This window comes from Alcanivorax sp., from assembly GCF_002726155.1.
Lineage (GTDB): Bacteria > Pseudomonadota > Gammaproteobacteria > Pseudomonadales > Alcanivoracaceae > Alcanivorax.
Genome location: NZ_PBSH01000037.1, coordinates 1 through 88,874, shown reverse-complemented (window position 1 = coordinate 88,874; position 88,874 = coordinate 1). Strand labels below are relative to the sequence as shown.

General features: G+C 57.8%; 91 protein-coding genes and 2 tRNA genes. 63 read left to right on the top strand and 30 right to left on the bottom strand.

Annotated features, from left to right (window positions below):
* Positions 1-23: 23 nt before the first annotated feature.
* Positions 24-99: transfer RNA gene (locus CL546_RS11685), tRNA-Lys, on the top strand.
* 90 nt (positions 100-189) lie between these two features.
* Here CL546_RS11685 and CL546_RS11680 read toward each other — a convergent pair.
* Positions 190-582: a DUF2493 domain-containing protein gene (locus CL546_RS11680; RefSeq protein WP_290495149.1), complete on the bottom strand. Its 393-nt coding sequence runs from the start codon at positions 580-582 to the stop codon at positions 190-192.
* 223 nt (positions 583-805) lie between these two features.
* On the opposite strand from CL546_RS11680, the gene CL546_RS11675 reads away from it, so the two are divergent.
* From CL546_RS11675 to nadA, 7 genes are all read left to right on the top strand, one after another.
* Complete coding sequence (locus tag CL546_RS11675; protein WP_290495147.1) at positions 806-1,816, top strand: YbgA family protein; 1,011 nt, start codon at positions 806-808, stop codon at positions 1,814-1,816.
* On the top strand, positions 1,813-2,715 hold the full coding sequence (locus CL546_RS11670; RefSeq protein WP_290495145.1) for a MerR family transcriptional regulator: 903 nt from the start codon (positions 1,813-1,815) through the stop codon (positions 2,713-2,715). The genes CL546_RS11675 and CL546_RS11670 overlap by 4 nt, the downstream gene beginning before the upstream one ends.
* Positions 2,712-4,208 carry a cryptochrome/photolyase family protein gene (locus CL546_RS11665; protein ID WP_290495143.1) on the top strand — a complete coding sequence of 499 codons (1,497 nt, stop codon included), beginning with the start codon at positions 2,712-2,714 and terminating at the stop codon, positions 4,206-4,208. Before CL546_RS11670 ends, CL546_RS11665 begins: the two co-directional genes overlap by 4 nt.
* Positions 4,205-5,473 carry an NAD(P)/FAD-dependent oxidoreductase gene (locus CL546_RS11660; protein ID WP_290495141.1) on the top strand — a complete coding sequence of 423 codons (1,269 nt, stop codon included), beginning with the start codon at positions 4,205-4,207 and terminating at the stop codon, positions 5,471-5,473. The genes CL546_RS11665 and CL546_RS11660 overlap by 4 nt, the downstream gene beginning before the upstream one ends.
* Positions 5,473-6,249: a DUF1365 domain-containing protein gene (locus CL546_RS11655; RefSeq protein WP_290495139.1), complete on the top strand. Its 777-nt coding sequence runs from the start codon at positions 5,473-5,475 to the stop codon at positions 6,247-6,249. Before CL546_RS11660 ends, CL546_RS11655 begins: the two co-directional genes overlap by 1 nt.
* A gap of 44 nt (positions 6,250-6,293) precedes the next feature.
* Complete coding sequence (locus CL546_RS11650; RefSeq protein ID WP_290495157.1) at positions 6,294-7,562, top strand: SAM-dependent methyltransferase; 1,269 nt, start codon at positions 6,294-6,296, stop codon at positions 7,560-7,562.
* Positions 7,563-7,716: 154 nt separating this feature from the next.
* Entirely contained in the window at positions 7,717-8,766 is a 1,050-nt protein-coding gene (gene nadA / locus CL546_RS11645) for a quinolinate synthase NadA (RefSeq protein ID WP_290495137.1), read from the top strand.
* A 108-nt stretch (positions 8,767-8,874) separates the two neighbouring features.
* On the opposite strand, the gene CL546_RS11640 is transcribed toward nadA, so the two are convergent.
* Entirely contained in the window at positions 8,875-10,311 is a 1,437-nt protein-coding gene (locus CL546_RS11640) for a M48 family metalloprotease (RefSeq protein WP_290495135.1), read from the bottom strand.
* Positions 10,312-10,436: 125 nt separating this feature from the next.
* Here CL546_RS11640 and CL546_RS11635 point away from each other — a divergent pair, with 125 nt between their 5' ends.
* Positions 10,437-10,700: a sulfurtransferase TusA family protein gene (locus tag CL546_RS11635; protein ID WP_463671041.1), complete on the top strand. Its 264-nt coding sequence runs from the start codon at positions 10,437-10,439 to the stop codon at positions 10,698-10,700.
* A complete protein-coding gene (locus CL546_RS11630) occupies positions 10,700-11,791 on the top strand; it encodes an AI-2E family transporter (RefSeq protein ID WP_290495133.1) in 1,092 nt (363 codons plus the stop codon). The genes CL546_RS11635 and CL546_RS11630 overlap by 1 nt, the downstream gene beginning before the upstream one ends.
* Before the next feature lie 47 nt (positions 11,792-11,838).
* Here the strand turns inward: CL546_RS11630 and bcp are convergent, their stop codons facing one another.
* Both bcp and CL546_RS11620 read right to left on the bottom strand, forming a co-directional pair.
* Positions 11,839-12,315: a thioredoxin-dependent thiol peroxidase gene (gene bcp / locus CL546_RS11625; RefSeq protein ID WP_290495131.1), complete on the bottom strand. Its 477-nt coding sequence runs from the start codon at positions 12,313-12,315 to the stop codon at positions 11,839-11,841.
* Between the two features lie 72 nt (positions 12,316-12,387).
* Positions 12,388-12,915 (bottom strand): glycine cleavage system transcriptional repressor, encoded by a 528-nt coding sequence (locus tag CL546_RS11620; RefSeq protein ID WP_155133983.1) that lies wholly within the window; start codon positions 12,913-12,915, stop codon positions 12,388-12,390.
* Between the two features lie 350 nt (positions 12,916-13,265).
* Between CL546_RS11620 and dapA the strand changes: the two genes are divergently transcribed.
* The 6 genes from dapA to CL546_RS11590 all read left to right on the top strand — a co-directional run bounded on the left by dapA (position 13,266) and on the right by CL546_RS11590 (position 17,234).
* Positions 13,266-14,150: a 4-hydroxy-tetrahydrodipicolinate synthase gene (dapA, locus tag CL546_RS11615; RefSeq protein WP_039926965.1), complete on the top strand. Its 885-nt coding sequence runs from the start codon at positions 13,266-13,268 to the stop codon at positions 14,148-14,150.
* Positions 14,147-14,764, top strand: a complete 618-nt coding sequence (gene bamC, locus CL546_RS11610) for an outer membrane protein assembly factor BamC (RefSeq protein WP_290495128.1) — start codon at positions 14,147-14,149, stop codon at positions 14,762-14,764. The genes dapA and bamC overlap by 4 nt, the downstream gene beginning before the upstream one ends.
* On the top strand, positions 14,764-15,537 hold the full coding sequence (locus tag CL546_RS11605; RefSeq protein WP_290495126.1) for an MBL fold metallo-hydrolase: 774 nt from the start codon (positions 14,764-14,766) through the stop codon (positions 15,535-15,537). The genes bamC and CL546_RS11605 overlap by 1 nt, the downstream gene beginning before the upstream one ends.
* Positions 15,538-15,563: 26 nt before the next feature.
* Entirely contained in the window at positions 15,564-16,280 is a 717-nt protein-coding gene (gene purC / locus CL546_RS11600) for a phosphoribosylaminoimidazolesuccinocarboxamide synthase (RefSeq protein ID WP_007149062.1), read from the top strand.
* Between the two features lie 72 nt (positions 16,281-16,352).
* Positions 16,353-16,586 carry a DUF6726 family protein gene (locus CL546_RS11595; RefSeq protein ID WP_007149847.1) on the top strand — a complete coding sequence of 78 codons (234 nt, stop codon included), beginning with the start codon at positions 16,353-16,355 and terminating at the stop codon, positions 16,584-16,586.
* 141 nt (positions 16,587-16,727) lie between these two features.
* Positions 16,728-17,234: a hypothetical protein gene (locus tag CL546_RS11590; RefSeq protein ID WP_290495124.1), complete on the top strand. Its 507-nt coding sequence runs from the start codon at positions 16,728-16,730 to the stop codon at positions 17,232-17,234.
* A 409-nt stretch (positions 17,235-17,643) separates the two neighbouring features.
* Here CL546_RS11590 and CL546_RS11585 read toward each other — a convergent pair whose 3' ends face one another.
* On the bottom strand, positions 17,644-18,189 hold the full coding sequence (locus CL546_RS11585; protein WP_290495123.1) for a hypothetical protein: 546 nt from the start codon (positions 18,187-18,189) through the stop codon (positions 17,644-17,646).
* Between the two features lie 194 nt (positions 18,190-18,383).
* Here CL546_RS11585 and CL546_RS11580 point away from each other — a divergent pair, with 194 nt between their 5' ends.
* The 4 genes from CL546_RS11580 to CL546_RS11565 all read left to right on the top strand — a co-directional run bounded on the left by CL546_RS11580 (position 18,384) and on the right by CL546_RS11565 (position 20,671).
* On the top strand, positions 18,384-19,079 hold the full coding sequence (locus CL546_RS11580; RefSeq protein WP_063521337.1) for a GntR family transcriptional regulator: 696 nt from the start codon (positions 18,384-18,386) through the stop codon (positions 19,077-19,079).
* Between the two features lie 97 nt (positions 19,080-19,176).
* Positions 19,177-19,253: transfer RNA gene (locus CL546_RS11575), tRNA-Val, on the top strand.
* Positions 19,254-19,367: 114 nt separating this feature from the next.
* The gene (locus CL546_RS11570) at positions 19,368-19,829 is read left to right on the top strand and encodes a DUF6942 family protein (RefSeq protein ID WP_290495120.1); all 462 of its coding nucleotides are present in this window, start codon (positions 19,368-19,370) and stop codon (positions 19,827-19,829) included.
* Complete coding sequence (locus tag CL546_RS11565) at positions 19,826-20,671, top strand: DUF72 domain-containing protein (RefSeq protein WP_290495119.1); 846 nt, start codon at positions 19,826-19,828, stop codon at positions 20,669-20,671. Before CL546_RS11570 ends, CL546_RS11565 begins: the two co-directional genes overlap by 4 nt.
* Positions 20,672-20,782: 111 nt before the next feature.
* On the opposite strand, the gene mltF is transcribed toward CL546_RS11565, so the two are convergent.
* Entirely contained in the window at positions 20,783-22,186 is a 1,404-nt protein-coding gene (gene mltF / locus CL546_RS11560) for a membrane-bound lytic murein transglycosylase MltF (protein WP_290495117.1), read from the bottom strand.
* Positions 22,187-22,608: 422 nt separating this feature from the next.
* On the opposite strand from mltF, the gene purL reads away from it, so the two are divergent.
* The 4 genes from purL (at position 22,609) to CL546_RS11540 (ending at position 28,423) form a co-directional block, all read left to right on the top strand.
* The gene (gene purL, locus CL546_RS11555; protein WP_290495115.1) at positions 22,609-26,499 is read left to right on the top strand and encodes a phosphoribosylformylglycinamidine synthase; all 3,891 of its coding nucleotides are present in this window, start codon (positions 22,609-22,611) and stop codon (positions 26,497-26,499) included.
* A 172-nt stretch (positions 26,500-26,671) separates the two neighbouring features.
* Positions 26,672-27,337, top strand: coding sequence for a PaaI family thioesterase (locus CL546_RS11550; protein WP_290495113.1), 666 nt, complete (start codon positions 26,672-26,674; stop codon positions 27,335-27,337).
* Positions 27,338-27,340: 3 nt separating this feature from the next.
* On the top strand, positions 27,341-28,054 hold the full coding sequence (locus CL546_RS11545) for a PaaI family thioesterase (RefSeq protein ID WP_290495111.1): 714 nt from the start codon (positions 27,341-27,343) through the stop codon (positions 28,052-28,054).
* 24 nt (positions 28,055-28,078) lie between these two features.
* Positions 28,079-28,423 (top strand): YqfO family protein, encoded by a 345-nt coding sequence (locus CL546_RS11540; RefSeq protein WP_290495109.1) that lies wholly within the window; start codon positions 28,079-28,081, stop codon positions 28,421-28,423.
* 18 nt (positions 28,424-28,441) lie between these two features.
* Here CL546_RS11540 and CL546_RS11535 read toward each other — a convergent pair whose 3' ends face one another.
* Positions 28,442-28,999: an NUDIX hydrolase gene (locus CL546_RS11535; protein ID WP_290495107.1), complete on the bottom strand. Its 558-nt coding sequence runs from the start codon at positions 28,997-28,999 to the stop codon at positions 28,442-28,444.
* Between the two features lie 334 nt (positions 29,000-29,333).
* Between CL546_RS11535 and CL546_RS11530 the strand changes: the two genes are divergently transcribed.
* From CL546_RS11530 to rssA, 4 genes are read left to right on the top strand one after another with little or no spacing between them, the layout of a single operon-like run.
* Positions 29,334-29,906: a CoA pyrophosphatase gene (locus CL546_RS11530; RefSeq protein ID WP_290495105.1), complete on the top strand. Its 573-nt coding sequence runs from the start codon at positions 29,334-29,336 to the stop codon at positions 29,904-29,906.
* A 51-nt stretch (positions 29,907-29,957) separates the two neighbouring features.
* Entirely contained in the window at positions 29,958-30,494 is a 537-nt protein-coding gene (locus tag CL546_RS11525) for a gamma carbonic anhydrase family protein (protein WP_007149553.1), read from the top strand.
* Positions 30,487-30,696: a DUF1289 domain-containing protein gene (locus CL546_RS11520; RefSeq protein WP_290495102.1), complete on the top strand. Its 210-nt coding sequence runs from the start codon at positions 30,487-30,489 to the stop codon at positions 30,694-30,696. The genes CL546_RS11525 and CL546_RS11520 overlap by 8 nt, the downstream gene beginning before the upstream one ends.
* Positions 30,693-31,622 carry a patatin-like phospholipase RssA gene (rssA, locus tag CL546_RS11515; RefSeq protein WP_290495100.1) on the top strand — a complete coding sequence of 310 codons (930 nt, stop codon included), beginning with the start codon at positions 30,693-30,695 and terminating at the stop codon, positions 31,620-31,622. Before CL546_RS11520 ends, rssA begins: the two co-directional genes overlap by 4 nt.
* A gap of 147 nt (positions 31,623-31,769) precedes the next feature.
* On the opposite strand, the gene CL546_RS11510 is transcribed toward rssA, so the two are convergent.
* Both CL546_RS11510 and CL546_RS11505 read right to left on the bottom strand, forming a co-directional pair.
* A complete protein-coding gene (locus CL546_RS11510; protein ID WP_290495098.1) occupies positions 31,770-33,038 on the bottom strand; it encodes an HlyC/CorC family transporter in 1,269 nt (422 codons plus the stop codon).
* 122 nt (positions 33,039-33,160) lie between these two features.
* Positions 33,161-33,961: a cytochrome C assembly family protein gene (locus tag CL546_RS11505; RefSeq protein WP_290495096.1), complete on the bottom strand. Its 801-nt coding sequence runs from the start codon at positions 33,959-33,961 to the stop codon at positions 33,161-33,163.
* Between the two features lie 228 nt (positions 33,962-34,189).
* On the opposite strand from CL546_RS11505, the gene ffh reads away from it, so the two are divergent.
* The 5 genes from ffh to rplS all read left to right on the top strand — a co-directional run bounded on the left by ffh (position 34,190) and on the right by rplS (position 37,969).
* Positions 34,190-35,605 (top strand): signal recognition particle protein, encoded by a 1,416-nt coding sequence (gene ffh, locus CL546_RS11500; RefSeq protein WP_290495094.1) that lies wholly within the window; start codon positions 34,190-34,192, stop codon positions 35,603-35,605.
* 375 nt (positions 35,606-35,980) lie between these two features.
* On the top strand, positions 35,981-36,229 hold the full coding sequence (gene rpsP, locus CL546_RS11495; protein ID WP_290495092.1) for a 30S ribosomal protein S16: 249 nt from the start codon (positions 35,981-35,983) through the stop codon (positions 36,227-36,229).
* Positions 36,229-36,804 carry a ribosome maturation factor RimM gene (rimM, locus tag CL546_RS11490; protein WP_290495090.1) on the top strand — a complete coding sequence of 192 codons (576 nt, stop codon included), beginning with the start codon at positions 36,229-36,231 and terminating at the stop codon, positions 36,802-36,804. Before rpsP ends, rimM begins: the two co-directional genes overlap by 1 nt.
* Complete coding sequence (trmD, locus tag CL546_RS11485) at positions 36,805-37,602, top strand: tRNA (guanosine(37)-N1)-methyltransferase TrmD (RefSeq protein ID WP_290495088.1); 798 nt, start codon at positions 36,805-36,807, stop codon at positions 37,600-37,602.
* 10 nt (positions 37,603-37,612) lie between these two features.
* Complete coding sequence (gene rplS / locus CL546_RS11480; RefSeq protein ID WP_290495086.1) at positions 37,613-37,969, top strand: 50S ribosomal protein L19; 357 nt, start codon at positions 37,613-37,615, stop codon at positions 37,967-37,969.
* Between the two features lie 185 nt (positions 37,970-38,154).
* Here rplS and CL546_RS11475 read toward each other — a convergent pair whose 3' ends face one another.
* Positions 38,155-38,409, bottom strand: coding sequence for a GlsB/YeaQ/YmgE family stress response membrane protein (locus CL546_RS11475; protein ID WP_290495084.1), 255 nt, complete (start codon positions 38,407-38,409; stop codon positions 38,155-38,157).
* Between the two features lie 186 nt (positions 38,410-38,595).
* Here CL546_RS11475 and xerD point away from each other — a divergent pair, with 186 nt between their 5' ends.
* The 7 genes from xerD to CL546_RS11440 all read left to right on the top strand — a co-directional run bounded on the left by xerD (position 38,596) and on the right by CL546_RS11440 (position 46,657).
* Complete coding sequence (gene xerD, locus CL546_RS11470; protein WP_290495082.1) at positions 38,596-39,534, top strand: site-specific tyrosine recombinase XerD; 939 nt, start codon at positions 38,596-38,598, stop codon at positions 39,532-39,534.
* A 45-nt stretch (positions 39,535-39,579) separates the two neighbouring features.
* Complete coding sequence (locus CL546_RS11465) at positions 39,580-40,323, top strand: DsbC family protein (protein ID WP_290495080.1); 744 nt, start codon at positions 39,580-39,582, stop codon at positions 40,321-40,323.
* Between the two features lie 121 nt (positions 40,324-40,444).
* On the top strand, positions 40,445-41,635 hold the full coding sequence (gene alaC, locus CL546_RS11460) for an alanine transaminase (protein WP_290495078.1): 1,191 nt from the start codon (positions 40,445-40,447) through the stop codon (positions 41,633-41,635).
* Positions 41,636-41,677: 42 nt separating this feature from the next.
* Positions 41,678-42,979 (top strand): homoserine dehydrogenase, encoded by a 1,302-nt coding sequence (locus CL546_RS11455; RefSeq protein WP_290495076.1) that lies wholly within the window; start codon positions 41,678-41,680, stop codon positions 42,977-42,979.
* A 100-nt stretch (positions 42,980-43,079) separates the two neighbouring features.
* Entirely contained in the window at positions 43,080-44,162 is a 1,083-nt protein-coding gene (thrC, locus tag CL546_RS11450) for a threonine synthase (protein WP_290495074.1), read from the top strand.
* A gap of 620 nt (positions 44,163-44,782) precedes the next feature.
* Positions 44,783-46,351, top strand: a complete 1,569-nt coding sequence (locus tag CL546_RS11445; RefSeq protein WP_290495072.1) for a BCCT family transporter — start codon at positions 44,783-44,785, stop codon at positions 46,349-46,351.
* Between the two features lie 96 nt (positions 46,352-46,447).
* Positions 46,448-46,657, top strand: a complete 210-nt coding sequence (locus CL546_RS11440) for a DUF3565 domain-containing protein (RefSeq protein ID WP_290495070.1) — start codon at positions 46,448-46,450, stop codon at positions 46,655-46,657.
* A gap of 243 nt (positions 46,658-46,900) precedes the next feature.
* Here the strand turns inward: CL546_RS11440 and CL546_RS11435 are convergent, their stop codons facing one another.
* Positions 46,901-48,127, bottom strand: a complete 1,227-nt coding sequence (locus tag CL546_RS11435) for a serine hydrolase domain-containing protein (protein ID WP_290495068.1) — start codon at positions 48,125-48,127, stop codon at positions 46,901-46,903.
* A 278-nt stretch (positions 48,128-48,405) separates the two neighbouring features.
* Between CL546_RS11435 and CL546_RS11430 the strand changes: the two genes are divergently transcribed.
* Both CL546_RS11430 and CL546_RS11425 read left to right on the top strand, forming a co-directional pair.
* The gene (locus CL546_RS11430; RefSeq protein WP_290495067.1) at positions 48,406-48,723 is read left to right on the top strand and encodes an Mpo1-like protein; all 318 of its coding nucleotides are present in this window, start codon (positions 48,406-48,408) and stop codon (positions 48,721-48,723) included.
* Between the two features lie 49 nt (positions 48,724-48,772).
* Positions 48,773-49,225 carry a group III truncated hemoglobin gene (locus CL546_RS11425; protein ID WP_290495065.1) on the top strand — a complete coding sequence of 151 codons (453 nt, stop codon included), beginning with the start codon at positions 48,773-48,775 and terminating at the stop codon, positions 49,223-49,225.
* On the opposite strand, the gene CL546_RS11420 is transcribed toward CL546_RS11425, so the two are convergent.
* Both CL546_RS11420 and CL546_RS11415 read right to left on the bottom strand, forming a co-directional pair.
* Positions 49,209-49,382 (bottom strand): hypothetical protein, encoded by a 174-nt coding sequence (locus CL546_RS11420; protein ID WP_290495063.1) that lies wholly within the window; start codon positions 49,380-49,382, stop codon positions 49,209-49,211. The two genes, CL546_RS11425 and CL546_RS11420, sit on opposite strands and share 17 nt — an antisense overlap.
* 85 nt (positions 49,383-49,467) lie before the next feature.
* The gene (locus CL546_RS11415; RefSeq protein ID WP_290495061.1) at positions 49,468-50,676 is read right to left on the bottom strand and encodes a CaiB/BaiF CoA transferase family protein; all 1,209 of its coding nucleotides are present in this window, start codon (positions 50,674-50,676) and stop codon (positions 49,468-49,470) included.
* Between the two features lie 158 nt (positions 50,677-50,834).
* On the opposite strand from CL546_RS11415, the gene trmH reads away from it, so the two are divergent.
* Complete coding sequence (gene trmH / locus CL546_RS11410) at positions 50,835-51,527, top strand: tRNA (guanosine(18)-2'-O)-methyltransferase TrmH (RefSeq protein WP_290495059.1); 693 nt, start codon at positions 50,835-50,837, stop codon at positions 51,525-51,527.
* Here trmH and CL546_RS11405 read toward each other — a convergent pair.
* The gene (locus CL546_RS11405; protein WP_290495057.1) at positions 51,490-53,454 is read right to left on the bottom strand and encodes a hypothetical protein; all 1,965 of its coding nucleotides are present in this window, start codon (positions 53,452-53,454) and stop codon (positions 51,490-51,492) included. The two genes, trmH and CL546_RS11405, sit on opposite strands and share 38 nt — an antisense overlap.
* Before the next feature lie 52 nt (positions 53,455-53,506).
* On the opposite strand from CL546_RS11405, the gene CL546_RS11400 reads away from it, so the two are divergent.
* Together CL546_RS11400 and CL546_RS11395 are read left to right on the top strand one after the other, a co-directional pair.
* Complete coding sequence (locus CL546_RS11400) at positions 53,507-54,178, top strand: class I SAM-dependent methyltransferase (RefSeq protein ID WP_290495055.1); 672 nt, start codon at positions 53,507-53,509, stop codon at positions 54,176-54,178.
* A 123-nt stretch (positions 54,179-54,301) separates the two neighbouring features.
* Positions 54,302-55,735, top strand: a complete 1,434-nt coding sequence (locus tag CL546_RS11395) for a DegQ family serine endoprotease (protein ID WP_290495153.1) — start codon at positions 54,302-54,304, stop codon at positions 55,733-55,735.
* A gap of 196 nt (positions 55,736-55,931) precedes the next feature.
* Here CL546_RS11395 and CL546_RS11390 read toward each other — a convergent pair whose 3' ends face one another.
* Complete coding sequence (locus CL546_RS11390; protein ID WP_290495054.1) at positions 55,932-56,720, bottom strand: crotonase/enoyl-CoA hydratase family protein; 789 nt, start codon at positions 56,718-56,720, stop codon at positions 55,932-55,934.
* 123 nt (positions 56,721-56,843) lie between these two features.
* On the opposite strand from CL546_RS11390, the gene CL546_RS11385 reads away from it, so the two are divergent.
* Positions 56,844-57,164, top strand: a complete 321-nt coding sequence (locus CL546_RS11385; protein WP_290495053.1) for a thioredoxin family protein — start codon at positions 56,844-56,846, stop codon at positions 57,162-57,164.
* A 39-nt stretch (positions 57,165-57,203) separates the two neighbouring features.
* Here the strand turns inward: CL546_RS11385 and CL546_RS11380 are convergent, their stop codons facing one another.
* Complete coding sequence (locus CL546_RS11380) at positions 57,204-58,967, bottom strand: Ig-like domain-containing protein (RefSeq protein WP_290495051.1); 1,764 nt, start codon at positions 58,965-58,967, stop codon at positions 57,204-57,206.
* A 175-nt stretch (positions 58,968-59,142) separates the two neighbouring features.
* The gene (locus CL546_RS11375) at positions 59,143-60,171 is read right to left on the bottom strand and encodes a synaptic vesicle VAT-1 family membrane protein (protein WP_290495049.1); all 1,029 of its coding nucleotides are present in this window, start codon (positions 60,169-60,171) and stop codon (positions 59,143-59,145) included.
* 208 nt (positions 60,172-60,379) lie between these two features.
* Between CL546_RS11375 and CL546_RS11370 the strand changes: the two genes are divergently transcribed.
* Positions 60,380-61,162, top strand: coding sequence for a hypothetical protein (locus tag CL546_RS11370; RefSeq protein WP_290495047.1), 783 nt, complete (start codon positions 60,380-60,382; stop codon positions 61,160-61,162).
* Positions 61,162-62,079: a LysR family transcriptional regulator gene (locus CL546_RS11365; protein ID WP_290495045.1), complete on the top strand. Its 918-nt coding sequence runs from the start codon at positions 61,162-61,164 to the stop codon at positions 62,077-62,079. Before CL546_RS11370 ends, CL546_RS11365 begins: the two co-directional genes overlap by 1 nt.
* On the opposite strand, the gene CL546_RS11360 is transcribed toward CL546_RS11365, so the two are convergent.
* Positions 62,080-62,970, bottom strand: coding sequence for a hypothetical protein (locus tag CL546_RS11360; protein WP_290495043.1), 891 nt, complete (start codon positions 62,968-62,970; stop codon positions 62,080-62,082).
* Positions 62,970-64,100 carry a phosphorylase family protein gene (locus tag CL546_RS11355; RefSeq protein WP_290495041.1) on the bottom strand — a complete coding sequence of 377 codons (1,131 nt, stop codon included), beginning with the start codon at positions 64,098-64,100 and terminating at the stop codon, positions 62,970-62,972. Before CL546_RS11355 ends, CL546_RS11360 begins: the two co-directional genes overlap by 1 nt.
* Positions 64,101-64,380: 280 nt before the next feature.
* Between CL546_RS11355 and CL546_RS11350 the strand changes: the two genes are divergently transcribed.
* The 3 genes from CL546_RS11350 to CL546_RS11340 all read left to right on the top strand — a co-directional run bounded on the left by CL546_RS11350 (position 64,381) and on the right by CL546_RS11340 (position 66,530).
* A complete protein-coding gene (locus tag CL546_RS11350) occupies positions 64,381-65,640 on the top strand; it encodes a hypothetical protein (protein ID WP_290495039.1) in 1,260 nt (419 codons plus the stop codon).
* 9 nt (positions 65,641-65,649) lie between these two features.
* Positions 65,650-66,024, top strand: a complete 375-nt coding sequence (locus CL546_RS11345) for a hypothetical protein (RefSeq protein ID WP_290495037.1) — start codon at positions 65,650-65,652, stop codon at positions 66,022-66,024.
* Positions 66,025-66,143: 119 nt separating this feature from the next.
* A complete protein-coding gene (locus CL546_RS11340; RefSeq protein WP_290495035.1) occupies positions 66,144-66,530 on the top strand; it encodes a DoxX family protein in 387 nt (128 codons plus the stop codon).
* A 192-nt stretch (positions 66,531-66,722) separates the two neighbouring features.
* On the opposite strand, the gene CL546_RS11335 is transcribed toward CL546_RS11340, so the two are convergent.
* Both CL546_RS11335 and purT read right to left on the bottom strand, forming a co-directional pair.
* Complete coding sequence (locus tag CL546_RS11335) at positions 66,723-67,118, bottom strand: NINE protein (RefSeq protein WP_290495034.1); 396 nt, start codon at positions 67,116-67,118, stop codon at positions 66,723-66,725.
* Between the two features lie 26 nt (positions 67,119-67,144).
* Positions 67,145-68,338 (bottom strand): formate-dependent phosphoribosylglycinamide formyltransferase, encoded by a 1,194-nt coding sequence (gene purT, locus CL546_RS11330; RefSeq protein ID WP_290495032.1) that lies wholly within the window; start codon positions 68,336-68,338, stop codon positions 67,145-67,147.
* 174 nt (positions 68,339-68,512) lie between these two features.
* On the opposite strand from purT, the gene tadA reads away from it, so the two are divergent.
* A complete protein-coding gene (gene tadA, locus CL546_RS11325) occupies positions 68,513-68,965 on the top strand; it encodes a tRNA adenosine(34) deaminase TadA (RefSeq protein ID WP_290495030.1) in 453 nt (150 codons plus the stop codon).
* Between the two features lie 162 nt (positions 68,966-69,127).
* Here tadA and CL546_RS11320 read toward each other — a convergent pair whose 3' ends face one another.
* From CL546_RS11320 to CL546_RS11305, 4 genes are all read right to left on the bottom strand, one after another.
* On the bottom strand, positions 69,128-70,282 hold the full coding sequence (locus CL546_RS11320) for an OmpA family protein (RefSeq protein WP_290495028.1): 1,155 nt from the start codon (positions 70,280-70,282) through the stop codon (positions 69,128-69,130).
* Positions 70,283-70,525: 243 nt separating this feature from the next.
* The gene (locus CL546_RS11315) at positions 70,526-71,320 is read right to left on the bottom strand and encodes a GGDEF domain-containing protein (RefSeq protein ID WP_290495027.1); all 795 of its coding nucleotides are present in this window, start codon (positions 71,318-71,320) and stop codon (positions 70,526-70,528) included.
* Positions 71,321-71,407: 87 nt separating this feature from the next.
* The gene (locus CL546_RS11310) at positions 71,408-71,932 is read right to left on the bottom strand and encodes a chalcone isomerase family protein (RefSeq protein WP_290495025.1); all 525 of its coding nucleotides are present in this window, start codon (positions 71,930-71,932) and stop codon (positions 71,408-71,410) included.
* Positions 71,911-72,465 (bottom strand): nuclear transport factor 2 family protein, encoded by a 555-nt coding sequence (locus CL546_RS11305; protein ID WP_290495023.1) that lies wholly within the window; start codon positions 72,463-72,465, stop codon positions 71,911-71,913. Before CL546_RS11305 ends, CL546_RS11310 begins: the two co-directional genes overlap by 22 nt.
* Before the next feature lie 140 nt (positions 72,466-72,605).
* On the opposite strand from CL546_RS11305, the gene CL546_RS11300 reads away from it, so the two are divergent.
* Genes CL546_RS11300 through CL546_RS11285 form a run of 4 tightly spaced genes read left to right on the top strand, consistent with a single transcriptional unit; the run spans position 72,606 to position 76,231 of the window.
* The gene (locus tag CL546_RS11300; protein WP_290495021.1) at positions 72,606-73,142 is read left to right on the top strand and encodes a DUF2878 domain-containing protein; all 537 of its coding nucleotides are present in this window, start codon (positions 72,606-72,608) and stop codon (positions 73,140-73,142) included.
* Complete coding sequence (locus CL546_RS11295) at positions 73,135-73,908, top strand: DUF1295 domain-containing protein (protein WP_290495019.1); 774 nt, start codon at positions 73,135-73,137, stop codon at positions 73,906-73,908. The genes CL546_RS11300 and CL546_RS11295 overlap by 8 nt, the downstream gene beginning before the upstream one ends.
* Positions 73,905-74,921: an SAM-dependent methyltransferase gene (locus CL546_RS11290; RefSeq protein ID WP_290495017.1), complete on the top strand. Its 1,017-nt coding sequence runs from the start codon at positions 73,905-73,907 to the stop codon at positions 74,919-74,921. Before CL546_RS11295 ends, CL546_RS11290 begins: the two co-directional genes overlap by 4 nt.
* 47 nt (positions 74,922-74,968) lie before the next feature.
* A complete protein-coding gene (locus CL546_RS11285) occupies positions 74,969-76,231 on the top strand; it encodes a sensor histidine kinase (protein WP_290495015.1) in 1,263 nt (420 codons plus the stop codon).
* A gap of 14 nt (positions 76,232-76,245) precedes the next feature.
* On the opposite strand, the gene CL546_RS11280 is transcribed toward CL546_RS11285, so the two are convergent.
* The 3 genes from CL546_RS11280 to CL546_RS11270 form a co-directional block, all read right to left on the bottom strand.
* Positions 76,246-77,091: a GAF domain-containing protein gene (locus CL546_RS11280; protein ID WP_290495013.1), complete on the bottom strand. Its 846-nt coding sequence runs from the start codon at positions 77,089-77,091 to the stop codon at positions 76,246-76,248.
* Positions 77,092-77,158: 67 nt separating this feature from the next.
* Positions 77,159-77,857: a response regulator transcription factor gene (locus CL546_RS11275; protein ID WP_290495011.1), complete on the bottom strand. Its 699-nt coding sequence runs from the start codon at positions 77,855-77,857 to the stop codon at positions 77,159-77,161.
* 159 nt (positions 77,858-78,016) lie between these two features.
* On the bottom strand, positions 78,017-79,009 hold the full coding sequence (locus CL546_RS11270) for a GlxA family transcriptional regulator (protein WP_290495010.1): 993 nt from the start codon (positions 79,007-79,009) through the stop codon (positions 78,017-78,019).
* 93 nt (positions 79,010-79,102) lie between these two features.
* On the opposite strand from CL546_RS11270, the gene CL546_RS11265 reads away from it, so the two are divergent.
* Both CL546_RS11265 and CL546_RS11260 read left to right on the top strand, forming a co-directional pair.
* On the top strand, positions 79,103-80,890 hold the full coding sequence (locus tag CL546_RS11265; protein WP_290495008.1) for an acyl-CoA dehydrogenase: 1,788 nt from the start codon (positions 79,103-79,105) through the stop codon (positions 80,888-80,890).
* A gap of 328 nt (positions 80,891-81,218) precedes the next feature.
* The gene (locus CL546_RS11260; protein ID WP_290495006.1) at positions 81,219-82,268 is read left to right on the top strand and encodes a porin; all 1,050 of its coding nucleotides are present in this window, start codon (positions 81,219-81,221) and stop codon (positions 82,266-82,268) included.
* A 126-nt stretch (positions 82,269-82,394) separates the two neighbouring features.
* Here the strand turns inward: CL546_RS11260 and fabB are convergent, their stop codons facing one another.
* Positions 82,395-83,609: a beta-ketoacyl-ACP synthase I gene (gene fabB / locus CL546_RS11255; RefSeq protein ID WP_290495004.1), complete on the bottom strand. Its 1,215-nt coding sequence runs from the start codon at positions 83,607-83,609 to the stop codon at positions 82,395-82,397.
* Between the two features lie 9 nt (positions 83,610-83,618).
* A complete protein-coding gene (gene fabA, locus CL546_RS11250) occupies positions 83,619-84,146 on the bottom strand; it encodes a 3-hydroxyacyl-[acyl-carrier-protein] dehydratase FabA (protein ID WP_039926983.1) in 528 nt (175 codons plus the stop codon).
* Between the two features lie 382 nt (positions 84,147-84,528).
* Here fabA and CL546_RS11245 point away from each other — a divergent pair, with 382 nt between their 5' ends.
* From CL546_RS11245 to CL546_RS11225, 5 genes are all read left to right on the top strand, one after another.
* The gene (locus tag CL546_RS11245; RefSeq protein ID WP_290495002.1) at positions 84,529-86,499 is read left to right on the top strand and encodes a heme lyase CcmF/NrfE family subunit; all 1,971 of its coding nucleotides are present in this window, start codon (positions 84,529-84,531) and stop codon (positions 86,497-86,499) included.
* Positions 86,489-87,046, top strand: coding sequence for a DsbE family thiol:disulfide interchange protein (locus tag CL546_RS11240; protein WP_290495001.1), 558 nt, complete (start codon positions 86,489-86,491; stop codon positions 87,044-87,046). The genes CL546_RS11245 and CL546_RS11240 overlap by 11 nt, the downstream gene beginning before the upstream one ends.
* Positions 87,046-87,483, top strand: a complete 438-nt coding sequence (locus CL546_RS11235; protein ID WP_290494999.1) for a cytochrome c-type biogenesis protein — start codon at positions 87,046-87,048, stop codon at positions 87,481-87,483. Before CL546_RS11240 ends, CL546_RS11235 begins: the two co-directional genes overlap by 1 nt.
* Positions 87,480-88,505 (top strand): tetratricopeptide repeat protein, encoded by a 1,026-nt coding sequence (locus CL546_RS11230; RefSeq protein ID WP_290494997.1) that lies wholly within the window; start codon positions 87,480-87,482, stop codon positions 88,503-88,505. The genes CL546_RS11235 and CL546_RS11230 overlap by 4 nt, the downstream gene beginning before the upstream one ends.
* A 285-nt stretch (positions 88,506-88,790) precedes the next feature.
* Positions 88,791-88,874: nucleoside monophosphate kinase (locus tag CL546_RS11225; protein WP_272997887.1), on the top strand; the 84-nt coding region annotated here is incomplete at its 3' end.

The following is an 88,874-nucleotide window of genomic DNA, read 5'->3' as shown; positions in this document are numbered from 1 at the left end:
TTATTTGCGCCTCCTTCGGGAGCGGGTCGTTAGCTCAGTTGGTAGAGCAGTTGGCTTTTAACCAATTGGTCGCTGGTTCGAATCCAGCACGACCCACCATATATTCAAAAGGGCTCGCCTACGGCGGGCCCTTTTTCGTTTCAGCCTCCCGGCTTCTCTCCCTCCGATGTTCCGTTCGACAGCGATCGATCAGCGCTGCAGTTCGCCAGTGCGTTGAAACAGGCGGTTGTCGTGTTCCTCCGCGGGCTTCCACACGGGTAGTCCTGCCTGCTCGGCCAGCTCCACCATGTGTGCAGTGCCACGCCCGCCAGGAAAGGCGATGACGCCCTGAGGGCGACCATGATGCAGCATGCGGCGGTTGCGCATGGGGCCGGCGGCCCGGCCGTGGGCTTTCCAGTTGGCGGGGTAGCTCACCTGGTCGATGCCGTGGTTGTGGGCCCACTGGCCTGCCAGACGGTCGGCGCCGCTGGCGTTGCCGTGAATCAACAGGCTCAGGGTGTCATCCCGGTGCAGGCGGCAGAGGGTCTGTTCCAGCAGGGCATGGTTGTCAAAATCGCGGCCACCGCAGACAAGAATACGCATTATACTGTCCATAATGTCAGTGTTGCGGGAAGTATAAGCATAGGGCTCGGCGATTGCACCTTTGTGATTGTTGTCTTGCAGGCACGTGATGGATAGATGGATAGCCGCGTTCACAGGTCGTTGACAGAGTGACAGGTTAAAGTTGTACAAGATTTTCTTTGTGTACAACCTGAAAGGGCCTATGCATCGTGATGCTCTTTCCCGAAACCAGTGAGGTCGCTCCATGGACAGTGCTCAATCATCATCACCGTTGTCGACATTGCCCGGGTTGCGTATTCCGGTGGGGATCAGTGCCTGTCTGATGGGCCTGGAGGTGCGTCATGACAAGGGGCACAAGCATTCCCGCTACTGTACCGAGGTACTGTCGTCGTACTTTGAATTTCGCTCGCTGTGCCCCGAAATGGGGGCGGGCATGCCGGCGCCACGCAAAGCCATGCATCTTGTCGAGCCTGCCCAGGCAGAACAGGAGCCGGGCAGCGAGGCGCTGCGTTTGCTGACCACGGATGGCGAGCGTGACTGTACCGCGCTGATGCAGGATTTCATTGACCGTACGTTGCCGTCTCTGGCTCCCCTGCGCGGTTATATCCTGATGGCCAAATCCCCCAGCTGTGGCATGGAGCGAATCCGTGTTTATAACGCTGCCGGCAATGTGCAGCGCCGTGATGCCAGCGGCCTGTTTGCGGCGGCGCTGGCCGAGCGCTACCCGCTGATGCCGCTGGAAGAAGAAGGGCGATTGAATGATGCGACCTTGCGGGAGAATTTCATTGAGCGCGTTTTTTTGTACGACGACTGGTGTCAGATGGTAGAGCGGGGGCTCACTGCCCAACAGCTGATTGCTTTCCACAGCCGGCACAAATTCCAGTTACTGGCCCATTGCCAGAAAACCTACCGGGAGCTGGGGCCCATGCTGGCGGATATGAAGGCGCGCCCATTGGCGGACATTGCCGGGGATTATATCCAGGCGGTCATGACCGCCATGAAGAAGCGGGTCTCCCGCGGTGCGCACGTGAATACCCTGCAACACCTGGCCGGGTTCCTGCGTCAGGATCTGGGCGAGGCGGACCGGGCACTGATCAACGAACAGATTGACGCTTACCTGCGTGAAGAGGTGCCCCTGGTGGTGCCCATGACGTTGTTGCGTGGCGCGCTGCGCAAAACGGATCAGCCTTATCTGGCTCAGCAGCGTTATCTCTCCCCCTATCCCGACCCGCTGGGCCTGAGAAATCGGGTATGAGTGAGTCGGTGAGCGTTTCCTCCCTGCGAGCCCCGCAAACCGGTGGCCTCAGCATTCAACAGGTCAGCATGAGCTGTGGTATACCGGCGGTCACTCTGCGTGCCTGGGAGCGCCGTTATGGCTTGCTGTCCCCTGACCGGACGGAGAAGGGGCACCGGCGTTACAGCGAAGCAGATATGGCCCGTATCGAGCAGATTCAGCAGTGGCTGGAGCGAGGGGTGCCGATCAGTCAGGTAACGGGCTTGCTGGATCAGCCGGACACCGCCATCAGCGCCCCCTGTGATCAGGATGCCGGCCCCTGGCACGAGGCGGCGACTGAGGCCATGGCGGCGCTGGAATCGCTCAATACCCGCCGTCTGGAGCAGTTGCTCAACGGGCTGTTGAACGATTACAGCCACGCACTGGTGCTGGAGCAGTTTTGTGATCCCATGCGGGCACGGCTGGCGGGCACGCCGTCGTTGGGCGGGTTACTGGCGATGCTGGATAGCGTGTTGATGGCCAAGTGGTCGTCGCGGGCGTTGTCGCTGGCACCAAGGCGACGGCAACCAGGGTGGCTGCTGATTCCGGTGGGTAATAGCTTGCCGGCCCTGGAGTTGGCGATGGTCTTGAATCGTCCACTCTGGTGTTTGGGGGCGACCCTCTCTGCCGGGGAGTCGCGCGGCATCCTCGACGGGCTGGCCGAGCGCGGTGGCGGGGTGCTGTGGGTGCTGGACCGCTGGCCGACGGCGGCAGAGCGCCAGCAAATGGGCGTTGCGTCCGCCCGCGGCCTTGCCGAAGCGTGCTGGGGGATGGATGTTTCTCAGCTGCCATTGCCGGCAGAAGTGTCGCTGCTCACCGGCCGCCGGCAAGCGCTGCTGAGCGAGCTGGATCGGCTACAACACACCTGGAGTACGACATGAATCTGGTCTGGTATCGCAATGACCTGCGTGTGGCGGCGCATTCGCCCTTGCAGGCCGCATTGTCGGAATCGTCAGGAGCAGAGACACGGACACTGGCTGTGTACTGTCTGTGTCCGGTCCAGTGGGATCGCCACCAGGTGGCTCCGTTACGGCGCTGGTATGTGCTGGAAAGTCTGCGTGAGCTGGGCGAATCACTGGCCCGGCGAGGCGTTGACCTGCATGTGTTGGAGGTCGATACCTTTGACGCGGTGCCGGAGGCGCTGGCGCAGTTTGCGCGGGATCACGGGGTGACACATCTGTACTGCAACCGTGAGTATCCCCTGAACGAAAAACAGCGCGACAAGGCGGTGGCGGAACGGTTGCGCGGGCAGGGCGTTTCCCTGCAGGGATTTGATGACGGAGTGCTGGTGCCGCCTGCTGCATTGCGTACGGGTAAAGGGACGCCCTATACGGTGTTTGGTGCCTACAAGAAGCGGTGGGATGTGTGGATGGCTGATCATCACCCGGCGGTGACGCCCCCCCCGTCAGAATGTGATGACCATGGCGACTTTGCTGGCGCTTCGGTGGTCGCCAACGCACTGAAGGCGCTGAGTGTCCCTGAGGCATTAAGGCAGCAGTGGTCACCCGGAGAAGACGCTGCATGGCAGCAGCTCGACCGGTTTGTGGAGCAGAACCTGGCGGGGTATCGGCGTCAGCGGGACTTTCCGGATCTGGGCGCGACCAGTGGTTTGTCGGCGGCGTTATCCGCCGGGACCTTGTCCGTGGCCAGCTGTTACCGGGCCGCGAGTGAGGCGATGGCGGATGCGGGGAGCCGTGATGGTGCCGCGTGCTGGATCGGCGAACTGGCCTGGCGGGATTTCTACCGTCAGATCATGGCGCAGTTTCCCCGTGTCAGTCGCGGCCAGGCATTCCGCCCCGAAACCGACCTGCTGCAATGGGACCAGGATGACGAACGCTTCGCGGCCTGGTGCGAAGGGCGCACCGGTTACCCACTGGTGGATGCGGCCATGCGTCAGCTGGTTGCCACCGGCTGGATGCATAACCGGCTGCGCATGGTGACAGCCATGTTTCTCAGCAAGCATCTTTGGCTGGACTGGCGTTGGGGAGAAGCCTTCTTCATGGAGCACCTGATGGATGGGGATTTTGCCGCCAACAACGGTGGTTGGCAGTGGAGCGCGTCGGCGGGCACGGATGCGGTGCCCTATTTTCGGGTCTTCAACCCGGTGCGCCAGGGGCAGCGCTTTGATAGTGAGGGCGGTTTCATTGGCCGCTGGGTGCCTGAATTGCGTGGCCTGGATAGCAAGCAAATCCATGAACCCTGGAAGCAACCGTTACTGGCGCCGGATTATCCGCCACCCATCGTGCCCCATGCCGGGGTGCGTGAGCGGGTGACCACCGCGTTCAAGGCGGCCAAGACGCAGTTTGATCAGGAGCAATCGATGAGCTCGGCTATGGATAACAACACGGATAACAACAGAAAGGGAAAAGCATGAGTCAGCGTATTGCCATTGTCGGTGCCGGTATCAGCGGGCTGACCGCCGCCTGGTATTTGTCGAAAGTCGGGCACCAGGTCGAGGTGTTTGAAGCCAATGACTATCTGGGCGGCCACACCTGTACGGTGCCGGTTTCCCGGCCCCACGGGGAATACGCGATTGATGTGGGGTTTATCGTCTTCAATGATCGCACCTACCCGAACTATCTGCGCCTGCTCGATGCGTTGGGCATGCAAGGTCAGCCGACGCCCATGGGCTTTGCGGTGAGTGACCAGAAGAATGGGCTGGAATACTGTGGTGATGGGCTGGGCGGCATGTTTGCCCAGAAACGCAATCTGTTCAGCCCCTCACACTGGCGCTTTATTCGTGACATTTTGCGATTCAACAAGCAGGCACCGGCCTTGCTCAATAGCGTAGAGGGAGACATTCCTCTGGGGAAATATTTGCGCGACAACGGTTACGGCGAGCGTTTTTCCCGGGACTACATTCTGGCCATGGGCGGGGCTATCTGGTCCTGTTCCCTGGAGCAGATGGAAGTGTTTCCTGCCCGGTTCTTCATTCAGTTTTTCCAGAACCATGGCCTGCTGTCGCTCAATGATCGCCCACAGTGGTTTGTGGTTCCCGGTGGCTCCAACCAATATGTGCAGCCGTTGGTAGACGGTTGCGAAGCCACCTTTCATACCGGCACCCCGGTACAGGGGGTGCGTCGAGATGATCAAGGTGTCTACGTAACGGTGCAGGGCCAAGAGCAGCACTTTGATCAAGTGGTGCTGGCTTGCCACAGCGATCAGGCGCTGGCGTTGCTGGGTGATCCGGATGAACGGGAAAAGCGTACCTTGTCGCAATTGGGTTATCAGGACAATGAGGTGGTCTTGCACACCGATACCCGGCTTTTACCGCGTCGCGAGCGGGTCTGGTCCAGCTGGAATGCCTTGCTTTTCGAGCAGGATCAGGAACGGGTTCAGGTGACCTACAACATGAATATTCTGCAGGGCATTAACGCCCCGGAAACGTTCTGTGTAACGCTCAATGCCACGGATCGCATTGATGAAAACAAAATCCTGGCGCGTTACCGTTTTGCGCACCCGCTATTTACGCCGCAAACCGTGGCCGCCCGCGAGCAGTTATTGAAAGAAAACGGTAAACGGGCTACCTGGTTTGCCGGTGCCTGGTGTCGCAATGGCTTTCATGAAGATGGCGTGGTGTCTGCGCTGAACGTGGTGGATGGCATTGCTGCCAGAGCCCGGGCAGGGAGTGCTGCGTAATGAAGGCGCCGGCTGAGCAAGGGGTAACGCCTTGCGCCATTGCCAAGGGGCGAGTCTGGCATCAGCGGCTGAAACCGTTTACTCACGGTTTTGATTACCCGCTGTGGATGGTCTGGTGCGACCTGGAAAAAATCGATGTGCTGTTGGGACAGCACTGGGCCTGGGGGCGGGCATGGCGACCGGTGACGTTTCGTGACCGGGATTACCTGGATGGCCGTTGTGTTCCGTTGGCGACAAAAGTGCGCGAAAAAGCACTCACTCTGGGGCTGGATTGGTCCCGCGGGCAGACCTTTATGCTGGGGCAGTGGCGTACCTTTGGTTCCCTGTTTAATCCGCTGGTGTTGTACCTGCATTTTCCGGAAGGGCAAAGCCAGCCCGACAGCATGATTGCCGAGGTGCAGAATACGCCCTGGCGTGAACGTCACTTTTATCCCCTCACATTTTCGCGTCGCGATAACGGCGCGCTGGTGGTTGATCATCCCAAGGCGTTTCATGTCTCGCCGTTCCTGCCCATGTTGCTGCAATACCACTGGTCTCTTCACGTTGCCTTACCCAATTTGCGAATAGGGTTGGAAGACCGGGACGATCAGACTCCCGTCTTCAAGGCCGGCCTGAAATTGCAATTATTTGCGCCGGATTCGGCCGCGATGGGCAAGGGGGTTTTCCGGTTTGGTGCACAGGGGTTGGCCACGCTGAAACGTATCTACTGGCAGGCCTTCAAACTGTGGCGCAAGGGTGCGGTCTTCCATGGCCACCCCGCTGGCAAGCGCGATTAACGCGCTGAATACGATGAAGATGAAGGAAACAGGGAGTGAGACACATGCTGTCTGGCGATAAAGCCTCTGACAATAAAGGTGACCAGGCCGGCACACTGAGTTGGCCGCAGTCGGTGGCGCGTACACTGGTGTTGAATCAGCTGGCGAAACTGCCCCATGGCGGTTTGCGTATCGATGAGCCGGATGGCAATACGGTGATGTTGGGCAATAGTGCTCAGTCTCACGACCCGGGACACATTGTTCTGGCGGACTGGCGCACCTACGGCATGATGATGAGTGGTGGAGCGCTGGGAGCGGCGGAAGCCTTTATGGAAGAAGGTTGGTCCAGCCCGGACCTGGTCAAGGTGATTCGCTATTTCGCGGCCAATGTGGATGCCATGCAAGCCCTGGAAGGGGGCTTTGCTTCCCTGTCCAAGCCGGCGCTGAAGATGCTGCATCGCTACAATCGAAATTCTCTGCAGGGATCGCGCAGAAATATTTCTGCCCACTACGATCTGGGTAACGATTTTTTCAGCCTGTTTCTGGACCGTACCATGATGTATTCCAGTGCGGTATTTCCCCACCCGGAAGCCTCTCTGGAAGACGCGTCTGTGCACAAGCTGGATTTGATTTGTCAGCGCCTGCAATTACAGCCAGGCATGACGTTGCTGGAAATCGGCACGGGTTGGGGGGGGCTGGCCCTGCATGCGGCGCAGCATTATGGCGTCACGGTTACCACCACAACCATTTCCCGTGAGCAGGCCCGTTATGCCCGGGCGCAGGTTGCTGATGCGGGGCTGGGTGATCGTATTACCATTCTGGAAAACGATTACCGGGAATTGACCGGCCAGTACGACCGGGTGGTATCGGTGGAAATGATTGAAGCAGTGGGGGCGGAATTTTTGCCCGGTTATTTTGATGTGCTGGGCAAGCGCCTGAAGCCGGAGGGGCTGCTGTTGATTCAGGCAATCACCGTGCCGGATCAGCGTTATGACTATGCGCTCAAACAGGTGGATTTTATCAAGCGCTATATCTTCCCGGGAGGTTTTCTGCCCAGTGTGTCGGTGATGTGCGACAACCTGACCCGCCATACTCGCCTGGTGGCCACGGAGCTGCACGACATCGGCCATGATTACGCCCTGACTTTGAATCACTGGCGGCAACGTTTTCACGGTGCGCTGTCTCGCATTCGTGAGCTGGGCTTTGATGAGCGGTTCGTGCGCATGTGGGAGTACTATCTGTGCTACTGCGAGGGGGCCTTCCTGGAGCGCGCCATCAGCACGGTACACCTGGTGGCCGCAGGCCCTGCCTATCGGCCCTCCTTGCAGGCTTGAAAAGCGGCGCCGGCGCGCCCATTTTAGTCACTGCAGGGCGAGTCATTGACCGTGATTCAGCGGTTCCTTGATGTTGTGGTATTATGCCCGCCTTATTTTTCGTATTAACTTTATAAGTTGTTGATATCAGGGGGAAACCCCGGGCGGTAAGGCAATGACTGCAGAGGCACAAGCACGGGTTCAGGCGCACCTGGCCAAGGTAGAGCCGGACGATACGCTCAGTGATGAGCAGCGAGCATCCTATCGAGACCGGATCAAGGCGCTGTTGCGTCAGCGCGATGCGGTGCTGGTGGCGCATTACTACACAGACCCTGAAATTCAGTCGCTGGCGGAAGAGACCGGCGGCTGTGTGTCCGATTCCCTGGAAATGGCCCGTTTCGGTAAAGACCATCCCGCGTCCACGCTGATTGTGGCCGGGGTCAAGTTCATGGGTGAGACCGCCAAGATTCTCAGTCCGGAAAAGCGCGTCTTCATGCCGACGCTGGAAGCGACCTGCTCCCTGGATATTGGTTGCCCGGAAGACGAGTTTTCCGCTTTTTGCGATGAGCACCCGGACCGCACCGTGGTGGTTTACGCCAATACATCCGCTGCCGTGAAAGCCCGGGCCGATTGGGTGGTTACCTCATCCATCGCGGTGGAGCTGATTGAGCATCTTGACAGCAACGGTGAGAAAATCCTGTGGGCACCGGATAAGCATTTGGGCGGCTATGTGCGCGACAAATCCGGCGCTGATGTACTGTGCTGGGATGGTGCGTGCATTGTGCACGAAGAGTTCAAGGCCAAAGGCCTGCATGATCTTAAAGCGGCGTACCCGGACGCTGCCATTCTGGTGCATCCGGAATCGCCGGCCTCGGTAGTGGCAATGGCGGATGTGGTGGGTTCTACGTCGCAGCTGATCAAGGCCGCTTGCGAGATGGATAACGAGGCCTTTATTGTCGCGACAGACAAGGGCATCTTCTACAAGATGCAGCAACTGGCGCCGGGCAAAACCTTCCTTGAAGCACCGACCGCCGGTTCCGGGGCAACCTGCCGCAGTTGCGCCCATTGCCCATGGATGGCGATGAATGGCCTGCAGAACATGCTGGCAGTGCTGGAAGATGAAAACGGCATGGGCCAGGAAATCTTTGTGAACGAGGGCCTGGCAGAGAAAGCCATGGTGCCGTTGAACCGCATGCTGGATTTCGGTCAATCATTGAAAGGATAACAGTGGCTCGGGCCTGACAGGCGATCAGGGTAACAGGTTGTGGTGTCAGGCCGGTACGGGGTGAGCGAGTTGGGGCAGGCGAAAGCCCAGCGGATCCTCGCCCTTCGCTCAGAATTCCTCTTCGGACAATCGCTTCATTTCCCGCAATCGCCCGTTCAGCTTGCTGTACAGGGCGAAGTCGTTTTCTGCATCACGCAGGGCGTAACGCATTTGTTGCTGCGCCTTGGGATCGTTGCCACGCAGGAATTGGCTTTCCGCACGGGCATGCAGGGCGCGCACGGTATCCCCGCTATTGCCGTAGGCATCGGCAACCAGGTCCCAGATGTGCGGGTCATTGGCGTGTTCATGGACCAGCGGTTTAAGTAGCGGCAGGGCCTTTTCCGGTTGTTTGCTACGCAGGTAGGCCTTGCTTTGCAGGATGGATGCGGCGTAATTGTCCGGAGAAATTCGCTGTACCCACTCGGTTTCTTTAATGGTCAGTGGGTAGTTGCCTTCATCCAGTGCCACTTCCGCCAGACCCAGACGGAACCAGAGCTCGTCCGGGTACTGATCGGCCAGCCCCTGCATCAGCTCGCGGGCCTGATCATAGTGATTGGCGCGCAGGTAGCTCAGTGCCAGGCCATAACGCGCCGCCTGCAGGCCCAGCGCACTGCGCTCATTGCTGTAGCGTTTGAAGTATTCAATGGCCTGATCGTCAGAGGTAATAAACCCCGCCTTGAGCCGCGCCTGAGCCAGCAGAAAACCGGTGGATATGGATAACCGTGCCGGTGGCAGGGTGCGTGCCCGCGCCCGACTGTCGGCAATACGGCTTTCGGTCACCGGGTGAGTGAGCAGGAACTCCGGCGGATCGCCAGAGAAACGCTGGCTATCGTGCATGCGCTCGAAAAAACGCGGCATGGCGCTCGGGTCCATGCCTGAGGCGGCCAGGGTCTGCATGCCTACCCGGTCGGCTTCGCGTTCATTCTGGCGAGAGTAGGCCAGTTGGGCCTGAATGGCGCCGGCCTGAGTCGCAGCGATACCGGCCATGCCGGCTTCACCGTCACCGGCGATGGCCACGGCCAGGCTGGCCAGCATGGCGGCCAGCACGGCGGTGTTCATTTTTTTCGAATCCAGGTAGCGGCGAGCAAAGTGCCGCTGGCTCACGTGGGCAATTTCGTGGGCAACCACTCCGGCCACTTCGTCTTCGCTGTCCGCATTCAGGAATAGGCCGGCGTTGAGACCGATGACGCCGCCGGGTACCGCGAAGGCGTTAATCTGGCGGCTGTTGATGACCACGATATCCAGGTTCGGTTCTTTCAGGTCGCTGTAGGAGGCCAGGCGGTAGACCAGGCTTTCCACGTATTCCTGCACCATGGGGTCGGACATGATGGACGTCTGCCCGCGCAGGCCGCGCAGCCAGGCCCGACCCAGGCGGTATTCCTGGTCGGCAGACATTAGCGCGGCAGTGGGATCCCCGAGTACCGGCAGGTTGTCATCGGCGGCAGACGGGCTTGCCAGCCAGCAGCAGCCGAACAGCAAAAAAGTACGTAAAAACAGCGTCAACAAGTTGTGGCTCCGTCCAGCGACGAGTAACGGGTCATGAAATTCCGGGTATCGCTATGCGGGCACTGATTCAATGCCCGGCTTGTGACTATAATGCCGTCAGGGCGGCGATGAATGAAGCGATTACAATGACTGAAAACCCTGTATCCAAACAAATGGTTGATCTCCATGTGGATGCCTCCACATTACAATGCCCGCTGCCGTTATTGAAAACCCGGCAGGCGTTACGGCAACTCCGCGCCGGGCAAGTACTGGAAGTGATCGCCACGGACACCGGCTCAGCCAGTGATATCCCTGCCTATCTGAGACAATCCTGTCATGAGCTAGTTCGCATGCAGGAAAGCAAAGGCCGCTACTGTTTTGTTATCCGCTGCGGCACACAGGAGCCTTGATGCTACGCATATTGAGAAACTGGGCCGATAACTACTTCTCGGATGAAGAAGCGGTGTATCTGGTTGTCCTGCTACTGGGCATTGGCCTGACCATCGCGTTCTTCGGCGGCATGCTGGCCCCGGTGTTCACGGCCATGGTGGTCGCTTACCTGATGCAGGGGCTGGTGGGGGCGCTGGAGCGCCGGGGCGTGAAACGCATGCTGGCAGTGGGGCTGGTGTTCACGCTGTTTATGGGGCTGTTGATTGCCACGTTGGTCGTGTTATTGCCCATGGTCTGGCGGCAGCTGGTGCTGCTGGTTCAGGATCAGTTGCCCCATGTGCTCAAGAATGGGGAAATCTGGTTGCGGGGGTTGCCGGCGCATTACCCGGAAATCATTTCCATGGAACAGGTGAATTCCATTGTTGCGGTGATTCAGCGGGAAGTGGCGGAAGCCGGGCAAGGGGTGTTGACCCTGTCGCTGGCGTCGATCCCGAACCTGGTGGAAATCATGGTGTTTCTGGTGTTGGTGCCGTTGCTGGTGTTCTTCTTTCTGAAGGACCGGGAAACGCTGGTGAACTGGATGCTGGGGTTTCTGCCCAGCAAGCGGCGGATCCTGTCCCATGTATGGCAGGAAATGGACGGCCAGATTGCCAACTATGTGCGGGGCAAGGCGATTGAGATTCTGCTGGTAGGCGGGGCAACCTTTATTGCCTTTGTGCTGTTGGACATGAATTACGCAGTGCTGTTGTCGGTGCTGGTGGGACTCTCGGTGGTGGTGCCGTATATTGGCGCCACCGTGGTGACCTTGCCGGTGGCGGCGGTGGCCTATGTGCAGTTCGGCTGGGGCGGGGATTTCGCCCTGGTGATGATCGTGTACGGCATTATCCAGTTCATTGACGGCAATATTCTGGTGCCGCTGCTGTTTTCCGAGGCGGTGAACCTGCACCCGGTGGCGATTATTACCGCGATTTTGTTGTTCGGTGGGTTATGGGGGCTGTGGGGAGTGTTCTTCGCCATCCCGCTGGCCACGCTGATCAAGGCGGTGATCAACGCCTGGCCCCGGCAGGCAGATTATTCTCCTGGTAAGCAGGAGGCGCAGCCAGAGGCGTGAGACAAAAAAGGGGCGCAAGTCGCCCCTTTTTTACTGGTAACGTCGCTTTAAATCTCTAGCGCATCCAGTTCTGCTAGCAGATCGTCGTGATGGGACTTGGTTTTGAATTTGTCCATCACCTTCAGCAGTTTGCCATTCTTGCCGATGATAAAGGTGGTACGGATGAGCCCCATGAACTCCTTGCCCATGAATTTTTTCATGCCCCAGCATCCGTATTTCTCAGCGGTGGCGTGATCTTCGTCGGATAGCAAGGTGAAGTTCAGCTCATGCTTGTCTATAAACTTGGGCAGGCGAGCAACGGCATCCGGGCTGATGCCGAACACAACCACGCCCCGCTTTTCCAGCTCGGCTTTGGTGTCGCGAATGCCGCAGGCCTGGGTGGTGCAGCCCGGGGTGAGGGCTTTGGGGTAGAAAAAAATCACCACCGGGTTCTTGTCCCTGAAGGACCGCAATTCAATCAGGTTGCCGTCCTGATCCGGCAGTTTGAAGTTGGGGGCCAGATTGCCAATCTTGGGGTGTGCCATAGTTGTCCTGTTCTCTTTCATGGTGTTGATGATTTTTCCGTGTTGCTTGCTGCGTGAAGCGTGCTGCAGATTTTAACGCTTCGGCGTCATGGTGGCGTCCAGGTTGCGTGCTTCGCAGAAGTCCAGGAACGCATCGCGCAACTGGGCCACGGAGTGCTCCGCGCTCATGCTCAGGACCAGCTGCAGGCTGAACATGCGGGTGCCGGTATGGGGCGCAGCGTAGGTGCCGGTATGCAAATCATCAATATTGATATTTCGCGCGGAAAAGAAATTGGCGATTTCATGGACGATGCCGGGGTTGTCCATGGCGACGACCTCTACCTCATAGGGCAGGGCGGCAGGGCGAGCATCCGGGGCGCGGGTGCGCTTGAGCGTGATCAGCAGGTCCAGTTGTTCGGATAGCTGCTGCTGCCCGGCTTCCAGGTTGTCCAGGGTGGTCGCGTTGCCGGCGACCAGCATCAGTACGGCAAATTCGCCGCCCAGCACCGTCATGCGCGAATCCATGATGCTGCCATCATATTCCAGCACGGCTTTGGACAGGGCCTGCACTATGCCGGGCCGGTCCGTGCCCAGGGCAGAAATGACAATCAACTGGTCCATGGCTGCTCTCCATCAGTGGTGGCCATCTGTTTATGGCCCTGCGATACCGGGGGATAGACATCGGTATGCCGGGCTGCATTCGCCCTCTGCAGGGGCGTGTGTGGCCAATCAGTCTACCCAGTTCATCCAGTACTGAACACTTGCCGGTGTGGGAGGTCTTAACACTGGGCCCTCAAGGCGTTGCCGTTTTTCGCTTCCTCTTGCTTTTGCAGGGGGAAACGAAGGACTCGCGTCTTGTCCGCCTTGGGGGCGAGGTTTACCATAGCGCCCTTCGGTCGACGATAGCGCCTGCTGGCAGGAAGCGTCGCGGTTAATTGGCGCATAGTGTTTGCGCAGAACAGGAGACAGTCATGATTCGCGGCAGCATAGTGGCCTTGGTGACCCCCATGCGTGCAGATGGGTCCGTGGACTGGGAGCGTTTGCGCTCGCTGGTTAACTGGCATGTAGAGCAGGGCACCCACGCCATCGTGGCTGTGGGCACCACGGGTGAATCCGCCACGCTCGGTTTTGAAGAGCATGACAGTGTGATCCGTGAAGTGGTGGCGCTGGCCAAGGGGCGGATTCCGGTGATTGCCGGTACCGGCGCCAACAATACCGAAGAAGCCATTCGCCTGACTCGCGACGCCAAACGCGATGGCGCGGATGCCTGTCTGCTGGTGACGCCTTACTACAACAAGCCTCCTCAGGAAGGTCTGTATCAGCACTTTCTGGCAGTGGCTCGTGCCGTGGATATCCCCCAGATCCTGTATAACGTGCCCGGCCGCACGTCCTGCGACCTGCTGCCGGAAACCGTGGAGCGTTTGAGCAAGGTGCCTAACATCGTTGGCATCAAGGAAGCCACCGGGAACCTGGAGCGGGCCCGCGAGATCCGTGAGCGTTGTGGTGACGACTTCATGCTTTACTCCGGCGACGATGCCACCGCCCTGGACTTTATCCTGGCTGGCGGCCATGGCGATATTTCTGTGACTGCCAATGTGGCGCCGGCGAAAATGGCTGCCATGTGTGAGGCGGCTCTGGCCGGGGATGCTGATAAAGCCCGTGCACTGAATGCGGAACTGGAACCCCTGCACCGTGATCTGTTTATTGAAGCGAATCCGATCCCGGTGAAATGGGCACTGTTTGAAATGGGGCTGATTGACGCAGGCATCCGGCTGCCGCTGGTGTCGCTGTCAGAAGCGGCCCAGCCGCGGTTGCGTGAAACCATGCGCCAATGCGGCCTGCTGGAGGTTAAATGAAGAAAGCGGCGTTGCTTGCCCCCCTTGCGCTCGCCCTGCTGGTGACCGGGTGTAGCTGGTTGCCGGACAGCAGCCTGGAATACCGTAAAGCGGACGTGACGGATCCGATAAAGGTCCCGGAAGGTGATGTCTTTATTGGTGAGCAGCCGCTCTATGCGGTGCCGAGGCTGGATGAACGGTTGACCGCTCCCCGTGAAGATGAAGACCGCTTCGAGCCGCCACGCCCACCGCAACTGGTGGTGCTGGGGAATGCGCCGGACAAGGAAAACGATGAGCCGGCTCCGGAAGGGGAGTCGGCCAAGGCGCTGCTGGGCCGTGACGGCAACGGCTACCCGATCATCATGATGTCCACCCGCTACGCCTGGGCGTGGGAATATGTGGGCGATGCCCTGAAGAAAACCGATTTAAAGGTGGGTGACCGCGATCGTGAAGTGGGCATCTTTTATCTTAAGGTTCCTGAACGATATGAGTTGGGTGCCCGTGAAGCACAGCTGAAACTGAGCCACACCACCAACGGTATCCAGGTGGCGGTCCTGAACGAGAAAGGCACCGCGCTGGTGGAGAAAACCCCGGGGCTGGCCATTCTCGAGCGAATCTACGACGAGCTCGATTAATGCAGCTGGCGTCACTGGGTAGTGGCAGTAAAGGCAATGCCACGCTGGTGCAGGCTGACGATACCCTGGTGCTGATCGATTGCGGTTTCACGGTGAAAGAAACCGAGGCGCGGCTGGGGAGGTTGGGCCTGACGGCGGCACAGCTCAGCGCGATTCTGGTCACCCATGAACACGGTGATCATATTCGCAGCGCCGGGGCGCTGGCCCGCAAGGTGGGATGCCCGGTATACAGCTCCTTTGGCACGGCCAGCGCTGTGCATGACAAGCGCGCTACCCTGAAAGGTGCCGACTGGCAGGAAATCCGCCCCGGCCGCACATTCAGCCTGGGAGCCATGGAAATACTGCCGGTGCTGGTGCCCCACGATGCCCGCGAACCTTGCCAGTACCGTTTTTCCTGGCAGCAGCGCACTGTGGGGGTACTGACGGACCTGGGCGCGATTACTCCCCACGTGGTGGATGCCTACCGGGAATGTGATGCACTGGTGCTGGAATGCAATCACGACCCGCAGTTGCTGGCGTCTGGCCCGTATCCGTCATCGTTGAAACGGCGTGTGGGTGGTATGTTAGGGCATCTGAGCAACGATCAGGCGGCGGCATTGCTGCGCCAGGCCAATGTGGATCGCCTGCAACATTTGGTGCTGTCGCACTTGAGTGAACAGAACAACACGTCCCGGCACGCACTGGATGCGGTCGAACGGGTGATTACCCAGGGGCGTGAACGAATTGGCGTTGCCAGCCAGACGGAAGGGTTTGACTGGCTGCAAGTACATTAATACTGACCTGAGTAATAGGCCTTTCCATGGAAAAACGCGACGAGTTGTATGCCGGCAAAGCCAAGTCTGTGTACACCACCGATGACGCGGACAAGCTGATCATGCTGTTTCGTGACGACACCTCAGCCTTCGACGGCAAGAAAAAGGAGGCGTTGGCGCGCAAGGGAGCGGTGAACAATCAGTTTAACGCGGCCATCATGGAAAAGCTGAAGGCGGCGGGCATTCCCTGCCACTTCGAGAAAACCCTGTCCGCCACGGAATCTCTGGTCAAGAAGATGGACATGATCCCGGTAGAGTGTGTGGTGCGTAACATCGCCGCGGGCTCTATCTGTCGTCGTCTGGGTGTGGAAGAAGGGCTGGAGCTGAACCCGCCCACCTTTGAATTCTTCCTCAAGGATGATGACCTGGGGGATCCCATGGTCAATGATTTCCATATTCAGAGCTTTGGCTGGGCCACCGATGAACAGGTGGCGCAGATGAAGGTGCTTACCTTCCAGGTGAACGATGTGCTCAAGCAGCTGTTCCTGGACGGTGAAATGCTGCTGGTGGATTACAAGCTGGAATTTGGCGTGTTTAATGGTGAAGTGCTGCTGGGCGATGAATTCAGCCCGGACGGTTGTCGCCTGTGGGACAAGAACACCCGCGAAAAACTGGACAAGGACCGTTTCCGCCAGGGGTTGGGTGGCGTGGTAGAAGCCTACGAAGAAGTGGGCAAGCGTCTGGGGATGACGTTCGAGTACTGATCAATGACAGGCGCTTGCCGGGCCGACCGGTGCCGGCAGGCTCCCAATAATAAGTAGAAAAAAGGAGAAGGTATGAAATCCGTAATGCGTCTGGCCGTTATTGGCCTGTTGGCCGCCGTTCTCAGTGGCTGTTTCCTCACCAAGCTGGCGACCACGCCCATGCGTTTAGTGGGGGCTGCCGGTTCCGTGGTTGGGGCGGTGCTGTCGATTATCCCGGTGGCGGGTAATGCCGCTGATGAAGCGCTGGAAAAGGTCGACGGAGCCATTGATGGGACCGCGGACAGTATCGATAAAATTCCGCTCTGATCCACGCTGAATTTCCCCTGACCGGCGTTTGCGCCGGCTACGGGGGACGCCTTGGCGCTTGTAATCGGCCAGGCGGTTGTGAAAAATACAGGCTCTTTGCCGGGGCTTGCCCGATATAACAACAATAAACTGGAGTTTGCCATGCGTCGCTGGCTGCTTTCCTTCCTTGCGTTGCTGCCTCTGTCGGCGGCGGCGGACGATGCCCTGATCGGTATCGGCTATCTCAATGGTCTGGTCGGGCTGAACCTCGAATGGGCTACCGAAAAGAACAGTTTCTACGGCATGCCTGCCTATTATGTGGATTCCAGTGGCCTGGATACGGAAGAGTTCCGCTGGGTAGCAGGCTGGCGCCACAAGATGGAACGCGGGTTGATGTCAGAAAAGGGGTTCTACACGGGCCTGATGGCGGGCGACCTGGGCGGCGAGCGCCACTATGAGCGGCTGGGCGCTGGCGTTGAGCTGGGCCACCAGTGGGTGAAACCGTACTCGCGCTGGACCGTGAGCGCGGCGGTGGGCGTGCTGGAAGCGCTGGAGTGCGACGAGTACCGTGGCATCAGGGCTTGCGATAGTGAGGAAGAGCGCGATCGGTATGATCTGGATATCGAGCCGGTGGTCGTGCTGGGGGTGAGTTTCAGTCTGCGCCGCTGATTGCTCAAGCTTGAGCCTGACATCACCGTTTTGTGGAAAAGCCGCTTATCGAGCGGCTTTTCTCGTTCTGGTTACTTTCTCTTGCTGCCGTGCCGTTTTTCGTTAATCGGCTGCGCCTTTCTCTTGCTTTTTCCGATTATGCCCTGTTCCCGGGCAACAGTTTTGCACAGCGAACATGCTGATTTCACCCGATGCGTGAACGTTGGGGGCTAAGCTATTGATTTGCAGTGCGTATTTGTAAGTTATTGATTTTAAAGAGCTTAATATTATGGCCATTTTTTCATCATTCTAATGACACGGCAGGCACGGCAGGCGGTGGCGGCAGTTCCTGACAGTCTATGCACAGAGTTATCCACAGAAGCTGTGAGTAACTTTCCTGGCGGTGCGCTACGGTTCTGGTGGGGCCTGTTTATCGTTTGAGCATGGGTAGGGGGCGCCAGGGTTGGCTGAGCAATTGCTGGCCGCTCAGCTTGAGCAGTAGCGGATGAAAGCCCGCATTGGGGAAGCCCCGTTTGATCAAGCGGATCCGCGCCATGGGAATGCCGAAACGCAGCAGCCCCAGGCTCACATCAACCCAGTCGGCCCGGCGGAACACTTCGGTGAGGTCCAGATGGTTGCGGCTGAAGCGGCTAACTTTGTGGTGGTTCATGATCATGGTGCGCACGTCCTGGCTCCAATCTTCCAGGCCTTCTTTCTGAAGGTAGTGTTCAGCGAGCCGGGCTGAGGGTTGTAAATAGTCAAAGGTGCCAGCCAACCAGATGCCGGCATCATGGAAAAAGGCGGCGACTTGCAGCTTGCCGAGCTCTTCGTCATTGACGGGACGTTGCGCCATGACCAGGTTTACCAGCCGGTAGACATGGTTGCGGTATGCCGTCTGTTGTTTGCCAAAACGCTCCGCATAGTGGTCGAACAGTTGCTCAACTCTGGGTAACTGGGTGATCAATTCCTTGTTCATGCAGCTCCGCCCGGTATTGGGTGTGGTCACAGTTCTTGTTGTGGGTGAATCCGTGCTGTGGCTGGATCAGTATGGCACTGATGCATTTGATACTGGCGGGGGATGGTTGGCAAATCCAGCACTTGGTGGTGGCTTTCTTGTGTACTATAGTCGGACAAGCCTAATTGGATTGTTCAACAAGTACCGGGGGTTCGGTGAGCTTCAAAGCGAAGGAAAGCCTCTCTGAGCAAATTGCCCAGCATCTCGCTCAGCAAATCATCCATGGCGACATGTTGGCCGGTGATCGCATTCAGGAACTGCGTGTGGCAGGGGAGCTGGATGTCAGCCGGGGATCTGTGCGTGAGGCGCTACTGATTTTGCAACGTCGCCAGCTGATCGACATTTTGCCGCGCCGGGGTGCGGTGGTGAAAGAGATGTCCGAAGCCCATGTGCGCAGCCTGTATGAAGTCATGCAGGTGTTGCTGGGGCTGGTGATTCGCAAAGCCATTAAGGTGGTGCGCGAAGAAGATCTGGATTCGTTCATTGAGCTGGTTCACGGTTTGCAAGTGGCAGCGGAGGAGCGCGACCACGATGTTTTCTTTACCCTCAGCTTTCGCTTTCTGGAACATGTCTATCCGTTCGCCCGCAATGTCTTCGTGGAAGATGTGCTGATCAATATGCAGCCGGCTATGCAGCGGGCTTATTTTATGGCCCTGCATCTGGAGCCGGATGAAATCAAGGAGTGCCTGTCGTTCTTCAAGGCGTTGGTGGAAACCATTTTCCGCCGTGATGTGCGGTCGGCCCTGGAGATTATTCGCGAGTTTGCCGAGCATCAGTCGGACTTGGTGGAAGAATCCATTACCCGCGCACGTCAGATTGAAACCGCCTGGGGCTCGCGCCGCCGCAAGTAATACGGCGTTGGGATAATGCCATTTGCGGGATGGCCATCAATCTGCAACGAGGGTCTTGCCCTGACGGGTCAAGCTGCATAGAATTGCCACCCTCTTTAGGCACGTAGCTCAGTTGGTTAGAGCACCACCTTGACATGGTGGGGGTCGGTGGTTCGAATCCACTCGTGCCTACCAGATGCAAACGAAAAGGGCTTGTCGCAGCGGTGCGGCAGGCCCTTTTTCGTTTTCGCTCCTTCAGTATCGCGCCCGGTAGAATATGAACATCTCAAGCAGGAGGGGGTTGTTGCAATGCCTGACTCGGATTACCTGGGGGCTGCCTGGCCAGAACTGATGCTGTATCTGCCCCACCGGCCCATGGGAATGGTCCCGGATGTGGGCGCCTTGGTGGCGGCCAATTCCAATCACTGGCGAAAGATCCTGAATCTGCTGGCCAAGGTGGCGTGCCCGGTGGCGGAGGATTGGCGGCGCTATCGGGATCAAGCGCTGTTTCAGGAGGCGGCGCTGTGTTTCGCGCCGGTGTTGGCTCAGAGGCCTTGCTGGCACTGGATCGGTGGCAAGGAAAACCTGCTGCGCTTTGCCGGCTTGCGGCACCGTGCCCGGCCATTGCACGGTGCTCCGGAGATTGCTGTGGACCCGCAAAGGCGCTTGCTGTTAACGCCTTACCCTGACTATCGCCAGCTCAGTAATGCCCGCGTAGAACAGGTGCGCAGGGTTCTCCGGGAGCACCATTTCTACTCCGGTGTTGCATGAAGCCGCCTTATTTTCTGGGGTGCCCGCAGTGGCAGCATCCTGCCTGGGATGGGCGCTTGCCTGCTGGCAACAGCCCCTTGGGGCGTTATAGCCGGGTGTTCAATGCGGTCGAGGGCAATACGTCTTTTTATGCCACGCCCTCGCCCGGTCAGTGTGAGCAATGGCGCGCCCAGGTACCGGCGGGGTTCCGGTTCCTGTTCAAGTTTCCCCGGCAGATTACCCACGATGATTTGTTGCGGGGCGGCAAGGAGCCGGTAAGGGCATTTGTGGACAGACTGGCTCCGCTGAACGATGTGCTGGGTCCATTCCTGCTGCAATTGCCTGCGGCCTTCGGTCCATCGAATCTGGCGGATCTGTGGCGGTTTCTAGAGGCGTTGCCGGCATCGCTGGATTGTACGGTCGAGGTGCGTCACCGGGATTTTTTCGCCAAGGGCGAAGTGGAAAGGGCGCTTAATCGTGGCTTGCTGGAACGCAACCTTGCGCGGGTTTGTTTTGATAGCCGGGCGTTGTTTGCCGCCAGTGCAGAGGACCCGGCTACACGGGAGGCCCAGCGCAAGAAGCCAAGGTTGCCGGTACATATGTTGCCGGGTGAGGCGGCGCCGGTGATTCGGTATGTGGGCCACCCGGATTTGCAGGCCAACCGGCTCTTTCTGGCGCCCTGGGTTGAGCGGGTGATGTGCTGGATCGAAGCGGGCAAGCAGCCTTATGTGTTTATTCACATGCCGGATAATGGTGATGCGCTGGCCCTGGCTACCTTGTGGCACGACATGCTGGCGGAACGTTTGCCGTGGCTTGCACCGTTGTCGTTGGGGCAGCAGGTGAGTCAGCCAGGGTTGTTCTGAGACGACTCTGAGATGACTCACTCTGCGACGACAAAGTAGCGGGTTGAGAACAGCGCGTTTCGAAGTGCAGCATCCGGCAGGGTTGCGTTACGCGTGCCTCGTTGTTGCCTCTTAATTCAGCGCGATGAGAGTGTTATCGCGGCGTCGGGAATTTTCCGCCCACACCAGCAGGTCGTAATAGCGACGGATATGGCGCACGTAAACCACCGCCTGGCCGCCCCGGGCGTTGCCGTAGCGAAGCTGGTCCGCGTAGGCGGATTTGCCCAGCAGTGGCAGGCGCTGTTTCACGTCCTGCCAGTTGTCCGGGTCGCCGCCCTGGCGTTGGGTCAGCACGCGGGCATCTTCCAGATGACCAAAGCCCACGTTGTAGGCGGCCAGCGCCATCCAGGTGCGGCTGGGTTCGGGAATGCGGTCGGGAATCCGCGCATGGGTGCGGCGCAGGTAGGCGGCGCCGGCACTGATGCTCTGTGACGGATCGGTGCGGTCGCTGATGCCCATCTGGCGAGCGGTATCGTTGGTGAGCATCATCAGGCCCTTGACCCCGGTGGGGGAGATGGCCTGGGGATCCCACAGAGACTCCTGGTAAGCCAGGGCGGCCAGCAGGCGCCAGTCAAAGCCGCTGCTGTCTTCGGCTTCCTTGAACAGCCCTTCATACAGCGGCAGGCGGTCGTCCAGGTGACGCATGAAGCTGCGTGCCGCGTACAGGTTGAACTGTTCCACATGCCCGTAGAAACGGTCTTCCAGCTTGGCCGTGGTGCCGTCCGCCTTGGCCTGGGTCAGGTAGCGCTGCGCTTCCATATACAGGCTTTTGTCATCTTTCGGGTTAAAGGCCCAGGCCAGCGGCATGTCGGTGGCGACGGTGTAATCGGCAATCAGGTCAGGCCAGAGCGCACGTTGCAGAGCGTAGCTGTTGGAATTGATCAGGGTGTAGTCGACCTGGCCGTCTTCCACCAGCGCCAGCAGCTGCTCAGGCGTGGCGTTTTCCACTTCCTGGAAGGTCAGCTCGGGGTTGTCCAGTTGTGCCTTGACCAGCAGCTCGGCGTGGCTGGAGCCGGCGCTCACGGCTACTTTCTGGTCGTCCAGCTCGCTCAGGTCGGTAATTCGCGGGCTGCTCAGGCGGCGCACCAGCAGGGTATCGATGTTCTGGTAGCGAGTGCTGAAGCGCAGGCTTTCGCTGCGCTCTGCAGTGGCGACCAGGCCGGCGGCGGCAATATCTGCTGTGCCCTTGCGAATTGCGTAGCGAATGTAGGACAGGTCGTCAGATTCCAGGATACGCAGTTCCACGCCCAGGCTGTCGGCAAAGCCCTTGGCCAGCTCGTACTCCATGCCGGTGAAGCCATGCTGGTCTTCATAATAGGTGGTGTTGGATGGACGGGTTAGCACCACCAGCTCTCCACGGGCGATAACACGCTCCATGGCGGAGGGGGTGGGACGCATAGCGAGCATCAGCCCCAGTACGCTGAATAGCGCCAGGGAGGCGAGCAAATGCTTACTGTGTCGAAAGAAAACCGTCATCCTTGGTGGTACCTCTGTCAGGTTGTCCAGACAGGTCGATACTGCTTACCGCCGACCGGTGGAAGGCCCTATGCCTTCACGATGATGCCTTACTTGTGATCTATATCACGTAATTGCGGCGCAACTCTATCATCGGCAAATGGCTGTTCTGTAAAGCTTTGTCGAACAATTGCTCCTTTTTTGCACAATTTTTAAAAGTCAGGAAGAGAGCATTAATTTGCGTATAAGGCGTCAGTCGTAGGTGATTTGCTACGGCCTGATGCCAGGGTGAGAGAGGGCGGGCAGGCGGGTAGATTACGGTGTAATTGGGCGGCTTGAGAGGCTGCGAGCGGCGAGCAAATCCCGTATCATTGCCAACCTGAATAAATGCCCTGAACATCTGGCACCCCTCAATCCCCATTGGTAATCATATAAGGCGCACTATGCTGATCCTCTCCGGAAGCCCGGCCCTGTCCGCATTTCGTAAGGAAAAACTGCTTGAGTCCCTGAACGGCGTATCGGCCCTGTCGGCGCGCTATGTGCATTTTGTGGAGCTGTCTGCGCCGCTGAACGCCTCGCAGCAACAGGTGCTTGAAGGCCTGCTTGAGTATGGCCCCAGTGTTGAAGAGGCCCGGGTTGAGGGGCAGCGTTTCGTAGTGGTGCCGCGCCCGGGCACCATTTCGCCCTGGTCATCCAAGGCTACCGACATTTGCCATAACGCCGGCCTCACCCAGGTAGAGCGGATTGAGCGCGGGATTGAGTATCACCTGGACGGAGGCGGTGATCGTGACGCTCTGGCTGCCGCCCTGCACGACCGGATGGTCGAAGTGGTGCTGCCGGAGCTGGACGATGCCGAGGCCTTGTTTACCCATCACCAGCCCCGTGAACTGACCACCGTGGATATTCTCGGCGGTGGCCGTGGGGCGCTGGAAGCGGCCAATGGAGAGCTGGGCCTGGCGTTGGCGGCGGATGAGATTGAATACCTGGTGGAACAGTTCATTGCGCTGGGGCGTAACCCGTCCGATGCGGAATTGATGATGTTTGCCCAGGCCAACTCCGAGCACTGCCGCCACAAGATTTTCAATGCGGACTGGACTATCGACGGCGAAGAGCAGGACCTGAGCCTGTTCGGAATGATCCGCAATACCTACAAGCATGCGCCGGAAGGGGTGCTAAGCGCTTACAGCGATAACTCGTCGGTAGTGGCCGGCCCGGTGGCTGATCGCTTTTTCCCCGCCCCGGGCAGTCAGCAGTATCAGTTCGTGAACGAACCGGTGCATATGCTGATGAAGGTGGAAACCCATAACCACCCCACGGCGATTGCGCCGCATCCGGGGGCAGCCACCGGTTCCGGTGGTGAAATCCGTGACGAAGGTGCCACCGGACGTGGCTCCAAGCCCAAGGCCGGGTTGAACGGCTTTTCCGTGTCCAATCTGAATATTCCCGGTTTTGGCCAGCCCTGGGAGCAACCCTACGGTAAGCCCGGGCGCATTGCCTCTGCGCTGGATATCATGATCGAAGGTCCGATTGGCGCTGCCGCCTTCAATAACGAATTCGGGCGCCCGAATCTGTGCGGTTACTTCCGTACCCTGGAAATTAACGCGCCGGGTGTGAACGGTGACGAAATGCGCGGCTACCACAAGCCGATCATGATCGCCGGTGGCTTGGGTAACATCCGTGATGGCCATGTGGAAAAGAACCCGATTCCCGCCGGCGCCAAGATTATTGTGCTGGGTGGCCCGGCCATGCTGATCGGGCTGGGCGGCGGGGCGGCCAGTTCCATGGCCTCCGGCCAGTCTGCGGAAGCGCTGGATTTTGCTTCAGTGCAGCGCGAGAACCCGGAAATCGAACGTCGGGTGCAGGAAGTGATCGATCGCTGCTGGGCCCGCGGGGACGATAACCCGATTGTGTCCATTCACGATGTGGGCGCTGGCGGTTTGTCCAACGCCTTGCCGGAGTTGGTTCACGATCATGATATGGGTGCCAAGCTGGAGCTGCGCAAAGTACCCAGCTCCGAGTCCGGCATGAGCCCGGTGGAAATCTGGTGTAATGAAGCCCAGGAACGTTATGTGTTGGCAGTGATGCCAGACGATGTGCCGGACTTCGACGCCATCTGTCAGCGTGAGCGCACCCCCTACGCCGTGCTGGGCGAAGCCACCGATGCCGAGCACCTGACCGTGAGCGATGAGCATTTCGGCAAGGCGCCGGTGGATCTGCCCATGGATCTGCTGTTCGGCAAACCGCCGAAAATGTTGCGCAGCTTCGAGCGCGAAGATTTTGTCCGTCAGGCCTTCACTACCGAGGATATCGACCTGAAAGAAGCCGGTGAGCGGGTGATGCGCCTGCCGTCCGTGGCTTCCAAGAGCTTCCTGATTACCATTGGTGACCGTTCCATTACCGGGTTGGTGCACCGGGACCAGATGGTTGGGCCCTGGCAGGTGCCGGTGGCGGACTGCGCGGTAACCGCTACCGGCTTTAACCCCAACGCAGAAAACAAAACCACCGGCGAAGCCATGGCCATGGGGGAACGTACCCCGGTGGCACTGGTGGACGCGGCGGCGTCCGGGCGTATGGCGGTGGCGGAATCGATCACCAATATTGCCGGTGCACACTTGGGCGACCTGGGCCAGATCAGCATGTCGGCCAACTGGATGGCTGCGGCGGGTCACCCGGGTGAAGATCAGGCCCTGTTCGATGCGGTGAAAGCGGTGGGCATGGATTTGTGCCCGAAGCTGGGTATCGCTATTCCGGTGGGCAAGGATTCCCTCTCCATGCGTACGGTATGGAACGACAAGGGCATCGATAAAAGCGTCACTGCGCCCATGTCGCTGGTGATTTCTGCATTCTCCACGGTCACCGATATCGACCTGACGGTGACCCCGGAGTTGAAAACCGGCGTGGACAGCGAGCTGTTGCTGCTCGATCTGGGGCGTGGGCAGAACCGCATGGCCGGTTCCGCCCTGGCGCAGGTGTACGGCAAGGTCGGTGACATTGCGCCGGATCTGGACGACGCCAAAGACCTGATTGCCTTCTTCGAGGTGACACAGCAACTGCTGGCCGAACGCAAATTGCTGGCCTATCACGATCGCTCTGACGGCGGCCTGTTCACTACACTGGCGGAAATGGCGTTTTCTGCCCGTACCGGTCTGGATATCACTCTGGATCATCTTGCCGGTGATACCCCGGAAGCCATCGCTGCGCTGTTTACCGAAGAGCTGGGTGCCGTGTTGCAGGTGGAAAAATCACAGGCAGACGCGGTGGTTGCCCGTTATGCCGAAGCAGGGCTGGGGCAGTGCATTCACCGTTTAGGTCAACCGGATGGTGACGATGTCATTCGCCTGCGTCTGGGTGGTGGCATCCTGTTGGAAACCCCGCGTCGCGAGCTGCAGCGTATCTGGGCGGAAACCAGTTATCAGGTGCAGTCCCTGCGGGACAATCCGGATTGTGCCCGTCAGGAATTTGATGCCATTCCACACAGCAATGGCCCGGGCCTGAATGTGCGGCTGACCTTCGATATGACGGAAAACCCGGCAGCCCCGTTCATTAATACTGGCAGCAAACCGCAAATGGCCATCCTGCGCGAGCAGGGGGTGAATGGTCAGACAGAAATGGCGGCGGCGTTTGATCGGGTTGGTTTCTCGGCCGTTGATGTGCACATGAGCGACTTGCTCGAAGGCCGGGTGAAGCTGGATGACTTCAAGGGGCTGGTGGCCTGTGGCGGTTTCTCCTACGGGGACGTGCTGGGTGCCGGCGGTGGCTGGGCCAAGACCGTGCTCTATAACGACGCAATGCGCGAAGCGTTTAACCGTTTCTTCTTCCGTGAAGACACCTTTGCGTTGGGGGTCTGTAACGGCTGCCAGATGCTGTCGCATTTGAAAGACCTGATTCCCGGTGCGGAACACTGGCCGCGTTTTGTGCGTAACCTGTCTGAGCAGTTCGAGGCGCGTACTTCCCTGGTGGAAGTGCAGGATTCTCCGTCCATCTTGTTGAAAGACATGGCTGGCACGCGCATTCCGATTGCCGTGGCTCACGGGGAAGGCCGTGTGGAGTTGGCGGATGACGCCCTGAACCGCAATATCGAGCAACGTTTGGTAAGCCTGCGTTATGTGGACGGCCTGGGGAACCCGGCTGAACAATATCCGGCCAACCCCAATGGTTCGCCCCAGGGCGTCACCGGTTTCACCACCACTGACGGGCGCGTCACCATCATGATGCCGCACCCGGAGCGGGTGTTCCGGGTGCTTCAGAACAGCTGGATCCCGGACGACTGGCGTGGCCACGAGAATGGTCCCTGGTTGCGGATGTTTGCCAACGCCCGCAAGTGGGTGGGGTGAACAGCAATTAATAATGAATAACTCATAATTAATAACGAAACATAAAGGCGGAAACGGGCTGACCCTTTCCGCCTTTTTTATGTCCTTTTATGAGCTTGAGCTACAGAGTCTCTCCCCTCAGAATCAAACGATTGTTTGAATTCTTTCGTTGTTAATTATTCATTGGTGATCTGTGTCTGAAAAAACCTTCGGGCCTTTTGAATTGCAAAAGGCCTATAAAACCGAGCCTGTGCCCAGTGATTTTGCACAACGCCGCCGTATCAGTGCGGCCATGCAATTACTGGCCGAGCGGTTGATTCGTGCAGAAGCGGATGAAGCAACCCTCGCCGGTTGGGCAGAGCAACTGGAAGCCATGGTGGAAACGGTGGGCACACCGGAGCGTCGTGATACCCGTGAAGCGAATCGAAAACTGTTTACCGGTAAAGCGACCGCAGACGATATCTATCACATGATGGATTACGACCCGGTGGGCGGCCCGTCCAACCCGATCGCTCCTCAGGTGCTGTGGCTGCAGGAAGATCAGGATGGTATCCGTGGAGAAGTCAGTCTGGGGCTTCAGTATCAGGGGCCGCCGGGACGGGTGCATGGCGGTGTGATCGCCTGGCTGCTGGATGCGGGGCTCTCCCGTGCGCTGCATGCCGCGTTTCGTTTGGGCGTCACCGGTACACTGAATATTCGTTATCTGGCAGCGACACCCATAGAAGTGCCGATTGAATGTCGGGCGCACATTACTGGCCAGGAAGGGCGGAAAATTTTTGTAGAGGGCGGCATCTGGCACGGGGACACCCAGACCGTCAGCGCAGAAGGTGTCTGGTTGACACCCAAGAGTCTGGGGTAATTGATGACGGAAACGACCTATCATTTTCGCGATATTCGTGTGGCGGAAACGCCGGAACCTTCAACTCGGGCACAGTTGCATCGTCAGCTGGGCAAAGAGCTGGCAGGCCTCACTGAACAGGTGCTAAGGCTGGATGCGTCGCAGGATAAATTGCAGGACTATATCGCCCAGGTTCAGCAGTTGCGTCAGGCATTGCAGCAGGAAGGGCAGCGCGATTACAGCGAAATTTTGCAGCGTCTGCTGGCCGGGCAGGGCAGTGGTGATGACGTCACCGACCTGGTGGATTTCGAAATTCTGTCTGGTAAGGCGTCGCCGCTATCGCCGCCGCTGGAGCTGTGGCTCGATGGCGACTGTGTCCGTGGTCGGGCCACGTTTGGCTCGGTGTTTCAGGGGCCGCCCGGGCGGGTCCACGGTGGCGTGCTGGCGCTGGCATTGGATATGCTGATGGCCAAGACACAGGATTATGTTCGCCAGATCGGCATGACTGGCACCTTGAATATTCGCTATCTGGCAGCGACACCGTTGAATGCGCCGGTGGATTTCGAAGCACGACTGGTTTCGCTGGAGCGCCGAAAATTGCGCTGTGAAGGCAGTGTCTGGGTGAATGGCGAGCAAACGGTTTCGGCAGAAGGAATCTGGATTTCGGCCCATGGCGAGTATGCGTTGAAACCGGAATTCTCGTCTGCGCCATCGCCAGATACTGAGGTGGTGTCGTAACCTTCAACGCACAGGGAGGCAAGGATGACAGAGGCCAGTGATCAACATTACAAGTTGTGCTTTTACGTGCCCTTGAGCCATGTGGAACAGGTCAAAACGGCCATTTTCGAGGCTGGCGCCGGGCATCTGGGCGATTACGACCATTGCAGCTTTCAGACGTTGGGCCAGGGGCAGTTCCGGCCCCTGTCAGGAAGTCAGCCCTTTCTCGGTCAGCATGATCAGGTGGAAGTGGTGGAAGAGTACCGGGTGGAGACGCTTTGCCTGGGCGCGTGCCTGCAAGCAGTTATCAGTGCATTACGCCTGTCGCACCCCTATGAAGAACCTGCTATCGATTTGTGGAAGCTGGAACCGCTGCCGGGCACGCACTGATAGCTACCTGGGCTCCGGTCATTCGTCTTTCGGGCGGCGCTTGAGCGGCTGGATGTCCTGAGTGCGCACGGGAAAATCGTTGCGGGCAAGGTCATCAATATAAAACCGCAGCGTGCGCCCGATGGTGGGGAAGGCCAGCTCATCCCAGGGAATGTCGTCCAGAGAAAACAGGCCGGCATCGCTGCTTTCTTCGCCGACACCGTATTTGCCGTCTTCCACGTCACCCAGAAAGAAGACGTATACCTGATTAATGTGAGGCAGGTTGAAAACCGTATACAGGTCGCCGATGGCCACCGTGGCGCAGGCTTCTTCCCATGTCTCTCTGGCGGCCCCTTCTTGCAGGGTTTCGCCGTTTTCCATGTAACCCGCCGGTAGCGTCCAATAGCCTTTGCGCGGTTCGATGGCGCGCTTGCAGAGCAGCACTTTTCCTTCCCATATTGGTACGGCGCCGACCACAATCTTGGGGTTCTGGTAATGGATCGTTTCGCAATCCGGGCACCAGTAACGGGGGCGATTATCGCCTTCCGGAATACTGAATTGCAGGTTGGGATTGCCGCAATGGCTGCAGAATTTCATGAAAAACTCGCTGCGGCGGATACCAGTCATATCCGCAAATGATTGGGTGTGCCTTGCTCTCATTCCGTCAGGTGCCAGTTTTGGGCAGAGCAGGGGCACAGTCGATAATGGTCAATAGACTAACTATCTCGGCTGCCAGAAGCTAGCGAGCCCGGGAGCTGACAGGGCGTTGTGTCGAGCGTGTATGTGATGGCTCAAGCGGTCAGCGTGCTTGGTGTGTCGGGTATCAGTATGAGGTTGGGTGAATGGCCGGCGGGTGTGAGCGATAACAAGGCTTGCCCAGGGGGGCCGGGCTGTTCAAACTACCGTTTGAATTTCAGAATTGGAGAAGGGTGTGCTTGAGCAGCTCAGGCAGCGTTTGCCTGATTACAGACGCACAGAATTGCCCCTGGCGTTGCCCGAGGCCGCCGTTCTGATGCCGTTGGTCGATGTGCCGGAGCCCCGGGTCATCCTGACGGTGCGTTCCAATTCCATGCCGACCCATGCCGGTGAAGTGGCCTTCCCGGGTGGCAAGCGGGATCCGGGCGATAAAAACCTGCTGATGACGGCCCTGCGTGAAAGTCAGGAAGAAGTGGGCTTGTCACCGGATTACGTGGATGTGCTGGGGCAGTTGTCTCCGCTGGCGTCCCGTTATGGTATGAAGGTGACGCCTTTTGTGGGTATCGTCAGCCCACAGGCAGAGTTGCAAGCCGAGCCCGGCGAAATCGATACCATCTTTCAGGTGCCCTTGCAGTTCTTTCTGGATGAGGTCCCGGAGCTGTCCAGCCCCATCGATGTGTTTGGTCGCCAGTTCCGCATTCCCAGCTATTACTATGAAGACAAGCGCATTTGGGGCCTGACCGCCTTCATGATTCTGGATCTGATCAACCACGTTTATGATGCGGGTATTGAGTTCGAGGTGAAGTAACGTTCAGCTTGGTAATTCTCTGCCCGGCACGAGAAAACAAAGGGGAGTCGAATGATTTACAAGATTGGTGAGCGCCGCCTGGAGCAGCGCGGCAGTGGTCACTGGATTGCGGACAACGCGACGGTGATTGGTTCGGTGATCATGGAAGCCAACAGCAGTATCTGGTTCAACGCCGTGTTGCGGGCCGATAACGATGTGATCGAAATCGGGGAAAACACCAATATTCAGGACGGTGCTGTGCTGCACGTGGACCCGGGTGTACCCATGAAGCTGGGCCGGGACGTGACCGTGGGCCACAAGGTTATGTTGCATGGCTGCACTGTGGGCGATAACAGCCTTATCGGTATCAATGCGGTGGTGCTTAACAAGGCGGTGATTGGTAATAATTGCATTATCGGGGCCAATTCTCTGGTGCCGGAAGGCATGAAGATTCCGGACAATTCCCTGGTCATGGGGTCGCCGGCCAAGGTGGTGAAGGAAATTGGTGAGGGCCACAAGGCCATGCTGACCATGGGCAGCATGCATTACGTGGCCCATGCCAAGGAGTTCGACCAGCATCTGGAGGTGGACGAACGGTTCCATGACTGACAGACAACTGGTCTCACCCTGTGTGTCTATCTGCGCATTGGATGAAGATGACATCTGTGTAGGCTGCTTTCGTACCGGCGGGGAGATCTCCATCTGGGGGTTGCTCTCAAATGATGAAAAACGCGAAGTCTTTCGCCGTATAGAGCTGCGCATGAAGGGTGAGCCGGCCCCCTGCGTGGTGCGCAAGGAGAACAAGGGATGACAACACAGATTGGTAGCCAGGAGCCGGTGCGACCCGTTGTCGGGTTGGCACTAGGCAGTGGTTCCGCCCGCGGCTGGGCGCATATCGGGATCATCCAGGCACTGGAAGAAATCGGTGTGCAGCCGCAGGTGGTGGCCGGAACATCCATTGGCGCATTGGTAGGGGGCGCCTATGTGACCGGCACGCTCAATGCCTTTGCGGACTGGGTGGAATCCCTGACGGTCAAGGATGTGTTCGGTCTGCTGGATATCAGCTTTTCCGGGGGCATGGTGAAAGGGGAGAAGCTGTTCAGCTTTTTTCAGGAGCACCATGAGAACCCCGAGATTGAAACCCTGGACAAGAAACTGGTCACCGTTGCCACGGACATGACAACCGGCCGGGAAGTCTGGATTACCAAAGGCCGTATGCTGGATGCAGCACGGGCCTCCTGTGCTCTGCCTGGGTTGTTTTCACCGGTAAAAATGCAGGGTCGCTGGATGCTCGATGGTGGCCTGGTCAATCCGGTGCCCGTGTCTGCGGCCCGTGCCATGGGCGCGGATGTGGTGATCGCAGTGAATTTGAATGCTCAGTTGGTGGGAGCGCACCTGGCCCGGGATACTCGCAGTCAGGCAGAAGGGGCAGGGGGTACGGATGAGGAGCGCAGCATCTGGCAAAAGATGATGGATTATTTTGCCACGGGTGAGGGCCAGGACCCGGGCTTTTTCGATGTGGTGGCCTCCAGCATCAATATCATGCAGGACCGAATTACCCGCTCGCGTATGGCTGGCGACCCGCCGGAGGTGACGTTAGTGCCAATGCTGGAAGACTTTGCGTTGATGGATTTCCACCGCGCCAAGGAGGCCATTGCTGAAGGTCGAGCGCTGGTGAAGCGTTATGAGGCTGATATCCTGGCTTGGGTTGGTTCGCCTATCGCCGATAGGGTTTGAAGGGCAGTTGGCAGCTGATAGTGGACAGTTGACAGCTACGCGATCGAACTTCCTGTTTTCGTAAAGCAATGAGGCCGCGCCCAACCTTTGAGCGCGGCCTCTTGCGTTTCAAGATAATCCCTACGGTTAATGCGCAGCTGTCAGCTGTCAGCTGTCAGCTTGCTCTGCTTTCCTTGCTCTCACTGCCTTCACCATATTGTCCTTCACCTGCAAAATTTCGATGAGGTACTGGTCGATCTTCACCGAAATGTTGGCGTCGGGGATATCCTGAAGGTATTCCAGAATCAGGCCGTTCAGGGTTTTTGGGCCATCGGTGGGCAGCTCCCAGTGCAGGGCGCGGTTGATGTCGCGCAGGGTGGAGGAGCCGTCGATCACGAAGCTGCCATCGTCCTGGGGGTGGATGTCCTGGCTGGTGGCGGCCAGATCGGTGGTGAACTCGCCGACAATCTCTTCGAGAATATCTTCCAGGGTGACAAGGCCCTGAACGTCGCCGTACTCATCTACCACGATGCCGATACGGCGTTTGGCATTCTGAAAGTTGATCAGTTGCTGGTGCAGAGAGGTGGCTTCCGGCACGAAGTAAGGCTCCACCGTGTACTGCATCAGCTCGGCCTTGTTGATGTCTTCCTTGAGCAGCAAGCGGCTGAGTTTGCGCAGGTGCAGCAGGCCGATCATGTTATTCGGGTCGCCGTTGAAGACGGGTAGCCGGGTATGTTGGCTGGCGCGCAAGGTGGTGAGGATTTCGTGCATGTCGTCATCCAGATCAATGCCGACCATCTCGTTACGCGGAACCATGATGTCTTCTACGGTCACGGTTTCCAGATCGAGAATATTGAGCAGCATTTTCTGGTGATTTTCGGGAATCAGTCCGCCGGCTTCATTCACCACAGTACGAAGCTCTTCCGGGCTCAGGTGATCGTCGTCCTGTTCATTGGGTCGAATGCCGCCCAGGCGCAGCAGCATGCTGCTGACGCCGTTAACCATCCACACCAGTGGCGCCAGCAGTACCTGCAGGGGTTTGAGTACCAGGCTGGCGGGAAAGGCAACCCGTTCAGGGCGCATGGCCGCATAGGTCTTCGGGGTGATTTCCGCGAAAACCAGCATGATGATGGTGATCACCACGGGTGCTACCGCAGCGCCGCTGTCTCCGAGCCAGCGAATGGCCAGAATTGCAGCTACGGTGGCGGCAAAGTTGTTAACGAAGTTGTTGCCAATCAGGATGACGGACAGCAGTCGGTCGGTACGTTTGAGCAGGGCTTCCACTCGGCTGGCTGCTTTCTGGCCCTGGCGAGCCAGGTGCCGTAGCCGATAGCGGTTGATTGCCACCATGCCGGTTTCACTGCTGGAAAAGAAGGCAGAAGCCAGAATCAGAATAATCAGGGCGCCAATCAGCCACCCGTCAGAGTAGGTATCCAAAGGAAATATCGTTTATCCGCCAGTCGGCCCGCTATTGTTCGGGCCGGGGGGTTGGGGTGTCAAGGAAAGGCGTACGCTGATTCAGTTGACCCTGGGCAGGACGTGGGGAAGCGGGTTGTCTGTCAGCGTTTCAATATGAATTCCAGTACCAGCTGGCTGCCGAAGAACGCGACCAGCAACACCGCAAAACCGCTGAGCGTGAAGCGAATGGCGGTGCGCCCCCGCCAGCCCCGGACATAACGGCCCGCCAGCAGGGTGGCGAATACCACCCAGGACACCAGGGTCAGCACGGTTTTGTGCATCAGGTGTTGGGCAAAGAGATTGTCCACGTAGAGAAAGCCGCTGAAAATGGCAACGGTGAGCAGGATTTCGCCCAGCCAGATGGCTTCGAACAGCATGGACTCCATCACCTGAATCGGCGGGAAAAGCCGCATGACGCCACGGATATGGCCGCTCTTGAGTTGGCGATCCTGAATCCAGAGCAGAATCGCCTGGCAGGCGGCCAGGGCCAGTACGGCGTAGGCAACGATGGAAAACAGAACGTGTACGCCCAGACCGTGGCTCAGCGGGTGGGCGGTGTAGCCGGTGCTGACCCACAACATGGCGGGAATGGTGCAAGCTGCAAATGGGTAGACTAATGCTGAAATCCATTCGAACGGGCGATACAAGCTGGACACCACGACCACGGCGGCACCGGTCATCGCCACGGCGGAAGCCACTGGAAACAGCCCCAGCTGTAAGCCACTGGCGGTGATCATTACCTGCCACAGGCTGGCGGCGTGAGCGATGACGGCCAGGGTGCCGGGGATCAGAATACTGGCACGGGACGGGACCGTTTGGCCGCGAAATTGCCGGTACAGGATCAGGCAGGCGACAAGATACAAAACAAACGCCGCGAAGCCGGTGATCACGGAAAAGTTCATAAGTCGTTGTTATCCGAAGTAAGTGCCCGGGCAAAATGGCGGGCCAAGCTCGCTGAAGTCTGGCATAGCCGCCAGTTATCTATCAACAATCATTCTCATTTTGTGCCGGGATAAGGAAGACTGGGGTCGGGGCCCATGACGTTGGTGCCCAAGGAGGGCTATAATCGCGCCCCTGTCACTGCGGCAGGTACGCCTGGCCGCAGACATGGTGCATTTGGAGGTAGACCCATGTTCGAGAATCTCACCGATCGGTTGGGATCGTCGCTTAAAAGCCTGGCAGGTCAGGGTTCCCTGACCGAAGACAATATCCGCGACACCCTGCGCGAAGTGCGCAAGGCACTGCTGGAGGCCGACGTGGCCCTGCCGGTGGTAAAAGAGTTTGTCGAGCAGGTAAAGGAAAAAGCCCTGGGGCAGGAAGTGCTGCAAAGCCTGAATCCGGGCCAGGCGTTCGTCAAAATCGTCAACGACGAGCTGGTTCACACCATGGGCGACGCCAACGATGCTCTGGATCTGGCTGCCAAGCCGCCGGCCATTATTTTGATGGCGGGTCTGCAGGGGGCTGGTAAAACCACCTCTGTGGCCAAGCTTGCGCGTTTCCTGCAGGAGCGCGAGAAGAAGAAGGTCATGGTGGTGTCTGCGGATGTTTATCGTCCGGCGGCCATCGAGCAGTTGAAAACCCTGGCCGGAGAAGTGGAAACCAATTTCTTCCCGTCTACCGGTGATCAGGATCCGGTAGATATTGCCAATGCGGCACTGGATGAAGCCCGTCGCCGTTATATGGACGTGCTGATCGTCGATACCGCCGGTCGTCTCCATGTCGATGAAGACATGATGAGCGAGATCAAGCGTCTTCACGGGGCGATCAGCCCGGTGGAAACCCTGTTCGTGGTCGATGCCATGACCGGTCAGGATGCCGCCAACACGGCACAGGCCTTTAATGAAGCTTTGCCTCTTACCGGGGTGATCCTCACCAAGGCTGACGGTGACTCCCGCGGTGGTGCCGCCCTGTCCGTTCGCCAGCTCACTGGCAAGCCCATCAAGTTCATTGGTATGGGCGAGAAAACGGATGCCCTGGAGCCGTTCCACCCGGACCGTATTGCCAGCCGGATTCTTGGCATGGGCGACGTGCTCTCCCTAGTGGAAGAAGCCGAGCGCAAGCTGGACAAGAAGAAAGCCGAGAAAATCGCCAAGAAGTTCAAGAAAGGCAAGGCGATGGACTTCGAGGATCTCAAGGATCAGTTTCAACAGATGCGCAACATGGGCGGCATGGCCGGCCTGCTCGACAAACTGCCCGGCATGGGCGGGATGATGGAAGCAGCGCAGGATCCCGCAGCCATGAAGCAGATGAAGCACATGGAAGCGCTGATCGACTCCATGACCCCGAAAGAGCGCCGTAACCCGGACTTGCTTAAAGGCTCTCGCAAGAAGCGCATTGTCGCTGGCGCCGGTCTGGAGATTCAGGATCTGAACCGTCTCATCAAGCAGCAGAAGATGATGGCCAAGATGATGAAGAAGATGCGCACCAAGGGTGGCATGAAGAACATGATGCGAGGCATGGAAGGCATGATGGGGGGCGGTGGCCAAGGTGGCCCGGGTGGCGGTATGCCACCGGGAGGCATGGGTGGCGGTATGCCGCCGATGTGATTTGACGCTTCACGCGCCACGCATCATGCAACACGCGGGCAGGGCAGGTCTTCACCTCCCTGCCCGCGCTGCGTTTGGGGGTAAGGGGTTTTGTGGGAGCGGCGCTTGAGCCGCGAATCCGAGCCTCAGCGAGGTAATTGGTGGGCTTTGTCGTGCTATCGCACGGTTCGCGGCTCAAGCGCCGCTCCTACAGGTGCTCCGGAGCGTTTGGCATTTGCGAAGTGCTTGTTGCGTGGTGCATCTCCCTGTATAATTCGCGCCCTTCGCGGCCTCTCCGTGCTTTTTCACGGGTGGCTTTCAAGCGGATACGATGGTCAGGCTGTCTTTCTGGGCGGTTGGGCCGGGAAACCGGATTGATAAACAGGTAGATAAACCATGGTAATTATTCGTCTCGCTCGTGGCGGTTCCAAGAAGCGTCCGTTCTACAGCATTGTTGTTGCCGATAGCCGTAACGCCCGTGATGGCCGTTTCATCGAGCAGCTGGGTTTCTACAACCCCATCGCCCGTGGCGGTGAAATCCCTCTGAAGCTGAACCTGGAAAGCCTGGACGCCTGGGTTGCCAAGGGTGCACAGCTGTCTGACCGTGTTAAGTCCCTCGCCAAGCAGGCCCGTAAGGCAGCCTGATGGCAGAGCGAGGACAATCCTCTTCGCTTGAAGGGGGCACGTCCTCTCGGCTGGAGGTCGTTGGCCGCATCCTTGGGGTGCATGGCGTCAAAGGATGGGTGAAGGTTTACTCCAATACTGATCCTATGGACAACCTCCAGCAGTACCAGCCTTGGCATCTGAAGCAGGGTGGCCCTGGTTCAGGAAGTGAGTGGAAACCGGTGAAAGTGACCGGTTTTCGCCCCCAGGGCAAAGGCCTGATTGCGCAACTGGAAGGCATTGCCGACCGGGACGCGGCAGCGGCCCTGGTGGGGCAGGAGATCGGCGTACCCGCTGATTTGCTGCCACAGTCCGGCCAAGGTGAGTACTACTGGCGTGACCTGATTGGCCTGCGGGTAAAGCATGTGAATGGCATGGACCTGGGCAAGGTGACGCGAATGCTGGAAACCGGTGCCAACGACGTGGTTGTGGTTCGCGGTGACAGCAATAGCCTGGATCGGCGTGAACGCCTGATTCCCTGGCTTCCGGACGATGTGATTACTGCCATCAGCCTTGCAGAAGGCCAGATGACAGTGGATTGGGACCCGGACTTTTAAATGATGGCGGCGAAGCCTGCGTTTGCAGTCACTCTGGTCACCTTGTTTCCGGAGATGGCGCAAGCGGTTACCGACTTCGGCGTTACCCGGCGGGCCGTGGAAAACGGCCAGCTGCAGGTGGATACGGTGAATCCTCGGGATTTCACTGAAGATCGCCACCGCACCGTGGACGATCGCCCTTTTGGTGGCGGCCCCGGCATGGTGATGAAAGTGGAGCCCTTGGCGAAAGCCCTGCAGGCTGCACGCACTGCCAACCCGGCAGCGAAAGTGGTTTATCTGTCCCCGCAAGGACAGCCGCTGACCCAGGCCAAGGCCGCGGCGTTGGCGGAGCAGCCCGGCCTGATCTTGTTGGCTGGGCGTTATGAGGGCGTAGACGAGCGATTGCTCGACGCAGAGGTGGATGAGCAGATCTCCATCGGCGACTACGTGCTCAGCGGCGGCGAACTGCCGGCGTTGGTGCTGATCGATGCGGTCAGCCGATTGATTCCCGGAGTGCTGGGTCACCAGGATTCCGCCGAGCAGGACTCTTTTTCGGGTGAATTCGAAAACCTGCTCGATTGCCCGCATTACACCCGCCCGGAGGTGTATGGCGAGCAGGCAGTGCCACCGGTACTGCTCAGTGGCAATCATGAGCTGATTCGCCGCTGGCGCCTTAAACAGGCGCTGGGACGGACCTGGCAACAGCGTCCTGACCTGCTGGAGGCCCGCCGGGCGCGGGGCTTAAGCAAAGAAGAGCAACAGCTGCTGGACGAATACATCGCCGAGCAGTCGTCGCATACAGCAAAAACCTCTGATTAGGAGCACTGCCATGAGTGGCAAGAACCTTATTATCCAGGGCATCGAAAACGCCCAGCTGAAAACCGAAATACCGGAATTCGGCGCTGGTGACACCGTCACCGTGCAAGTGAAAGTAAAGGAAGGTACCCGTGAGCGTCTGCAGGCGTTCCAGGGTGTGGTTATCGCTCGTCGTAACCGTGGCCTGAACTCTGCGTTCACCGTACGTAAGATCTCCCACGGTGTGGGTGTTGAGCGTGTATTCCAGCTGCATAGCCCGCTGATCGATTCCATCCAGGTGAATCGTCGTGGTGATGTGAGCCGCGCCAAGCTCTACTATCTGCGTGATCGCTCTGGTAAGTCCGCACGGATCAAAGAAAAAATCCGGTAGATTGCGGATTTCCTCTATCGCGAGCGAATGTTGGTTTAGCCTTTGCTGTAGGGCATGCGAAATCAACCTCTGGCCCGGTAGATTGCTCCAACAAAAAAGCCGCTTCCTTCTGGGAAGCGGCTTTTTTGTTGGTAGAACACTGAGCGCCAAATGCTCTCGGCATGGTGCTCAGGACGCCAGGCGTCCTAGTTTTTCTTGATCATCCGGTACAGGGCCAGAAGTACCAGCGCGCCGACGATGGCGGTGACAAAACTGCCCAGGCTGAATCCGCTGACCGAACCACCCAGCCCGGTAATGGAGCCCAGCCAGCCGCCGACTACGGCGCCAGCAATACCGATCAAGGTGGTGACAATAAAGCCGCCCGGGTCCTTCCCTGGCATAATCCATTTGGCGATGATGCCGGCAATCAAGCCGAATACAATCCAGGATAAAATTCCCACGATTCCTCTCCTTGGTGACGATGTCTTGAAATTTTGCTGACCTCCATTGTTGCCCTAAATCGCGTTGTTTGTCGTTAATGGCGCCGGTCTTATGCGTAATATTTGGTAAAAGAGACGCCGGTACAGAAAACCGGTAACGCTGGGTAACTTATTGTTTTTTCAACTTGATTAAGGCTTCATAGCGTAATGGGAACGGTGACAGACGGGCAATTAACGGATGAACATGGTCGGCTGATTGATAGCTGGCTGGATCAGCAGTGGCTGGAAAAGGGCCTTAGCGAGCACAGCCTGTCCAATTACCGCCGTGACCTGAGCCAGCTGGCTACCTGGTTACAGCATGAACGAGCGGGTTTGTTGGCGTGCGAGCGCTATCAGCTGCTGGAATTTCTGGCCGCCCGGCATCAGCAGGGCCTCAGCGCGCGCTCTGTGGCCCGGCAGTTATCAGCGGTGAAAAGCTTCTACCGCTGGCTTAAGCGGGAAGGACGCATTGCCGAAGATCCGGCATTGCTGATTGAACGGCCGAAACTGGGCAGGCCGTTGCCAAAGACCCTGAGTGAAGCGGATGTGGAGGCGTTGCTGGCGGCGCCGGATCTTTCTACGCCGTTAGGGCTGCGGGACCGGGCCATGCTGGAGGTGCTTTATGCTACAGGCCTGCGGGTCACGGAGCTGGTGACCTTGACCCAAAGCCAGATCAATCCGCGCCAGGGCCTGATTCGGGTGATTGGTAAGGGCGACAAGGAACGGTTGGTGCCGCTGGGAGAAGAAGCGCTGCACTGGCTGAGCCGTTATGCTCGGGAAGGGCGCCCACAGTTGCTGGCAGCGGATCAGCAGGGGGGCAACCAGGAGCTGCTTTTCCCCAGCCGCCGTGGCACCTGTATGACGCGACAAACATTCTGGCATCGAATCAAGCAGTTGGCGATTGTTGCGGGGGTGCAAAAAAAGCTCTCTCCCCATACACTGCGGCATGCATTTGCCACGCACCTGTTGAATCACGGCGCAGATTTGCGGGTGGTACAGCTGCTTTTGGGGCACTCGGATCTGTCGACCACCCAGATTTACACCCATGTAGCGCAACAGCGGTTACAAGACGTCTACCAGAAACATCACCCCCGATCGGGAACCTGAGCCTGGTGGCGGGTTCTCACAGGTAAGAGAAGGAGTAACGACACAATGAAAAAGGTTTTGCTGTTTGTTTTGTTGGGGCTGATGACCGCATGTGGCGCCAGTTCTGAAACCGCCAAGGGTAACGCCGAGATCGATGGTGAACAGGCGAAAGCGGCTTTCGAGAAAGCTTTTCCTGCTGTTGAAGTCAGTGATGTGCGTGCTGCCCCCATGGCGGGCATGCTGGCGCTGGAAGTAAACGGGAGTGAAACCGTTTACATGAGCGAAGACGGCCGTTTTATCATGATCGGCAAGCTGCTTGAGCTGAAAGACGGCGAGGTGGTCAATCCGGCGGAGCAGCGCCTGGAAAAGGTGCGCGCTGAGGGCATCAAGACGCTGAACAAGGACGACATGATCACTTACGCCGCTGAAGACGAGAAAGTGGAAGTGTACGTGTTCACCGATATTTCTTGTGGCTACTGCCGTAAGCTGCACCGCCATATTGATGAATATATGGCGTCCGGCGTGACGGTCCACTACCTGGCCTTCCCCCGCGGTGGCCCGACCACCCAGGCGGCGGCTTCAATGCGTCATATCTGGTGTGCGCAAGACCGCCAGCAGGCGCTGTCGGATGCCAAACTCAATGACAAGATCAACAATGCAGAGCTGGGCGAGTGCGCCAAGCCGGTTGATGAGCAATATGAGCTGGGCCTGAAATTCGGGGTACGCGGTACACCGGCGATTTACACCACCGAAGGCAAGCAGCTGGGTGGCTATCTGACCCCCGAAGATATGCTCAAGCGGCTGAACTGATTCGCCTGTATCCCCCGTATTACGGTGCTTTGCTGCCGTAAACACGGTGCCGGCACATTGACGACGCGGGGTTGCGCCGTTAATGTGTCGGCCTTCTTTTACTCCCACCCAAGGTGCTGTCGTGGAAACCGATTTCCAGCGAATCCGTCGTTTGCCGCCCTATGTCTTCAATATTGTTGGAGAGATGAAGGCCGCAGCGCGAGCGCGGGGTGAGGATATTATCGATTTCAGCATGGGCAATCCGGATCAGCCCACGCCAAAACATATTGTCGATAAGCTGACAGAAACCGCCCAGCGGGGCGATACCCACCGTTATTCGCAGTCGAGGGGGATCCCTCGCTTGCGCAAGGCCATGACGGACTGGTATCAGCGCCGTTATGACGTGGAGCTGGACCCGGCGTCAGAGGCCATTGTCACTATCGGTTCCAAAGAAGGCCTGGCACATCTGGCGCTGGCCACCATGGGACCGGGAGATACCGTGCTGGTGCCCAACCCCAGTTACCCGATTCATCCCTATGGGTTTGTGATTTCCAACGCGGATATCCGCCATGTGCCTATGGTGAAAGGGGTGGATTTTTTTGTGGAGCTGGAGCGGGCGATCAAGGAATCCTGGCCCAAGCCGAAAATGCTGGTGCTGAATTTTCCTGGCAACCCGACGGCTCAGTGTGTGGAGCTGGACTTCTTTGAGAAGGTAGTCGCCATCGCCAGGGAGCACCAGATCTGGGTGGTGCACGATATCGCCTATGCGGATATCGTGTTCGATGGCTACAAGGCCCCCTCCATTCTGCAGGTGGAAGGCGCTAAAGATGTGGCCGTGGAGTTCTTCTCTTTGTCCAAGAGCTACAACATGCCCGGTTGGCGGGTGGGGTTCTGTTGCGGCAATAAAGAGCTGATCCACGCCTTGGCACGTATCAAGTCATACATGGATTACGGCACCTTTACTCCGATTCAGGTGGCGGCGATAGCCGCCCTGGAAGGGGATCAGAGTTGTGTAGCTGAAATCTGCGAGATGTATCGCGAGCGCCGTGATGTGCTGGTGGACGGGTTGTGTGACATTGGCTGGTCGGTGGAAAAGCCCCGTGCCACCATGTTTGTCTGGGCGGAAATCCCCGAACCCTACAAGGCCATGGGCTCGCTGGAGTTTTCCAAAAAGCTGCTCACCGAAGCCGGTGTAGCAGTGTCGCCGGGCATCGGTTTTGGCGACTATGGTGACGATCATGTGCGGTTTGCACTGATTGAGAATGAACAACGCACCCGGCAGGCCATGCGCGGCATCAAGAAGATGTTCCGTCAGGATGGGCTGCTGGGCTAACAGGCTGCATCTTGTGCGCCCTGAATAAAGAGAGGAAATCACGTGAAGTCGGTGAAGGTGGGTATTGCTGGTCTGGGCACGGTGGGTTCTGGCACCGTGAATGTACTGAAGCGTAACGCGCGGGATATTGCCCGCCGCGTGGGCTGTCCGATTGAAATTACCCATATCGGTGCCCGCCGCGACAATGCGGCCTGTGATACCAGTGATATTCGTCTTTCCCGCGATATTTTTGCGGTGGCGACAGACCCGGATATCGACATTCTGGTGGAGCTGATTGGCGGCATTGATACTGCCCGTGAGTTGGTACTTACCGCTATCAAGAACGGCAAGCACGTGGTCACCGCCAACAAGGCGTTGATTGCCGAGCACGGTAATGAAATTTTCCAGGCCGCCCAGGATAACGGCGTGGATGTGGCGTTTGAAGCGTCCGTGGCGGGCGGGATTCCCATCCTCAAGTCGCTGGGTGAAGGTCTGGCGGCGAACCACGTGAACTGGCTGGCAGGCATTATCAATGGCACCGGCAACTTTATCCTCACCGAAATGGAAGAGGGCGGCCGGGCGTTTGATGATGTACTGGCGGAAGCGCAGGCTCTGGGTTACGCGGAAGCAGACCCCACCTTCGATGTGGAAGGCATTGATGCGGCTCACAAACTGACCATTCTGGCCTCCATTGCGTTCGGTATCCCGCTGCAGTTTTCCAAGGTTTACACCGAAGGGATCAGCCGGATTACCACGGAAGATGTGGCCAGCGCTGCGCACTTCGGCTATCGCATCAAGCATCTGGGGATCGCCAAGGACACCGGCAACGGTATCGAACTGCGTGTGCACCCGACCCTGATTCCCAAGGAAACCATGCTGTCTGCGGTGAATGGTGTGATGAACGCCATCATGATTGATGGCGATGCGGTCGGTCCGACGCTCTTTTACGGCGCCGGCGCCGGCGCCGAGCCCACCGCTTCTGCTGTCGTGGCTGACATCATTGAACTGGGCCGCGCACTGACCGTGGACCACGACGAGCGAGTGCCGTATCTGGGCTTCCACACCGACCAGATGTCCGATGAGCCGATTCTGACCATCGATGACGTGTCCTGCAGCTTCTACCTGCGCTTGCACGTGCAAGACAAGACCGGTGTGCTGGCCGATGTGACACGGATTCTCAGTGATAATAATGTCAGCATTGATGCCCTGGTGCAGCGTGAAGTGGACCAGGGCCTGGTGCCCATCGTGATGATGACCCACGTGGTGCGCGAAGGTGACATGAGCGCCGCCCTGGCCAAGATCGGTGCCCTTGAGGCCGTAGATAGCGATATAATGCGTATCAGAGTGGAAACGCTCGATGCCTGAATAAATAATGCTTGCAGGGCTGCACGCAGCACGCCTGCACGCCAAAACCGTGATGCGTGTTAGCGTGTTGCGTGTAAGCTAATGAAGAGAGACCAAAACCATGCCTTTTCGTGACCGTTACACCGGCCTGATCAACCGTTACCGTGACCACCTGCCGGTGAATGATGACACGCCGATCATCAGCCTGGGCGAGGGGAACACCCCGCTGATTCGCCTGAAGAATATTCCCAAGCTGTTGGGCAAGGACGTGGATATCTACGTCAAATACGAAGGCCTAAACCCCACCGGCTCTTTCAAGGACCGGGGCATGACCATGGCGGTCACCAAGGCCGTGGAAGAGGGCAGTAATGCCATCATCTGTGCCTCCACCGGCAACACGTCCGCCGCTGCCGCGGCCTACGCCGCCCGTGCTGGCATCACCGCATTTGTACTGATTCCGGAAGGCAAAATTGCCATGGGCAAGCTGGCCCAGGCAATGATGTACGGTGCCGTGATCATGCAAATCCGTGGCAATTTCGACCAAGGCATGGAACTGGTGAAACAGGTGGCCGAGAAGGCGCCGGTGACTATCGTGAACTCGGTAAACCCGTATCGTCTGCAGGGGCAAAAAACCGCCGCCTTCGAAATCGTCGAAGAGCTGGGGCGTGCCCCGGACTATCACTGCTTGCCCGTGGGTAATGCTGGTAATATTTCTGCGCACTGGATGGGCTACAGCGAATACCACAAGTCAGGCATCGTTAATGCCGCTCCGAAGATGGTCGGTTATCAGGCTGAAGGCTCCGCGCCCTTCATGCGTGGCGAGCGAGTAACTGATCCGGAAACCGTGGCAACGGCCATCCGTATTGGTAATCCGCAATCCTGGGACAAGGCGTGGCAACTGCAGGAAGAATCCAAAGGCTGGTTCGATGAGCTTAGCGATCACGAAATCCTGACTGCACAGAAGTTGCTGGCAGAGAAAGAAGGGATTTTCTGTGAGCCCGCCTCTGCGGCCTCTATTGGTGGCGCCATGCGCGACATCAAGGCCGGCAAGATTCCGGAAGGCTCTACCATCGTCTGCACTTTGACGGGTAACGGCCTGAAAGACCCGGATACCGCTATTGCCCAGTGCCAAGACAGCCGCATGGTCACCATCGATGCGGATCTGGATGCGGTAAAAGGCGCAATCCTGTCCAACATGTCCTGATCGCTTCAGGCGTAATAAAAAACGGAGCCACTGGCTCCGTTTTTTTATGGCTATCTCCCGGCCAGCGTCGCCGGATACGGGTGGTAAAAGCAGGTTCTTTCGCAGTGTGCTACCATGCGCGCTCTTTTGTGGCGAAAGGAACGACGACCCGGTGTCGAGATTACTGAAACCACCTACGTGTAACACCTCCTCTCTGGGCTAACTGCGCCCATGCCTTGGCTGGATTCTTCCCGGCCAATCTCTGACTGATGTCTTGCTCTCTGATGATCCGAACTTTGTGCGTGCTGGTGCATAGCCACAGAGAGGTATTTGACATTGGTCGACCACTATTTAGTCTGTTTAAAGACGACAAAGAAGGGAGAGACTGATGAAAGCATCGTTATTGGCGACGCCAAACGCTACCGGGGCCCCGTATGGCTCCTTTGTCCAGGGGATTGCAGCGCATTTGTATTGTTGACGATCTGACCAAGATGGCGACCAGAAGGGTCGCTTCGCGTTCAGGTGATGTCTGGCTGTGGAAGCTGCAGAGGAAGCCAAACCGGTTTCCTCACATCGTCCGAACCGACTGGCTGAAAGGCAGATAATCTGCCCCTCGAAGCAAGACGGAATACGGAGCTTAAATGAAAATTGATTACGAGACCGACTATGACGTCGGCCAGGACAATGTGCAGGTCATGGGTATGGACATGCACAATCCTGTATTTTTTATCAGTGCGGTACTGATCCTCACGTTTGTTATCGGGACGCTGATCTTTCCCGAGCAGGCCAACACCCTGCTGAATGGTTCCAAGACTTGGGCCATTGAGCATTTTGACTGGCTGTTCATGGTCAGCGGCAATATTTTTGTGCTGTTCTGTGTGCTGTTGGCCGTGCTGCCACTGGGTAAGATTCGGCTGGGCGGACAGAGCGCCAAACCGGAATTTTCCACCCTGTCCTGGTTTGCCATGCTGTTTGCGGCAGGCATGGGGATTGGCCTCATGTTCTGGAGCGTGGCCGAGCCAGTGGCCTACCTGAATGGCCAGTGGTACGGGACACCGTTAGCGGTTGAGGCCGGGTCGGAAGCGGCGCGGCACACGGCCATGGGGGCAACCATGTATCACTGGGGTCTGCACCCCTGGGCGATTTACGCCGTAGTGGCGCTGTCGTTGGCCTTTTTCACCTATAACAAGGGGATGCCTCTGACGATCCGCTCAGCGTTCTACCCGCTGCTGGGTGAGCGGTGTTGGGGCTGGCCGGGTCACATCATCGACATTCTGGCGGTGCTGGCCACGATCTTCGGTCTGGCGACGTCGCTGGGTCTGGGCGCTCAGCAAGCTGCCGGGGGCCTGCATTTCCTGTTTGATACGCCCAATGCGATCAATGTTCAGGTCGGTATTATTGTCGGTGTTACTGCTGTTGCGGTGCTCTCGGTGGTGCGCGGCCTGGATGGTGGCGTGAAAGTGCTCAGTAACATCAATATGAGCCTGGCAGTCTTCTTGTTGCTCTTCGTGATCATCGCCGGGCCGACCATGCTGATCATCACCGGTTTTGGCACCACGGCGGTGGACTACATCAGTAATATCATTCCGCTGAGTACCTGGTTTGGCCGTGAAGACAGTGAGTGGATGCATGGCTGGACCGTGTTCTATTGGGCCTGGTGGATTTCCTGGTCGCCGTTTGTGGGGATGTTCATTGCCCGCATTTCCAAGGGCCGCACCGTGCGTGAGTTCATTGTGGCGGTACTGCTGGTGCCCACGGTGATTACCATTATCTGGATGAGCACCTTTGGTGGCACAGGGCTGGAGCAATCCATCAATGGCGTGGGTGAACTGGCCAACGGGGTGAGTGATGCATCGCTGGCCATGTTCCAGATGCTGGCGCATCTGCCGTGGACCGGCATCATTTCCTTTATGGCGATTGCGCTGGTACTGATTTTCTTCGTGACCTCTTCGGACTCCGGCTCTCTGGTGATCGACTCCATTACGGCGGGTGGCAAGGTGGATGCGCCGGTGCCCCAGCGCATTTTCTGGGCCGTTATGGAAGGCCTGATTGCGGGTGTACTGCTGTATGGCGGTGGCAAGGAAGCCCTGAAGGCTCTGCAATCAGGGGCTGTAACAACCGGGCTGCCATTTACCATCGTGCTGTTGTTGATGTGCGTGAGTCTGTTTATTGCCCTGTCGGCAGAACGCAAGCGTCTCCAACTGGCTTGATCTAGCGTTGGTGATCTTTAAAAAATGCCCGCTGATGCGGGCATTTTTTTTGGCGTCATGTTGGTATAACAGGAATGACTGACAGAGGAGGCAAGCATGTCTTTTCAAGTAACGGTCAATGGCTTTGAGCAAGATGAGGCGGGTGACTGGGTCATGCTGTTGTCCTGCGGCCACCGCCAGCACGTCCGTCACCAGCCGCCCTTTATTAACCGCCCCTGGGCGGTGAGCGAGGAGGGGCGCCGGCAACATCTGGATATGGTGGTGACCTGTACCCAGTGCCAGCGGGGCATGCCGGTGCCGGAATGAGCCGCTGCACGCACCATGCTTCATGCAACACGCAAAATCCGTGAAAGCCGGCATGCCCTGTAATGGCGGTGGTTCAACCGCGATGTTTGCGGCGGTGATCCCCTGCGCAAAAGCGGGGAGCGAAGCCGCTGTAGGAGCTTGGCTGCAAGCGATCCGAGCGACAGCGAAGAAATAACAGAAGCGAATAACGAGTAACGAGTTTCGAAGATCAAAACCCTACCCCACGAATTAGGCGTCAGGCGTTCAGCGTAACTTGGTATGCCGGTTAATGGTGTGCTGAAGACCGAACAGGGCGGGTAAGTGCGGTCCGACCACCCCTTTGCCGGTGGTGAGCAGGGCACCGCTAAGATCGCGTTGCGGATCCGCCCAGCAATAAATGCTGATAAAACCCAAATGCCCGAAGGATTTGGGGGCGCCGGGGCCGAACATGCCCATGCCCCGGTTGCCGAGCATAAAGCCGTTGGAGAAGTTCAGTGGCAGCATCAGTGTCCGGTCGAAGCGTGGGCGATGGTAGGCTGGCTCCAGGGCGCGGGCTACGGTGTCTGGCTGGAAAATCTGCTGATCCCCATAACGGCCACCGTTCAGCAGCATCTGGAAAAAGCGGCTGGCTTCTTCCGCGGTGGCGTAGAGGTTGCCTGCCGGTACGGTGGCTTCCTGGAAACGGTCGTCGTTGGTCACCTCCACCACCTCATCGATACTGCCGCCCACCGCGTAGCTGAGGAACAGGTCTACCAGTTTCAGGGGGAGTCCGGTGGATACATCGACGGCCCGTTCCGCGCCGGTGTTCCCGAAGGTGAAATACTTCATTCCCATGGGCTGGCGAATGACCCGGTCGAGGGTGGCGTTCAGCGATTCCCCGGTTACGGCTTCCACCACGGCGCCAAGAATGAAGCCGGCGGTGATCGCGTGGTAAGCCTGAGTATTGAATCCGCTGGGCTTGGCGGCGCAGAGGATGTCGATAATCTCCTGGGGCCGATAGAGAATGTCGGCTTCCACCGGTTCCTGCGGGCGGGGAATCCCGGCCTGATGGGTAAGCAGGTGGCGCAAGGTGGTACGGCCCTTGCCGTTCTGTCCGTAAGCGGGCAGATAGCGGGTTACAGGGTCGTCCAGATCAAGCTGACCCTGTTCGACCAGATGATGTACCAGCATGGCGCTGACCACCTTGGAGGCAGAAAACAGGCACACGGGGGTATCCGGTGTCATGATGCGCTGGGTGGTCGGGTCGGCGTAGCCGATGCTGCGGTTCAGCATGATCTCGCCGTGGCGGCGCAGGCAGAGGCTGATTGCCGGGCTCATGCCGCTGCGATAGAGCTTGCGTGTGGCCCGCCAGATGGACTCAACCTGTTCGGAGCCCATGCCGGTCTTGTCCAGTGGCGCTTCATCACCGTGCTGAATCAGCCCGTCGAGGCTGCGGGGAATAGGGTTGCCATGCTTGCTGATCAGACGGCGTACACGCGGGCGAAGGGCCATAAATGTCTCGCAAAAATAGGAGAGTGCAGGGCGTCGAAAATAAGGGTCGACGTTATGTTTATTGTGAAAGTACGCCATTGTCCATGATCAAAGGGGGACTGCAATGGCTGGCTGTGCCATCCGATTGGCGTCAAATCACAATAAATTGACCCGTTGAAACCCTGCCATTGCGTTACACTGGAACGGAATGTTTACCCGTCAGCCGTTGGTTACAAGAATGGGACTGAGGGCTGTGGCAAGCTTAATACTGAGAACAAGAGAATTTAACAGGAGGTCCCATGGAGACCATCAAGCAATCTGATTTTCAGAGCTTCGCGGAGTTTTATCCCTATTACCTCCAGGAGCATGGCAACCCTATCTGTCGCCGGCTGCACTTCTTCGGCACCCTGGGTCTGTTTGGCGTGCTGGCCGGGGTGTTCATGACCGGCAACCTGTGGGGGTTGCTGCTGTTACCAGTGGTGGGCTATGGCTTTGCCTGGGTGGGACACTATGTGTTTGAAAAAAACCGCCCGGCCACCTTCAAGCATCCCTGGTACAGCCTTGCCGGTGACTTTGTCATGTTCAAGGACATCCTCATCGGGCGTATTGAGTGGTAACGAGAGACGCTACAGGCAACACGCTTCACGCAAGCACGCGGAGAGTGGAATGACGGCGGTTGGTTTTTTTCGGCCGGGTGAATCGCCCGCAAGAGATAGTGACCTGCCGGATCTGGATTGTCGGGAAAATATTGATGCCATGGTGCACGGGTTTTATCAACGCTTGCTGAAAGATCCGGTCATGGCGCCAGTGTTTCTGGACGTGGCGGGTATCGACCTGCAACAGCACCTGCCTACCATCTGCCAGTACTGGTACAAAATGCTGCTAGGGGAAAAGGGATATCAGCGTCATATGATGGCGAAGCACCGTGCGCTGGATGACCGTGAGTCCCTTACCGGGGAGCATCATGAGCGGTGGCTGGGGCATTTTATGGCGAACCTGGAGGGGCGTTTTGCCGGGCCGATGACTGACCGCGCTCGTCTGATTGCCCAGCGTGTCATGCATAATCTGTATATTCAGCTCGGTACTCGTCGCACCCGTGAGGCTAGAACAGGGGAATAATCATATTGCCTGCCAGTAGTCCTGCGCCACTCAAGTAGCAGCTGCCAATCAGAATTGGGTCAGAGCCGAGTGTGCGTCGGCGTGCATGAAAGTACAGCCCGGTTCCCAGCAAGCCCACCGCAACAACACACACGCCAATCCAGAGAATCTGGGTCATGGTGATATCCTGCTTTCGATGACGTTTTTTATTTTTACCGCTGTCGCTACGTTGCCGTCAATGACGCCGTGGGCGGGCGCCTGCGTCAGCCAATAATGCCTTGGGCCTGCAGGTCCGCAAATTCCGCCTCACTCAAACCCAGCTCATCACGGAGCACGGCCTGGTTATGGCTGCCCACTTCGCCACCGGGCCAGCGGGTTTCGCCGGGGGTGTCCGCCAGCCTGGGTGTAATGGCGGGGACTTTGAGGGGTTTGCCGTTGATTTCCACTTGCTGAAACAGGCCGCGAGCCTGGAAGTGCGGGTCCTGCATCATGTCGGCCACGGAATAGATGGGGCCGGAGGGCACCCGGGCTTCTTCGAGTATGGCGAGGACTTGATCACTGGGCAGGCTGCGGCACCAGCTGTCCAGCGCGGCGTCGATGGCGTCTTCATGTTCTACACGCCCTGCGTTATTGGCCATGGCGGGGTCATCGGCCATATCCGGCCGGCCGGCGGCGGTCATCAAGCGTTTGAAAATGGAATCGCCATTGCCGCCGATCACCACGAACTTGCGATCGGCGCAGCGGTAGGTATTGGTGGGCACAATACCGGTGACGGTGGAGCCGGCGGGCTCGCGGATGACACCAGCACCATCGAATTCCGGAATCACCCCTTCCAGAAGATTGAACACGGACTCGTACAAGGCCACATCGACAACCTGGCCTTGCTGGCTGTTTTGTCGCTCGAACAGTGCGAGCAAAATGCCCAGCGCTGCGTGCAGCCCGGCGATGGTGTCGCCCAGGGAAAGGTTGGGGCGCACCGGGCGCTCGCCGGGAAAGCCGTTCACATAGCGCAGGCCGCCAATGCCTTCGCACACCGAGGCGTAGCCGGGTTTGCTGGCGTAGGGGCCAGTCTGGCCGTAGCCGGAAATGCGGGTATAGATCAGCCCCGGGTTGTCGGTGGCAAAGTCATCCGGGCCCAGACCCCAGTTTTCCATGGTGCCGGGGCGGAAGTTTTCGATGACCACATCGGCGCCTACCATCAGCTTGCGAGCCAGCGCTTTGCCTTGCCCGGTTTTCAGATCCAGGGTGACCGATTTCTTGTTGCGCCCCAGGCTGCGCCACCAGAACGAGGTGCCGTCCTCATCCAGTTTGCGCCAACCGCGGATCGGGTCGCCACCGGGGGGCTCCACTTTCACCACGTCGGCGCCGAAGTAGGCCAGCAGGGTGCCGGTAAAAGGCCCGGCCAACAGCTGTCCCAGTTCGATAACGCGCACCCCGTCAAGGGGCAGACGGCGGGATGGAGATTGAGTCATGGAGCCTCCAGGGCGTGGGTTTTCACAAGTCCACAAGCCTAGCGGATTAGGTTGCACAGTGGCAGTGGCGCTGTTGACCGTAGCCATCGGCAAGGCGGGCGAATTGTGTCAGCCATGGCCGGGCCTATACAATCCGCGGCCAGCCACGAGGAAAACCCATGACCCCGGAACGTTACCGCCGCATTTGCGACACCCTGGACCGCCGCCAGCCCGACCTGACTGTCATCATGGACGGCGTGCACAAACCCCATAATATCGCTGCCATTGTGCGTACTTGTGACGCGGTGGGGATTCTTGATGTGCATGCGGTGTTGCCCAAGAACCGGGCTCGCATGGCGGCGGGCACGGCCATGGGCTCGCAGCGGTGGGTGAAGGTGCATAAGCGCGATGAAAGCACCGACGTGATCCGTGAATTGCAGGGGCAGGGTGTGCAGGTGCTGGCGGCACATTTGTCCGATGATGCGATTCCCTATCGGGAAGTGGATTACAGCCGGCCCACGGCGCTGTTGTTGGGCACCGAAAAATTCGGCGTTAGCGACGAGGTCGCCAGCGTGGTAGATCAGAATGTGACCATTCCCATGATGGGCATGGTGGAATCCTTCAATGTGAGTGTGGCGGCGGCAATTATTCTTTCCGAAGCCTGTGAGCAGCGCCGGGCGAAAGGGTTTTATGATCAGCCGCGGGTGGCGGCGGATCGCTACCACGAATTGCTTTTCCGCTGGGGCTATGCGCGTATTGCCCGCTTGTGCGATGCCCACGGCGTGCCGTATCCGGAGCTGGATGAAGACGGGCAGGTGAAAGACAGCGCCGCGCTTACGGCGCTGTTGCAGAAGACCCAGACGGAGACGTAGCGGCGGGGGCGGTCGCTGCAGGTGCCGCCTCGGGGGGATGCGCAGGCTTGCTGGCTGGCACTGCAACTGGGCCCAGTGGCGTCGCTGTCGGGGCGTGGCTGACCTGCCACTGAAAGTCGCTGGCCCCACCTTCGCCTACCCAGGCCGGGAACCACAGGGTGTTGTCCATGGTGGCATAGCGCAGGCGGCGAATATCGATGCCCTGATCGCTGGCCAGGGTAATCATTCGTGCCAACACCTTGCCATGGTGAATCTGATCCACCGCCGGGGTGGTGTCGACAATGGCCTGGTGGACGATCTGGTTGAAGGTATCCCGGGGAATGCCGGAGAAATTCATCCGGTCCAGATCCGCAATAAAGGCATCGGCCAGCGCATCCACGGTGCCGATGCGGCCGTCGGCTTTCAGTTCAGCCAGTTTCTTGTTGACCACCTCATCGTATTTCTCGAATGCGCCGTCCTGCTCGGCTGCGGCCAGGGCCACGATGGCTTCGCCCAGGCTGTCCATGTTCTGGAAGTCGAGCTTGGGGATTGCGCCCATCAGGTCAATCACGGTGTCGGGAATGCCTTCGCTCTGGAACCCCAGCCGTGGGGTGGCACCTGGATCGTGCTCGTACTTGGTGGTGCTGTTGGCATCATCCTCGTAGAACATGTTCATGGTCACGCCATCCAGGAAGGCATCGAACAGGCCGTTGGGCACCACCGGCATGTGGTTGCTGAAGAACATTTCCCAACCCTGGTTGGAATCCAGATGCAGCCAGTCGCCGGGCAGGCGGGTGGCATTCATGCGGGTTTCAAAGTCGCTCATGGTGCCGTCCACGATCCCGTACTGCTTGTTGTCGTAGACGGAATCAAAGGTCAGCCGGGCGCCATCCAGGTTCTGGAAATCAATGGCAAAGTGAATGCGCGGCTCACGCAGGAACATGAGGAAAAATTTCAGCACCTTCATGCTGCCGATGGCGAACCGGGAGGGAATGGTCACCGACTGTTCGTAGAAATCCACCTGGAATTTTTGGCTGAAAAAGGTAGGCAGGTAGGCATACCAGACCCGCGCCTTGACCAGCATGGAGGCGCGCACGGCGCCGTCTTTCACGGCGAGAGGTGTGGCCTTGATGTTCTTGCGGGTATCCAGATCCACACGCAGGTTCTGGTTAAGAATGCCGGTACTGATATTCACATAGATATTATCAAAGACGTTTTCGTCCTTGTGCGGTCCCAGGCGCGGTGCCATGGACTGGATCTGGGTGAAGTCCTTGGGCTCGAACTCCATCCGCATCAGTGTGGTCTGGATCCAGCCTTCGTCCAGATCCACCTGCACATAATCCGCCCGTGATCGCTCGCTGTTATTGCGCACCAGATACAGATAGCGCGGTTTGTTGCGCGGTGAGTCGAGACGGATCTCTTCCAGCATCTGCCCTTCGGCCAGGGTGTGTTGCGCCGGATCGAAACGGTCCCAGCCGCCATCGCGGAACATGAAAACCAGTTCATCGAAATCGTCAAAAATGCGGGGGTCGCCTTCCGCCTTGCTGTCGTTTTCACCTTCAATCCAGATTAGCCCGGTCTTGTCGAATTCGTCTATCTGGTAGGGCACCGGAATCAGCTTGCCGGCCCGCACGGCCATTAACGACAGTTCCTCGGTAGGGATACCGTTGTGGCGGGGCAGGTCGTAGCCCTTGATTTCCATGGGGTACAGGTAGGTGAACTGGGTGGTATCCAGCGCTTTGAGGGTGTAATCCAGCTGTTCGGTGGAGATGCGAGTCAACCCGGTGGCCCAGCGGCCCATGGCACTGGGGTCGGCCTTGTAGAACTCCACGAAATGTTTGAAATAAGCGTCGGGTACGCCGTCTGTCCAGATTTCCCGTGCCTTGAGGGGGCTGGTGACACTGAGCAGTAGCGCGATAACGCCAATCCATCCCTGTCTGCCGGTCATTTTGTTATTCTCTTCGACGATTTCGGATAGGCAAAACTTAAGGCCCTAGAGTATGACAACAGAACAGGAAAAAGTAGGCCTCAACGCCTTGCACGAACGGCTCCACCGCGTATTACCGGCGGTGTCCCTGTCGTGCCAGGCATTGCCGCAAACACCCGCCCTGCGCCTGTGGCTGCTGGATGAGTTATTCCCGGAGCAGGCGTTGGACCCGGAAATCGTCAACGCGATCATGGAAGAGCCGCCGTACTGGTCGTTCTGCTGGGCTTCCGGACAGGTGCTGGCGAAGTATCTGCTGGAGAACCCCGAGCAGGTGGCCGGCCGTTGTGTGGTGGATGTGGGCCCGGGTTCGGGAGTGGTGGCCATTGCTGCGGCCCTGGCGGGGGCACGCAAGGTCATCGCCTGTGATCTGGACGAGGACGCCCTCACGGCCACGGCCATGAACGCCCGGGAGAATGGCGTCGAGGTGGCGTTGAGTAATGACCTGGATATCGCCCTGGCTGGTGCGGATCTGGTGACAGCGGCCGATATTCTCTATGACCGCGATAATCTGCCGTTACTGGCCCGGTTTCAGGCCGCGGGGGCGGTGCTGTTGGCGGATTCCCGGGTGCCGGATCTGAATCCTCCGGGCTACCGACTGCTGGGGGAGTGGCAGTCCTGTACCTGGCCGGATTTGGGGGAATCGCGGGAGTACAACGGCGTTCGTCTGTTCGCTTCGGAACCGTAGACGTTTGCGCAGGTCAGAAAAAAGTGGGTGACGCCCAATCCCCGGCTGCCAGCGATTGCGGGCCGGGCATTTCTGGGTGGCATCCGGTACTGGACTTTTAGCCCATCATCCCTTTTATCGATGATGTTTTCCTTGAAACAGGAGGAACAACCGTTGTTTGAAAAAACGTTGTCTACGCAAAAAAAACCAATCCTTCCCGTCGTCTGGGTGCTGACGCTGTTATGCGTTGCCTTTTCCCCGGTTCAGGCGGCCTTGCCTGCTGTCACGGCAGAAGGGGACGCGCTTCCTTCACTGGCCCCCATGTTGGAAAAAACCTCGCCGGCGGTGGTGAATATTGCCATCGAAACCCGGGTGCGGGCGGCGCGTAATCCGTTGATGAATGATCCTTTCTTTCGTCGCTTTTTCGACATGCCGGAACGCCAGCGGCCCTCCGAGCGCCGCGCTGCCAGTGCCGGCTCCGGGGTGATTGTGGATGCTGCTGAAGGCTATGTGCTGACCAACGCCCACGTGGTCAAGAACGCGGACAATATTGAAGTCACCCTTACCGATGGCCGCGAACTGTCGGCGGAACTGGTGGGTGTGGATGAAGAAGTGGATTTGGCGGTACTGAAGCTGGAAGAGGCGGAACGCCTTACCCAAATTGCCATTGCCGATTCCACCGGTCTGCGTGTTGGCGATTTTGTGGTCGCCATTGGTAACCCCTTCGGGCTCGGCCAGACGGTGACCAGCGGCATCGTTTCCGCGTTGGGTCGCACAGGCTTGGGCATTGAAGGCTATGAAAGCTTTATCCAGACCGATGCCTCCATTAATCCGGGCAACTCCGGTGGTGCACTGGTGAACCTGCGTGGTGAGCTGGTGGGTATCAATACGGCGATTCTGGCGCCGGCCGGTGGCAATGTGGGCATCGGTTTTGCCATCCCCACGGAGATGGCCGAGAACGTGATGCAGCAGCTCATCGAACACGGTGAAGTGCGCCGCGGCATGCTCGGCGTCACCATTCAGGACCTGACGGCGGAGTTGGCGGAAGCCTTTGGTGTTGAGCGCCAGCGCGGCGTGGTGATCACCCAGGTGGTGGAAGACAGTGCAGCAGAGAAAGCCGGCCTGAAAAGCGGTGATGTAGTCACTGCCGTGGATGGTCGACCGGTAAACCGCGCAGCCGACCTGCGTAACAAGGTGGGCATGGCGCCGGTGGGTGAGAAAGTGACCCTGAGCATCCTGCGTGATGGCAGGAAAAAAGACGTCACCGCCGTGATCAGCGAGTCATCACGGGAAACCGCCGGCGGTGAGGCCGTCTCCAAATTCCTGGAAGGCGCCAACCTGCGCGACCTGCGAAAAGGCGAGCTGCAACATGCCGATGCCGGCGTGTTGGTCGACGAAGTAGAACGAGGCTCCCCGGCCTGGCGCGCAGGCCTGCGTAACGGCGACGTGATCATTAACGTGAACCGCCAGGACGTGAACACCATGGACGAGTTACGTAAGGCCGTGGACGATAAAGAAGCGGCCCTGTTGCTGCGGGTTAACCGCAACGGCGGTGTGTTCTTTGTGGTGGTGCGTTGATCGACTAACCATGCAAGCTGTATCAAGAAAGCCGGCATTAATTGCCGGCTTTTTTGTGGGCGTGGATTTTTGCTTTAGTAGGTCGGCTTAGGCGCAGCCGTAAGCCGATAATCTGTTTTTTTGTGGTAGTTGAATGTCGGATTACGGCCTTCGGCCTCTCTGTGCCCTTGGGTAAATTCGACCTACTTAAGCCGTTTTACGTGTCATCTTTTTCAAATATTCCGTGCCGGCCTGCTCCTTGAGCAAAGCGCTCCGCGCCGGCCAAGGCTTCTTCGAATACCACCGGGAAGCCGCCGGCGCCTTCGTCATGCAGGGCGGTTTCCTGGTCCTTGTCCCATTGCTGGTAGGCGGATAGTCGGTCTGCACGCAGGCAGTGTTGTGGGAAGGCGGCGATCTGGCGGGCCAGGGTGATGGCTTCGTCCAGGGCTTTGCCTTTTGGGGTCACCCGATTGGCGAGGCCAATCTGCAGGGCTTCTTCTGCGTTAACCGGACGGCCGGTGAGAATCATGTCCATGGCGCGGCTATGACCGATCAGGCGGGGCAGGCGGACGGTGCCGCCATCAATTAGTGGCACTCCCCAGCGCCGGCAGAATACACCGAAGGTGGCGGTGTCCTCCATCACGCGCAGATCGCAGAACAGGGCTAGTTCCAGTCCTCCTGCTACCGCGTAGCCGGATACGGCGGCGATTACCGGTTTGCTTAACAGCATGCGAGACGGCCCCATTGGGCCGGGGCCTGTCCCCGTGGCTTCCACCTCATTTCGCAGTGCCGGGTCGCCCATGGCAGACAGATCGGCACCGGCACAGAAATTACCGCCAGCGCCATGGAGGATGGCTACATGCAGAGTCGGATCCTGCTCAAAGTGGTCGAAGGCCGCACGCAGCGCATCGGCGGTGGGCCGGTCCACGGCATTACGTTTTTCTGGGCGATTCAGCGTGATGATATAAAGGCCGTCTCGTTGTTCTGTTAAAACCGGTTCGCTCACAAGGTCACCTTGGTTGTCTGCCACAGGGGAATCATTACAGTGGGTTCTCTACAGATGGGAACATCTAAGCATAAGACTTGCCGGTATGTCTGCCGGTAGCGGGCGAGTTTGTTGGAGACGGTGATGGCGTATGTGCGTGAGTACGAAGATGAGAGCATTACCCGCGAGCAGCTGGACCAGGGTGACGGGTTGAGACTGCTTGAATTCGGCGCCAATTGGTGTGGTTACTGCATTGCGGCCCAGCCGGATATCGAAGCGGCGCTTGCGGAGCACTGCGATCTTGAGCATATAAAAATAGCGGATGGGCCGGGAAGGCCCTTGGGGCGTAGTTTCCGGGTTAAGCTCTGGCCGACGTTGATTCTGATCCGGGACGGTGAAGAAACCGGGCGTATTGTGCGGCCGGAGAGTGAGGAAGATATTAAGGCGTTTCTTCGCCGTTGTTGAAAGTGAGCAAAATGGCGGGGCAGGGCCCCGCCGTGTGTCTTAGTGGCTAAGCGTGATGATGGCCGTGTTGGACCAGGCGCCCGCCTGATCCTTCACCCGATAGGTAATCGAGTCAGTTTTATTGCCAAAGAAGAAGGGAAAATACCGTAGTTGGCCATCCCCAAGATTCTCTACGTAACCCCGACTCGGGCTTTGTGTAATCTCAAGAGAAGCGGGATCGATGTTGTTTTCCGCATCGGTATCGTTTTCCAGTGGGTTCAGGTACTGCCAGCCCCAATAGCCGATAGTAAGATTGTCGTTATTGGCCTGGGGGGCACTGTTTTGGTAGGAGACGGTGATTGTGGTGGAGTCCTGGTCTTTGAAGCCTTCGTCATCTGTCACGACAAGCGTGGCCGTTATGATGATGTCATCGTCATTGGCATCCAGGTTGGGCGTCACGAACTGTGCCACAGGCTGGTCTGCGTTGATAATATCAATATCGGGGTGGTCCAGCGTCCATTGATATTCTGCGATGTTGCTGTCGTCGGAGGAGAATTGCCCGTGCAGGGTGAATGTCTGGTTCTGGCCTGTTGTGAATCCAGGGCCAGCATTGGCTGTTGGGACGCTGGGGTGGCGAGCATTGAGCGCAATGGTTCCCAGCAGGGCAGGGTTCTGAGTGCCGCCACAGTGCTGGAAAAAACTGGTCATGAAACTGTTGACCTGGTCTTCCTGTTGTGCAATGGAATGAACGGTAAAGCCACCGGAAAGCGTGTTACACCCTCGGCCGTCGCCGGAAATGCTGAGTCCACCAAGTCCATCGCTCTGGAAGGGGAAGCGCTCGGCCTGATAGTTGCCAGATTGTAACGCCGCATTGTAGGGTGCGGCAAAATCGGCCCGCCAGTTATCGCCATCATCAATGTGTACGGACACGCCATTGTCGTAATTAATGCTGGAGGTGAAGGTGCTGAATGCATCATCGAAGTACAGCTGTTTGCCTTGCCCGATGTAGTCACCTTCTGGGCTGTTAATCTGCATATAGGTTAATGGCGCACTTTTACTCACCAGTGGGAGCGTTAGTGTTTGGGAATTGTTTTGCCCAAGGCTGTCAGTGACGGTGAGTTTTAGTGTGAGTTCTTCGCCATCCAGGGGCAGGGAAGGAACGGTAAAAGATGGTGTTGCGCTGTTCGTGTTCGTCAACGTAATTGCGGGGCCATTCAATTGCTCCCACTGGTAGCCGGCAATAACACCGCTATCGGAATACGACTTTTCTGCAGACAGGGTTACAGGGGTGTCGTCAATGAGCTGGCGCATGGGGCGCTCAATAACCGCAACGGGATGCGGTAAATTTTCTGGCAGGGTGGAGTTGATGCGGATGCTACCGTTCAGTGGGGCATCGTTATTGCCGCAGTACTGTACGAAGTCCAGTGCGATGACCGGATTCGCTGCTGCGAGATCCAGTTCATGAATGAAGAAGTCACCGTCAATGGTGTTGCAACCGCGGTGATCCATGGAGACGGAAAGGCCTGCTCGCAAGGCACCTTTAAAGGCATTTCGTTGTGCATTCAGATAGTGCTCTTCTTCCAGTGCCTGGTTGTCCGGTGAAGAAAAAACCATGTCCAGGTCGGTGTTCGCATCTTCGTATCCCAGGGTCAGCTGGGATTGTGTGTAATCCAGGTTGAGTGTTCCGGTACTGTCAGAGAGCGTTTGTGTTATCCCGCCCCCAATATAATCCCCTGGTTCGCTATTGAGGTGAATTGTACCCCCGGCACAGGCAACCGCAGGCGCCAGAATGCAGGGCAAAAGGCTCATTAACGTCAGTTTCATTGTTCCCCCTTGTGTGGTCTTGGTCCGGTTTGATACCGGTGTCACAAGGAGTATAGAAATTGCCAGGGCCGGGAATGTGCGATATATCGGACAGTGCTGTAGGTCATCACGTTATTGTCAGAGGGTGTGACCGTTGTGGCAGTTTAAAGAGGGCAGGAATTCAGAGCGGTTGGTGTCACAAACGTTCGAGCACCACCTTGCCCACCGATGTCCCCGATTGCAGTAGCGCCAATGCCGCTTGGGCATCGTCGAAGGCAAAGCGATGGCCCACATGGGGTGGGGGCAGGGCAATGGTCTGTAGTTCGCTGAGCAAGGCTTTCATGCTGGCTTTCTGTTCCCATAACCAGATCAGGTTGAACGCCATCACCGATCGGTTGCTGCTGATCATGTCCATGACGTCATAACGGGGGCGGCGCAGGTAGCGCCAGGCGGCTTTCAGGTAGTTGGGGCGGTTGCCGGTGGGGGTGAATTCCGCAGCGCCGAAAACCACCAGGCGGCCCATGGGGTTCAGTGTGGCGAAGCTGGCTTGCTGGACGGTGCCGCCGATGGCGTCGAGCACCAGATCGAAACGGTGGCCGGTTTCGGTGAGTTGTCGGGCAAAATCCGGTTGGCGTACCAGCACATTCTCAAAACCCATGTCCTGCAGCATCGCGGCTTTGTCGGGGCTGCCCACCGTTCCAACAGGGTTAGCGCCTAGCAGTGTCGCCAGTTTCATGGCCTGCAAGCCGACTCCGCCAGCGGCGCTGTGAATCAGCACGCGCTGGCCGGGCTGGATGGCGCCAAGTGTGTTCAGAGCGTACCAAGCGGTGAGGGTCTGAGCCGGGAAGGCGGCGCCCTCAGCGAAGCTCCAGTCGTCGGGCAGGGGGATCAAGTAATCCGGTTCGCTATCAATGATGGAGCAGTAACCGCCGAAGCGGGTGACACCCATAACCCGATCGCCAACCTGGAAGGCGCTGTCAATATTGCCGCTGTCAGTGCCTGTGTCGATGACCGTGCCGGCAAATTCCAGCCCGGGAGTGAAGGCGCCTTCCGGGGTTGCGGAGTAAAGGCCGGTAAGGGCGAAAATATCTGCAAAATTCAGCCCCACGGCATGAATCTGCACCCGGACATGCCCGGCGGACAGGGGAGGCAATGGCCGCTGTTTTTGAACCAGATTGGCCAAGCTGCCTGCCTTGGGCGTTTCCCAGACTGTTACCTTTGCCATGGTGGTTTCCGAGAGTTAAACGCTCAGTATGCGGCGCCGTCGGCTGGGGCTCAATACTAATGGGGTTCAGGGTTTTGCCTGTTCAGGCTCTCCGCAGAACGGGAGTCATATACTGCATATTCATCTTGTTGCCTAGTTTTCTTCATGTCAGTCTTTACCTTGGATCTATGTCAGCCGATTGCCGGCGGACAACAAGGAGAATAACGACATGGAAACGTCGCCACAGGGACGAGCGGTGCGCGTCTGGCTGGGCTATGCCTTGCCGACACTGGCTCCGGCCCCGCATCGGCAGAAATTGTATGACCAGCTTGGCCAGATTTTTATTCCCGCCACGGTTCAGTTTATGGGGCCGCTGGGATTACAGGCCTATATCCCTTCCATCGTACCGACCAGCCGCCATGCGGTGGTGCCCGACGAAATTGCGCTGGTGTTTTACCCGGATCAGGCGACCTACGAGTCGGCGTGCCATAAAAGCTGTGGCGGGCGTGCCTATGCGTCGCTGCACAGTACGGTTTTCAGTTTCAGCACGGAGCAGGACCGGCCGGCCAGCCACAGTGCGTTTCCCGCCCTGTTTCGCGGTGATCCATCCCAGACCGGCGCCATGCAGGTTCTGGATCATGGTGAGAGTTGGCAATCCGGGCGGGTTATCAGTGAGGTCGCGGTGCGCACAGAGCAGACGTCAGAGACATTCCGGGGGGCGGTCTGTAACCGCTTTTCCGGATTGCTGAAAGCTATACCAGAGGGGCTGTCTGGCGTGTTCCTGTATCTGGACGATGATCTCTGTGTTTGTTGGTCGCTTTGGACAGAGAGCCCGCAACCGCTGGCCGAGGGGCTGGGCGAACGAGCGTTGCTGAGCGAATCCGTGCCCTGTTCTGTGCCGCCTTCCCCCTTTGCTCGCTATGCCGGGCTGCACGTGCAGGCAGGCGATAGCCTGAATCTGCAGTTCGCCACGCGTCTCGCTGTGTCAGCGCCGTCGGAGGAGGCCGGCTGATGGGGTTCTCCAATCGGGATTTCACCTTGCTGGACACGCGTCTGTTCAAGGCCTTTATGGCGGCGGCAGAAACGCGCAGTTTTACCCATGCGGCCACGCGGGCCCACATGACTCAATCTGGAGTGAGTCAGCATATTGCCAAGCTGGAAGAGCAGGTTGGTGTCACCTTGTTCAAGCGGATCGGCAAGAAGGTGGTGCTCACCGATGCCGGTGATGCGCTGACCCAGCACATTCGCCACCAGATGCTCACTACCCAGCAGTTCATGGATGAAGTGCATGCCATGGAAACCCGGATCGTGGGGCTGGTGTCGTACGCTATGCCACCCAGTTGTTTGATGTCTCCGCATTTTCCCATGTTGCTGGAGCGGCGCTTGGTGCACCCGGATATCGAGTTGAAAATTACGCTCACATCCACCCAGGACGTGGTGCAGATGGTGCTGGATGACCGGGCTGATTTTGGTTTCGTGACGGAAAAAAATGATCACCCGTTGTTGGAATACCGGCTGTTCTGCCAGGAAGAGTATGTGCTGGTAAGCCGTGATCCGCCTGATGGCAAGCGGCCCAGTGAAAGCGTGATACTGGAGCAGGCGTTTATCAATTATCCCGGATCAGGGTATTACTATGATCGCTGGCTCAAGCATGCTCTGCCGGAGCGCTGTAACCTGAATGCCTATTCGTTGAGCTATGCCGGGGAAATTAACTCGATTCACGGTGCTATTGATATGGTGGTGGGCGGCCTGGGTGTTGCGGTGCTGCCCAGCCATTGTGTTGCTTCACAGCTGGAAGACGGGACCCTTCATCGCGTGGAAACGGGCAAGCCACTGATGAACAATATCTATATCACCACTATTAAAGGCCACGATTACCCATCCCGGGTGGAACAGGTAATCGACTGGTTTTTCGACATGACACACTGATCAGATCAGTGCGATTAACGGCCCCTGGGTGGCGTTGATTATCAGCAGTCGACTGCTTCCCGCGTTCACCGCCTGTTTGGCCTGGCAGGTCCAGCCCTGACAGTCTGTGTGAAAACGGTTAACGGTGAGTTGGCCATTACCGGTCTCGTAGGCAATAAAGCCGGGGCCTTCCTGCAGGGCAACCGTAGCCATTTGTGTGGTATCCATGGACAGGGGGAGTTTGGTACCCACCGGATGTGACCCCTGGGAGGGGTCGTCCATGTAATGGTCGATATTCACCGCGTTGTAGAGCGGGTTCATCTTGAAGAAAAAATTCTCTCCGCCGAGAGTAAAAAAACTGAAGTTTTCCCAACCTTTCGCCCAGTCTTTCTGCCAGGTCATCTCGACCCCGAGGGCGCTGGCGGGGGGTACGTGAAGCTGATAGAGGCGGCTGGTGCCGGTGTTCTTGTTGTACGCCATGAAAAGACTGGCATCCCGGTAAGGAAAGGCATGCACTGTGCTGAACCCGGTGGTGACATCGCCGTAGGTTTTCTGAAAACGGTATTGGTGTGCGAAGTGGTCGGGCATTACCCGGAAGAAATCAAAAATACCGTCAGTGTCGTTATAAGCCAGCAAATGCAGCTGGTTGCCAAGCATAAAAGGGCTGAGCTGCTGGTAGGTTTTCTCCGCATCCAGTTCAATGATGGGTGTGAACGTTTGCGCTTTTTCATCCAGCAGCAGCATGGATAGCATGCCATTATGCTGGCTGAGGAAAAGTTCGCTGCCCCGGGCGCACAGGCTGCTGGCATTGCTGAGTGCCTGCTCACCGCTGAATGGTGCCAGTGGTGTGAGTGTCACCTGGTCTCGCTGTTCCTGTGGGTCGACAGAAAACCATTGAATTGCATTGCTCATTATTTTTTCTCCTTTCGGTCGGCTTCGGCGGCAAGTAGAGCCCAGGTGGCGAGCGCGCCGTTGTAGCTGGTATAGAGCCCCTGCTCCCGGTAGATATAACCGGCCCAGCTGTCTTGCAGCGAAGAGGGCAGGTCGCCATTGATCACCGGGTCGGACACATTGCGCACAAAGCCGAAAGCGGTGTTTTGTTGCTGGCATGCCATGCCGACAACGGCATCGTCCATCTCTACCAGGCAGCCCAGTTTTTCCAGGCCGTTATCGGTGGTGCCGAACAGGAAAGTGTCGGTGGTGATGATGGGTTGCTCGGTGACCACTTTCAGCTGAGCGGCGGCCGGGTCCGGGTCGATATGGGCTCCGGCAGGATATTGCGGGCTCACGGGTAAAATTTGTGGCCCACGGGTGTGCAGTACGCCCTCCTGTGCAAGGGGAAGATAACGGCTATCCGGTGTCCAGTCGGACGTCACCGTGCTGTGATTAAAACGGGCATTGGCAAAGTGTTTCAGGCAATGGAAGTAGGCCTGGTTGGTGATCAGGGCGCTGCCCAGAGCATCTTCGTTGCGTACGCCGCCGCCTGTACCGATGGATAAAAGCAGGGAGGGTTGCGCTTCCTGGCAGATTTGCTCAACAAAACGGATCAGGGGCAGTTGGCTGCCATCCTGCGCCAGGTGCATGCCGGATTTGACCAGCAAGACGTTCAAGTCGCCGATACGAACTTGCCGAAAGCTGCCCCAGCTTTCGTTGTACAACGAAGGCGCGCCGCCCTGAAAGGTCTTGGAGACATCCACCATGTACTGATAGATCTGATAGTAGTCGCGCTGGTAGCTCTGCCAGCCGTGCTGCCATTCATGGCTGTGCAACTGATCCGGTGTGAGCGGATCACGCCTGTTGGTGAGTACCTGATTCATGGCGGCCCACTCTGCCAGGGTCCAGGTCATTACGACCACGTCGGCTTTGGGTAAGGGAGAATCGGGTTGGTGGTTTGTGGCTGTTTCGGTATGAGGGATCCGGTTATCCGGAGCGCCCAGTTTCTTCCAGTCCACCGCAGGCAGATGATCGGGGTTTTCAGGTAGCGCGGTGATGCGTTGCGCGTTGAGCATGGTCTCGGGTACCAGAGATGCGTCGAGGCTCATGAATCGTCCTTGTTCTCTTTTTATTGCCGGCTCCCCCCAAGGTACGCTGTGGGTCGTTGCCCTGGTTGCCGGGTGACCTCCATCCTACCCGGTAATTTTTCCTCCATTCATTATCGTTAATGATGGTTGTGATCATTGCAGATAATGCATCTGTGATGATGGATTTCATCACCATCCATAATTTCCCAACGCTGATATTTCGCTCTGATACTGATTGCGCCAAATGGCACATCGTGAGGCATGGAAATGCCCGATAAAAAACATCATCAGGAGAATGATTATGAGCGATATGACGAAAACGCTTTGGGGACAATTCATGACCGCCTTCCAGGATCAGATCAAGATCGAAGGCGTACCGCAAATGTTGACCGGGCCGACCCCGTGGAACTGGGGTGGCAAGAACCCGCCGATGGGATCGCTGCCGTATCAGCAAGTACAGTTTCTCAATATTGTGCCCGCCAGCCCGCAGGTGGATCCGAATACTTATGGCATGAAGCAGGGATTCGGCGACCAGTACCGCATGTTTCTGAATTTCCTGATGGCCGATGGCGGTGAAGCCGGCCAGGCGTTGCAACAGAAGATATCGGATGCTTCGCACAACCTGTTTCAGATCCAGTCCAGCGTGAATGTGGCTTACCAGAACTTCAAACAGCAGACCAGCAGCACCGAGTCATTTGATGACTGGTTGGCTAATGAAGGGCTGGCTTCCGCATCGCAGTTGAACCAGGCAAAGGCAAAGCTAAAGGAAGCCAACAGCAACTACACGGAATACATGCAGAAGCTGAAAGGCCCGATCAGTGAGGCGACCAAGCGCTATGACGATAACCTGGTGACGGTTGTGGGTCAGGATGGCAACTCGGTGAAGGATCAATCCGCGTTTCAGATCAGTGAAACGCCCTGGGACTATGTTAACCGGATTACCGGTAACAACTTCGGTGGAGCCGCTACCGCCGGCTCTGCCAAAACTTTCTCTCTGGATTCGTCCACCAAGCAATGGTCAGACAGCACCGTCTATGGTGAAACAGAACTGGGCGGGCTGTTCGACTTCTTTGGCTTTGAAGCCGGGGGCGAATACAAGAAAGTGTCAACCGAACACTTTTCCAGCCAGTACGACATCAGTTTTGCCTTTGAAGATGTCTCCATCGTTACGGTGACTCCGGGCAACTGGTTCAACGCGGCCATGCCGGCCAACTACCTGAATGGTCCGTTCATGCCGGGTCACTCCGGTTTCAAGAACGGCGACGATGCCTATTACTTTGGCAAGGGCGGAAACTTGGCACGTATCGTGTCACAGATGATCGTCGGTTATCGCCCAACCATCACCATCAATGCCGGTTCCGAGTTTGCCCAGCAAGTGACTGAAACCATTCGCGGTGAAGGTGGCTTCTTCATCGGACCGTTTGAGTTTGGTGGGGCCGGGGGTTCCGACAGCGATAAAGGCACGGTGAAAGTGGATGGCGAAACCATTACCTGCACCTCCAGCAGTAACTGGGGCACGGTGATTGGCCTGGGCACTAACTGGGTGGTTAACCCCCGCTAGGAGCTGACTATGTTACAGGTAGAACGTATGGGCGATGTTCGCAATGCCTATGGCAACATGAATGCAAATCAGGAGCACGATGCCCGGCTTGCCATTAATGCCATCGACTTTGCCGATGTCTGGCGTGGTGCTGGCACTATCGTCAACCAGGGATTGGTCAGGCTGGATGTTCAGGGCCGCACTGCGGCCGGCGAGCAAAACCTTCAGGTCCAGATCAATGGCGTGAACGGTAATAGTACCGTCGCCGCTGCACTGATTGCCGAGAGTGTTCAGAATGCCAATATTGAGGCGCAGCGTGTGTATGCAGTGCGCAAGATAAAGGACGCCCTGTTCAGCAGTATGAACGATAGCCATATTTATCGCGTAACGGGAACACCCACTTAGCGCAGACCTTGGTAATCGTACTTCTGTACCACACTGGCCGCCCCTATGGCGGCCTTTTCTTTTTTGGAAAGAAAGTGAAGAATGGTTTCTTCTCAAACCGCAATCGATGGAGCCTGTCCATGCTGAATAATCCGGATATCGGGAAGTTGATTCTACGTCTGTCGTTGGGATTGATGATGTTGCTGCACGGTGTGCACAAATTGCATGCTGGCGTTGGCTGGATTTCAGGTGTCTTGGCGGAACATCATTTGCCGGGGTTTCTTGCCTATGGGGTATTTATTGGCGAAGTCATTGCGCCGGTGATGGTGATTGTGGGTTATCAGACCCGGATTGGCGCCGCGCTGATTGTCGGCAATATGCTGGTCGCCCTGGTTTTGGCCCATATGGGCGAATTGTTCAGCCTGAGTAGCTCCGGCGGTTGGGCGATCGAATTGCAGGCGTTTTATCTGTTTACGGCGGCGGCACTGGTGTTTTTGGGGGCAGGCAAGTACGCCATGAAGAATTGATTGCTGCGCTGGATGCCCGATGCAGGACGCTAAAAGAGAAGACGGTTTCGTCCGTTCTTTTCTTCGTCAGACATCGGGTTTTCGGTATCAGGCCTCGAAATGCATTAGGGAACCACCCTGCCCGTCGAGACGAGTTACAACAGCTGCACGCTTCAGGCCACGCTGAGCGCGTAAGGGGTTTTCAAAGTCTCCCTAGGCCAGACGATTCTTCTCTGTGATCTGGCCGTTCAGTGTCCAGAAATCATAGAGAATCCCCAGCCCGAACAACCCGGCGGTCAGCAGGTAGACAATACCGGTGATGACCTTGCCCATGTAGAAGCGGTGGACGCCGAAAATGCCGAGAAAGGTGAGCAGAATCCAGCCGATATTGTAATCGACGCTACCGGCTTCATAGCGGGTGTCGGCCGCGTCGTCCATACCGGGGATCAGGAACAGGTCGATGATCCAGCCGATGAAGAACAACCCTAGCGTAAAAAACCAGAGCGTGCCGGTGAGCTGGCGGCCATAGTAAAAACGGTGGGCGCCCATGAATCCGAAAATCCAGAGTAAGTAACCGATCACTTTGCTGTGTGTGTCCTGATTCTGCATGTGCGATTCCTTGTTGCTAGTAGGGATTACAGGTCGACGTTGAGTGCGGCGCTGGCGGTGTTTGCCTTATCGCGTGCTGCTTCAATACTGTCAGCTTTTGCCAGTGCCACACCCAGGCGGCGGCTGCCGTTGATGTCCGGCTTGCCGAACAGACGCACTTCGGTATCCGTGTCGGCCAGGGCGATGTCCAGGCCACGGTAACGCATCGCCTCTGATTGGCCCTGTACCAGTAGCACGGATGATGCTGAAGGGCCCCGTTGCTCGATCGCCGGCACAGGCAGGCCAAGAATGGCCCGGGCATGCAGGGCGAATTCGGAAAGGGTCTGGGAGATCAGTGTTACCAGGCCGGTGTCGTGGGGGCGGGGCGAGACTTCGCTGAAGTACACCTGGTCTCCCTTGATAAACAATTCGACCCCGAAGATTCCAAGACCACCGAGTGCGTCGGTAATCGCCAGCGCGACGTCCCGGGAGCGTTGCAGGGCGGCTTCACTCATGGGTTGGGGCTGCCAGGATTCCTGATAGTCCCCGTTCTCCTGCCGGTGGCCGATGGGCGCACAATAGCTGGTCTTTATTTCGTTGCCGGCCTTGTGGCGAACCGTCAACAGGGTGATTTCGTAGTCGAAATCCACAAAGCCTTCCACGATAACGCGGCCCTGGCCGGCGCGGCCCCCGGACTGTGCGTATTCCCAGGCAGGCATGACGTCAGCGTCGTTCTTTAACGTGCTTTGCCCCTTGCCAGACGAACTCATGACCGGTTTCACCACGCAGGGAAAACCAATCTCGCGTACGGCCTGTTGGTAGTCCGCTTCGTTTTCGGCAAAGCGATAAGGGGAAGTAGGAAGTGACAGCTCTTCGGCGGCCAGGCAGCGGATGCCCTCGCGGTTCATGGTCAATTGGGTTGCCCGGGCAGTGGGCACCACGGTATAGCCTTCGGCTTCGAGTTTGACCAGCTCATCGGTGGCAATGGCTTCGATTTCCGGAACGATCAGTGCCGGTTTCTCCTGTTCGACCAGAGCCCGCAAGGCAGTGCCATCGAGCATGTTGATGACATGGCTGTGTTGCGCCACCTGCATGGCGGGGGCATGGGCGTAGCGGTCTACAGCGATGACTTCGCAGCCATAGCGAATCAATTCCAGGGCGACTTCGCGGCCCAGTTCGCCGGAACCCAGCAGCATGACGCGGGTAGCGTTGTCGGTGAAAGGGGTGCCAATGACAGTCATAACAGCTCTCAATATGTTCGGTGTCCTGATTGTAATGAAAAGCAGGGCCTGCGCCAGCGGCCGGTAAAATTGTTCGGAATGAGGCGCATTCTGTACGGCTGGGGCTTGCGGTACACTTCCCCTGTACCGTGTCAGGTGCGCATTGTGGGCGCGGGGACAGGATGAGGAGAGCGAGTGGACGATCGATACTGGATGCAACAGGCCCTGGTGCTGGCCCGTTTAGCTGCAGATAAGGGGGAGGTGCCAGTGGGTGCGCTGGTGGTCCGGGATGATCAGTTGCTTGGCGAGGGCTATAACCAGCCCATTATCGCCAGCGATCCCAGTGCTCATGCGGAAATCGTGGCCATGCGAAGTGCTGCGCAAGCCGAGCGCAATTACCGGCTCAGTGGCAGTACGCTTTATGTCACCCTGGAACCTTGCACCATGTGTTTTGGTGCCATGATCCATGCGCGCATCGGCAGGCTTGTGTATGGCGCCAGTGAGCCGCGTGCAGGAGTGTGCGAAAGCCAGCTACAACTGCCGTCGGTGGATTTCTACAATCATCGGATAGATGTGGAAGGAGGCGTATTGGCGGAAGACAGTGCGCTGTTGCTCAAACGCTTTTTCGCTGATCGTCGGAAAAAGTAACGGTGGGTGGGGTGGGGCGACCGGTTAGCGGCTTCGTTCCCACAACGCGCATGCCTGCCGCTTTTGTAGCGTGTTGCATGCCTGCGTGAACCGTGTTGGGGCCGCAGCGCGGCACAAAAAAAGGGCCGGTAAAACCGGCCCTTTTTCAGTCAGCGTGATTCCTTACTGGAATTGCGCTTCCTTGGTGGTGGCTTTCATGATGGTTTCCACGCGACGGTTTTCTGCGCGGCCTTCGCTGGTCTTGTTGTCAGCGATTGGCTTCTCTTCGCCGTAACCTACGGTGGTGATGCGGTCCGCGCTTACGTTGAAGTGATCAACAAGTACGGTCTTCACAGCATCTGCACGCTGCTGGGACAGTTTCTTGTTGTAAGCCGCAGAACCGGTGCTGTCGGTGTGACCTTCCAGAACCAGGTTGGCGGACGGGTACTGACGCATACCTTCGGCCAGGTTTTCCAGTGACGGGTAAGAGGTCTGACGGACTTCGGCTTTATCGTGGCCGAATTCAACGTACAGGGTCTCTTTTACGTCCTTGTCCAGGTACTTCTGACAACCTTTGTCGTCAACCAGTGCTCCGGCCGGGGTGTTGGGACATTCGTCCATGCTGTTGACGATGCTGTCGTTATCGTCGTCCAGCTCACAACCGGTCGCATCCACTTGAGCGCCTGCCGGGGTGTTGGCGCACTGATCACGCTCGTCTGGTACACCATCGCCGTCGCTGTCGGTGACTACATTTTCAACCGGCGCCGGCTCTTCTTTCTCGCTGGAACCGCCAATGATGAAGTTCAGGCCTGCATAGACTTCTGCATCCCAGCGTTCGGTGCGGAAGCTATAGTAAGGACGAGCGCCCACGTCCAAGAGGAAATGCGGGTGCAGCATGGTCTGGAAACCGGTTTCCAGAGTACCGATGGTTTCTTTGAAATCGTTGGAGCTGTCGCTGTTCGGCTCTGTGCGGAACTCACCAGCACCGATGCCCACGTAGGGTTCGAATGCGGAGTTGCCGGCAAAGTGTTTGCGGATGGCGCCGTGAGCAATGTTGATGTCCGCGTCGCCAAGCAGATCGGTGTTGGAGTTGTTACGCTCCCACCAACCTTGAACAGACCAGTCACGATTGAAACGGTAACCCATTTGGGCACCGGGAAGGGTCACTTGGTTTTCGCTGGTGTTTTGGTCAATGTGGTCGCCCACATCCAGCCAGTTTTCGCTGATGTGCCCACCGAAGTAGAAATACTGTTCGGGGATGTCGTCAGCAATGACAGTGGTGGTCGCGGTCACGGATGCGCAAGCAATGCTCGCCGCTAAAAAGCGTTTAGCGTTCATAAGCTCCTTCCTTGTCTTATTAAGTAGGCAGATCAAACACGGTGTCAGTGTTGGCTAGCCTGTCTCCTATGTAAATCCTCACTACAGAGATTAATAAAAAAATTTACAAATATGGAATTTATTTGGTAGCAGGAAGACACTTTTTTGTAATGTTGTAGTGTGAAAGTATTAACGGGTTGAGAGTTAATGGGCCCTTAATACTAGGGCGGGCTTCGGCAGGGCACCTCCCCGGTTGATGGCTGTTCAGGAGAGTGCCGGTGGCGGCGTTTTTTCACGTCCTTCGTTGCGATTCTGGTAAAGCGCGTAGTCCGCTTCGTTAAGTAGCGGGTTGAGGCTGCGCCCGCTGTTCTCTGTGCTGGCGACCCCGATACGGGCGCATACGGTAACCGCTTCCTCGGGCTGTGTGGCGGTGCCCGGGCTGGAAAGCTTGAGATTGCCAGCCAGGGCCTTCAGGCCTTCCCCCATGCGCGCGGCATCATCAAAGTTGGTGTGGGGAAGCACCAGCAGGAACTGGGCCCCATCAAACCGCCCAAAAAGATCACTTTCCCGGATTTTTTCACGAATGCAGTCGGCAAACAGGCGAAGCGCTTTTTCCCCGGTGTGGCGGCCATAGCTATCCAGCAGCTGGGTAAAATCCTCGATTTCAATGAGCAGGATAGAAACGGTGTAATTGTGTCGCTGGCTGAGGGCCAGCTCCCGTTCCAGCATGCCCAGCAAATGGGGGCGGTTGAACAGGCCGGTGAGGTGATCCTCGCGGGCCAGTTGTTGCAGCTGATGGTTGTACCGATCCAGTGCGATCAATCGGCAGCTGAACAGATAAAGTGGCGGGGCCACCAGTAACAAAGGGAGCAGGGCGGCAAGAACCAGGGGAGATAGCCAGTCGCGTTCACCGACCAGCATGATGGCGATGCTGGTAAGCACGAGCGAGACAAGAACGGCGCTCAAGGTGATGACGGCGGTGCCTTTCAGGGCAGAACGGCGGTCGCTACGACTGACCAGTCTGGCGGACGTCGCTACCACATGAAAAAGCTTGGCCATGCTTGGTAATCCCCAATAAACGTGCTGATTATTATGCCTCTCAGTATCACGTTTGCGTGCATGCCGTGCAATAGCAGGCAGGGGAGGTCATTGATTCAGCAGGTTTTCCTTCAGTGATTGGGAATAGGGCGTTTCGCCAAACCAGATACGCAGGTAGTAGCGGGCAAACGTGGCGCCTGTCTCGCTGGCAAGGGGCTGATTATTCAGGGCCAGGGTTAGGTCGTCTTCGCGGTAAGTCAGGGTGTAGGCGTCGCCATCGCTGATGTCTTGATAATGGCTGTTGAATGCCTGGAAACGCTCCTGGTACTGGTCGAATGCCGTTGCCTGCAGGTTTTTTTCCAGAAAGTTCAGCGCGGCTTTGGCAAAGGCATCGCCAGGAACGTCGCGAAAATAACGGAAGGTCAGCCGCAACGGCGGTGACTGCAGGTCGTCGGTCTGGCAGTCGTGCCGAGACAGGGTGGCTTCACCCACAGTGATGAAGCGCAGGGCTTTCACGTCGCTGCGGGTGCAAACCTGCCAGGCTTGGTCGCTAGCGTTGGCGTAGCCGGGTGCGGCAATGGCCGCAGCAGCCAGTAGCAGCGCGGCCGGGATTAGTCGTGCTCTCTTAGCCATCGTGTCATCGGTCCTATTACGGGCAAATGCTGGTCCACGCCTTGGCTGCTGTCCCAGAAATCCTGTTGGAAAACGACTTGCCCCTGCGCGTTGAAGCGCAGCTGGCTGATGCCAATGGTGCGAGACAGGCGTTCGCTGCCGAGCAGGCTGAAGCGTGCCTCCATGACCCAGCGCAGATACACATCGCTACCGTCTTTGATGATGTGGTTGACGGTCAGGGACATGCTGTTCAGCCCTTCGGCGGTGGTTTGTAAATGCTCTGCCAGCTGGTCGCGCGCGGTCAGCGTGACCAGGGTGTCGTTGAAATACAGGGGATCAGCATAAAGGGTGTCGATTTGTGCAGGGATGGTGCTGGCATCCAGTGGGTTGAAGAACGCAATAAAGCGATCAATTGTCGCCGAATCAACCGGGTGACCGGTGGGGGCAGACGTGAGCGCCTGTTGATACCGGTCGGTATATCCGTAAGGGCCTTTGGGGGCACTGCTGCAGGCAGTTAATAGCAGCGTCAGCAGCAGTGACAACGATAATGTCATGGGAGCATTCATAAGCTGACTTTGGCGCGGGGGTGGTGAATCGGTTGTGAAGCTGGAAACGCTGAAGTCAGGGTGGGCTGGCAACAGGCGTTGCGGCACGATTCACAGCGCTTTGACGAGGGATACCGCAATGTAAGGCGATGAAACTTCATGCACGCGCCGTCATTGTTAACGTCATTTCGTTCCAGTTGCTCTGGGCGGCTGCGGTGTTGGGGGCGGCGCAGGATGTAAGTGTACTGGCCTGGGGCGTGCTGGGCGTCATGGTTGTTGCGCAAGTCGCGCTGACACGCCAGTGGCGCCAGGACCTGTTGTTGATTGCCGCCGGTGGCTTACTGTGTGTGTTGATGGAGCCGTTGTGGTTGCGGCCGGAGGTGTTGCAGTACCGCAACTGGGAACAACACTGGTGGGCGCCACATTGGGTATGGACGTTGTGGCTGGGCTTTGCGGTGAGTTTTCGTTATAGCTTGAACTGGCTGTGTGGCCGGCCGGTACTGGCGGCTTTGTTAGGCGCCTTGGGAGGCGTCTTTTCCGTGACCATGGGCATTCGCCTGGGGGCGGCGACTGCACCGCAAGGCTGGCTATTGCTGGCAATGGTTTACGGTGTCAGTTGGGCGATAGCGGTACCGTTGCTGGCGCAGGTGGCGACGATTACAAAACAGGGAACCAAACATGCCTGAAATCCATTACTTGCTGCTTATCGCCTTGCTGATTGTGGCCACCGTACTGTGGCTGCAACAACGCCAGACCCGCAACGCCGGTTGGGTGGATGTGTTTTGGGCCTGGTCGGTGGGCATTGTTGGCATGAGTTTTCTGGTGACCGGAAACGGAGCCCTGGTTCCCCGTGTGGCGGCAGGCGTGCTGTTATTGTTGTGGTCATTACGTTTGGGCAGCCATATTTTTCAGCGAGTTAGCCAGGAAAGCGCGGAGGACGGCCGCTACGCCGCCATGCGCGAGGCGCTGGGCAGCAAGGCGCAGCCGGTGTTTCTGGTGTTTTACTGGGGGCAGGCGCTACTGGCCTGGGGTTTTGCTCTGACTTTCTGGGTAGTGGCCGAGCAGGATCAGTTTGCGCCCTCCCTTGTGCTGCTGGGCGTGGCGATCGGATTGCTGGCCATCGCCGGTGAAGCGCTGGCAGACAAACAATTGGCCGATTTCAAAAAGCGCCCGGACAGCAAGGGCAAAACCTGCCGTGAAGGGTTCTGGCGCTACAGTCGCCATCCCAACTATTTCTGCGAGTGGTTGCACTGGGTCAGTTACCCCGTCATGGCCATTGGCGCGCCGCACGCGGGGTGGTTGTGGGTATTGCCCCTGGCCATGTTCGTGTTCCTGTGGTTCGTCACGGGTATTCCTTATACCGAAAAGCAGGCGCTCAAATCCCGCGGCGATGACTACCGTGATTATCAGCGCACAACCAGTGCGTTCTTTCCCTGGAGACCCAAATCATGATGATTCAAATGGCGGAATCCGGGCTGTTGCCCGACGGATTGGTGCGTTTTGGTATTCGCCGCCTGCTGGGGCAGCGTCTGGAACAGGAAAAACAACGCAGTAACCGCCAGACGTTCGAAGAGGCCTTGCGCCAGGGGCCTGTTGCGGTGGGTCAGGATGAGGCCAATGAACAGCACTATGAAGTCGATGCCCGCTTCTATGAGCAGGTGCTGGGCCCCTATCTGAAATATTCCAGCGGCTATTGGCCGAATGCCTCAAGCACCCTGGAAGACGCAGAACGAACCATGCTGGCCATGACCTGTGAGCGGGCAGAGCTGGAAGATGGCCAGGACGTGCTGGAAATGGGCTGTGGCTGGGGATCGCTGACATTGTGGATGGCGCAGCAGTACCCCAACAGCCGGATTACCGCGATTTCCAATTCGTCGTCCCAACGGGCCTTTATTCTTGGCCGTGCCGCTGAGCGAGGGCTGAACAATGTGGATGTGATCACTGCGGATGCTTCTGTGTATCAACCGCAGCAGCCCTATGATCGGGTGGTGTCGGTGGAAATGTTCGAGCACATGCGCAATCACAAAACCCTGATGTCGCGTATTCATGATTGGTTGAAGCCGGGTGGCAAACTTTTCATTCATGTGTTCTGCCATCGTGATCTGACCTATCTGTTCGAAACCGAAGGCAGCAAGGACTGGATGGCCAAGTACTTCTTTACCGGTGGCATGATGCCAGCCTATGACTGGCTGCCTCATTGTGCTGGTGATCTTCAGGAGGAGCAGCGCTGGGCAGTGAATGGTACCCACTATGGCCGCACTCTGGAGGCCTGGCTGGTGCTGGCCGATGAAAAACAGGCCGCGCTGACTCGGCTGTTGGACGACCGTTACGGTAAAGGCCAGGGGAAGGTGTGGCTGCAACGCTGGCGTATGTTTTTCATGGCGTGTGCGGAGCTGTTTAATTATGGTGGGGGCGAAGAGTGGTTCGTTGCGCACTACCGTTTCGCCAAGCCTGTGGCGAATTGAGCGCTGTTTTCGCGGGCCATGATGAATAGCCATAAAACGAGCAAGGCATGAAAAAAACCGGCGTTCAGCACCGTCTTACCCGCGTCTATCTGGTTCAATTACTGTTGATCAGCCTGGCCACTGTGCTGGGCGTGTGGGCAACCGCGAACATTATTGAGCATGTGCTGGTCAAGCAAGCACTGATCAAGGAAGCCGATCACTATTGGTCGTTGGTGGAGGAAAACCCCACCCAGCCGCGTCCCAATACCCGCCATCTGCTTGGCCTGTTGAGCAGTGATGCGGTGCAGGATTCGGTTCCTGACGTGCTGGCGGATTTACCCGATGGTTATCAGCGTGTGGATCTGGCCGGTGAGCGGCCCATTGTCTATATCGAGCATCGCGACGGCGCTCGGTTGTATCTGATTTTTGATGAAAAACGGGTGTCGGTGCTGGCGTTCCTGTTTGGCATCCTGCCGTTAACCGGTGTGCTGTTGGTGATCTATATCACCTCGTTTCTCGGTTGGAAAAAGTCCCGCGATTTATTGTCCCCACTTGTGCAGCTTTCTGATGCGTTGCGGCATACCCCGGTGAATGACCCCAGTGTGGCCCGCCCGGACCTGAGTGACATTGCTGCGGATTCGGGTAGTGAAGTGGCGGTATTGGTGGCGGCGTTGGATGGCTATGCCGACCGGCTAGTGTCATTTGTGGAACGTGAACGTCAATTTACCCGCGATGCCAGCCATGAATTACGCACGCCACTGGCGGTGTTTCGCGCCAATCTGGAATTACTGGTGACACAGGTGGGTGACCGCCCTCTGATTCGGCGCATGGATGACACCGTTGATGACATGGAAGCGACCCTGGAAACATTGCTGATGCTGGCGCGCACGGAGCAACACAGCCAGCAGAGTGAGGATGTGATCGTCAACGATCTGGCGGTGAACCTGATTGAACGCCTGAATCCGCTGGCCGAGCGTAAGCAAATTCGCTTGCAGGTCCGGCAGACGGCGCTGCTGAGTGTGAACTGTCCGGAGGCGGCGCTCACCATTGTGTTGACGAATCTGGTCCGCAATGCCATCAACTACAGTGGTTCTGGGGATGTCACCATCGTGGTGATGGAGAAGGCGGTGCAGGTGGTGGATTATGGCGCGGGCATGGATGCGGATGAACTGGCCCGGGTACTGCAACCCTTTGAGCGGGGCGCTACCCAGGAAGGCGGTCATGGTCTGGGGTTGGCCATTGTGCAACGCCTGTGCGAACGCTATGACTGGCAGCTGATGGTGGCCAGTGAACCGGGCAAGGGCACCGAAGTTCGGGTGCAGTTTAGTTAACGGTCTGAAAACGTCTAGCCCGCAGCAAGCGGGGAAGGATCAATGCGCACCAGTAATTGCTTGGCGTTCAGGGCGTCGCGAATACGATGGATCACGCGCCGGGCTTTTTCTTCGTTGGTGTCAGCCAGAAGAATACCAAAACGGTTTTTGCCCAGATGGGCGATGCTGTCTTGCTCGCGCAGCAGCGCTGCCAGGGAGTCGGCGATGATCATGCTGTCGCTGTCCTCTGGCGCTTGCAGGTAGAGCGTTGATGATTCCATGCCGAAATCCCGGCTGTGCTGTCGCTCCTGTGCCTTGATGTCCGCCCAGCCTTGTTCCCCGGGTAGGCCGGTATCGGCACAGCGGTCCGGGTGTTCCACAAAAATGCTGACCCTCTGCTGTTGCGCTTCCTGCAGGGCATTACTGAGCAGAAAACCGATCAGGCGGGCTTCGTGTTGCAAAGCGGGCAGGGCCTGCTCCAGTGACGCATCCTGTGGCTCCGGGTCCAGCGCGCAGAGGGTGCCAAAAAGCCGGTTGTCCCTGTCCACAAGTGGCAACCCGATGTAGGCGCCAATAGTCAGGTCACTATTGATGGGGGCATTGTTGTAACTGGGAGTGCGCTGAGCATCGGTGGCAATACAGGGGGCACCTTGTTCCACCATTCGGATACAGTAGCTTTTTTGCCATTGCAGGCGGTTGCCTTGCACCAGCCCATAGTGATCGTCCCGTGCACGTAATATCACCATTTCGTCGTCGCGCAGGCGGGTGATCATCCACAGGGCCATGCCGAAACGGTGTTGCAGTTCAGCAAGGTGGGCGTCCAGTAATTCCTGGCAGGAAGAATAGCTGGCTAACGGTGTGTCAGTTTGGTCGGCTGGCATAAATAGGGAAAATGGCTTTTTCCCTATTCTCAGCCGGGTTCCTATCAATGTGCAAGGGGGCAGCGCCTTACTGTGCGGTTTCCGGTGCTGCCTGAATGCTGAAGCCGACACCGGGCAAGGTGTTGAGCAATGCATGCTCGAAAGGTTTGTCCACGGCTTTGCGCAAATTATACAGGTGGCTGCGCAAGGCATCGGAGTCGGGTACCAGGTCGCCCCACAGTTCGTGTTCCAGTTGTTCCCGACTGACGACCTTGGGGGATTCGCGCATCAGAATGCGCAGAATGCGAAAGGCGGTGGGGGACAGTTTTAACAACTGGCCGTCACGGCGTACCTCTTGGCGGGCCGGGTCCAGTTCCAGATCGGCAATCTGCAGTGTGTTGGCGGTGACTTCCTTGCGTTGGCGGCGCACCAGTGCTGTGACGCGGGCGGAGAGTTCCGGCAGGGCGAAGGGCTTGACGATATAGTCGTCGCCACCGCGATCAAAGCCTTCCAGTTTGTCTTCCAGCTGATCCCGCGCGGTCATGAATACCACCGGCATATCCAGCGCCAGTTCCTTGCGCAGATACTGGCAAAAGCTGTAGCCGTCTTCGCCGGGAAGCATGACGTCCAGAAGCATCAGATCGTAGTGATGTTCCTGAACCAGCTCCCGTGCCAGCCTTGTGTTGCCGGCATAGTCCACACTGGCGCCTTCCTGCTCCAGGTATTCCAGTACGGTCTGGGCCAGTTGGCGATGGTCTTCTACCAGTAGAATGGACAGATTCTTCACAGGGCTCTCCTTGTATGACTGTGGTCATCTTCAGCGCTGTTGCGTCAAGGTTCCGTCAAGAATCTTCACGTTTGTCGCTTGTTCCACTGTCAGTGGTTTCTTGCGGTTACGCAATCAACCAAGCGACAAACGGCTGAATCCAGTGTGTTGAATAATGTTCTAGTCGTTCAGCGCGCCGGTGCGGGCGAAGCGCTGTCGATAGTGGCTGGGGGACAGGCCGGTATGCCGTTTGAATAACCGGGAAAAACTGCTGACATCCTGGTAGCCCACTTGCTCGGAGAGTTTAGCCAGGTTGTTGGTGCCCCGTTCCAGCATTTTTCGGGCAGCCTCAATGCGCACTCGTTGCAGGTACTGCAATGGTGGTTCGCCCAGTGTGGTGGTGAAGCGGCGCTGTAACTGGCGCGGACTCAAATGCACGCGTTCCGCCAATTGCCCCAGGCTGGTATTTTCCTTGTAGTGCTCGTGAATCCAGCCCTGAATGGCCTGCACCTGATCGTCTTGATGATAGGTATGTGCCGGCAGCCCGGCGTAAATGCTTTGCAGATCGTTACGCACATCGATGACAAATGCCCGGGCCAGTTCCCGGGCCAGATCAGCACCGCAGAAACGCTCTACCAACAGGATCGTCAGGTCACGCCAGGCGGTGCCGCCACCGGCACAGAAAATGTTGCCGTCGCGGGTAATCAATTCCCGTTCATTCAGTTTCACCTGCGGGTAGCGATGGCGAAATTCCTGGCTAAAGCCCCAGTGGGTGGTGGCCGTTTTATCATCCAGTAAACCGGCTTCAGCTAACAGGAAAGCGCCGGTACAGTTACTGGCCAGATCGGCGCCGCCTTGATGCAGAAAACGCAGCCAGGGCAGGGCATCCTGTTCCTGGGCGAGCACGGTTTCAATTTTTCCGCCAATGGTCGGCACCACCACCAGATCGGCCTGATCCATCTGCTCCAGGGAACAATCCACTGCCATGCGGATGCCGTTGGTGCAGCGCACCGGGTTGCCGCCGCGGGACACAATCTGAACTTTGAACTGCTGGTCCAGGGGTTGCCCGTGGATACGGTTCCAGGTCACCCCGGTCAGATTGAGGAGATCTACTACCCCGGTGAGGGCAGAGGCAAAAACGCCGTCGAAGGCTAATACTGCTACCGTGAACATATGTCGTGTTCCACCATGAATTAGTCATAGGCGACAATGCCAGACACAGCATAACGATGGCAAGCTGTTGTCCAAAATAACCGGAGCGCTATTGTGAGTGATGTGATTCTCGACCGCCGTGACTTGAGCTTTCAGCTTTTTGAGGTGCTGGACACCGACAGCCTGTTCGCCCGCCCGCGTTTTGAAGATCACAGTCGCGAGACCATTGAAGCGGCTCTTGATACCGCAGAAAAACTGGCACGGGAAAAGTTCGCCAACCACAACGCGCTGTCCGATAAGGAAGAGCCCACCTTTGTGGATGGCAAAGTGGTGATGCGTCCGGAAGTGAAAGAGGCTTTTGATGCCTACATCAACGCCGGTTTTCTGTCGTCGCGGGCCAGCTTTGAAGAAGGCGGCATGCAGTTGCCGGAAATCGCTGCGGCGGCGTGCAAAGGCATGTTCACCTGCGTTAACCCCAGCTCCACCGGCTACGCTTTCCTGACAGCGGCGGCGGCCAACGTGATCCGCAACTTCGGTAGTGACACCCTGAAAACCCGGTTCCTGGAACCAATGATGGCAGGGCGTTTCACCGGGACCATGGCCCTGACCGAGCCCCATGCCGGCTCCTCCCTTACCGATATCCGCACCCGTGCAGTGCCACAGGATGACGGTAGCTACCGTCTCAAGGGCAACAAGATTTTTATTTCCGGCGGTGAAAATGAGCTGGCGGATAACATCGTGCATCTGGTGTTGGCAAAGATTCCCGGTGGCCCGGAAGGGGTGAAAGGGATTTCCCTGTTTGTAGTGCCCAAATATCGCCTTGATGAAGCTGGCAACCCGGATGCCCGCAACGATGTGATTCTGGCAGGCCTGATTCACAAGCTGGGCTACCGTGGCACCACCAGTACCGCCCTGACGTTCGGTGATGGTGATGATTGTCATGGCTACCTGGTCGGTGAGCCCCACCAGGGTTTGCGTTACATGTTCCAGATGATGAACGAAGCCCGTGTAGGTGTAGGGTTTGGTGCGGGTTTGCTGGGCTATCGGGGTTACCGTTTTTCACTGGATTATGCCCGTGACCGGGTTCAGGGCCGCCACCCGGACGATGCCGATTTTTCCAAGCCTCAGGTGCCGATTATTGAGCATGCTGATGTGAAACGGCTGCTGCTCACCCAGAAAGCCTATGCAGAAGCGGCGATTGCCATGAGCCTGTATGGCTACCGTCTGGTTGATGATATCGAGACTGGGGATGAGGTGGCATCAGAAGAGGCTGCGCTGTTACTCGATCTTCTGACCCCGGTACTGAAAACCTGGCCTTCAGAATTTGGTTTGAAGGCCAATGATATGGCCATTCAGGTCTTCGGTGGGGCGGGGTATACCCGTGAATATCCGGTGGAACAGGTGTGGCGTGATAACCGCCTTAACCCCATCCATGAAGGTACGACGGGGGTGCATGGGCTGGATTTGCTGGGCCGTAAAGTGTGGATGGACAACGGCAAGGGCATGATGTTGCTGGCCAGTCGTATCGTGGCCGATGTGCAGGCCACCACGGATGAGCGCTGCAAGCCCATGGCCGAGGCGTTACAGGCCATGCTGCCGAACATTGAAAAGGCCACCCAGGCGGTGGGCAAGCAAATGGCCAGTGCGGGTCCGCGTGCGGCATTATCCAATGCCAACGCCTACTTGCAGTTGCTGGGGCATACGGTGGCCGCGTGGATGTGGTTACGCCAGGCCAATGCGGCGGTGGCGCTGAGCAATCCTGACGATGCGATTTTTGCCAAAGGAAAATTGCAGGCTGCACGTTATTTCTTCCGCTGGGAGTTGCCCCGGGTGGAATGGGACGCGCAACAGCTGATTAATGGCGACGATACCTTTATTGAGATGGATCCAGGCTGGTTCTGATTATGTGCTGATCACGGCTTTGCCGTGGTCACTTGGCCAACCGAGTGTGCCTATCGTCATCAGGCTCGGGACCTGCCTTTGGCAGGAGATGCTATGACGGTATTTTTGAGCCCCCGCCAGGGGGCTTTTTTTTTGCCGTTCTGTAGCTGCGATACCATTCACGCAACATGCCGCCTGCCTCAGGCTTATCCCGCGTTTCTCGGCCCTTGCCCTTCGCTGTCTGCGCTTGAGAGGCTTCTCCTTGTTGGTGCAATAAAACAGTCATATAGTCGTCATGATCTTGCGAACGACACTGATTTTGCGAACACACATTGAACGGGGAATAAACGTGAAAAAGACTTTGCTTGCGGCCTCTGTTGCCACGGCCATGCTGCCTGTGGGGGCCATGGCGGCGCCGACCTTTTACGGCAAACTGAATTTGAGCGTGGATAAAACCAGTGATTATCCCGATACCGCGTTGGTGTTTAGCCAGGATGACCTGTCCGATGCCTGGTTTGTGTCCAGCAACAACTCCCGGTTGGGAGTGAAAGGTGAAGAGCCGTTGTATAACGACAGCCTGTCGGTGATCTATCAGATGGAAGTGGGCTACGACGCGGACGGTGATAGCAGTGCGACCTTTTCCACACGGAACAGTTTTCTTGGTCTGGGCACCCAGGTGGGCAAGATTTTTGCCGGCCGCTATGACAGCGTGGTGAAACTGGCCGAAGGAAAAATTGACCAGTTCAACGATACCGTGGCGGATATGGATACCGTGTTCCTCGGTCAGCGCCGCAATAGCAACAGCCTGAACTGGGAAAGCATGGATCTGGGCGGCATTGTGGTGCGGGCGCAGGTGGCACCGGGGGAAGACGAGACGGTGGGCAGTGCCCCCAACACGAAAACCAAGGATGGCCTTACCGATACCTGGGGCTTGTCTGCCACCTACAAGCAAGATGTGCTTTATGCGGCTCTGGCGTATGAAAGCAGTTACACCGAAGTGGCCGTTGGTCCGGCCACAGTGGGCGGTGATCTGGACACTCTGCGCGGCTCTTTTGGCCTGAATGTGAGCAACAGCGTTGCGGTAGGCGCCATCGTGGAGCGCAGTAAACTGGACCCCTATGGTGGTTCGGACGGCGACTTGATGTCGTACCTGCTGAGCGGCAAGTTTGGTGTCTCTGAACGTGTGGCCCTGAAGGCGCAGGCGGGCATGCTCGATAGCAGCGATCTGGATCTGGATGTGGCCACGCTGACGCTGGGTGCTGACTACAAGCTGGGTGATTTCACTACCGCATACGGGCTGGTGTCCGCCTCAGACACGGATTTTGATCCGGCGGGAACCACCGAGGATGTGAACGAATCCGGCATGGCGTTTTCCGTGGGGATGATCCACAAATTCTGATTCGGCGCCTGTCCCACTGGGAGCTGAAAACCACAAAAAAGCCCGGCTACGGTAAGTGCCGGGCTTTTTTGGTGAGGGCCGAATAACGCTTTTGGCATCGTCAGCCATTACTGCACAAGGTCGAATTCAGCCTTCCCATTTACGCAGCACCAGGCTGGCGTTGGTCCCGCCGAAACCGAAGCTGTTGCTCAGCACGGTGGTCGGGCCGCTGTCTTTGCCCTTCACCAGTACAGGCATGCCTTCGGCTTTTTCATCCAGTGTTTCGATATTGGCACTGATGGCAGTGAAGTCATTCTGCATCATCAACATGCAGTAAATCGCTTCCTGTACCCCGGCCGCGCCCAGGCTATGGCCGGACAGGCTTTTGGTAGAGCCAATCGACGGGCACTGATCGCCAAACACTTCGCGGATGGCTTTCAGTTCTGCTACGTCCCCCACCGGCGTACTGGTGCCGTGGGCGTTAATGTAATCCACCGAGCCTTCTACTGTCGCCAGCGCCTGGCGCATGCAGCGCGCTGCGCCTTCACCATTGGGAGCCACCATGTCGTGGCCGTCGCTGGTGGCGCCGTAACCGAGCACTTCGGCGTAGATGGTCGCGCCACGGGCCTTGGCGTGTTCCAGTTCTTCCACCACCACCATGCCGCCGCCGCCGGCAATCACGAAACCGTCGCGGGTTGCGTCGTAGGCGCGTGAGGCTTTTTCCGGTGTGTCGTTATACTTGCTGGACAGGGCGCCCATGCCATCGAACAGGCAGCTGAGCGTCCAGTGCTCTTCTTCGCCGCCACCGGCAAAGACCACATCCTGTTTGCCCAGTTGAATCTGTTCCACGGCGTTACCGATACAGTGAGCGCTGGTGGCGCAGGCGGAGGCGATGGAGTAGTTCACCCCTTTGATCTTGAACGGCGTCGCCAGGCATGCCGATACGGTGGACGCCATGACCCGGGGCACCATGTAGGGGCCAACTCGTTTCACGCCCCGGTTGCGGGCAATGTCGGCGGCTTCCACCTGGTTAAGGGAAGAGTGGCCACCGGAGCCGGCAATCAAACCGGTGCGTTCATTGCTGACCTGTTCGTCGTTGAGACCGGATTGGGCAATGGCATTTTGCATGGCCACGTAGGCGTAGGCAGCCGCGTCGCCCATAAAGCGGCGTGGCTTGCGGTCAATGAAATCGTCCAGCTGGATAGTGGGTGTGCCTGCTACCTGGCTGCGCATGCCGATTTCCTGGTATTCCTCTTTAAAGCGAATACCGGAGCGGCCTTCCCGCAATGAACGGGTGACGCTGTCTGTGTCGTTGCCCAGACAGGAGACAATGCCCATCCCGGTGATTACTACGCGGCGCATGAGTCGCTCCTAAAAACCGTCGGTAGAAGTGAACAGGCCAACTTTCAGATCGTCGGCCTGGTAGATGTCTTTCCCGTCCACGGACACGGTGGCGTCGGCCAGACCGAGCACCAGTTTGCGGGAAATGACCCGTTTCAGGTCGATTCGGTAAGTCAGTTTCTTGGCAGTGGGCAGCACCTGGCCGGAAAACTTCACATTGCCCACGCCCAGAGCGCGCCCACGGCCCGGGTTGCCCACCCAGCCCAGGAAAAAGCCCAGCAATTGCCAGGTGGCATCCAGGCCCAGGCAGCCCGGCATCACCGGGTCACTTTCGAAGTGGCAATCAAAGAACCAGAGGTCCGGCCGGATATCCAGCTCGGCAACGATTTCGCCTTTGCCGTATTTGCCGCCCTGTTCGCTGATATGGGTGATGCGGTCCATCATCAGCATGTTGGGTAAAGGCAGTCGCGCATTGCCGGGGCCAAACAGCTCACCGTGCGCACAGGCGAGAAGGTCCTCGCGAGAATAGGAAGATTTCTGTGTTGTCGTAGTGCTCAAAGTCTTACTCCATGCAGGCCAGGGCGGCGCATTTTGAGTATATGGATTATTTGTGACGTTTTATCTTCAGCGCGGTGACACCCTGTCATGTAAGCGCTGATAGTAGCAAAGCGAAGTGAGAGCATACGAATAGCAACCGTCTCAAAATATGTCTTGGCGCCGTTTTACCGAAAATGACCGATGAACGGAGTCAAATGACCGCGGTCTATCTTCTTGTACCACTCAGGGGGTCTTTTCATTGCGGCACCGCCACGGACTTGCAATTGCCGGACCATCTACCGATGCTATGCGCGCCGGATCGCGCCAAATAGCCGCGTCCGGTCGCCCCTTGACCAGTCAAAATCGCAAGTCGTGTATCTAGTCGTATAAGTAAGGAGCTCTCGTGGCGGTAGAAATCGGGCATCTTTCCCTGTGGTTGGCACTGGCTGCTGCCCTGTGTCTATCAGTTTTTCCCCTGATTGGCGTTTATCGCAACCTGTCTGCCTGGCAGTGGTATGCCCGCCCGCTGGCCTGGATACAGTGGTTGGCCATGACCGTCGCCATCGTCGCGCTGGGCTATTCCTTCTATATCAATGATTTTTCCGTGGCCTATGTGGCCGGGCACAGTAACTCTGCGTTGCCGCTGGAGTACCGTCTGTCTGCTATCTGGGGCGGCCACGAAGGGTCCCTGCTGTTGTGGGGCTGGATGCTGTCCGGCTGGGCGGCCATGGTTGGGTTGCTGAGCCGCAGCGTGCCATTGCCGATGGTGGCGCGGGTGCTGGCTGTCATGGGCATGATTTCCGTGGGCTTCATGTTGTTCATGCTGCTCACCTCCAATCCCTTTGACCGTAACCTGCCCTGGTTCCCGCTGGATGGCGCCGACCTGAACCCGTTGCTGCAAGACCCCGGGCTGATTATTCACCCGCCCATGCTTTATATGGGCTATGTCGGTTTCTCCGTGGCGTTCGCGTTTGCGGTGGCAGGGTTGTTGATGGGCAACCTGGACCCGGCCTGGGCCCGCTGGGCGCGGCCGTGGACCACGGTGGCGTGGAGCTTTCTGACCGTGGGGATCGCCCTGGGCTCCTGGTGGGCCTACTACGAACTCGGCTGGGGTGGCTGGTGGTTCTGGGATCCGGTGGAAAACGCCTCCCTGATGCCATGGCTGGCGGGCACCGCCCTGATTCACTCCCTGGCAGTGAGCGAAAAGCGCAACATGTTCCGCGCGTGGACGGTGTTGCTGGCGATCATTACCTTCTCGCTAAGTTTGCTGGGGACTTTCCTGGTGCGCTCCGGGGTGCTGACGTCAGTCCACGCCTTTGCCAATGACCCGGCCCGAGGGGCCTTTATCCTCGGTTTCCTGATTGTGGTCGCCGGTGGCGCATTGGTCCTGTTTGGTCTGCGGGCGTCGGCGTTGCGCAGCAATACCGGATTCAAGCCGGTATCGAGGGAAGCTTTTTTGCTGGGTAACAACCTGATTCTGCTTACGGCCACCTCTGTGGTGTTGATGGGCACATTGTTTCCGCTGATCGGCGAAGCACTGGACATGAAAATTTCCATCCGCAGCCCTTATTTCAATGGCTTCTTTGTGCCGTTGGCCTTTGTGCTGATTTTGCTGATGGTGCCGGGCATGTTCAGTAACTGGAAACGTCAGGACGGAAACTCCCTGTTAAAGCGCATGGCGCTGTTGGCACCGGCCGCAATCATTGCCGGCTGGTTCGGTGCTCGCCTGCCGGACCCCAGCCCCTGGCAGGGCGTTTTGGCGATTATGCTGGCGCTGTTCCTGGTGTTTGCCCATGTGGACGATGTGGTTCGCCGAGCCCGTGCCTACAAGCAAGGTTTTGTCACCGGGCTGGGCAAACTGGGCCGCGGCTACTGGGGCATGGTGTTGGCCCATTGCGGCCTGGCGGTATTGATTGCCGGTATTACCCTGGTCAGCTTCCACGAAGTGGAGCGTGACATTCGCATGGCGCCGGGGGATACCGCCAAACTGGGGGACTACACCTTTGTGTTCGACAGCCTGGATGAATACCGCGGCCCTAACTTCGATTCCACCCGTGGTCATTTCCATGTGAGCCATGACGGTGACCCGGTGGCGGTGATGCACCCGGAAAAACGCACCTATCACGCCAGCCGTCAGGTCATGACCGAGGCGGCGATTGATGCCGGTTTCTGGCGCGACCTTTATGTGGCCCTGGGTGAACCGCTGGATAAAAGCAATGCCTGGGCAGTACGCATTTACTTCAAGCCTGGGATTCGCTGGATCTGGCTGGGCGCGTTGATCATGGCTCTTGGTGGCGCCCTGGCGCTGACGGACAAACGTTATCGCCGCAACCGTTTTGCGACCAACGACGCAGGAGCTGCCAATGAAAGCTAATTCACCCTGGGTGTTTCTGCCCCTGGTCGGCTTTGTGCTGCTGGCGGTGCTGTTGGCCAGTGGTCTGGGCCGTGATCCGCAGGAGCTGCCGTCTGCGCTGGTGGGTAAACCGGTGCCGTCATTTTCCCTGCCGTCCTTGCTGACCGAAGAAACCTATACCGAGGATTCCCTGAAAGGACGCTGGCAGTTACTGAATGTGTGGGCCACCTGGTGCCCGACCTGCCATGTGGAGCACCCGTACCTGCTGGAACTGGCGGCACGCGGTGTGGCCATTTCCGGGTTGAACTACAAGGACGAATTGCCGGCCGCCCGTGAGTACCTGGCCAATCTGGGCAATCCCTTCACCCATGTGATTGTGGATGCCGACGGACAACTGGGGCTGGATCTGGGGGTCTATGGGGCCCCGGAAACCTTTTTGATTAACCCGGCCGGTGAGATCGTGTTACGCCACGCGGGGGACTTGAACGCCCGCGTCTGGGAAGAAAAGTTTGTTCCTTTATTGCCCACACAGGCGCCAGCGCCGGGGCAGGGTGAGGGAGAAGAATAATGCTGCGTATTGTGTTGCTGCTGATGCTGGCCATGCCGGCTTTTGCAGCCATTGATGTTTATCAGTTCGATAATGAACAACAGGAACAACGCTTTCGAATCCTCTCTGAGGAATTGCGTTGCCCGAAATGCCAGAACCAGAGCATCGCGGATTCCGATGCCGGCATTGCCCAGGATATGCGAACGCGAGTGCATACCATGATCCTGGAAGGCAAAAGCGATGAAGACATCGTCGACTACTTTGTGTCCCGTTACGGTGATTTTGTCAGCTATCGTCCGCCAGTGAATGCCGGTACATCCATTCTGTGGCTGGGGCCTATTTTGCTGTTGCTGGGGGGCGCTGTACTGATCGTCATTTTGCTGCGTAACGCCAGCCGCAAAGCGGCAGCAGACGATGAGGCATCCCAGGATAAAGAACCGGAAGAGGGCACGAAATGATGTTGTGGGTAATGGCGCTGGTTCTGTTGCTGTTGATGGCCGCGGTGCTGTGGGTGATGTGGCGCCGTGAAGGGCGCAAGGCCGGCAAGAATATGCAGGGGGCGCTCGGTATTCCGTTGGTCATGGTGGTTCTGGCTGGCGCCGGTTACGGGCTGATCGGCCTTAACGAACACACCGCCACCTGGTTGGAGCACCAGCAGGAATACGGTGATGTGGCCCGGAAGATTATTGCTGGCCAGCCGCCGGAGAAAGCCGCCTCGGAAGTGCCCGCCGGAGCCCTGGTGCGGGTGCTGCAGTCCGAACTCTCCCAGACGCCCTCTGCCGTGGGCTGGTATGCCCTGGGGGCTCTGTACGATCAACTGGGCGCGCCGGCTCAGACCGAAGAAGCGGCTCGCAAGGCCTTGCAGCTGAACCCGGATGATGCCGCCATGCACCTGTTGCTGGCACGCGCCTTGATCGAAAAGAACGAAGCACGGCTGACCGACCCGGCGCTGGAGGAAATCCGCTGGGTGCTGGACCGCGAACCGAATCACGATGGCGCCTGGATGCTGCTCGCCATGTCCGCAGACCGGGCCGGGCGTTATGCGCTGTCAGAGCAGGCCTGGGCGTCGCTGTTGTCGCGGCACAGCGAAGGCGAAACCGCAGAGCTGTTGCAGCGCGGTCTGGATCGGGCTCGGGAACAGAAGCAGCGGGAAGGCGTTTTTGCCAACCTTGCGGCTACGGTCAACGGTGAAGGCCTGCCGGCTGGCGGCACCTTGTTTGTGTTTCTGCGCAAGGCCGGAAGTGCCGGCCAGCCGCTGGCGGCGCAGCGCAAAGTGGTCACGCATTTCCCCATCACCGTGTCACTGACAGCGGCTAACTGGCTGCAGGGCTATCCGGACGAGCAGGCGGACCTGGTCATGGGTGCCCGCTATACGCCAGCGCCGGGTGCCTCGGTGGATCAGGCGGCGATTACCGCCGTACCAGTTTCGTTACAACTTCCCCAGGTGCAGCCTGCAGCCCTTAATTTGTCCCGCCAATAGGGGCTTGCCGCCCCGGGTTGCGACCTAGGTCGCAACCCCTATCTCTTGTGATGAAGGGGGCCTCAAGGTAAAGTTGCACCCCTTCGGAGGCTGGGTTCCTCTGATTTGTACACCCATACGCTTGGAAATTACGCCAGTTTACGCTGTCTGCGGCGGGCATTGTGCCCTCTCGTGGGGTGAGCGTGGGCCGTATCCAGAGCCTTAAGGCATCTGGCCGTGGCGATGGGGGTGAATAAATCAGAGGTACTTTTTGCCTCTTCTGACGACAGTAAGATGGAGAATCCTATGCGTGTCATCCTGCTTGGTGCCCCCGGTGCGGGCAAGGGCACCCAGGCGCAGTTCATCAAGGAACAGTTCAATATTCCTCAG

Coding starts and splice junctions, on each gene's coding strand:
- CL546_RS11605 (WP_290495126.1), top strand. CDS start 14,764: ATGCAGCTGGCGTCACTGGGTAGTGGCAGTAAAGGCAATGCCACGCTG.
- CL546_RS11540 (WP_290495109.1), top strand. CDS start 28,079: ATGACAGAGGCCAGTGATCAACATTACAAGTTGTGCTTTTACGTGCCC.
- mltF (WP_290495117.1), bottom strand. CDS start 22,186: ATGACGGTTTTCTTTCGACACAGTAAGCATTTGCTCGCCTCCCTGGCG.
- CL546_RS11355 (WP_290495041.1), bottom strand. CDS start 64,100: ATGAGCCTCGACGCATCTCTGGTACCCGAGACCATGCTCAACGCGCAA.
- CL546_RS11395 (WP_290495153.1), top strand. CDS start 54,302: ATGTTTTCCTTGAAACAGGAGGAACAACCGTTGTTTGAAAAAACGTTG.
- CL546_RS11365 (WP_290495045.1), top strand. CDS start 61,162: ATGGGGTTCTCCAATCGGGATTTCACCTTGCTGGACACGCGTCTGTTC.
- CL546_RS11445 (WP_290495072.1), top strand. CDS start 44,783: ATGAAAATTGATTACGAGACCGACTATGACGTCGGCCAGGACAATGTG.
- CL546_RS11650 (WP_290495157.1), top strand. CDS start 6,294: ATGCTGTCTGGCGATAAAGCCTCTGACAATAAAGGTGACCAGGCCGGC.
- CL546_RS11295 (WP_290495019.1), top strand. CDS start 73,135: ATGCCTGAAATCCATTACTTGCTGCTTATCGCCTTGCTGATTGTGGCC.
- CL546_RS11280 (WP_290495013.1), bottom strand. CDS start 77,091: ATGCCAGCCGACCAAACTGACACACCGTTAGCCAGCTATTCTTCCTGC.
- CL546_RS11335 (WP_290495034.1), bottom strand. CDS start 67,118: ATGCAGAATCAGGACACACACAGCAAAGTGATCGGTTACTTACTCTGG.
- CL546_RS11585 (WP_290495123.1), bottom strand. CDS start 18,189: ATGAACAAGGAATTGATCACCCAGTTACCCAGAGTTGAGCAACTGTTC.
- CL546_RS11565 (WP_290495119.1), top strand. CDS start 19,826: ATGAAGCCGCCTTATTTTCTGGGGTGCCCGCAGTGGCAGCATCCTGCC.
- bcp (WP_290495131.1), bottom strand. CDS start 12,315: ATGGCACACCCCAAGATTGGCAATCTGGCCCCCAACTTCAAACTGCCG.
- CL546_RS11425 (WP_290495065.1), top strand. CDS start 48,773: ATGACGGCGGTTGGTTTTTTTCGGCCGGGTGAATCGCCCGCAAGAGAT.
- purT (WP_290495032.1), bottom strand. CDS start 68,338: ATGACTGTCATTGGCACCCCTTTCACCGACAACGCTACCCGCGTCATG.
- CL546_RS11520 (WP_290495102.1), top strand. CDS start 30,487: ATGACTGACAGACAACTGGTCTCACCCTGTGTGTCTATCTGCGCATTG.
- CL546_RS11415 (WP_290495061.1), bottom strand. CDS start 50,676: ATGACTCAATCTCCATCCCGCCGTCTGCCCCTTGACGGGGTGCGCGTT.
- nadA (WP_290495137.1), top strand. CDS start 7,717: ATGACTGCAGAGGCACAAGCACGGGTTCAGGCGCACCTGGCCAAGGTA.
- CL546_RS11590 (WP_290495124.1), top strand. CDS start 16,728: ATGCGTCGCTGGCTGCTTTCCTTCCTTGCGTTGCTGCCTCTGTCGGCG.
- CL546_RS11440 (WP_290495070.1), top strand. CDS start 46,448: ATGTCTTTTCAAGTAACGGTCAATGGCTTTGAGCAAGATGAGGCGGGT.
- purC (WP_007149062.1), top strand. CDS start 15,564: ATGGAAAAACGCGACGAGTTGTATGCCGGCAAAGCCAAGTCTGTGTAC.
- CL546_RS11400 (WP_290495055.1), top strand. CDS start 53,507: ATGACAACAGAACAGGAAAAAGTAGGCCTCAACGCCTTGCACGAACGG.
- CL546_RS11525 (WP_007149553.1), top strand. CDS start 29,958: ATGATTTACAAGATTGGTGAGCGCCGCCTGGAGCAGCGCGGCAGTGGT.
- CL546_RS11240 (WP_290495001.1), top strand. CDS start 86,489: ATGAAAGCTAATTCACCCTGGGTGTTTCTGCCCCTGGTCGGCTTTGTG.
- CL546_RS11405 (WP_290495057.1), bottom strand. CDS start 53,454: ATGACCGGCAGACAGGGATGGATTGGCGTTATCGCGCTACTGCTCAGT.
- thrC (WP_290495074.1), top strand. CDS start 43,080: ATGCCTTTTCGTGACCGTTACACCGGCCTGATCAACCGTTACCGTGAC.
- dapA (WP_039926965.1), top strand. CDS start 13,266: ATGATTCGCGGCAGCATAGTGGCCTTGGTGACCCCCATGCGTGCAGAT.
- CL546_RS11675 (WP_290495147.1), top strand. CDS start 806: ATGGACAGTGCTCAATCATCATCACCGTTGTCGACATTGCCCGGGTTG.
- CL546_RS11630 (WP_290495133.1), top strand. CDS start 10,700: ATGCTACGCATATTGAGAAACTGGGCCGATAACTACTTCTCGGATGAA.
- CL546_RS11620 (WP_155133983.1), bottom strand. CDS start 12,915: ATGGACCAGTTGATTGTCATTTCTGCCCTGGGCACGGACCGGCCCGGC.
- CL546_RS11320 (WP_290495028.1), bottom strand. CDS start 70,282: ATGAACGCTAAACGCTTTTTAGCGGCGAGCATTGCTTGCGCATCCGTG.
- rpsP (WP_290495092.1), top strand. CDS start 35,981: ATGGTAATTATTCGTCTCGCTCGTGGCGGTTCCAAGAAGCGTCCGTTC.
- CL546_RS11315 (WP_290495027.1), bottom strand. CDS start 71,320: ATGGCCAAGCTTTTTCATGTGGTAGCGACGTCCGCCAGACTGGTCAGT.
- xerD (WP_290495082.1), top strand. CDS start 38,596: ATGGGAACGGTGACAGACGGGCAATTAACGGATGAACATGGTCGGCTG.
- CL546_RS11375 (WP_290495049.1), bottom strand. CDS start 60,171: ATGGCAAAGGTAACAGTCTGGGAAACGCCCAAGGCAGGCAGCTTGGCC.
- CL546_RS11430 (WP_290495067.1), top strand. CDS start 48,406: ATGGAGACCATCAAGCAATCTGATTTTCAGAGCTTCGCGGAGTTTTAT.
- CL546_RS11635 (WP_463671041.1), top strand. CDS start 10,437: ATGACTGAAAACCCTGTATCCAAACAAATGGTTGATCTCCATGTGGAT.
- CL546_RS11535 (WP_290495107.1), bottom strand. CDS start 28,999: ATGAAATTCTGCAGCCATTGCGGCAATCCCAACCTGCAATTCAGTATT.
- rimM (WP_290495090.1), top strand. CDS start 36,229: ATGGCAGAGCGAGGACAATCCTCTTCGCTTGAAGGGGGCACGTCCTCT.
- CL546_RS11370 (WP_290495047.1), top strand. CDS start 60,380: ATGGAAACGTCGCCACAGGGACGAGCGGTGCGCGTCTGGCTGGGCTAT.
- CL546_RS11385 (WP_290495053.1), top strand. CDS start 56,844: ATGGCGTATGTGCGTGAGTACGAAGATGAGAGCATTACCCGCGAGCAG.
- CL546_RS11345 (WP_290495037.1), top strand. CDS start 65,650: ATGTTACAGGTAGAACGTATGGGCGATGTTCGCAATGCCTATGGCAAC.
- CL546_RS11300 (WP_290495021.1), top strand. CDS start 72,606: ATGAAACTTCATGCACGCGCCGTCATTGTTAACGTCATTTCGTTCCAG.
- CL546_RS11230 (WP_290494997.1), top strand. CDS start 87,480: ATGATGTTGTGGGTAATGGCGCTGGTTCTGTTGCTGTTGATGGCCGCG.
- purL (WP_290495115.1), top strand. CDS start 22,609: ATGCTGATCCTCTCCGGAAGCCCGGCCCTGTCCGCATTTCGTAAGGAA.
- CL546_RS11655 (WP_290495139.1), top strand. CDS start 5,473: ATGAAGGCGCCGGCTGAGCAAGGGGTAACGCCTTGCGCCATTGCCAAG.
- CL546_RS11340 (WP_290495035.1), top strand. CDS start 66,144: ATGCTGAATAATCCGGATATCGGGAAGTTGATTCTACGTCTGTCGTTG.
- CL546_RS11570 (WP_290495120.1), top strand. CDS start 19,368: ATGCCTGACTCGGATTACCTGGGGGCTGCCTGGCCAGAACTGATGCTG.
- CL546_RS11595 (WP_007149847.1), top strand. CDS start 16,353: ATGAAATCCGTAATGCGTCTGGCCGTTATTGGCCTGTTGGCCGCCGTT.
- trmH (WP_290495059.1), top strand. CDS start 50,835: ATGACCCCGGAACGTTACCGCCGCATTTGCGACACCCTGGACCGCCGC.
- CL546_RS11660 (WP_290495141.1), top strand. CDS start 4,205: ATGAGTCAGCGTATTGCCATTGTCGGTGCCGGTATCAGCGGGCTGACC.
- CL546_RS11680 (WP_290495149.1), bottom strand. CDS start 582: ATGCGTATTCTTGTCTGCGGTGGCCGCGATTTTGACAACCATGCCCTG.
- CL546_RS11545 (WP_290495111.1), top strand. CDS start 27,341: ATGACGGAAACGACCTATCATTTTCGCGATATTCGTGTGGCGGAAACG.
- CL546_RS11270 (WP_290495010.1), bottom strand. CDS start 79,009: ATGTTCACGGTAGCAGTATTAGCCTTCGACGGCGTTTTTGCCTCTGCC.
- CL546_RS11505 (WP_290495096.1), bottom strand. CDS start 33,961: ATGAACTTTTCCGTGATCACCGGCTTCGCGGCGTTTGTTTTGTATCTT.
- CL546_RS11465 (WP_290495080.1), top strand. CDS start 39,580: ATGAAAAAGGTTTTGCTGTTTGTTTTGTTGGGGCTGATGACCGCATGT.
- CL546_RS11285 (WP_290495015.1), top strand. CDS start 74,969: ATGAAAAAAACCGGCGTTCAGCACCGTCTTACCCGCGTCTATCTGGTT.
- CL546_RS11360 (WP_290495043.1), bottom strand. CDS start 62,970: ATGAGCAATGCAATTCAATGGTTTTCTGTCGACCCACAGGAACAGCGA.
- bamC (WP_290495128.1), top strand. CDS start 14,147: ATGAAGAAAGCGGCGTTGCTTGCCCCCCTTGCGCTCGCCCTGCTGGTG.
- CL546_RS11665 (WP_290495143.1), top strand. CDS start 2,712: ATGAATCTGGTCTGGTATCGCAATGACCTGCGTGTGGCGGCGCATTCG.
- CL546_RS11420 (WP_290495063.1), bottom strand. CDS start 49,382: ATGACCCAGATTCTCTGGATTGGCGTGTGTGTTGTTGCGGTGGGCTTG.
- CL546_RS11305 (WP_290495023.1), bottom strand. CDS start 72,465: ATGACATTATCGTTGTCACTGCTGCTGACGCTGCTATTAACTGCCTGC.
- CL546_RS11290 (WP_290495017.1), top strand. CDS start 73,905: ATGATGATTCAAATGGCGGAATCCGGGCTGTTGCCCGACGGATTGGTG.
- trmD (WP_290495088.1), top strand. CDS start 36,805: ATGATGGCGGCGAAGCCTGCGTTTGCAGTCACTCTGGTCACCTTGTTT.
- CL546_RS11235 (WP_290494999.1), top strand. CDS start 87,046: ATGCTGCGTATTGTGTTGCTGCTGATGCTGGCCATGCCGGCTTTTGCA.
- CL546_RS11350 (WP_290495039.1), top strand. CDS start 64,381: ATGAGCGATATGACGAAAACGCTTTGGGGACAATTCATGACCGCCTTC.
- fabB (WP_290495004.1), bottom strand. CDS start 83,609: ATGCGCCGCGTAGTAATCACCGGGATGGGCATTGTCTCCTGTCTGGGC.
- CL546_RS11380 (WP_290495051.1), bottom strand. CDS start 58,967: ATGAAACTGACGTTAATGAGCCTTTTGCCCTGCATTCTGGCGCCTGCG.
- rplS (WP_290495086.1), top strand. CDS start 37,613: ATGAGTGGCAAGAACCTTATTATCCAGGGCATCGAAAACGCCCAGCTG.
- CL546_RS11435 (WP_290495068.1), bottom strand. CDS start 48,127: ATGGCCCTTCGCCCGCGTGTACGCCGTCTGATCAGCAAGCATGGCAAC.
- CL546_RS11310 (WP_290495025.1), bottom strand. CDS start 71,932: ATGGCTAAGAGAGCACGACTAATCCCGGCCGCGCTGCTACTGGCTGCT.
- rssA (WP_290495100.1), top strand. CDS start 30,693: ATGACAACACAGATTGGTAGCCAGGAGCCGGTGCGACCCGTTGTCGGG.
- CL546_RS11670 (WP_290495145.1), top strand. CDS start 1,813: ATGAGTGAGTCGGTGAGCGTTTCCTCCCTGCGAGCCCCGCAAACCGGT.
- ffh (WP_290495094.1), top strand. CDS start 34,190: ATGTTCGAGAATCTCACCGATCGGTTGGGATCGTCGCTTAAAAGCCTG.